Source organism: Streptomyces sp. NPDC126503, assembly GCF_040302405.1.
GTDB classification, from domain to species: Bacteria; Actinomycetota; Actinomycetes; order Streptomycetales; family Streptomycetaceae; genus Streptomyces; species Streptomyces gulbargensis.
In genome coordinates, this window is record NZ_JBEORS010000012.1 from 1 (window position 1) to 114,059 (window position 114,059).

Here is a 114,059-nt window from a genome sequence, read left to right on the forward strand (position 1 = left end):
GTTGGAGGAGGCGGGGGAGCGGGCCGCGACGGAGCGGCGCCATCTGGCGTACTACCGCGAACTCGCCCGCACCACCGACCCCCACCTGCGCGGCCCCCGGCAGGCGGACCTGCTGCGGATGCTGGAGCGCGAGCACGGCAACCTCCGCGCGGCCCTCGGCCGGGCCGTCGCCCTCGGCGACGAGCAGGAGGCCCTCTGCCTGGTCCACGCGCTCAGCTGGTTCTGGCAGCTGCGCAACCACCAGGCCGAGTCCCGGACCTGGGCGGCGGCCGCCTGCCGCCTCGGACCCGACCCCTTCCGGGAACCCGTCGAAACCGCCCGCCCCGTCGACGGACGGTGCACCGACGTGCCGCCCCCGTGGAGCGGCGAACGGCTCGGGGAAGCCCGGCGCGGCGCCCACCTCTACGCCCTCGCCGTCCAGGGCGGGGAGGGCGCCACCGCCCTGGAGAGCCCCGACAACCGCGCCCGGCTCGACGCCGTCGTCGCCGCGTACCCGCCCGGAGCGCCGCAGACCTGCCGCCAGCCCGGCACCATGTGGTACTTCGCCCGGCTGATGACCGGCGGGCTCCGCACGCTCGACGAGACCCTGGGGCTCGTCGTCGAGGCCTGCCGCGCCCACGCTCCGCACTGGGACCTGGGCTTCGCCCTCCTCATGCGCGCCAAACTCCTCGGCCGGGGACCCGGGGACGCCGCCGAGGCGCTCGCCCTCTTCGAGGAGGCCGGGGACGCGTGGGGGATCGCCGAGTCCCTCGCGGCCCGTGGCGAGGCGTACGAGCGGGGCGGGCGGCTCCAGGAGGCCGCCGCCGACTTCGAGCGGGCCGCCCGCGCCGCCGCCCGCGCCGACGCCCACTCGCAGGTGGCCGGCTTCCGCGCCCGCCTCGCGGCCGTACGGCTCCGGCTGCGGCCCGGCGGCGACGAGGCCGCCGAACGGATGCTCGCCGAGGCCGCCGAGGAGGCCGCCGCCCGGGGCGCGGAGGCCCCGGGGACCGGCCGGATGCTGCTCGCCGAACACTACGGCCACACCGGGCGGACCGCCCTCGCCCAGGAACAGCTCACCCGGGTCGAGAGCGAGCTCGGCGACTTCACCCCGGGGCTCGTCCGGGGTCTGCTCGGCGGCATGCGGGCCTGGCTCGACTGCCTGGACGGGGCGTACGGCCGGGCCGGGGAGCGGCTCGCGCGGGCCGTGGACGACATGGAGAGCCTCGCCCACCTGGTCGCCCCCTACCTGGTCGTCACCCAGTTCGCGACCGCCGCCTGGGCCCGCGCCGGGCGCGGGCTGCCGGGCGGCGCCGAGGACGGGGCGCGGCTCCTGGGGGCGTACGACGCGCACGGCGGCGACCCGGGCGCGGGCGGGTTCCGTCCCTTCACCACGCGGACGGAGGCCGCGATCCGGGCCCGGGCCGAGGAGGCCGTGCGCGCCGCGCTGCCTGCGGAGACGTACAGCGCCCTCCACGAGGAGGGCGCGGCCCTCACCGTCCCGGAGGCGACCCTGCTGCTCAGGCGGGGGCCCGCCCCCGCCTGAGCAGGGCCGTACCGCCCGGCTCAGGCATCCCCGCGCGCGTCGTTCAGGCGCTCCCGGGCCTCGGCCAGGTCCTCCGGGGTCGGTGCGGCGTCCTGGGCGAGGCGGCGCCGCCAGTAGCCGGTGAAGTGGACGGCACGCCGGTCGAGCCCCCGCTCCCGTACGAGGTGGCGGCGCAGGTCCCGTACCACCGAGGCCTCGCCGGCCAGCCAGGCGTGCGGCAGTCCCGGCGGCGGCGCGGCGGCCCGGAGGGCGTCCACGGGGGAGTCGCCGTCCCGCAGCCAGTGCACGGTGAGCCGCGCCGGCGACGGGAGCGGCCGTTCCTCGGCGGCGTCCGGCACCTGGACGAGCGCGAGCGCGGCCCGGCCGGCCGGGAGGGCGGCCGCCACGGTGGTCAGCGCGGGCAGCGCGCAGGCGTCGGCGTACAGCAGCGTCCAGTCACCCGCCCCGGAGTCGAAAGGCACCGCGAAGTCCGGTGAAGGGCCGAACATGCCGAGCACGTCGCCGGGCCGCGCCCGCCGGGCCCAGCGCGTGGCGGGCCCCTCCTCCCCGCCGTGCAGGACGAAGTCGACGTCGACCGTGCCCGCCGCCGGGTCGTGACCGCTCAGGGTGTAGCTCCGCATCCACGGCCGTTCGGCCTCGGGGATCGCCGCGTAGGCCCCGTACCAGCGCATGACGTCGCCGTCGGGACCGGGCGCGGGCAGCACCGGCTCGGCCTGTCCCTCCCGCGGGAGGAACAGTTTCACCTGCTGGTCCGGTCCGGCGAGCACGAGCCGGTCCAGGCCGGGCCCGGCGAGGGTGACCCGGACGGTTCGCGGGGTCGGGCGCGCGAGACCGGTCACGCGCAGCCGTCGCAGCGGCAGCGGGGACTCCCCGGCCGGGGACGGGGAGAAGGAGGCGGGCGTGGACATGGGGCTCCTCTGTCGGGGCGGTCGCGGTGTGTCCCCGGGGATCCGGGGCGTGCCCGCGACTCTGCCCGGGGTCACCGACACCGTGCCGACGCGCCGCCGACACGGCCGGGCGCGTCGGCGCTGGCCCCGGATGCGGTCCCGGGGGCCGGAGCCGACAATGGCCAGTGCCGGACCACTACGGAGGAGGCGGCATGAACGCAGAGCCCGACAAGACGACGGCGGGGGACAGCCCGACGCCCGACCGGCTGCTGCACGCCGGTTCCGAGGGCGACTTCACGGCGGAGGACCTGGTCCTCGCCTCCGGCCGTGACGTGACGCCCAAGAACCTCGCCTGGGCGGAGCGCCGCATGGCCGAGAAGGGGCGGCGCGCCTCCATGGACGAACTCCTGCCCTGAGGGCCGTTCCCCGGTTCTTGTCAGGGAAGCCCCGGGCCGTGCCCGGGGCTTCCGTGCGGACCCGCCGCGTTCCACCGGGCCGGGCGGGCGGTCAGGGCTTCTGGAAGCCCGCCTCCTGGAGGATCTTCTGGCCCGCGGGCGAGGCCAGCCAGGCGACGAAGGCGGTGGCCGCCCCGCCGTTGGGGGAGTCCTTCAGGGCGGCGGCCGGGTACTGCGCCACCGCGTTCTGCCCGTCGGGGATCTCCACCGCGTCGACCTTGTCGGCGGCGCCGGCCGCGTCGGTGCGGTAGACGAGGCCCGCGTCCGCCTCGCCGAGCTCCACCTTGCTCAGGACCGCGCGCACGTTGGGTTCCTGGGAGACCGGCTTCACCGTGATCCCCTGCGCCTTCAGGATCTTCTCGCTGTACTTGCCGGCCGGGACCTCGGGAGCGGCGAGCACCACCTTGAGCCGGGGTGCGGCGAGGTCCTTCAGGCCGCCGATCTTGTGCGGATTGCCCTCGGCGGTGGCGATGACCAGGCGGTTCTTCGCGATGACCGTGGGCGTGCCGGTGTCCGCCCGCACCTTGTCCATGCTCTTGGTGTCGGCGGTGACGAGGACGTCGGCGGGCGAGCCCTGCGCGACCTGCGCGACCAGCTCCTGAGAGCCGGCGAAGGAGAACCTCAGCTCCGTGCCCGGGTGGGACTTCTCGTACGCGGCGCCGGCCGTCTCGAAGACGTCGGTGAGGGAGGCGGCGGCGAGGACCGTCAGACGCACGGAGGGCGCGGCGCTCGCGGAGCCGGTGGCACCGCCCGCGCCCTTCCCGGCGCCGTCGCCGCCACAGGCGGTGAGCGGCGCGAGCAGGGCGGCGGTGAGCACGAGGGCGGCACGGCCTCGGATGAGGGGACGGGACATGAGGGTCGGAACTCCTTGAGGAGGAAGGGAAGAAGGGGGAGACGAACCGGTCGCGCCGACGGCCGCCTCCCGGTACCGCGTGAAGGTGGTCAGGCGCGGTCGCGCGGCTCGCTCGCGCCGCGGCGGACCGTGCGCCTGCCCGCGCCCGCCGGGCGGCGCGCCGGTCGGGCGCCGGCACCCGGCAGACGGACGGCCTGCCCCGTGGTGGAGGACTGCATGTGCGACACCGTAGGGCGGTGAAGCTCACATCTGCAAGGTTGTCGTGGGAGTCTCCATCGCGCATGCGAGCCGTGTTGGAGGAAGGGCCGAACGAACACCGCTCCGGTTCACCGGCCGGGCTCCCGCGCCCGCCGGTCGAGCGCCCGCCAGACGCGGTCGCGGGTGACCGGCAGCTCCGTGAAGCGGATGCCGGTGGCGTCGCGCAGCGCGTTGGCGAGCGCCGGGGCGACCGGGTTGAACGGGCTCTCGCTCATGGACTTCGCCCCGAGCGGCCCGATCGCGTCGCTCGTCCGGGTGAAGTGGACCTCGGTGCGGGGCACGTCCGCGTACTGGGGGAGCCGGTAGTGGCGGAAGGAGGCCGTGGTGACCTCGCCGCGCCCGTCGACGCGGACGTTCTCGAAGAGGGCCGCGCCGAGGGCCTGGGCGACACCGCCCTCGACCTGGCCCCGGCACTGCATCGGGTTCATGACCTTCCCGGCGTCGGCGGCGTGCACGCTGCGCAGGACGCGGATCTCCCCGGTGCCGGGATCGACGGCCACCTTGAACCAGTGGGCGTTGAAGGCGACCGAGCGCGGGGAGCCGCCCCAGTGCCCGTCGGCCGCCAGCTCCTCCGCCGCGCCGAGCCGGCGCCCCGCCGCGTACAGCTCCTCCAGCGAAACGAGCCGGCCGCCGCAGTCGACGGCCTGGGCGCCGAGCACGCACGCGTGCCGGGGCACGCCGGTGTGGCGGGCGGCGAGGGTCCGCAGCCGCTCGGCGAGCGCGGTGGCCGCGAGCAGGACCGCCTTCCCGGCGACCACGGTTCCCGTGGAGCCGAAGGCGCCCGTGTCGTGGCGCACCACGTCCGTGTCGGACTGGCGGACGGTGATCCGGTCCTCGGTGGTGTTCAGGGCCCCGGCGGTGATCTGCCGGTGGACCGTGGTGGTGCCGTTGCCGAACTCGGCGGTGCCCACGGCGATCTCGTACCCGCCGTCCTCCCGGAGGGAAACACGGGCGTCGGCGTGGTGGCCGCCCGGCGGCCCGGTGGCGATCATCGCCAGCCCGGTGCCCTGCCCCACCAGCCACCCCTCGGGCACGTCGTCCGCGCCCCGGTCCTCCGCGAGGGCGCTCCGCACCACCGCCAGACACTGGTCCAGCCCGTACGAGGCGATGTGGAGGTCCTCCTCCTCGCCGAGCGGGCCGTGCAGGCCCTCGCCCGGACCGATGACGTTCCGCACGCGGAAGACGAGCGGGTCCATGCCCAGCCGGCGGGCGAGTTCGTCCATCGCCGACTCCACCGCGAACGTCACCTGACCGAGGCCGTACCCCCGGAAGGCGCCCGCCGGAACCGTGTTGGTGTACACCGCGTAGGCGTCGACCTTCTTGTGCGGGGCGCGGTAGACGGCGAAGGACTCGCCGACGCTGTGGAACATCACCGCAGGACCGTGGTTTCCGTAAGCGCCGGTGTCGGACACCACCCGCATCCGAACGGCGGTGAGCGTGCCGTCCTCGCGCGCTCCCACCTTGACGCCGATGGTGAACGGGTGCCGGGTGGTCGCCCCCTGGAACTGCTCGGCCCGGGTGTACTCCAGCTTCACCGGCCGCCGCAGCTTCAGGGCCGCGAGGGCGACGACGTCCTCGGTGAGCATCTCCTGCTTGCCGCCGAAGCCGCCGCCCACCCGGCCCGCGACCACCCGCACCTCGTCCTCGGCGAGGCCGTACAGCGCGCACAGCGCCCGCCGGGTCAGAAACGGCGTCTGGGTGGAGGAGCGGACGGTGAGCCGCTCTCCCGTCCCGTCCTCCTTCGGCTCGAAGTACGCGACACAGCCGTGGGTCTCCAGACTCGCGTGCTGCACCCGCTGCGTCCGGAAGGTCTCCTCGTACACCACGTCCGCCTCGGCGAACCCCCGCTCGACATCGCCGATCTCGCCGTGCGCCTCGGCGACGACGTTGTTCCGTGCCCGGGCGATCCGTTCCCCGGGACCCTTGTCGCCGTGGAGCGCGGGCGCGCCGGAACGCATCGCCGCCTCCGGGTCGATCACGTAGGGAAGTTCCTCGTAGGTGACCTCGATCCGCCGGCAGCCCTCCTCGGCGGCCGCTTCGCTCTCGGCGACGACGGCCGCGACCCGCTGGCCGGCGTACCGCACGACGTCGTCCAGGACGCGGGTGTCGTCGGGGTCCTCGGTGGGGTGCTCGTGCCGTGCGGAGGAGTACAGCGTCGCCGGGGCGTCCTCGTGGGTGAGGACGGCCACCACCCCCGGGACGCGCAGCGCGGCCGAACTGTCGACCGCCGCGATCCGGGCGTGCGGGTGCGGCGAGCGCAGCAGCTTCATGTGCAGCAGGCCGGGAACCTCGACGTCGAAGGTGTAGCGGGCGGTCCCGGTGACGATCTGCGGTCCGGCCGGCGCGCCCGCGTTGCGCCCCACCGCCTCTCCGGGACCGGGCCGTTCGGTGTGCCGCACGCCCCGGACGGCGTCCTCGATCGCCCGGTAACCGGTGCACCGGCAGAGGTTGCCCTTGAAGGCGCGCGGCAGGTCGTCCAGCTTCCCGTCGTCGTCCTCCGTGCCCCGCTCGGCCTCCAGGGCGGCCGTCGTCATGAGGAACCCGGCGGTGCAGAAGCCGCACTGGAAGCCCTGCGCCTCCAGGAACCTGCGCTGCACCGGGTGGAGTTCGCCGTCCGGTGAGGCCAGGCCCTCGACGGTGGTGACGGACCGGCCGTCCGCCCGCACGGCCGGATACAGGCAGCTGTGCACGGGCTTCCCGTCGACATGGACGGTGCAGGCGCCGCAGTCCCCGGCGTCGCAGCCCTTCTTCACACCGAACCAGCCGTGCTCGCGCAGATAGGTGCGCAGGCACTGGCCGGGACGCGGTGCGGCGTCCAGCGCCCGCCCGTTGACCCGCAGTGCGAAGCTCACCGGACACCCTCCCCGGCGCCGGCGGGCGCGGTGAGCTCCCGGCGGACCTCCTCGGCGAGGCGCAGGACCATGTGCCGGCGCCACTCGGGCAGTCCGTGGACGTCGTCGAACCACTCCCCGGCCGGGACGCCGGAGTCGATCGTACGGCGCAGGTGCCCGGCGTCCGGCGGCAGCGGGAACCAGAACCGGAACGGCCGCGTCGTCGCCGCGGTCACCGTCACCGCCAGCGAGCCGTCCACCGGATCGAGGGCGCCGATCACCAGCGCGGCGGAACGCCCCAGCCCGTACAGCGACGCCTGCCGGAAGGCCGTACGGCACCCCAGCGCCCGCCCCGGCAGGGTCACCGACCGCAGCAACTCGCCCTCCGCCAGGTCCTTCACGCCCGCGCCGAGCACGAAGTCCCCGACCCTGACCCGCCGTCGGGTGCCGTCCTGCGCCCGCAGCAGGCACTCCCCGTCGAGCGCGGCGGTCAGCGAGATCATCGGCCCGGCCGGCAGGCCGTTGCACAGGTTCCCGCCGACGGTCGCCATGTTCCAGATCTTGAACGAGGCGAGGAACGCCCGGCAGCACTGCTCGAACAGCGGCGCCGCCGGCGCCGCGAGCGACCGCCGCCCGAAACGGGCCAGCTCGGCGATCGTGCAGGTCGCCGCGATCTCCAGCGACCCGTCCGCGTGCCGCACCAGCGGCTCCCACCCCGTGCGGCTCAGATCGATCAGCCGCCGCAGGCGCGGCTGCGGCTCCGAGAACAGATACGTGCCGCCGCCCAGCCACGCGTCCCCGGGACGCCACGGCTCACGCAGCCGCGCGTCCCGCACCTCCGTGATCGTGTTCAGGTCCATTCCCATCCATGCCTTCCGACCGGTGTCCTCAGGTCAGTGAAACCCGTGGGGGACCGGCCGCACGACTGGACGCGCACCCGGAGAACGGGCTCCTCGCGGTTGACTCCCCTGGTGGATCGACCAAGAGCTGTTCTCCGCCCCGACCTGTGCATCTACGATGCGTCGACCCGCATTCGCCTCGTGAATGCGAGGGCGGGCCCGTCCCGCGACCGCGCCAAGGAGCCCCGTATGCACCTCGACCACCTCCTCCGTCTGGACCGTCTGGACCTCTCGCTCGTCTGGGGCGACGAGGCCCTGCTCGGCCAGGAGATCGCCGGGGTGACCGCCACCGATCTGGAGGACCCGGAGCGCTTCCTCCAGCCGGGCGAGGTCGTGCTGAGCGGGCTCGTGTGGTGGGGCGGGGAGGACGCGCCCGCAAAGACCGACCGGTTCGTGTCCGCCCTGCGCAGGGCCGGGGCGGTGGCGCTGCTCGCCGGGGAGGAGACCCACGGGGAGGTGCCGCGGGTGCTCGCCGAATCCTGCCGGCGGCACCGTGTCGCCCTCATCGCGGTGCCCCCACACACCAGCTTCCGGGCCGTCACCGAAGCGGTCTACCTGCGGCAGTGGGGCGAACTCAGCCGCCGGCCCACCGACCACCACGCCCTGCCGGAGAACGTCCGTCTCGACCTCGACCGCGCCCTGGAGGGCGGCGCCACGGCGGGGGACCTGCTCGACCGGGCCTTCGCCCACCTCGGCACCCCCGCCTGTCACCTGCTCACGGCCGCCGGCCGCACCGTCGCCCGCACCGGCGGTACGGTGCCGCTCCCCGCCCCGCGCGCCGCCGAGGCCCTGCGCGCAGGGCACGGCACGACCGTGCGCGTCGAGGCAGAGGGAACCGTCTTCGACGCCTGGTACCTGCACCTGCCCGTGCGGGGACACGTACCGCCGCGCGCCCTGCAGGAGATATCCGAACTCCTCGGCCGTCACCGGCGCCGCCAGGACCGGCACCGCGCCGCGCGCGCCACCGCCGCCGGGCGGCTCGTGGAGGCCGTCGGCGCCCTGCGGCCCGACACCGACCGGCTGCGGGCCGCCCTGACGGCCTGTGGCCTGGGCGACCCGGCCGCCGCGTACACCGTCGTCGTCGCGGCCGTGACGTCGCCGCCGCCCGGTGACGCGGCGGAGACCGGCGCCGACGGTGTCGCCGCGCTCGCCGAGGCGCTCGGCCACCTGCCGTCCGTCGCGTTCGCCGCCGCCGAGGGCGCGGGGAGCGAAACGGTCGCCGTCGTCGCCCACGCGGCGGACGCGGCGGCCGGCGTACGGGAGGGGCTGCGCGAGGCGTGGCCGCTCATCGACGCCTGCCGGCCCGGGGTTTCCCGGCACGCCGGGGTGAGCGCCCCCACCGCCACCGCCGCGGGCCTGGGCGCCGCCCTCGCGCAGGCCCGGCACGCCCTCGCCGCCGCCGTCCCGCCCCGCGCTCCCCGGGTCGCCGGCCCCGACGATCTCGACGGCCTCGCGGTCCTGCTGGCCGGAATCCCCGCCGATGTACGGGAGGTGTACCGGCGCACCGTCCTCGGCCCCCTGCTGGGCGCCGGACGGGGCTCCGGGCCGATGCTCCTGGAGACCCTGGAGGTCTTCCTCGCGCACGACTGCTCGTGGGCCAGGACCGCCGAGGCCCTGCACGTCCACGTCAACACGGTCCACTACCGCGTCGAACGCGTCGAGACCCTCACGGGGCGGGACCTCTCACGCCTGGACGACCGGCTCGACCTGCGCGCCGCCCTCCTCTGCCGCTGACGCCACGCCTCCGGCCGGCCTCGGCCGGCCCGGCGAGGCCCGCTTCTCAGGGCACGTCGACGTGCACACCGGTCGACTTGACCCGGGCGGTCACCAGGACGCCGACCTCCAGACCCAGCTCCTCCACGGCCTCACGCGTCACCAGGGACACCACACGGTGCGGACCGCACTGCACCTCGACCCGCGCGGCCACCTCGTCGGTCCGTACCCCCGTCACGATCCCGGTGAAGGAGTTGCGGACCGAGGTCGGCACCTCGTCCCCCGGGACGGCGTACAGCCCGGCACCCCGCTCGTGCGCGAAACGCGCCAGGGCCACGCCCTCCACCACCCGCCGGCCCGCCCCGTCGCGCGTCATGGCCAGCCTGCCCGCGTCCGCCCACCGGCGAACGGTCTCCGAACTCACTCCGAGCAGCCGCGCGGCCTGCCCCATGCTGTACGACGGCATCCGCGCACTCTAACGCCGTCGGACCCCGGACCCGGCGGCCGCCCCGCGCGGCCGCGACACTTCCGTTTGCGCGGGCCCACCACCCGGGTCTCCTCACGGCGTTCGGCCCTTCCTCGCGTACGGACACGGGGCGAAGGCCGGGGGACGGCCCCTTTCCGCAGGCGAGGTCCGCACCCGTACCCCAGCCGTGCGGCGGCGTCCCGGGGAGCGGCGGGGCCGGTGGCCGGGGCGCGGTCGGTCGGCGCCGGGCTGCGGGTCCTCCCAGGGCCGGATACGCTGACGCACGCCGCCCGGTCCCCGCCCGGCCCGCCGCTTCCCGGTGCCCTTCCGCCGTTGCCGACCGGGGCGTCGCCCGGTTCCCCGCCGGAGCCGCACCGGCTCGGCACCGGACCGCCCCGCCCGCCGAGGAGCCCAGCGCCATGCCGACGTCCGCCGTGGACACCCCGCAGCCCGGACCCGCCGTGATCCCCCCGGCGTCCGCCGCCCGCACCGACGGGACCGTGGCCGTACCGCGGGCCCGGGCGTGATGTCCTCCTGGTCGGTGCGGTACGCGGGGCCCCGGCTCGCCGGGGCCGTCGCCTCGTGAGCCGCCGCCGGGGCGGCCGCCGGGCTCCTCGCGGGTGTGCCCCTCGGCATCCTGGCCGGCGTCGCCGCCGCCGAGACCGTCTTCGTCGTGACCGGATGGATCGTCCTGTGGCCCATGGACGCCGCCACCACCCACCGCAACGTGCGCCGCGAGGAGTTCCGGCCCGCCGTCGAGGAGATCGCCGTCGTCACGGCCGCCCTCGGCGGGCTCGGCGCGATCGTGGCGCTGCTCCTCGTCGGGGACTCCGGACTCAGTCACGCCGCGGCGGCCACGGCCTTCCTCGGTGTCTTCATGGCCTGGGCGGCGCTCCACCTCATGTACGCCACCCGCTACGCGTACCTCTACTACCACCCGCCCGAGGGCGGCATCGACTTCAACGGCCCGGACCCGCCCGGCTACAGCGACTTCCTCTACTTCAGCTACAACCTCGGCATGACCTACCAGGTCTCCGACACCGACGTCTCCAGCCCCGCGCTGCGCCGGGTCGTCCTGCGCCACTGCCTGCTCTCTTACGTCTTCGGCGCCAGCATCCTCGCCACGGCCATCAACCTCGTCGCCGGCATCGTCACCCGCTGAAGCCCCGCCCGCCCCACCGCACTCCTCAGCCGCCGCGCCACCAGGGGGCGCGGACGGTGCGGCTCTCCGTGGCCGCGCACGCCACGCCGTTGGAGATCTCCCGGGCGTCCAGGTTCCAGCCGACCACCCCGTCGCCCTTGCGGCCGAGTTCGATCAGACGGGCGTTCCCGGTCCGCGTGCCCGTGGTGACCCGGCACTCCACGATCGACGTCCACGCCTGCCCGTCGAGGGCCGACGCGAAGGCCAGGACGGGCAGGACCACCACGCTCAGACCGAGCGCCACCCACCACTCGACACCGGCGGCCCGCCGCAGCCAGGCCGGCGGCCGGTAGGCGCCCCCGGAGCCGGCACCGTGGTGGCGTGGGTGCCGCCGCCCCGTCCGGTACTCCACCACGACGCCCTGCCGCAGGGCGTACGCGACGAGCCCCGTGGCGAGCCCCCACCACGGGCCGAAGAAACAGGCGTCGACGACGCCCACCGCCAGCGGGTTGACCACCGTGAGGGCCACCCGGCGCAGGGTCCGCCCGGGCCCGTGGCCCACCGGCACCGCGCCCCGGGCGGCGAAGAGCGCGAACACCACCCGCGACACGACGACGGCGAGCACCGACCCGAGGAGCGGGTCGGTGATGATCATGCCGATCAGGACGTCCGGCCAGTTGCCCGGCTCCATCCCCACGAGAACGTCGCGCAGCGCGTCCCCGCCGCCGACCGTGTACGCCACCTCGGTGACCGGCACGGCGACGGCCAGCGCCATGAGAACGGTGTGCCCGGGGCCGCCCTTGCGGTCGGCCTCCCCGGCACCGGCGGGGACCGGCTCCGCGGGCCCCGCGCGCGTGTCGTCCCCCACGGCGCGTCAGGAGGCGCCGGGGGCGCCGCCGAGCGACTCGACGACCGCCGAACCGGGCCCCTCAGGGGTGTCGTACGCGACGCTGTCCCCGGCCCTGCGGCCCATGAGCGCGCGGCCCAGCGGGCTGTCGGCGGTCACCGTCGTCGCGTCGGGGGCCTCGGCGGCCCCGCCGACCTGGAGGGTGCTCCGCGTGCCGTCGGCGAACCGCACGCTGACCGTGCTGCCCACCCCCACCACGTCCGTGTCCGGCGGCCCCGCCACGGCCGCCTCGCGCAGCCGGCCGTCGATCTCCGCGATCCGGCCGTCGAGCCGGTCGAGCAGGTCGGCGCGCCGCAGCTCGTCCGCCTGGTCGGCGCGGTCGCCCGGCCCGTCGCCCCCGCCGTCCCCGAGGGTCGCGGCCACCGTCTCCCGCTCGGCCCGCAGATCGGCGAGTTCGCTCTCGAACGCCCGGCGGGCGTCGGCACTCATGGGTTCGGGTCCACCGGTCATTCCTGCTCCCGTCTCCGCGAAGTCGTCTTCCGGGCGAAACGTTACAGAGCGGGACAAGAGGCGGCCATTGGGCCACGAGACCGGCGCGCGCGGCGCCGCCCACCCGGCGGGGCCAGGGCCCTACGGCCATCGGACGCCCCGACCCGAACGGCAGACACCCGCCCCGTACACACTGTCCGTACCGGCGGCCATACTGGTCGGGCCGGGGAGGTGCACGGAAATCGACGGGGGCGACGGCACGCGATGGGGGACAGCAGGCTGATCCAGGGCCGGTACCGGCTGCACGAGGTCATCGGGCGCGGCGGCATGGGCGAGGTGTGGCGCGCCACCGACGAGGCCCTCGGGCGCTCGGTCGCCGTGAAGTGCCTCAAACCGCTCGCACCGCACCAGGACCCGCAGATCCACCGGGTCGTACGGGAGCGCTTCCGCCGCGAGGCCCGTGTCGCCGCCGCCCTCCAGCACCGGGGCATCACCGTCGTGCACGACTTCGGCGAGTCCGAGGGCGTGCTCTACCTCGTCATGGAACTCCTGGAGGGCCGCAACCTCAGCCAGCTCCTCGCCGCCAACGCCCAGAGCCCGCTGCCCGTCCAGGACGTCGTGGACATCGCGGACCAGGTGGCCGACGCCCTCGCGTACACCCACCGCCACGGCATCGTGCACCGCGACCTCAAGCCCGCCAACATCATGCGGCTGCGCGACGGCACGGTGAAGCTCTGCGACTTCGGCATCGCGCGCCTGGACGCCGACCTCGGCTTCACCTCGCGGCTCACCGGCACCGGCATCGCCATGGGGACGCCCCACTACATGTCCCCGGAGCAGATCGGCGGCGGTGAGATCGACCACCGCAGCGACCTCTACTCGCTCGGCTGCGTGCTGTACGAGCTGGCCACCGGCGCCCCGCCGTTCGACCTCGGGGACTCGTGGGCCATCCTCATCGGCCACCGGGACACCGAGCCGCGCCCCCCGAGGGCGCACCGGGCCGAACTGCCCGACTACTTCGACCGGATCGTCCTCGACCTGCTCGCCAAGGCCCCCGAGCAGCGGCCGTCCGACGCGGGCGACCTGCGCCGGCGCATCGTCAGCGGCCGCACGGTGCCGGTCCCGGTCCCGCACGCGGCCCCCGTCCCCGCCCCGCACGCGGTCCCCGCCCCGGTGGCGACACTGCCCCGCCCCGCCGCCCCGCCCCGCGCCCCCGTGCCCGCCTGGGCGCGGAACCTGACCGGAGGTCACCGGCCGGCCGAGGCCACCGCCCGGCACACCGCCGCCCACGACGGGGCCGCCGCCGTCCTCACCACCGCATGGACCACCGCCGCCCACCCGGCCCCGGCCGCCGGCCCGGCCACCGCCCCGTCGGCGGAGCTGCTCGCCGTGCTCGCCGGCCGGTACCGGGCCGGCATCGGCCTCGGCCGCCTCGGCCGCTGGGAGGAGGCCGAGGAGGTCCACCGGTCCGTCGCCGACCACCGCGCCCTCGTCCTCGGCGAGGACCACCCCGACACCCTGGCGAGCCGGTACGAGGTGGGGTTCGCGCTCGCCCGCCTCGGCCGCCCGGCCGACGCCCTCGCCACCTTCGACCGGGTCGCCGCCGCCCGCGCCCGCGTCCTCGGCGAGGACCACCCCGACACCCTCGCCGCCCACCAGGAACGGGCGTACGCGCTGGGCCGCCTCGGCCGGCACGCGGAGGCGTACGAACGGTACGCGGCGGTCCTCGCCGCCCGCGAACGCACCGCGGGCGCCGACCACCCCGACACCCTGCGCTGCCGCCACAACGTGGCCGTCACCCTCGGCCGGCTCGGCCGCGCCGAGGAGTCCTACCGCACGGCCGCCGAGGTCGCCGAGGCCCGGGCCCGGCTGCTCGGCGCCGGCCACCCCGACACCCTGAAGTCCCGCCAGGAGGTGGGGTACGCCCTCGCCCGGCTGGGCCGTCCGGAGGAGGCCCTCGCCCACTACCGGGCGGTGGCCGAGGCCCGCGCCGAGGCCCTGGGCCCCGACCACCCGGACACGCTCACCGCCCGCTACGAGACCGGCGTCTGCCTCGGCCGCCTCGGGCAGGCCGCCGACGCCCTGGCCCTCTGCCGCGAGGTGGCCGAGGCGCGCACCCGCCTCCACGGTCCCAACGACCCCGAGACCCTGCGCGCCCGCCACGTCCTCGCCGTCAACCTCGGCCGCCTGGGCCGCTGGACGGAGGCGCTCACCGCCTCCCGGGAGGTCCACACGGCCCGCGCCGCCGCCCTGGGGGCCGAGCACCCGGAGACCCTCCTCAGCCGTCGCGAGATCGCGGTCGCCCTCGGCCGTCTCGGCCGCTGGGACGAGGCCCTGACGGCCCACCACGAGGTCGCGGAGGCCCGCACCCGGGTCCTCGGCCCCGCCCACCCCGACACCCTCGCCGCCCTCGCCGACGAGGCGCACTGCCTGGAACGCCTCGGCCGCCCCGCCGAAGCCGCCGCCCTCCTCCGCAGGGCGGCCGCCGCACCACCGGGATGACGCACCGCCCGGCCCGGCGCAAGGGACGGGTCCGGCCCCGCTCACCGTCCCGGCCGACCGCTCGGAGAACCGCCGGGGGTACGTCGGCGCGCCGCGCGCGGGCGGAGCCGCCGCCGTGACCCGCCAAGCCCCTGCCGGGCGCGCCGAACCGCCGAGGCACCCTCAGGAGCCCCCGCACCGCGCCCTTCCGCCGCGCCCCGCCCCGCCCCGTGTGAGCATGAGCCATGACCGACCGCGCACCCCGCCCCGGCGGCCACGCCGCACCCCGCGCCTATGACGCCGTCGTCGTCGGAGGCGGTCACAACGGCCTCACCGCCGCCGCGTACCTGGCCCGCGCCGGGCGGACGGTCCTCGTCCTGGAGCGGCTGGACGTCACCGGCGGGGCCGCCGTGTCGACCCGGCCGTTCGCCGGGGTGGACGCCCGGCTCTCCCGGTACTCGTACCTCGTCTCGCTCCTCCCGGCGAAGATCGTCCGCGACCTGGGGCTGCGGTTCGCCGTGCGCAAACGGTCCGTCTCCTCGTACACGCCCCACGGCGACGGCGGTCTCCTCGTCGGCGGGGGAGAGGAACGGACCCGGGCCTCCTTCGCCGCGCTCACCGGCTCCGACCGCGCCTACGAGGCGTGGCGGGAGTTCTACGGCCGGACCGGGCGGGCCGCCCGCCGGATCTTCCCCACCCTCACCGAGCCGCTCCCCACCCGCGCCGGACTCCGGGCCCGGCTCGACGACCCCGAGGCCTGGCGGACGCTGTTCGAGGAACCCCTCGGGATCGCCGTCGAGCGCGCCTTCGCCGACGACCTGGTGCGCGGGGTCGTCCTCACCGACGCCCTCATCGGCACCTTCACCCACGCCCACGATCCCTCCCTCCGCCAGAACCGCTGCTTCCTCTACCACGTCATCGGCGGCGGCACCGGCGACTGGAACGTCCCCGTCGGCGGCATGGGCGCCCTCACCGACGCCCTCGCCGACGCGGCCCGCGCCGCCGGGGCCACGATCCTCACCGGCCACGAGGTCACCCGCGTCGAGACCGACGGCCGCCGCGCCGAGGTCACGTACCGCACCCCCGACGGCGCGGAGGCCACCGCGGCCGCCGGCCACGTCCTGGTCAACGCCTCACCGCGGCACCTCGCCGAACTCCTCGGCGAGACGCCCCCACCGTCCCCGGAAGGCGCCCAGCTCAAGGTCAACATGCTGCTCACCCGCCTTCCCCGGCTCCGCGACCGCTCCGTCGACCCGCGCGAGGCCTTCGCCGGCACCTTCCACGTCGCCGAGGGGTACGGGCAACTCGCCACCGCCCACGCCGAGGCCGCCGCCGGCCGCCTGCCCACCGCCCCGCCGTCCGAGATCTACTGCCACTCCCTGACCGACCCCACGATCCTCGGCCCGGACCTGGCCGCCCGCGGCCACCACACCCTCACCCTCTTCGGACTCCACACCCCCGCCCGGCTGTTCGCCGCCGACCACGACGCGGCCCGCGCCGCCCTCCTCGGGGCGACGCTCGACCAGCTCGACGCCCACCTGGACGAACCGATCGCCGACTGCCTCGCGCGGGACGCCGACGGGCGGCCGTGCCTCGAGGCCAGGACCCCCCTGGACCTCGAACGCGAACTCCGCCTCCCCGGCGGCCACATCTTCCACCGCGACCTCTCCTTCCCGTACGCGGAGGAGGGCGCCGGCCGCTGGGGCGTCGAGACCCGGCACGCCAACGTCCTGCTCTGCGGCGCGGGCGCCGTCCGGGGCGGCGGAGTGAGCGGCATCCCCGGCCACAACGCGGCGATGGCGGCCCTGGGACGTTGACGCCCGCACGCCTCCCACCGGGGGCGTGAAGCTGATCTGCGAGCGCGCTTAAGAAAACCTCGATGGACCCACGGTCCCGGGTGAGGAAGATTTCCTCCAGGGATCAAGGGTGCGCAGCCGTGCCCGCCCCGCACATCACAGGACACACACGTCGGGAGCCGTGGCATTGAAGGCACTGGTCAAGCTGAAGGCGGAGCCGGGACTCTGGCTCACGGACGTTCCCGAGCCGGAGACGGGCCCCGGGGACGTCCTGATCAAGGTCAAGCGGACCGGTATCTGCGGCACCGACCTCCACATCCGCTCCTGGGACGGCTGGGCGCGCAAGACGATCGACACGCCGCTGACGATCGGCCACGAGTTCGTCGGCGAGGTCGTCTCCGTCGGCCGTGACGTCACCGACGTCGCCGTGGGCGACCTGGTCAGCGGCGAGGGCCACCTCGTCTGCGGCAAGTGCCGCAACTGTCTCGCCGGCCGCCGCCACCTCTGCCGCGCCACCGTCGGCCTCGGCGTCGGCCGCGACGGCGCCTTCGCCGAGTACGTGGCCCTGCCCGCCTCCAACGTGTGGGTGCACCGCGTCCCCGTCGACCTCGACGTCGCCGCGATCTTCGACCCGTTCGGCAACGCCGTGCACACGGCCCTCTCCTTCCCGCTCGTCGGCGAGGACGTCCTGGTGACCGGCGCCGGTCCCATCGGCATCATGGCCGCCGCCGTCGCCAAGCACGCAGGCGCGCGCAACGTCGTCATCACCGACGTCAGCGAGGAGCGCCTCGACCTGGCCCGCAAGACCGGCGTCACCCTCGCCCTCAACGTCGCCGAGCGGACCATCGCCGACGGGCAGCGCACCCTCGGCCTCAAGGAGGGCTTCGACGTCGGCCTGGAGATGTCCGGGAACCCGCACGCGATGCGCGACATGGTCGCCAACATGACCAACGGCGGCAGGATCGCCATGCTCGGCCTGCCGAGCGAGGACTTCGCCGTCGACTGGGCCAAGATCGTCACCTCCATGATCACGATCAAGGGCATCTACGGCCGCGAGATGTTCGAGACCTGGTACGCGATGTCGGTCCTCCTGGAGGGCGGCCTCGACCTCGCCCCCGTCATCACCGGCCGCTACGACTACCGCGACTTCGACGCCGCCTTCGACGACGCCGCCTCCGGCCGCAGCGGCAAGATCATCCTCGACTGGACCACGGGAGCCTGACCCATGTTCGATTCCGTACGCGACTCCGTCCGCGCCACCCTCGAAGAGATCGAGCAGGCCGGACTCCACAAGCCCGAGCGGGTCATCGGCACCCCCCAGTCCGCGACCGTCGAGGTGACCGCGGGCGGCCGCCCCGGCGAGGTCCTGAACTTCTGTGCCAACAACTACCTCGGCCTCGCCGACCACCCCGAGGTGATCGCCGCCGCGCACGAGGCGCTGGACCGCTGGGGCTACGGCATGGCCTCGGTCCGCTTCATCTGCGGCACGCAGGAGGTGCACAAGGAGCTGGAGGCGCGGATCTCCGCCTTCCTCGGCCAGGAGGACACGATCCTCTACTCCTCCTGCTTCGACGCCAACGGGGGCGTCTTCGAGACGCTCCTCGGGCCTGAGGACGCCGTCATCTCCGACGCCCTCAACCACGCGTCCATCATCGACGGCATCCGCCTCTCCAAGGCCCGCCGCTTCCGCTACGCCAACCGCGACATGGCCGACCTGGAGCAGCAGCTCAAGGAGGCCACCGAAGGCGGCGCCCGCCGCAAGCTGATCGTCACCGACGGCGTCTTCTCCATGGACGGCTACGTCGCCCCGCTCGACGAGATCTGCGACCTGGCCGAGCGGTACGACGCGATGGTCATGGTGGACGACTCGCACGCCGTCGGCTTCGTCGGCCCCGGCGGCCGCGGCACCCCCGAGCTGCACGGCGTCATGGACCGGGTCGACATCATCACCGGCACCCTCGGCAAGGCCCTCGGCGGCGCCTCCGGCGGCTACGTCGCCGCCCGCGCCGAGATCGTCGCCCTGCTGCGCCAGCGGTCCCGCCCGTACCTCTTCTCCAACACCCTCGCCCCGGTCATCGCCGCCGCCTCCCTCAAGGTCCTCGACCTCCTGGAGTCCGCCGGCGACCTGCGCGAGCGGCTCAACGCCAACACGGCGCTCTTCCGCTCCCGCATGACCGAGGAGGGCTTCGACATCCTCCCCGGCGACCACGCCATCGCCCCCGTCATGATCGGCGACGCCGCCGAGGCCGGGCGCATGGCCGAGCTGCTCCTGGAGCGCGGCGTGTACGTGATCGGCTTCTCGTACCCGGTCGTGCCGCAGGGCCAGGCCCGCATCCGCGTCCAGCTCTCCGCCGCCCACTCCACCGAGGACGTCGACCGCGCCGTCGACGCCTTCGTCGCCGCCCGCGCCGCCCTGCGCGGCTGACGGCCGCGAGGGTAGGGGCGGAGGGAAAGGAACAGGCCGCGCGGCCTGCCAGACTAGGGGCATGATCGAAGCACGGCGGTTGCACATCCTCCGCGCGGTGGCCGACCACCGCACGGTCACGGCGGCGGCCGCCGCGCTCTACCTCACCCCCTCCGCCGTCTCCCAGCAGCTCGCCGCCCTGGAGCAGGAGACCGGACACCGGCTCGTCGACCGCAGCGCCCGCGGCGCCCGGCTGACCCCGGCGGGCGAGATCCTGCTCGGACACGCCCACGCCGTCCTCGCCCAGCTGGAGCGTGCCGAGGCCGAACTCGCGGCGTACGGCTCGGGCGAGGCCGGCACCGTCACGGTGGCGGCCTTCGCCACCGGCATCGGGCTCGTCGTCGCCCCGGCCATCGCGGCGCTCGCCCGCACCTCGCCCGGGATCCGGGTCCGGGTGCGGGACGCAGAGGGCGACGAGAGCCTCCTCATGGTCCTCGACCGGCAGGTCGACGTGGCGGTCGCCGTCGAGTACCGGGGCGCCCCCGGCGAGAGCGGCGACCGGCTCACCCGGGTCCCGCTCTACGCCGAACCCTTCGACGCGGTCCTGCCGCCCGGCCACCGGCTCGCGGGTGGCGAGCGGGTGGCGCTGGCCGACCTCGCCGAGGACGCCTGGATCGGCCAGTCGGCCGGCAACCCCTGCCACGACGTGACCGTCCTGGCCTGCGAGTACGCCGGCTTCGCCCCGCGCTTCGAACACGTCTCGGACGACTTCCGGGCGGTCGTCGCGCTCGCCGCCGCGGCGGCCGGGGTGGCGCTCGTACCGCGTTCGGCCCTGCGCGGCATGGACCTCACGGACGTCGACGTCCGGCCGGTGGACGGCGTCGCCCCCACCCGGCGGGTCTTCGCCGCGGTCCGCCGGGGCGCCGAGGACCACCCGTTGATCAGCCCGGTCCTGGCCGCGCTCGACCGGGCGGCGGCCCCCGGGGGCTGAACCGGCGGGCTCTGCCGCGCGGTTACCAGAGGGTGGTGAAGCCGAGGCGCAGCCGCTCGTCCGCGACGGCCACGCCGAGGGAGCCGCCCCGGACCCGGGCCGCCTCCTCCCGGCTCAGCGCCCGTCCGAAGAGACGGACGTCGTCCAGGGCGCCCCGGAACAGCTGCGTGACCCCCGGCGGCCGATCGGGGAAGTCCGGCCGGGCGCCGATGTGGAGGCTGAACTGTCCGGCGGGCGTGACCCAGGTGTCGTCCGGTTCCGGTCCCGTCGGCATCACGGCCGTGGCCGGCGTTCCGCCGTCCACCGCGAGCCCCAGGGTGAGGCCCTGCCGGGTGAGCACGACATGGTGCCAGGCGCCGTCGCCGTACGCGGAGGGGAGCGTCACGTCCGTCGTGCCGGCGTCCGTTCCGGCGGTGGCGCGCAGCACACCGGCCCCGGGCTCGGCCCGGACCGAGAAGTGCCGGACGGTCCGCGCCGCCCCGGGGACCGGCGCGCCGTACGCCCACACGATCGGGAGGGTGCCCGTGCCGGCCGTGTGCCGGAACCAGGCCGTGACGGTGAAGTCCCCGGCCCGGCCGGGCCCGTCGACCCGCAGGGGCGGGGAGCAGACGACCCGCAGGTGGTCGTCGCGCCCGTCGAACTCCATGGCCCGTCCGCCCAGGCGCGTCACGAGCCGGGCCCCGCCGTGGACGAGCGCGTGGTGGGGGCGCTCGCCGGGGGGCCGCTGGCGGGTGTCGGAGGTGCGCGGGAGGCGCAGCTCGGTCCGCGCCTCGTCCATCGCCTTCTCGGTGAAGGAGGTGTGGACGACGCTGCCGTGCGGGATGTGCGCGCCCGTCTCGTACAGGACCCCGAGGGAGCCGTCCGCGAGGAGCGCGAGATCGGAGTAGCCCGTACGGGCCGGCGAGACCAGGGTGCCGGCGGTCTGCCAGGTCCTTCCCTCGTCGGTGGAGGAACGGACCGCGAGCTCGCGGCGGTCCTCCAGGGTGTGGGGGCCGAGCCGGGAACCGGCCGAGAACAGCAGCCGGTCGGGCCTGCCGTCGAGATCCCGGGCGTGCAGCCGCAGCAGCGAGCCGAAGACGGGGGAGGTGTCCAGGTTCGCCACCGGTACGAAGGGCGCCGCGAAGGCGGCTCCGCCGTCGGTGGCGGTGGTGCCCAGCCGGTGGGCGTCGGTCAGGCAGCGCGTGGGCTCCGAGTTGCGGGCGTTGACGAGGATGTTCCCGTCGGTGGTCTCGGCGATCGCCGGCTCGCCGGGGTACGGGCCGGTGTCGGCCACGTCGGAGACGGCGCCGATCGCCCAGGTGAGCCCGCCGTCGTCACTCAGGTACAGCTGGCCGCCGGCCCGCCCGCCGCCGTGGTGGTCACCGGCCACCACCAGTCGGCCGCGGTGCCTTCCCCGGACGAGCTGGATGCCATGGCCCGGCCCGGTCGACACCCAGGACCAGTGGGGGCGGTCGAGCTGCGGCTGGTGCGTGCTCGGCCCCCAGGTCAGGCCGCCGTCCGTGCTGTGGACGGCGTACACCGTGCGGTCGAAACCCGAGCGCCGCGGCGCGGCCCGGTCGCGGTTCCAGTCGCTGCTGGAGTGGAGGAGGGTGATCCGGCCGGTCACCGCGTCCACGACCGGCGCCGGATTGCCGTGGGCCAGGTCGTCGCCGGCTCCCACGACGATCGTGGGCTCCGCGTCCCAGGTCCTCCCGCCGTCCAGGGACCGCTTGAGGATCAGATCGGTGGCGCCGACGTCGTGACAGCCGGTCGCCGGGTCCCGGTCCCGGCCCTCCGCGAACGCCAGGAGGACACCGGCCGGCGTCGTGACGAGCGCAGGCACCCGGGTGCAGAAGTAGTGCTCGCGCGCCTTGAAGGGGGTGGTGGAGGTCGCGGGCGTGACCACCGGAGGAGCGGTGACCGCGGTCGGCGCCGGTGCCGGTGCCGGTGCCGGTGACGTCTCGGCCGGCGCCAGGGCGGCGGCCAGGACCGACAGGGGGAGCGCGTACAGCGGGACGGACGACACGAGGCGACGCCCGGCACGCGGGCAACACGGAAGGAGGGACAACATGCGGGGCACACCTCGGGACGCGGACGGAGGCGACGGAGGGCGGGGCGGAGGGCGGCCGGTGCGGCACGCCACGCGGGAGCCGGCCGGCTCCCGCGGTCCCGCGCATCGTAGTGCGCCCCGCCCCTCCCGTCCGGCGGGACCTGCCGGGGGAGTGCCGGTTCCCGCCGGAACATCCGTCGCCCCGCACCGCCCGCCTCTCCGTCAGTCGGCCGAGCGCGTCCAGCCGTCCGTCTCGATCCGCGACCCGTCTGCCGGTCGGGCCTCGTCGAAGAGGGGGCGGCCCGAGGCGTCCAGGACCCGCAGCCCGTCCACGTACACGCCCCGGCCCACGTACAGCCGGTTCGTCGTGTACCGCCAGCGCAGCCGGACGGGGCCGGGGACTTCGGCCGGGAGGTCGGCGGTCACGCCGTACCAGACCCGTCCCGACCAGCCGCTCACCGCGCCCGAGGGGTGCGGCCGCGGCGGCTCCCCCTCCCGCACCGCCGTGAAGGGCACCGGCGTCCAGGTCCCCCCGCCGTCCGCCGAGGCCTCCAGGACCGCCCGGTCGGCCCCCGGCTCGGTGTCCCACCACAGGGCGCACGTGAGCCGGGTCCCGCCGGGCACCGGCGGGAGGGTGAGGAGCGCGGTCGCGGGGCCGCGCATGCCGGAGAACCAGGCGGTCCGGCCCCGGGCGGGGCGCACCGGGACCGCCCGGGCCAGGGCGTTCGCGGCGGCGACGCGCGGGGCGGATCCCGAGCGCCAGGACCGCACCGGGTGCACGGAGTTGCCCAGCACGATCAGGAAGGCGTCGGCGGTCGGGTCCAGGACGAGGCTCGTCCCGGTGAAACCGGTGTGCCCGGCCGTGCGGGGCGTGGCCATGGCGCCCATGTACCAGTGCTGGTGGAGTTCGAAGCCGAGCCCGTGCTCGTCGCCGGGGAAGGCGGTGTTGAAGTCGGTGAACATCAGCTCCACCGAGGCGGGGGAGAGGATGCGGGCCCGGCCGTACGCCCCGCCGTTGAGCAGTGTGCGGGCCAGGACGGCGAGGTCCCAGGCGTCGGAGAAGACGCCCGCGTGGCCGGCGATCCCGCCGAAGGCGTAGGCGTTCTCGTCGTGGACCTCACCCCACACCAGGCCCCGGTCGAGCCCGGACCAGGGCCGCCGGGCGTCCTCGGTGGCGGCGATCCCCGGCCGCCAGGAGGGCGGCGGAGCGAACCGCGTGCGGCGCATCCCGAGCGGGCCGGTGATCTCGTCGTGGAGCAGCGCGTCCAGGCCGCGACCGGTGATCTCCTCCAGGACGAGCTGGAGCGTGATCAGGTTGAGGTCGGAGTAGAGGTACGCGGAACCCGGCGGGTGGGCCGGGACCTCCTGCCACAGGAGCCGCAGCCGCGCCTCGCGGGTGGGCTCCTTGTAGAGGGGCAGCCACGCCCGGAACCCCGAGGTGTGGGTGAGCAGCTGGCGCACCGTGACGTCCTGCTTCCCGCCGCCGCCGAACTCCGGCAGGTACGCGGCGACCCGCTCCTCCAGGCGCAGCGCCCCGCGCTCGATCTGCTGCACCGCGAGGATCGAGGTGAACAGCTTGGAGACCGAGGCCAGGTCGAAGACGGTCTCCGCGGTCATCGGGATCTGCTCCTCCGGCGGCAGCTCCACCCCGGTGTCCGTCGTCTCGTCGTAGCGCGCGTACCGCAGGGCCTTGCCGATCGGCCGGTGGAGGGCCACGGTCCCGCCCCGGCCGGCGAGCAGCACGGCCCCCGCGTACCAGGGGCGCCGGGGAGAAGGCCGCAGGAAGGATTCGGCATCGGCGACGAGCCGGTCCAGGTGCTCCGGCAGGAGACCGGCGCGCTCGGCCCCGCCGTGCCGCAGGGTGGTCCGCCGGGCCGCGCCGGGCCCCGGCCCCGGGGCGGCCGCGGCCCCCGGAATCGCACCGATCATCAGCGCACCTCCCAGGGCGAGCACGCCACCGCCGAACGCGCGGCGGCTCGGGCCCCGGTCTCTCCTGGAGTCCTCGGTCATCGTCCACCCTCTCCCACTGCCCAGTTGAAAGAAAACTCCGGCCACTCAGGGAAGATCTGAAACTTTCTACCGGAGCGGGCCCGGGCGCGGAAGAACGCGGCGCACCCGAGAATCTGACGGTCCGTCGGTCAAGGCTCTCACCCGGTCGCGACCCGGCGCGGCCCCTCGGGAACGAACCGGCGAAAAGCCGTATATGGCAAGATGCGGATCATGAGTTCGAGTACGACGGCGCTGACCCGGCAGTGGACGACCTGGGGGCCGGTGGTGGCCGCGCTCGCGCTCGGCCTCGCCTGGGGGCGGGACCTACCGGGCCTCGCCGTCGGGCTCGTCACCGTCTGCCTGATCGCCGCCGTCCTCTCCGCGGTCCACCACGCCGAGGTCGTCGCCCACCGCGTCGGAGAGCCCTTCGGCTCGCTCGTGCTCGCCGTGGCCGTCACCGTCATCGAGGTGGGGCTCATCGTCACCCTGATGGCCGGAGGCGGTGACAAGACCTCCACCTACGCCCGCGACACCGTCTTCGCCGCCGTCATGATCACCTGCAACGGCATCGTCGGCCTCTCCCTCCTCGTCGCCGCCCTGCGCAACCGGGTCGCCGTCTTCAACGCCGAGGGCTCGGGCGGCGCGCTCGCCACCGTCTGCACGCTGGCGACCATGACGCTGGTCCTCCCCGCCTTCACCACCAGCCACTCCGGCCCCGAGTTCTCCGGCCCCCAGCTGGCCTTCGCCGCGGTCGCCTCCCTCTGCCTGTACGGGGTGTTCGTCGGCGTCCAGACCGTCCGGCACCGCGACTACTTCCTCCCCGTCCCGCGCCCCGGCCACGACTCCGACGACGACCACGCCGCCCCGCCGGGCGCCCGCGAGACCTGGTTCAGCGTCGGCCTGCTCCTGCTCGCCCTCGTCGCCGTCGTCGGCAACGCCAAGCTGATCTCGCCCACCATCGAGGACGGCGTCCAGTCCGCCGGCCTGCCCAAGGCCGTCGTCGGTGTCGTCATCGCCCTGATGGTCCTCCTCCCCGAGACCCTCGCCGCCGTCCGCGCCGCCCGCCGCGACCGCTTCCAGACCAGCCTGAACCTCGCCTACGGCTCCGCGATCGCCAGCATCGGCCTGACGATCCCGGCGATCGCGCTCGCCTCGGTCTGGCTGTCCGGGCCCCTCGTGCTCGGGCTCGGCCCGCTCCACATGGTGCTGCTGGTCCTCACCGGCGCGGTGAGCGCCCTGACCGTGGTGCCCGGACGGGCGACGCTGCTCCAGGGCGGCGTCCACCTCGCGATCTTCGCCGCCTTCGTCTTCCTCTCCTTCAGCCCCTGACCGCTCCCTTCCGGTCGCTCAGTCCCGGACGACCACCACCCGCAGCGCCGGCGAGCGCAGGATGTCCTTCTCGCAGAACCGGGAGGTCACCCAGCGCTCGCCCGCGTACAGCCGCGTCTGGTCGCTGTGGTGCCGTGACGTGCTGTCGGAGGACTGGGAGTACGTCAGCAGGGTGCGCGCCACCGGGCAGCGGCCGCCGTCCCAGCCCACCGCCTGCACATGGCTCGTCCCGTGCGCGACCTCCGTGTAGCCGCCCCCCGCCGCGTTCCACACGGCCTCCGTCTTGTTCCAGACGCCCAGCGACTCGGTGCCGCCGCCCACCGGTATCCGCTCCCCGTTCCGCACCACGAACTGGTGGGCGCCGAGCGGGGCGTCCAGCGGGATCCCGGCCGCCCGCAGCTCCGCCACCGCTCCCTTCAGGGCCGCCGCGAAGCCCGGCTCGGCCGTGTCCAGGGTGTGCGGGGTACGGACCGGGTCCGCCGCGGAGAACGGCACCTTCCACTGCTCCGCGGCCGGCACGGCCGCGGTGAACTTCCGCCAGAACCGGTCGAACAGCAGGGCGCCCCGGCTGCCGGTGTCCGTCGTCCTGTCCCAGGCGGCGAGCACCCGGCAGGCCTCCGCGTCGTCCGGCAGCACCGCCGGACAGGCCGCCGCCGCGTCGGCCGCCGCCAGATCACCGGCCGGAGCCCGGTCGGCGAACTGCTGCCGTCCGAGGTCGTCGACCGTCAGCCGCCCTCGGCCGGCCATCACCGCGACGTCCTCCAGACCGCCCCGGGTGCGCAGCGACCGCGGGGTGGCGATCGTGCCGAAGATCCGCTCGTAACCGTCGAGCGGCCGGTCGGCGTTGGTCAGCCAGGCGCTGTCGTTGGAGTTCACCAGGTACGGGAGGTCGCGCAGCTCGGGCAGCCGGGACGGCCCGAAGATCCCCGGCTGCGCCGCGTCGGGGTCGGAGCCGGGCGCGCAGGCGGAGCGCGAGCCGTCGAGCACCGCGACGCCCGAGGCCGGATAGGTGGCCCGCCCCAGCGGCGTCGCGCAGTCGCGGACCAGCGCGTCGGTGATGCGGGGCAGCACCTGCGCCTGGGCGAAGTAGGTGTGCCCGGCCGCGTCGGCGGCGACGGTGTTCACCCAGGGCAGGCCCTGGACCCGGCGCAGCGTGGCGGCGATGTCGGCGGTGGAGCGGGCCTTCGCGAAGCCGAGCGCCGTGTCGGAGCCGCGCAGGTTGGCCGCGTTGGGGTCGTTGAGGGCGTAGGCGGTGCCGGCCGACCACGGCAGCGGCAGCTGGGCCCCGAGCCCGGTCACGACCGGCCCGTACCGGGTCCACCACTGGGTACGCGTCACGGGCGCGGCGTCCCTCACCGCCACCGTCACCGTGCGCGGGACCATCCGCTCCGGACGGCCGTCCACCAGGTACGCGGTCGGGTCGCCCGGCACGAGCGTCAGCTGGTGCAGGTTCATCGGCACCCCGGTCGCCACCGTGTGGCTCCAGGCGACCTTCTCGTTGAAGCCGATGTTGACCACGGTCGTGCCGAGCAGCGAGGCCCCCGAGACGTTCAACTCGCCGGGGATCGTCTGCTGGGACTGCCAGAAGCGCCGGCCGCCGTGCCACGGATAGTGCGGATTGCCGAGCAGCAGCCCCCGCCCGCCGGCCGTCGTCGCACCGGAGAAGGCGACGGCGTTCGAACCCATCGTCGCGTTCCCGGCGTCGAACAGCGCGCGCGCCGCCCGGGCGGCGCGCTCCGGATCGGGCGCCGCGGCCGGCGGGGCCGATCCCGCGGCCGGCGGGGCCGATCCCGCGGCCGGCGGCCGGGCGGCGGTGATGCCGTCCACGGCCCGGCCCTGCCCGCCGAGCACCGAGACCGCGAACCCGCGCCGGGCCACGTCCAGCGCGGTCACCGGCCGGACCCAGGTGGCGCCCGCGCACGCCGGGTCGGTGACCCGGTTCTTCCTCAGCCAGGCGTTGTAGCCGGCCGCCCAGCCGCGCATCAGCTCCTTCAGCTCCGCGCTCGGGCCCGCCGGGGCGGGGGCGCGCAGCAGCGCCTCGACCGTCCCCGCCTCCCGGACCCCGCGGAAGTACAGATCGCTGGAGAGGTTCGTGGCGGCCGAGGAGAGCGAGCCGTCGGGGGCGGCCCCGGCGCCGAAGTACCAGGAGCGTTCGCCGTTCACGGTGACGAAGCCGTCGGCCAGCACGCACACCTGGTCGGCGGCCTGCGCCCAGCCGGTGCCGAAGCCGAGGTTCGCGTAGTTCGTGGCGAGGATGTGCGGGATGCCGTACTCGGTGTACCGGACGACGGCCGTCAGGCCCCGTTCGGACGGCCGGTGGAACCTTTCACCGGAACCGGCGGACGCCGGGCCGGGCAGCGCGGCGGTGACGGCGGCGAGCGCCGTCCCGGCCAGGACCAGATGTCTCAGGCGCGTACGGAACGCGGAGCGCGTACGGGGACGGGTACGGAGGTGCACGATGCCTCCCGGCGGGGTGATGCGCCATCAGTCGGTCCATGCAGGCAGCGCCCGCACCCGCTTGTCAACATCCCGTTCGGTGCCCGGCGCCGGCCCGGGCGGGCGTCCGGACCCCCGCGCACGGGTACTTGACCCGCCGCCGGACCCCGCCCAGGATCACCGCATGGATCGACTCCTCAGCCGGACCGTCGACGGCGTCCTGCGCATGAGCGCCCAGCGCGTCCCCGACCGCACCGCCGTCCGGTACGCCGACCGCTCGTGGACCTACGCCGAGCTGGACGAGGCCGTGACCACCGCCGCCGCCGTCCTGCGCGAGGCGCACCACGGCATCGGCCTGCCGCAGTACGCCCGGGTCGCCGCCTACGGCCACAACTCCGACGCGTACCTCATCGCGTTCCTCGCCTGCGCCCGCGCCGGTCTCATCCACGTGCCGGTCGACCGCCACCTGACCGGCGACGACCTCGCGTACATCCTGGGGCAGTCGGACAGCTGCCTCGTCCTCGCCGACCCCGGCCTCGCGGACCGCGTCCCCGCGGGCATCCCCGTCAAGGCCCTGCGACGCGCCGGGTTCGCTCCTCGACGCGCTCGCCGAGCCGGAGCCGTACGACACCGACCGCGACGCCCGTGACCTCGCCCAGCTGCTCTACACCTCCGGCACCACAGCCCTGCCCAAGGGCGCGATGATGACCCACCGCGCCCTCGTCCACGCGTACGCGAGCGCCATCGAGGCCCTCGACCTGCACGAGGACGACCGGCCGGTGCACGCGCTGCCGCTGCACCACTCGGCGCAGACCCATGTGTTCCTGCTGCCCTACCTCGCCGTCGGCGCCGAGAACACCATCGTCCACGGCCCCGACCCGGCCGTCCTGTTCGACCTGATCGAGGCCGGCCGCGCGGACAGCCTCTTCGCCCCGCCCACCGTCTGGATCGCCCTCGCCAACCACCCGGAGTTCGCCGACCGCGACCTGTCGGCGCTGCGGAAGGCCTACTACGGCGCCTCGGTCATGCCCGTGCCCGTCCTGGAACGGCTGCGCGCGCGCCTGCCCGGACTCGCCTTCCGCAACTGCTTCGGCCAGTCCGAGATCGGGCCCCTCGCCACCGTCCTCGGCCCCGACGAGCACGAGGGGCGGATGGACTCCTGCGGCCGGCCCGTCCGGCACGTCGAGGCCCGGCTCGTGGACGAGCGGGGCGCGGACGTGCCCGACGGCACGCCGGGGGAGATCGTCTACCGCTCCCCGCAGCTGTGCGAGGGGTACTGGGGCAAGCCCGAGGAGACGAAGGAGGCGTTCCGCGGCGGCTGGTTCCACTCCGGCGACCTCGCCGTCCGGGACGCCGAGGGCTACTACACGATCGTCGACCGGGTGAAGGACGTCATCAACTCCGGTGGCGTCCTCGTCGCCTCCCGCCAGGTCGAGGACGCCCTCTACACCCACCCGGCCGTCGCCGAGGCGGCCGTCATCGGCCTGCCCCACGAGCGGTGGATCGAGGCGGTCACGGCCGTCGTCGTCCCGCGCGGCGAGGTCACCGAGGCCGAACTCCTCGCCCACGCGCGCGAGAAGCTCGCCCCCTTCAAGGCGCCCAAGCGGATCCTCTTCGTGGACGAGCTGCCCCGCAACGCGAGCGGCAAGATCCTCAAGCGGGAGCTGCGCGACCGCTTCGCGGACCCGGCCACCGCCTGAGGCGCCTGCCGACGCGCACCGGAACCCCGCTTCTCAGGCCCTCAGGTCCACGATCCGCCGGATCTTGCCCACCGACCGCTCCAGCGTCCCGGGGTCGACCACCTCGACCCCGACCGTGACACCGATCCCGTCCTTCACGGCCGCCCCGACCGCCCGGGCCGCCTCGGCCCGGTCCCCGGACGAGGCGTCCGGCCGCGCCTCCACCCGTACGGTCAGCCGGTCCAGCCGGCCCTCGCGGGTGAGCCGCAGCTGGAAGTGGGGCGCCACCGCCGGGGTCCGGAGCACGATCTCCTCGATCTGGGTGGGGAAGAGGTTCACCCCGCGCAGGATGATCATGTCGTCGCTGCGGCCCGTGACCTTCTCCATCCGACGGAAGACCCGCGCCGTGCCCGGCAGCAGCCGGGTCAGGTCCCGGGTCCGGTAGCGGATCACCGGCATGGCCTCCTTGGTCAGCGTGGTGAGGACCAGCTCGCCCTCCTCCCCGTCGGGCAGCACCTCACCCGTGAACGGGTCCACGATCTCCGGGAAGAAGTGGTCCTCCCAGACGTGCAGCCCGTCCTTGGTCTCCACGCACTCCTGCGCCACCCCGGGGCCCATGACCTCCGACAGGCCGTAGATGTCGACCGCGTCGATGGCGAACCGCTCCTCGATCTCCTTCCGCATGGCCTCCGTCCACGGCTCGGCCCCGAACACCCCCACCTTCAGCGAGGTGGACCGCGGGTCCACGCCCTGCCGCTCGAACTCGTCGAGCAACGTCAGCATGTAACTGGGCGTCACCATGACGACCTCCGGCCGGAAGTCCTGGATCAGCCGCACCTGCCGGGCCGTCATCCCGCCGGAGGCCGGGATCACCGTGCAGCCCAGCCGCTCGGCCCCGTAGTGCGCCCCCAGGCCGCCGGTGAACAGCCCGTAGCCGTAGGCCACGTGGACCTTGTGGCCGGGCCGGACACCGGCCGCGCGCAGGGAACGGGCCACCACGTCCGCCCAGGTGTCCAGATCACGGTCCGTGTAACCGACGACGGTGGGACGTCCGGTGGTGCCGCTGGAGGCGTGGACGCGCCGGATCCGCTCGGACGCCACCGCGAACATGCCGAAGGGGTAGTTCTCGCGCAGGTCCGCCTTGGTGGTGAAGGGGAAGCGGGCCAGGTCGGCCGGCGAGCGGCAGTCGTCCGGGCCGAGCCCCGCCGCGTCGAAGGCGCGCCGGTAGAAGTCCACGTTCTCGTACGCGTGCCGCAGGGTGGCCCGCAGCCGTTCCCGCTGCAACGCCTCCAGCTCCGCGCGCCCGAGCCGTTCGCCGCTGTCCAGCAGATCCGTCATGCGCCGCTCCCTCACCTCGGAGAACCCGACCAGAAATCGGACGACCGATCATTCGGTTGATCCTTCCGGTCAGTAAAACCGGCGCGCCCGGGGGCTTGGCAAGAGGGGGGAAGGAGTTTTCCCGGCTCGTACGACCGCACGGACGGCGGAGCGCAGGGGGGCGCGCGAAGGGCGGTCGCCGCCGCCCGGCGCAACCGCTCGGACGCGCCGCACCCGAAGGACCGAGACTGCGGTGCGTTACATCTGGACGCGAAGAGTGACGATCGCGCTTCCGTGATCCCTCGTGCCCCAGAACGGAGACCCCATGTCGGTCGACACCGGGCGGGCGGCCACCCCGGCCCCCGCACCCGCCGCCGAGATCCGCCAGATCCAGCTCAGCCTCAGCACCGCCGCCGCGCGCAACCTCGCGACGACCACCAAGTCCGAACCCCAGATGCAGGGCATCAGCTCCCGCTGGCTGCTGCGCACCCTGCCCTGGGTCCACACCCCCGGCGGCGTCTACCGGGTCAACCGCCGTCTGTCGTACGTGGTCGGCGACGGCCGTGTCACCTTCGTCAAGAGCGGCTCCAAGGTCGAGGTCATCCCCGCCGAGCTGGCCGAACTCCCGCTCCTGCGCGGCTTCGACGACCACATCGCGCTCGGTGCCCTCGCGGACCGCTTCGTCCAGAAGGAGTACGAGCCCGGCCAGGTCATCGTGCACGCCGGCAAGAAGGCCGACCACGTGTACCTGATCGCCCACGGCAAGATCGAGAAGATCGGCGCCGGCCCCTACGGCGAGGAGGCCGTCCTCGGCCGCCTCGGCGACGGCGACACCTTCGGCGGCCAGGTCCTCGCCGGCGACGGGAAGTGGGAGTTCACCGCCCGCGCCACCACCGCGGCCACCATCCTCGCCCTGCCGCGCACCGCCTACCTGGCCGTCGCCGAGCAGTACGAGAACCTCCGTGACCACGTCCAGGGCCTCGGCACCAACGGCTTCCGCCGCCCGGTCAACAAGGCGGGCGAGGCGGCCATCGAGCTGAGCGCGGGCCACCGCGGCGAGGTGCCGCTGCCGGGCGCGTACGCCGACTACGAGCTCAAGCCGCGCGAGTACGAGCTGAGCGTCGCCCAGACCGTCCTGAAGGTCCACACCCGCGTCGCGGACCTCTACAACCACCCGATGAACCAGACCGAGCAGCAGCTGCGGCTCACCATCCAGGAGCTCCGCGAGCGCCAGGAGCACGAGCTCGTCAACAACCCCGAGTTCGGCCTGCTCCACAACACCGACTACGACCAGCGCATCCAGACGCACTCCGGCCCGCCCACCCCGGACGACCTCGACGACCTGCTGAGCATGCGCCGTGGCACGCAGTACCTCTTCGCCCACCCCCGCGCCATCGCCGCCTTCGGCAAGGAGTGCAACAAGCGCGGCCTCGCCCTCAGCTCCGTGGACGTCGACGGCCACCACATCCCGGCCTGGCGCGGCGTCCCGATCCTGCCCTGCGGCAAGATCCCCGTCACCGACCGGCAGAGCTCGTCGATCATCGCCGTCCGTACCGGTGAGAACAACGAGGGCGTCATCGGCCTCCACCAGACCGGGCTGCCCGACGAGGTCGAGCCCGGACTGAACTGCCGCTTCATGGGGATCGACGACAAGGCGATCATCTCCTACCTCGTCTCCACCTACTACTCCGCCGCGATCCTCGTCCCGGACGCCGTCGGCATCCTGGAGAACGTCGAGGTCCGCCCGCGCGCCTGAGGCAGGCGGCCGGACCCGCCGCCGGCCCCCGCGCCGCCACCCCCCACGAACCACGAGGAACCCGCATGACCACGTCCACCACCGCCGCCCGGGCCGCGGTGCTGCGCACCCCCTACCAGGAGTCCGTGGCCCGCTACTGGAACACCAACCAGCAGGACCCGGTGAACCTGCGCCTCGGCGAGATCGACGGCCTCTACCACCACCACTACGGCGTCGGCGCGTACGACCCCTCCGTCCTCACCGGCCCCGAGGAGACCCGCGACCGCCGCGTCCTCGAGGAGCTCCACCGCCTGGAGACCGCCCAGGCCGACCTCCTCCTCGACCAGCTCGGCACCGTCGGCCCCCAGGACCGCCTCCTCGACGCCGGGTCCGGCCGCGGCGGCACCAGCTTCATGGCCGAGCAGCGCTTCGGCTGCCACGTCGACGGCGTCTCCATCTCCGAGTACCAGGTCGGCTTCGCCAACGCCCAGGCGGAGCAGCGCGGCGTCGCCGACCGCGTCCGGTTCCACTTCAGGAACATGCTCGACACCGGATTCGCCACCGGCTCGCGCCGCGCCGTGTGGACCAACGAGACCACGATGTACGTGGACCTCTACGAGCTGTTCGAGGAGTTCTCCCGGGTCCTGGAGCACGGGGGCCGCTACGTCTGCGTCACCGGCTGCTCCAACGACGTCAGCGGCCTGCGCTCCAAGGCGGTCAGCCGCATCGACGAGCACTACACCTGCAACATCCACCCGCGCAGCGCGTACTTCCGCGCCCTCGCGGAGAACGGACTGGTCCCCCTCCACGTGGTCGACCTGACCCCGGCGACCCTCCCGTACTGGGAGCTGCGCGCCCGCTGCCCGGTCGCCACCGGCATCGAGGACGCCTTCCTGACCGCGTACAAGGAAGGCAGCTTCCACTACCTGATGATCGTCGCCGACCGGGTCTGACCCGACGGAGCAGGACCCGGCCCCTCCGCGACCCGCCCCTCCGGCCGAAGCCCCCTCCAGGCGAAGAACTCATCCCGGTATCACACCTTGGGGTGGGTTTCGTGCCGTTCGACTGGAAGGGGGCCGTGAGGCGGGCAAGGCTGGAGCCAGCGGGGCCGCCCGGCCCCGGGTCCCCGCCTCCGGTTCCGGACGGGCGGGTCCTCCCGGCTGCCCGAAGGAAAGCGAACGCCATGTCCCACCTGTGCCGCCCCGCCGCCCCCGCTCCCCGGGAGGCGGCCGCGTGACCACCACCGCCCCCGGCGCCGCCGACACCCCCCAGGTCCACTTCTGGGCCGTGCCCGATCTGACCGGGCTCGAGTTCGACCCCTTCCTCGCCCGCCTGCTGCACGAGGACCCGGTCACCCGCGTCCGGCTGCCCAACGGCGAGGGCCACGCCTGGCTCGTCACCCGCTACGAGGACGTCAAGTTCGTCTCCGTCGACCCCCGCTTCAGCCGCCAGGCCGTGTGGGGCCGCTCCATCACCCGGCTCGCGCCCCACTTCATCCCCATGGAGGGCGCCGTCGGCTTCGCCGACCCGCCCGACCACACCCGCATGCGCCGTGTCGTCGCCCGCGCCTTCAGCGCCCGCGCCCTGCGCTCGCTGCGCGACCACGCCCAGACCGTCATGGACCGGCTCCTCGACACGGTGGAGGAGCACGGCGCCCCCGCCGACCTCATGGAGCTGGTCAACCGGCCGTTCCCGCTCGCCATGGTCAGCGAACTCATGGGCGTCCCCGAGGGCGACCGGCCGCTGATGGCCCGCTGGTCCGACACCATCATCTCCGCCGGCGCCGGCCGGGAGGCCAGCGAACGGGCCAAGGCCGACATGGGCCGCTACTTCACCGAACTCATCGGCCGCAGCCACGGCACCGGCCGTGAGACGCTCGCCGCCGTCCTCGCCGACGCCGTCGACGACGACACCCTCACCGAACACGAGGCCGTCGGCCTCGCCGTCCTCATCCAGATCGGCGGCGCCCACGCCGTCCGCAACAACAGCGCCAACATGGTCTTCGCGCTGCTCACCCACCCCGACCACCTCGCCCGGCTGCGCGCCGAACCCGCGCTGCTGCCCCAGGCGGTCGACGAACTCCTGCGCTACATCCCGCACCGCAACGCCGTCGGCCTCTCCCGGATCGCGATGGAGGACGTCGAGGTCGGCGGGGTCACCATCCCCGCCGGCGACCCCGTCTACGTCTCCTACCTGACCGCCAACCGCGACCCGGACGTCTTCCCCGAGCCCGACCGGCTCGACTTCGACCGCGCCTACAACCCGCACGTCGCCTTCGGCCACGGCCCCCACTACTGCCCCGGCTCCGCGCTGGCCCGCATCGAGTCCGAGATCCTCCTCGACTCCCTGTGGACCCGCTTCCCCGGCCTGCGGCTCGCCGTCCCCGAGGAGGAGCTCCGCTGGCAGCGCGGCGCCCTCATCCGGGGCCCCGAGACCCTGCCCGTCACCTGGTGAGAGGAGCCGGAACCCCGTGACAGCCACGGCCATCGGACCGGCCGGCGGACTCGTCGTCCCGCCCGGCCACGGCAAGACCCTGACCACCGCCGCCCAGCACGTCACCTTCAAGGTGACCGGCGAGCACAGCCGTACCGCCTCCACCTTCGAGGTCGTCGTCCCGCCCGGCTTCGATGTCGGTGCCCACGCCCACGGCCACAGCGAGGAGCTCTTCTACATCCTGGAGGGCGAACTCGACGTCCTCGCCTTCGAACCGCTCGTCCGCACTCCCGACAGCTGGCGCGAGTGGGAGTCCGCCTCCGGGCAGCGCGCCGTCCGCGCCACCCCCGGCACCCTGCTCCTCGTCCCGCCCGGCTGTCCCCACGCCTTCGCCAACCCCACCGGCGAACCGGTCCGCATGCTGTTCCAGGCCTCGCCCCCGCCCGACCACGAGCGCTACTTCGAGGAGCTCATGGACATCCTCGGCTCCGGCGGCGAGGTCGACCACGAGGCCATCGAACGGCTCCGCCTCCGCTACGACATCGAACAGATCACCCCCCTCCGGCACGACGCCGGAGTCAGGCAGGAGACCACCCCCACCCCATGACCGCACCCGAGAACCACGGCCCCGTCGTCCACGACTGGGCCGTGGTCCCCCTGCCCGCCACCGACCCCGACCCGCTGCCCCGCCGACTGCTCCGCGAGGAGCCCGTCGCCCGGGTCCGCCTCCCGTACGGGGAGGGGCACGCCTGGCTCGTCACCCGCTACGAGGACATCCGGCAGGTCACCGCCGACCCGCGCATGAGCCGCGCGCTCACCGCCGGCCGGCCGCTCCCCAGCTCGACCCCCCACACCCTCGCCCCGGCCGGCGGCGTCGGCCGCGCCGACCCGCCCGACCACACCCGGCTGCGCAAGCTGATCGCCCCCACCTTCACCCGCCGCCGCATGCGGGCGCTGCGCGCGCACACCGAGGAACGGGCCGCCGACCTCGCGGCGCGGACGCGGGACGCGGGCCCGCCCGCCGACCTCACCGAGACCTTCATCGGCCCCCTGTCCGCCTCCGTCGTCGCCGAACTCCTCGGCGTCCCCGCCGCCGACCTCGACCGGGTCCACGCCTGGCGCGAGGCCGTCCTGCGCCACGACACCACCGAGGCCGACGCGGAGTCCGTCAAGGGCGAGATCGCCGCCTACGTCGCCGGTCTCGCCCGGCACCGCGCCGAACACCCGGCCGACGACCTCATCAGTGAACTCGCCGCCGCCCGCGCCGCCGGCGGGCTCAGCACCCCGGAACTCGTCTCCACCGCCGTCATGCTCACCCTCAACGGCCTCGACGCCGTGCGGAACATCGTGGCCACCATGGTGTACGTGCTCCTCGTCCACCCCGACCAGACGGCGAAACTGCGCGCGGAACCGGCCCGCCTGCCCCCGGCCGTGGAGGAACTCCTGCGCTACATCCCGCAGCGCAACGGCGTCGGCATGCCCCGGATCGCCACCGCCGACATCGAGGTCGGTGGCGTCACCGTCCGCGCCGGGGAGGCCGTGCACGTCTTCTACCCGGCGGCCAACCGGGACCCCGCCGTCTTCACCGACCCCGACCGGCTCGACCTCGAACGGGACGAGGCCCCGCACCTCGCCTTCGGCCACGGCCTCCACTACTGCGCGGGCGCGGCCCTCGCCCGCATGGAGGCCGAGGTGATGCTCTCCACCCTCCTCACCCGCTTCCCCGCCCTCGCCCTCGCCGTCGCGCCCGAACGCCTCGCCTGGCGTCGCGGGACCGTCAACCGCGGCCCGGTCGCCCTGCCCGTGACCTGGTGAACGCGGTCCGGGCCGCCGGCCCGTGCCGGTAAACGCGTTGCGGCCCGCCGCCCCCGGGTGCTGGGGTGACCGCATGGAACCCCAGCACCTGCGTGACCTGTACGACCGCCAACTGCGCCTCGGGGCGCGCCCGGACGGACCCGGGTCCCGCGTCGAGCGGGCCGGCCCCGTCGTCCGCGCCACCGGCCCGGCCCACTCCTGGAACGGCGTCCTCTGGTCAGGGCTCGCCCCGGATTCCCCGGACGCCGAGACCGACGCCGTGATCGCCGCGCAGATCGGCCACTACCGCGCCGCCGGGGTGCCCTTCGAATGGAAGCTGTACGGGCACGACAGGCCCGCCCGGCTCGGTGCACGCCTCCTCGCCGCCGGATTCACCGCCGAGGACCCCGAGACCCTGATGGCCGCGGAGGCCGCCGCCCTGCCCGGGGACGTACCGCTGCCCGAGGGCGTCACCCTGCGCGCCGTCACCGACGAGGCCGGGGTGCGCCAGGTCGCGGAGGTGCACGAGCGTGCCTTCGGGACCGACAGCTCCGCCCTCGGCCGGCAGCTGCTCGACCGGCTCGCCGCCGACCCGGAGACCGTCACCGCCGTCGTCGCCCTCGCCGGCGGGGAGCCGGTCAGCGCCGCCCGCATGGAGCTGTACCCGGGCACCGACTTCGCGGGCCTGTGGGGCGGCGGCACGGTCGAGGGCTGGCGCGGCCGGGGCCTCTACCGTGCCCTCGTCGCCCACCGGGCCCGCGTCGCGGCGGAGCGCGGTCACCGCTACGTCCAGGTCGACGCGGCCGACACCAGCCGTCCGATCCTCGCCCGCCTGGGCTTCTCGGCACTCACGACCACGACCCCGTACACGTACGATCCCCGCTGAACGCACCTTTCGCCGACGGCAGTTGAGGCCACAAGTGTTTGACGGCAGACGAACACTGTGTTTGGCTGGGCCCCGACGGCGCGGCGACCGCACGCCGTCGTCGACATACGGGGAGGACGAGGCATGCCCAGGGCCAGAGCGGTACGGTTCCACGAGCACGGAGGACCCGAGGTGCTCCGCCTCGAAGAGGTCGAGACCGGCGCCCCCGGCCCCGGGGAACTCCTGCTCAAGGTCGAGGCCATCGGCCTCAACCGGGCCGAGGCACTCTTCCGGGGCGGCCACTACATCGAACCCGCCCGCCGCTTCCCCGCCCGCCTCGGACTGGAGGCCGCGGGCGTCGTGGAGGCCGTCGGCCCCGGTGTGACCGGCGTCGAACCCGGCCGCACGGTCAGCGTCGTGCCCTCCTTCTCCATGAACGACTACGGCGTCTACGCCGACCGGGCGCTCGTGCCCGCCGCCTCGGTGGTCGACCGGCCCGAGGGGCTCGACGCCGTCGGCGGCGCGTCCGTCTGGATGCCGTACATCACCGCCTACGGCGGCCTCGTGGAGGTCGGCGGCGTCCGCGCCGGGGACACCGTCGTCCTCACCGCCGCCTCCAGCGGCGTCGGCCTCGCCGCGATCCGTACGGCCCTCCGGGCCGGCGCCGTCCCCGTCGCCACCACCCGCACCCGCGCCAAGAAGGGGGCGCTCCTCGCCGCCGGCGCGGCCGAGGTGATCGTCACCGACGAGGAGGACGTCACCGCGCGGATCCTCGCCCTCACCGGCGGACGCGGCGCCGACCTCGTCTTCGACGCGGTCGCCGGCCCCGGCGTCACCGCGCTCACCCGGGCCGTCGCCCCCGGCGGCACACTGCTGCTGTACGGAGCGGTCGGCGGCCTGCCGACGCCGTACCCCGGCTTCGACCTGGGCATGCCCGCGGTCGCCCTGCGCACCTACACCATGCTGGAGACCACCCGCGACCCCGAGCGCCTGCGCAGGGCCCACGCGTACGTCCTCTCCGGGCTGCGTACCGGCGTCTTCACCCCGAGGGTCGACCGCACCTTCGACCTCACCGAGATCGTCGCCGCCCACCGCGCCATGGAGGCAGGCGAGCAGGTGGGCAAACTGGTGGTCACCGTGGCCCCGGTGTCCTGACCCGAAGCCCGGGGCCGCGCGGGTCCGCCGCCGGCCCCGGCACGCTGCCGGACCTCAGGAAACCCAGTGGGCGGGGCGCTCGAAACCGTCCGGGAGGCGGGTCGCGGCGTCCCCGCGCGCCGCGTTGAGCTGCGGCTGCGTCAGGAACAGGGCGTCCGTCAGATCCGCTCCCGCGAGCTGCGCGTCCCGCAGGTCCGCGCCGATCAGGTCGGTGAGCGACAGGTCGGCGCCCGTCAGGTCCGCCGCGATGAGCAGGGCACCGCGCAGGTCCGCGCCCCGCAGCCGCGCCCCGCGCAACCGCTTGCCGATCAGATCCGCCCCGCGCCGGCTCTTCGGCGGCCGACCGCCGGCCCCCGCCCGCACCAGCTCGCTCGTCCGCAGCAGCAGCGGGTTCACCTCGCCGCGCACGGACGCCACGTCCAGCTTCTCCAGGGCGTCGGCGTCCAGGGCCGTCAGCTCCTCCACCCGGGCCAGCGCCGCGCCCAGCTCGCCGCGCAGCCCTCGCGCGGCCCGCCGCCCGAGGGCCTCGGTGAGGTAGCGGAGCAGCTCATGGAGCTGGCGCACCACCGGGAACACCTCGTACATCTGCCGCGCCGTCTCCGGCGCCGCCCGCCAGGAGACCCCGGCGAAGGTGACCTGGGAGACGTGCTGGCCGGCGCCGAAGCAGTCGTACACCGTGCACCCCTGGAAGCCGCTCGGCCGCAGCCTGGTGTGGATGCCGCAGCGGAAGTCGTCCCGCAGGTTCCGGCAGGGGTCGCCGGAGGGCTTGTCGACGGCGAAGTCGGCCGACCGGGCGAAGGGCAGGGCCACGCAGCACAGGCCGAAGCAGTTGGCGCAGTTGCCGCGCAGCGCGGTCTCCCGGGTCTCGGGCACGGTGAAACGGTCCTTCGCATGTCAGGGACGGATCCACCCACCGTATCGCGCCCCGGCCGGGACTCCCTTGCCAAGATCACGAAGCCCGGGGGAGGCTCGCGCCATGCCGACGTTCACGACCTATGACGGAACCGAACTGGCCTACCGCCTGGAGGGCGAGGGCGACCCCCTCGTCTGCCTCGCGGGCGGCCCCCTCCGCGACGCCGCGTACCTCGGCGACCTCGGAGGCCTCTCCGCCCACCGGACCCTCGTCCTCCTCGACGCCCGGGGCACCGGCGCGAGCGCGGAGCCCACCGATCCCGCCACCTACCGCTGCGACCGCCAGGTCCCCGACGTCGAGGCGCTCAGGGCCCACCTCGGACTCGACCGGATCGACCTCCTCGGCCACTCCGCGGGTGGCAACCTCGCCCTTCTGTACGCCGCCGCCCACCCCGAGCGCGTCCGCTCCCTCGTCCTCGTCACCTCACTGGCCCGCGCCCTCGGCCAGGAGGTCACCGACGAGGAGTGGGACGCGGCCGTCGAGATCTTCGCCGGCCGGCCCTGGTACCCGGAGGCGCGGGCCGCCCTGGACGCCCTGGACGCCCTCGGCCCCGACGCGCCCCCGGAGAGCGTCCGGGAAGCCGTCGAGCCCTTCGGGTACGGCCGCTGGGACGAGGCCGCCCGGGCCCACGCCGCGGCCGGCCGGCACCAGACCCACCCCGAGGCCGCCGCCCGCTACCACGCCGACGGCGCCTACACCCCGGAGGCGACGCGCCGCGCGCTCGCCACCCTCACCGCCCCCGTCCTCGTCCTCGCGGGGGAGTACGACGCCGGGCCCACCCCCGCCCTGGCCGCCGAGACCGCCGCCCTCCTCCCGCACGGCGAACTCCTCGTCCAGGCGGGCGCGGCCCACCACCCCTGGATCGACGACGCCGGAGCCTTCGTCCGTGCGGTCGCCGCCTTCCTCGACCCCGCCGTCCGCACGGTCACCGTCGACGGCGTCCGCCTCGCCTACCGTGTCCAGGGACCCGAGGACGCCCCGCCCGTCGTCCTCGTCCACGGCCGCGGCGAGAACAGCACCACCTGGGACGACATCGCCGCCTCCCTCGCGGCCGACCACCGCGTGTACGCCCCCGACCTGCGCGGCCACGGCCTCAGCGACCACCCCGGGCACTACGGATTCGACGTCTTCCGCGACGAACTCGGCGGATTCCTCAAGGCACTCGGCCTGACCGGCGCCACGATCGTCGCCCACTCGATGGGTGGCGGCGCCGCACTCCTCCTCGCCCGCGGCGAGCCCGCCCTCGTCGGACGGCTCGTCCTGGAGGAACCGCCCGTATTCGTGCCGCTCGACCCGCCACGCGGACCCGCCGAACTCCCCGACGGGCCGCTCCCCTTCGACCGGGCGATCGTCCCCGCCACCGACGCCCAGCTCAATGACCCCGACCCCGCCTGGCGCACCGGCCACCCGGCGCTCACCGTGCCGACGCTGGTCCTCGCCGGCGGGGAACGCAGCCACCTCCCGCAGGACCAGCTGCGCCGGCTCGCCGAGGACATTCCCGGAGCACGCCTGTGGACCGGCGACGCGGGCCACCTGATCCACACGGAGGACCCGGCCGGCTTCCTCGCCGCCCTCCGGGAATTCGGCCTCGGCCCGTCGGCGCCGAACGCGGGCGACATGGAAGGGACCTGACGGCGCGCCGTCACGGGCGGTCCACGCCCGGCCGGCCCCGCCGGAACGACGGAAGGGGCCGGCGGCCGCGACGTCCTTCGACCTGACGGACCGGCCGCGGCCACCGCGCCCTTCCCGCCTGGCGAGGAAGGGGCTCCGACCGCCCCGCTCTTGGCGCCCCGCCGGGCGTCCGCGATCATCACCGCATGACCTTCACCAGCGGCACCAGCCGACGCACGCTCCTGACCTCCGTGGCCGCCGCCGCGGCCGGCCTGCCCCTCATCGGTGACCTCGCGGGCAACGCCCCCGCCGCCGCGGCGGCCACCACCACCGAACCCGCCTCCAACGCGGTGCTCTACAGCAAGGCCGAGTACCAGGAGGGCGTCCACTGGATGCGCCGGTTCCGCACCCACCCGCGGCCCGAACTCTCCGACAATCTGCGGCACGCCACCGAGCCCGTCCGCAGCACCGCCGTCCTCGCCCCGCACGGCGGCGGCATCGAGGCCGGTACCAGCGAACTGTGCCTGGCCATCGCCGGCTACGTCCTCCTCGCCGAGGACGAGGCCGGGACCGTCACCCCCGAGCAGGCCGTGGTGCCCGGCGTGCCGCAGCGCGACTACTGGATGTTCGAGGGGCTCGCCTCGTCGAGCGAGCTGCACGTCACCTCCACCCACTGCGACGACCCGGCCGCCCTCGCGGTCTGCTCCCGCAACCTGTACGCCGTCTCCCTCCACGGCTTCGCACCCAAGCCCGACAGCCCGGAATCGGCCGTCTCCGACAAGCAGATCCTCATCGGCGGCCGCGACCAGCGGCTGATGCGCAACCTGGCGGCCTCCTTCGCCGCCCACGGTCTCACCGCCGGCCAGGCGGACCCCGCCCGGAAGGTGGTGGTGACCGTCGCGGGCCAGGACAGCGCCCTGAACGGCGACGACCCGGCCAACATCGTCAACCGCACCGCCACCGGCGCGGGCGCCCAGCTCGAGATCTCCACCGCCCTGCGCCGGGCCATGTTCGGCGACTTCAGCGGCGCCCCGGCCCGCCGCCGTACGGCCGGCTCGGGCACCGAACCCGCCCACTTCTGGAACGCCTTCGTCGGTGCCGTGCGTCAGGCCGTCGACCGTCACGAGCGGGGCCTGGCGGCCTGATCCGGGACCGTGAGTCTCCCGGCCCCGTGCCCCGGGCGGCGGGGCGCGGGCCCACCCGGGTGGGCCAGTAGGGTGCTCTGCGGCGCTGCCGGCGCGGATCGGCGGTGCCCTGCGGGGCGCGTGATCGGGCCGCCCCCGTCACTCCGGCACCGCGCGTCGTCCACGACCGGGCCGCCGGTCGGTGAACCGCCGTACGGCGAGCGCGGGCCCGGAGCACGGCGCGCGGACGGGCGAACGCATCCGGCCCCACCGGACCGGTCCCCGGAGGGGTGACGCGGGGGACCGGGGCCCGAATACTGGGAGCCATGCACGTCGTCGCCTTCATGACCCTGTCCGGGCTCGTCATCGTCCTCACGGCGCCGGCCTTCGTCGACCGGTTGCCGCTGCGCGCCGGCCGGGCGGGTGCGCTGCCCTGGCGGAACAGTGCGCGCCAGGGCCAGATCGCCACCACCGGCTTCGAACAGCCGCACGCGAGCCTCTCGGCGGGCAAGCAGCACGAACTCAAGGAGCGGCAGTCCTCCCTGGTCGTCCCGGACAACGAGGACAACGGCGCCCCGTCCCACCGCACCACGGTCGACCTGGCCACGGGCACCGCGGTCGTCGTCCTTCCCCGCCGGTGACCCGCCCCGGCACCGGGCCCGGCGGGCGGCGTCCGACCGCCCCGGCGCCCCCGCGCCCCGAACGCGACCTCGGCCGTCTCCTCGCCGGCCTGCGGCCCCTGCGGAACCCCGGGGCCTACGTCTTCACCACGGTCGACGGCCCCGTCCCGGCGGGCCTCGACCCCGTCGTCACGGTCACCGAGGCGGAGGGCCGCACCCTGGTCGTACGGCGGGAGGAGGCCGACGCGGCGGGGCTCGCGTACGACTACGTGGCGGCCTGGATCACCCTGCGCGTGCACTCCGCCCTCGACGCCGTGGGCCTGACGGCCGCCGTCGCCCGCGCACTCGCCGCCGCCGGCCTGAGCTGCAACGTGGTGGCCGGCTTCCACCACGACCACCTCTTCGTCGAACACGACAGCGCCGACGAGGCGTTGGGCCTGCTCCGGGCCCTCGCGGACCGCTCCTGCGGCGGATTCGATCACGACCGGGACCGGTGAGGGACGCCGCGGCGTCCCCGTCGTACCCTGGGGCCCACGTGGGGCGACGGCCCCCGGCGCGCCCCCGCTGCGCCGGGGCGTGCGCCCCCAGGGTGGGGGTGGAGAACGCGTGGTACGTCAGGACGGCCGGCCCGGACACCGCGGCTTCGGCCTGCTCGAACGCGAGACGGCCCTCGCGGCGGCCGAGGAGGCCCTCGACCTGCTGATTGGCGCGCTTCCCGACCGGGTCCCCGCACCGCGCGGCGCCGGCCGCGCCCCGCACCTGGTCGTCCACCGCGGCGGTGCCCGCCCCGGCACCCCCCGCCCCCCGGCCGAGGGCCGCCCCGGCGGCGGCGCCCCCGCGCCGGGACCCCGGCCGGTGCCCCTCGCCGACCCGACCGTCCCCGTCCCCCGCCCTCCGGCAGAGGGGACCCCCGCCCCCGCAGCCCGCCCCGAGACGCCCGGGACCACCCCGGAGCGCCGCCGGCGGGGCGGAGTCCTCCGGTACGAGGCGGCCCCCGGTCTCGGCAGGACCGCGCTGCTCGCCGAGATACGCCGCCGGGCCGCCGCCCGGGGATGCGTCGTCCTGGCCGCCCGCGGCACCGGTTCCGCCGGGAGCGGCCCCTACGCGACCGCCCGCCACCTCCTCCTCACCCCGCCGGGCGCCGGCATACCCGAGGACGGCCCCGGCGCGGCGCGCGAACAGCTCGACCGGAGCCTCGCCCGGCTCGCCGTCCACCGGCCCCTCGTGCTCGTCCTGGACGACGCCCACGCCGCCGACCCCGAGTCCCTCGGCTGGCTCACCGCCTGCGCGGAGCGCGCCGCGGACCTGCCCGTCCTGATCGTCCTCGCCCACCGCGCCGGCGCGCTCCCCGAGGCCGCCGCGGGCCTCACCGGCCGGCCGGCCCACCGGCTCGACCCGCTCGGCCCCGCCGCCCTCGCCCGGCTCGTCCGCGACCGCGTCGGGACCCACGCGGACGACGTCTTCTGCCGATCCTTCCGGGCCCTCACCGGCGGCAACCCCGCCGAGGCCGTCGCCCTCGCCGCCGCCGTCCGCGACCACGGCCTCGACCCCACCGCCGACAGCGCCCGCGCGCTGCGCGACCTCGCCGCCTCGGTCACCGCCACCGGCCTCGTCGCCCGCCTCGAAAGCCTCGGACCCACGGCAGTCCGCCTCGCCTGGGCCTGTGCCGTCCTCGGCACCGAGGCGCCTCCCCGGCTCGCCGGGGCCGTCGCGGGCCTCGGTGGAGAGACGGTCGCGGAGTGCGCCCGGCGCCTTCGCGAGGCCCGCGTGCTCGCCGAGGCGGACGGGCCCGACGCCCCCCTCGCCTTCGGGCACCCCCTCCTCGCCGCGACCGTCTACGGCGCCGTCCCCGCCGCCACCCGCGTCGCCCTGCACGGCCAGGCGGCCTGGTGCGTCGCCGAGGCCGGCCTCGGCTCCACCGCGACGGCCCGGCACCTCCTGGAGACCCACCCCGAGGGAGACCCGTGGGTCGTCGGCCATCTGCGCGCCGCCGCCCGCGAACACCTGCGCGACGGCGCCCCCGAGGCGGCCGCCCGCAGCCTCGCCCGCGCCCTGCGCGAACCGCCCGCCGCCGACGAGCGCGATGACGTCCTCGCCGAACTCGACCGGGCCACCCGCCTGGCCCGGGACGTGGACGGCGCGGGGAGCGGAACCGGGCCGGACCGGGCCGCGCACCGGGACGCCGGGCACCGCCTCTCCCCGGTGCTCGCCGACCGCGACCGGCTCGCCCGCGCCGCCGACCTCCTCGCCCGCAAGGCCCGCCCCGCGGCGCCGCCGCCGGACGGCTCCGGCGACGACGGTCCCTGACCCCCGCCCCGAACGGCCGAGCCCGGCCCCGCCGGTCCCGGCCCGCCCTCCGCGTACACCTGACGGCCCCGCGCGACGGACGGGCACCCGGCGCCAGGGCGCCGCCGGGCTCCCGGCACGGCAACCCGGCGCGTCGCCCCGCGCGCCCGTGCACGTACCATGGCCGTATGTCCTTCCTCCGCCGCCGCAGCGCCGCCACACCCGCGGGCCCGGACTTCGATGTCCTGGCCATGGACCCGGGGGACTGGCCCGGCAATCTCGGCGCCGGTCTGCTGCCCGCACCCGACGGTTCCTGCCAGGGCGTGTTCCTGCGCTACGACCTCTTCGGCGGCCGCGGACCCGCGATGATCATCGGCAATCTGCCGGAGGGCTCCCCGGCGCGCGAGCTCGCGGAGGGCCAGATCCCCTTCGAGGTCGCCCAGCTCCTCGCGGCCCTGGAGAACGACGAGCCGGTCGAGGTGCTCGACACCGAGGACGTCCCCGTGATGCAGGGCGACAACCTGCTCATCGTGCGCCGCCTCAAGCTCTCCGAGAGCCGCATCTCCTGCGTCCAGTTCGACCGCAGCGACAACGTCCTCGTCACGATCGCGAGTTGGGACCGGCCGATCACCGACGACCTGTACGCGCTCCTCAAGCCCCTTCCCGCCGAGCTGTTCCAGCAGGGCTGACGAGGGGAGCGGGGGCCGATGAGCGCGCGCGTCGACAGCTGGATCTGGGCGGTCCGCCTGACCAAGACCCGCTCCCAGGCCGCCGCGGCCTGCCGGGCCGGTCACGTCAAGGTGAACGGCGAGCGGGTCAAGCCCGCCCAGGCGGTGAAGCCGGGCGACGAGGTGCGGATCTTCCACGGCGGCCGCGAGCGGATCGTCGAGGTGAGGGAACTCCACACCAAGCGGGTCGGTCCGCCGGTGGCCGCCGAGGCGTACGTGGACAACAGCCCGCCCCCGCCGCCGCGCGAGCACGTCGCCCTCGCCGCCGTACGGGACCGGGGCGCGGGCCGCCCCACCAAGCGCGAGCGCCGCGAACTCGACGAACTCCGCGGCCGCCGGTCCTGACCGGCCGGCCCTCCCCGCCCGTCACCGAACGGCCCCCGGACCGCGTGTCCGGGGGCCGTTCGGCGCGCGTCAGCGCGCCGCCGGCGCGAACACCTCGCCCACCCGTGCCGCCGCCGTCCCGAGTCCGGTCGGCCCCCGCCGTGCGAAGGCCGTCCCCGCACCACGGTGGACGTCCTCGGCACGGTAACGCCGGACGCTCCGGTGCCAGTTGAGGATTCCGGCCAGCCAGTCCTCCAACTCCCGCAGGTACGAGGCGAAGGCGGCCCGCGCCTCTCGGTCGAGGCCGAAGTCGTCGCAGAGCAACGGTACTTCGCGCAGCTTGAGGTGCTCGTACTGCCGCAGCCGGCCGCGCATCAGGTCGTCGGTCATCGCCACCGCGGTCGGGTAGTCGCAGCCGAAGAAGGTCTGGAGTACGAGGACGCCGTTGTGCACCTCGCCTTCCACCTCCACCTCCTTCTGGTAGGAGAAGAGGTCGTTGAGGAGCGTGGCGTAGTCGCTCACCGCGTTCTCGAGCGTGGACACCGTACGGCTGGAGTAGATCTCGGGCGGCAGCGCCTCGGCCCGGCGCAGCCGGCAGAGCGTCATGGTCAGATCGGCGCCGAAGGTGGCCCGGCGCATCTCGATGTAGTCGACGGGGTCCGGCACGCGGTGCTGCGCCTGGTTGTGCAGTTCCCAGAGCCAGCTGTCGAGCATGGTCTCCAGGGCCTGGCGCAGCCGGGCCCGCGAGGAGACGGGCATCGGACCCGCCGTCCGCGTCCAGAGGTCCGCGAAGGACCGCTCCAGAGGGAGCGTGGGCAGGGACGCCGCACCGGGCGCGGGGGCGTCATCGGCGAGCAGGGCCTTGAGCCGATCGGTCTGTTCCTTCGCGCCCCGCAGATCGCGGGGGCGGCCGAAGACGAGGGGGTAGTAGTCGTCGCCGTACGTCCCCCAGGTCAGCCATTCGGCGCTGAGTTCCAGCTCCTCCAGGGTGCCGTCCGGGTCGAGCCCCGCCGCGCACAGCGCCAGGTCGAAGCCCTCGCACATCTCCCGGTCCCAGATGTCGTCGAGAAGCCCCATCCGCTCGGCCCAGTCGACCGAGAGCCGCCGGGCCTCCTGGTGGTGCGGGCTCAGGCTCAGCGGGTACGGCAGGTCGAAGTCGGGCAGCAGCGAGGGCCCCACGTGCTGGTGCGGCACATGGGTGAGCGACCGCAGCCGGGCGGCGGCCGGGCGGCCGAACAGCGTCCTGATGTCGAGGGCCGAGGTGCCGATCACCCCGTCGAACCGGGACGGCCCGGTGACCATGCCCTCGTTCATGTAGCGGCTGGAGCGCATGTGCCACTCGTGGCCGCCGGACTGCCAGTCCTGCAGCCCCTTCGTGTACGCCGCCACCGCCGCGCCCTCCTGGGGGCTCAGACGGTGCTCCGCCGCGAGGAGCGGCACCTCGGTGAGGGCGGTGTTCTCGAACTGCTGGAGCCGGGAGGTCAGCAGGTCGTTGACCGCGTTCGCCGCCTCCTGCGTCGTGCAGCCGAGGAACTTCTCCAGGACCAGCACACCGTTGCTGTTCTCGCCCTCGTCCTCGACCTCGCGCTGGTAGGAGAAGAGGTCGTTGCGCAGGTGGACGGCGTCGGAGAAGGCGTCCCTGAGCACCCGCAGGGGGCGCGAGGCGGCCACCCGGTCCGGGACCTCCGCCCCGGCCGCGTACTCGACGAGCCCGGCCGACCAGGGGGCGCCGCCCACCTTGCGGCGCATCTCGATGTACTCGACGGGGTTGGCGATCCGCCCCTCGTTGATGTTGTCGAGCTCCCACAGGGACTCGTACAGCAGGTGCTCGGTCGCCTCCGCGAACCGCACCCGCCAGCCATCCGACATCGAGGGGACGGTCCGCCGCCACAGGTCGGCGAGCCCGGCCTCGACCGGGTTCCCCGGCTCGGGCATGCCCTGCGACGGGTCCGCCGGCATAAAGCCCGGCAGCCGGTCCAGGTACGCCTTGCCACCCGCCCGGTCCGGATTCCGCTTGAACGTCTCCAGGAAGTGGTCGTCGAAGAAGAACACCCAGGTGTACCAGTCGGTGACGAGGTTCAGGGCGTCCTCGTCGCAGTCCGGATGGGTGTACGCGCACAGCAGGGCGTAGTCGTGCGCGTCGAGGTCGCGCACCTCCCAGATGCCGGAGCCCTCCAGCATCCCCATGGCGCGCGCCCACTCACGGGTGTGCGCGCGGGCGGCGTCCACGTGGGGATTGAGCCGGGCCGGATACGGGACATAGAAATCCGGCATGACGAAGGGTTGTGGCATTTCCGTCAGGTGCCTTTCGGTGGACACGGACATGTCCGGGCCAGCCTTACCCGGCATCCTCCGCGCGCACGCGATCTCCGAAATAGTCATATGAGCGGGGCGGGGTGGTGTGGAGCCCCCCGCGCCACCCCGCCCCCACCGTTTTCGGCCACCCTCCCTCAGACCCGGGAGACCCGCACGTCGGAGGCCTTCACGAACGCGACCCGATGGCCGAACTGAATCTGGTAGTACGCCTCCTGGCCCCGGACGACCCGGTGCCCGCTCGTGTCGAACACCGGCGCGAAGTAGTACTCGCCCGGCATCCGGTCACCCACCACGTACCGCTGCCCCGCGAGCAGCCGGTACGGCAGCGGGGACACCGCCTGCACCGGAACGCCCGCCGGGTACGCCGAGGCCTCCGGATAGGCCCGCCCGTACACCGGGACCTCCGCCAGGCCCTCCCGCGGGGTGAGGACCACGCCCCGCGCGTTCACCGCGGTCGGCTGCCCGGCCGGATTGTGGAACCACGCCTTCTGCCCCAGGTACCAGACCGCCGTCCAGTCGCCCCGGCGCTCCGCCACCGCGTAGCTCTGGCCCGTCGAGGCCCGCGCCCCGGTGTCGTTCACGCCCGTGGTCGAAGGCTGCTCGCCCGGGCGCAGCCCGATGTCCTTCACCAGGGGCGCGTCGGCGCTCGGCGCCGTGTGGAGGCGCACCGCCCCGCTCCCGTGCGGCGCGCACACCCCGCCCGCCGTCCCGCAGCCCGTGTAGACCGGGCGGTGGGAGGCGTAGTCCGGCCGGATCGTCACCACCGCGGCGTCCGGGCCCGCGCTCGGCGTCAGCGGGCGGCCCAGCAGCCGGAAGTAGTGCGCCCAGTCCCAGTACGGGCCCGGGTCCGTGTGCATGCCCCGGATCGTGGACGCCACCGTCCCCGGCACGTTGTCGTGGCCGAGGATGTGCTGCCGGTCCAGCGGGATGCCGTACCGCTGCGCCAGATGCCGCACCAGCCGCGCCGACGTCCGGTACATCGCCTCGGTGTACCAGGCGTCCGGCGACGTCAGGAAGCCCTCGTGCTCCAGGCCCACCGACTTGGCGTTCACGTACCAGTTCCCCGCGTGCCAGCCGACGTCCTTCAGCGGCAGGTGCTGGGCGATGTGCCCGTCCGAGGAGCGCAGCGAGTACTGCCAGGACACGTAGGCCGGGTCCTGCACCAGCTTCAGGGTCACGTCCCAGGTCGCCTCGGTGTCGTGGATGACGATGTAGTCGATCGACTGCGACTTTGGCCGGTCCGCCTTGTCGTGGTTGCCGTAGTCGCCGTCCCCGAACTCCTCGTACGGCGCCGGGATCCACGAACAGGCCACCGTCGGCGGGCACTCCACGGGACCCGCCGCCGGGCGCCGCGGACCGGGGGAGTCCACCTGCCCCGTCTCCGGGGCGACGTCGGGATCCGCCGGCAGGCGCACCACCTGCCCGCTGTCGGTCGTCCGCTCCTGGCCGCTCCGGATCACGGAGAAGACCTCGTTCGCGTACGAGGCCGCCGCGGCCGCGTCCTCGGCACCCGAGTACCGCGCCACCGCCCCGTACCAGTCGGCCGGGTCCGCGCTCGGCGCCAGCCCCGCCTCCCGCTGCGCCGCCGCCAGCAGCGCAGCACCGCCCTCGATGTTCGCCGCCGTACGGGTCCGCAGCTCCTCCGCGGGGATGCCGGACAGCGCCGACGCCCGCTCCAGGGTGCGCAGCCGCTCCGGCAGCTGGTCCGGGGACGGCGGCGGGACCTCCGCCCCGGTGCGTACCGCCCGCGAGGTGTCGCCCCGGGCGTCCTCCTCGCCGTGGGAGTGGTGCGGGGCGGACCGGGCGAGTGCCGTCGCCACGTCCGTGAGGTGCAGGGGACCGTAACCGCCGCCGACGCTCGGCGCGCCGCCGTGGGTGTCCCACCGCGACTGGAGGTACGCGACGGCGAGCAGCACGCTCTCCGGCACGCCGTGGCGCTCGGCCGCCACCGCGAACTGCCGCTGGAGCGTGCCCGTCGCGGGCGTGTCGGCGGTGGCGGGCGGCGCGCCCGCGAGCAGGGGAAGGAGCAGGACGGCGGGCGCGGCACGGCGGAGGAACGGGGAACGGAGCACGGCAGCCTCCAGGGACCGGGGGTGACACGGGGGACGCGCGGGACCGGACCCGTCCAGGGGTATCGGCTCCCGGACGGCCCGTCAATCACCCCTTCACACCCGGGTTTTCGCACGTCGGGACGGTTTCGCCACGACGGCGTCCGGGCCTGGGAGGCGTCAGTGGCGTGGACCAATGACCGTGCGGGGCCGGGACACGACGAAGCGCCGCACCCCCGGTGTGTCGGCACCGGGTGCGCGGCGCACCACCCCCGTGTCGCGGTCAGCGCCTCAGCGCGTCCCGACCGCCGCGCGCACGGCCCGCCGTGCCATGGCGCAGTCGTCGTGCAGCCGCCTCAGCAGCAGCCGCTGTTCCTCGCCGGGCGCGAGCCCCCCGGACGGCACCGGCACCGAACCAGCCGGCGGGGCCTCCTTGATGGTGCGCTGCACGGCCGTCTCGTACGTCCGGATCTCCCGTGTCAGGACGATCATCAGGTTCACCAGGAAGGCGTCCCGGGACGCCGGACCCGCCTGCTGGGCGAGCTGGCTGATCTGCCGCCGCGCGGCCGGCGCCTCCCCGAGCACCGCCCACAGGGTCGCCAGGTCGTACCCCGGCAGGTACCAGCCCGCGTGCTCCCAGTCCACCAGGACCGGCCCGGCCGGGGACAGCAGGATGTTGGAGAGCAGCGCGTCCCCGTGACAGAACTGCCCCATGCCCTGGCGTCCACCCGCGTGCGCCAGCCCGTGCAGCAGCTTCTGCAGGTCGTCACGGTCCCGGTCGGTGAAGAGACCGAGCTCGTGGAAGCGGGCGATCCGGGCACCGTAGTCCAGCGGCGCGTCGAAGGTCCCGGCCGGCGGCCGCCAGGCGTTGAGCCGGGCCACCGCGCCGAGCACCGCCCGCACGTCGGCCCGGGGCGGGGCCTCCAGGGGATGCCGCGAGAGCGCCGCCGGCCGCCCGGGCATCCGCTCGATCACCAGCGTGCAGTTCTCCGGGTCCGCGGCGATCAGCCGCGGCGCCCGCACCGGCGGACGGTGGCGGACGAAGGAGCGATAAGCAGCTATTTCGTGCCGGAACCGCTCGGCCCATGCGGGGGAGTGGTCCAGTAAAACCTTGGCCACGGCCGTGGCCCGTCCCGTCGTACCGACGATCAGTACGGATCGACCGCTGCGCCGCAAAACCTGGACCGGATGGAACTCCGGGCAGATCCGGTGCACCGAGGCGATCGCCATCCTCAGCTGGGCCCCCTGGGGGCCGGACAGATCGATCCTCCCACTGACCGGCTGCGTGCCGGTGCTCGTGCCGGTGCCGCCCACCCAGCGCCGCGGCCGCACGGCCTGCGGAGCGGGAGCGAGGTAGGGCCCGGTGCCGGCGGGGACGATGCGGTGCTGCGGCCGGGGCGGGGCGGACACGGAGGACGATGCTGTGTACATGGAGGTGACAGATCCCTTCGTGTGCCGACGATGTCGCGTGCGTCGCCCCGCCCGCCCCCGGTCCGCACCCTGGGGAATGAGGGCCGGTCGGCGGGGCGGGGTGGCGCATACCTACCTGACACCCGCGCGCGGGTGGCGGAACATCGGGCGCACCCTGGCGAACCCTGGCGAATAGTCGCCAGCCCTATGACAGGGGGTTAGTGTCAACTCAGCCGAGAACCTGGGGGCTTACACGTGACCGGAGAATCCAACACCCGCCTCGCGGACCTGTTCGGCCTGGCCGGCTGGTCCAAGGGCGAACTCGCGAGGCTCGTCAACCGGCAGGCGGCGGCCATGGGCCACCCCCAGCTGGCGACGGACACCTCGCGGGTACGGCGCTGGATCGACAAGGGGGAGACCCCGCGCGATCCCGTGCCCCGGGTGCTGGCGGCTCTGTTCACCGAGCGACTCGGCCGTGTCGTGACCATCGAGGACCTCGGGTTCGTACGACACGGGCGTGCCGGCAAACGGCAGGACGTCAGGAAGACGGACAACCCTGACGGGCTGCCCTGGCCCCCCGATCGTACGGCGGCGGTCCTCACCGAATTCACGGGAATGGACCTCATGCTCAACCGACGCGGCCTGGTGAGCGCGGGTGCCGTGCTCGCCGCCGGCTCCGTACTCAGCAGCGCCATGCACGACTGGCTGCAGACCGACCCCGCCCGGGCGGCCACCGTCCCCCGGGCCACCGACCCCCTCCACGCCGACCCCGCCGGCTTCGACCGCTACGAGGCCGCCCCCATCGGGTCGGAGGAGATCGAGGCCCTGGAGCACTCGGTGGAGGTGTTCCGCGCCTGGGACGCCTCGCGCGGCGGCGGCCTCCAGCGCAAGGCCGTGGTGGGCCAGCTCAACGAGGTGGGCGGCATGCTCGCCTACCGCCACGCCGACCACCTCCAGCGGCGCCTGTGGGGCGTCGCCGCCAACCTGGCGGTCCTCGCGGGCTGGATGTCGCACGACGTCGGCCTCGAACCGACGGCCCAGAAGTACTTCGTGATCGCCGCCCACGCGGCGCGCGAGGGCGGCGACCGGCCCCGCGCCGGGGAGGCGCTCTCGCGGGCCGCGCGCCAGATGGTGCACATCGGCCGGCCCGACGACGCCCTGGACCTGATGAAGCTGGCCCGGTCCGGCGCGGGCGAGGAGGTCCTGCCCCGGACCCAGGCCATGTTCCACACCATCGAGGCCTGGGCCCAGGCCTCGATGGGACGCGGCCAGGCCATGCGCCGTACGCTCGGCGAGGCCGAGGAACTCTTCGTCTCCGACCGCGAGGGCGAAGCGCCGAGCTGGATGCAGAACTTCGACGAGGCCGACCTGCACGGCATGCAGGCGCTCGCCTACCGCACCCTCGCCGAGCACGACCCGGGCGCCGCCGTGCCCGCGCAGCGCCACGCGAAGCTCGCGATCGAACTGCGGCGCAAGGGCCACGACCGGTCGAACCTCTTCGACCACATCTCGCTCGCCTCGGCCTGCTTCATCGCGGACGACCCCGAACAGGCCGACCGCTACGCCCGGCTGGCCCTGATGTCGATGGGGGACACCTCCTCCCACCGGACCTGGGACCGGCTGCGCGAGATGTACCGGCTGACCGGACAGTACGCGGGCTACTCGAAGATCGAGGACCTGCGTGAGGAGATCGAGCTGGCGCTGCCCCGCTCGCCCGTGAACCGGCCCCGCACCGGCCAGGCCTGAGGAGCCGGGGCCGCACCCGGGTTCCGCGACCCGACCGCTCCCCCCCCGCGGGGACACGGGCCCGTACACACGGACACGGCACAGCGGCGGGTGACCGGTACGCCCTCCGTACCGCCGTCGTGCGTCGCCTGCGGAAGGACACCCGGGCGCACGGGCGGGTCAGGGCCGGCCGCCGACCGGCTCCGGCTCACCCGCCGACGCGGACCACCATCACACAGGCGTCGTCCTCACGCGTCCCCTTCCCGAACTCCTCCAGGACCAGGCGCAGGCAGTCCTGCGCGTCCCGTGCCCCGGCCAGGCGGGAGCCGAGGGCGAGGAGCCGGCGGGTGCCGGTGTCGTCCTCGGCGTGAGCGCTCCGGGTGAGCCCGTCGGTGTGCAGCACCAGGAGGTCACCGGGCAGCATCCGCGTCTCGGCCTCCTCGTACGCCGCGCCGGCCGTGGCCCCGAGGAGCACTCCCTCGGGCCGCCGCAGGGCACGTCCCGTCCCGCCACGGAACAGCAGCGGCGCGGGGTGGCCGGCCTGCGCCCAGGTCAGCGTCCGCGCGACCGGGTCGTACCGGCAGCACATCGCGCTGCCCAGAGCGGGCTGTCCGGAGGTTTCGAGGAGCTGGTTGAGATGACCCATCAGGTCGGCGGGGCGGATCCCGGCGACCGCCATGCCGCGCAGCGCGCCCAGGAGCATCGCCATGGAGGAGGTCGCGGCGACCCCGTGCCCCGTCAGGTCCCCGACGGTGAGCAGCGCGTCGCCGCCCGGGAGCGTGAGAGCGTCGTACCAGTCGCCGCCGATCAGCCCGGTGCTCGCCGCCGGCAGGTAGTGACCCGCCACGTCGAGGGGGGCCGGCCCGTCGTGGGCGAAGCTGAGCGAGCCGCGCCACGGAGGGAGCACCGCCTCCTGGAGTTCGACGGCCACCTGGCGCTCCGTCCGCTCCCGCCGGCGGCTGCGCTCCAGGCTGTCCCGGCTCTCGCGGACGGCCCGCTCGCTGCGGCGCAGTTCGCTGACGTCCCGGATGACGGCCCACATGGAGGCCGTGCAGCCGTCGGCGTCGAGGACGGGCTCACCCGTCATGTGCACGGTGCGCACGGCGGCGTCGGAGCGGACGATCCGGAACTCGCCGTCGATCGGCTTCCCGTCGATCAGACAGTCCGTCACCATCGCCTGGAGCAGGGGCTGGTCCTCCGCGAAGACCATCGACGGCATCTCGTCCAGCGACATCGGCCCGCTCTCACGGGACCGGCCGAAGATCTGGAACAGCTCCTCCGACCAGCTCACCTCGTCGGTGAGCAGATTCCACTCGGCGCTGCCGACGCGGGAGAGGAGCGAACCGGTGGGGGGCGGGGCGGGCTCCCCGTAGGCGGCGCCGGGGGCGCCGTCGAGCGTCCCCCCGGGGAACGCCGCGACGTCCTCCGGCGCGTCTCCGTACGCCGCGTGCTCATCCGGGGCCCCCGCTCCCGCGTCCCGCGCGGGCTGGACCGGGACACCGGCTCGCAGCTGCCCCAGATGGGCTCCTAAATCGTCCAGTTGATGGACGGCCAGATCGCACAGGGCCCGCTGCCATCGCTGCCGGGGATCGTCGTCGTTCGTCACGGCGTCCCGGCGGACGGCATCGACCTCACCACGCAGACGGCGGGTCTGCGAGATCAGCGCGTCCACCGTGCCCGGCTCCGGCGGCTGGGCGGGGCGGTCCGCGAACAGAGGGGACGGCATGTCGTACTCCGATACAGGCGCGGCGCGGCCGGTGTGAGAAGGCGGCCCGCTACGACTTTGGCACAGCCCCGGACCCCTCGTAAGCCATTTGGCAACACTCGATCCGGTGGTGACTCCGGCATATGCCCGAGGCCCGGCGAGTTTCGGTCACGCCCCGACGCGTTACGGTGCTCGGGTGGTGAACGACGAGGGAATCGGCACGGCGGACCCGCACCGGGTGGACACGCGCACGGCGGGCGAACACGCGACGCACCAGCTCGGCACGGCGGTCCTGCTCGCCGCCGCGCCCGCGGGGCGGGGCAGGGCCATGGACGCGGCGTCCGTCCTGCCCGCCCTGGCCGCGGTCCCGCCGGGGGTCCTGACCGGCACCGTGACGGCGACGGTCGTCGAACTCGCCGATCCCCTCGACCCGCAGGCCGTCCTCACCCGCCTGCGCGCCGCCGCGGCCACTCCCGGGCCTCTCGCGCTCTACCTCGCCGGGCAGGTGCACCTCGACCGCCGCCAGCAGCTGCCGCACCTCGCACTCGCCCGTACGACCCCGGCCACGCTGCGGTACACCGCCCTGCCGTGGCACTGGCTCACCGCCGAACTCGCCGTCCGGCCCGCGGGGACGACGACCGTCGTCGCCGACCTGGCGGCGGACGCGGGCGTCCTCGAACGGCTCGCCACGGACCCCGCTCTCCTCCGGCTCGGGCCCGGTACGCCCCTGTTCGGCCGGATCGTCCCGGCGCCCCGGCGCGGCGAACCCGCCACCCCCGACTACCTCCGCGCCTGGGCCGACCTGTGGCGTACGGGCGCCCGCCCGAGCGTCTGGACCCTGCACGCGGAGGCGGCCGCCCGCGCCCCGATGACCGGGAGCCGGCTGTTGACCCCGCCGCAGCCCCCCGCCGGCGCGCCGTACACCCCGCCGCCACCGCCGGGCGGAGCGTTCGCGCCCACGGGGCGGGAGGACGACCTGACGAATCCGACGGTCCGCCTCGGCGCGCCCGCCGCCGTCCGGCGGGACGGCGGGGTGCCCGGGACCGCACTGCCCGCGCCCGCGAACGGGACCGCGACCGCGGGGCCGGGTCCGGTACCGGTGCCGGTCGGCGCGGGCCGGTCCGGGAACGCGACGCCCGTCCCCGGCGACGCCGTTCCGGCGGCACGGTCCGAGGCCCCGGCCCCGCCGCCCGGCCGGCCCGCCACCGGGGCGGAGGAACCGGTGGCCGGGGCGACCGGCCGGGGCGGCACGGCACCCGGCGGGCCGGTGCGGACCGGCCCGCCCGCGCCGGAAGCGGGGGAAGCCGGGGCCGGGGCTTCTCCGGCCGCCCCGCCGGTGTCCGCGGCGGCCGGATCCGTACCCGCCCCGGAGGTCCTGGACGCACCCGAGGCCTCGCCACCCGCCCGGCCGACGCCCGCGAACCCCGTGCCCGGGTCACCGACCGTGCCGCCCGTGCCCTCCGCCCGGCCGGCAGCGGCGGTTCCGGCCCTGCCCGGGGCCGAGCAATCCGACCGGCCCGAGGCGGCGGGGGAGACCCCGGTGGCCGGGGGACCGGTCACAGTGCCCGTCCCGTCCGGCCTCGCGACCGCGCTTCCCGCCGCGCCCGGGGTTCCGCCGCCCGTCCCGCCGATGCCCGTGAGCCCCGTACCCGCGTCACCGCCCCTGCCGGCCGTCCCCGCGCCGGCGGACCCGGCACCGTCCGAGATGTCGCCGCCGTCGAAGCCGTCCGGTCGGCCCGTCGCCGCAGGGCAAGGTCCGGACCGGGCGGAGGAAGCTCCCGCCGCACCGGCCCCTGACGCGCCTGACGGTGCGTCACCTTCCGTGCCTCGCGGGAAACGTGACGTAGCGTCGGAGCCGGCTCGACCGGCCGGTGGTGTCACGTCGGGGGTGGAGGATCCGCACCCCGCGATCCTTGCCGCCGCCATGGCGGGACGGCACGGGGAGGCCGCGGCGGTGGCCGCCGCGTGGGAGAGCGAGGCGCTGCGCCGGTTCGGCCCGCGGTCGCGGGAGGCGCTGCACTGGCTCGAGGTGCGGGCGGATCTCGCCCGGCTCGCGGGGGAGCCGGCCCGGAGCTGCGAGTTGTGGATCGCCGTCGCCGGAGCCCTGCTGGCCTGGGACCGGAGACCCGACGACCCGGAGGTCGAAGGCGCCGTGGACCGCGCCCACCACCAGTGGGAGCAGATCGGTGACGCGGCGCGGGCCCGTGCCCTCGGCCCCGAGCTCCTGGCGCTGCGCCGGCGGGTGCCGGGCCGGAAGCCGGGGGCCGTGGAGGCCCTGCGGCGCCGTATGGGCCGATGACGACGGCCCCCGGCGGAGGGTACGGCACCCACCGCCGGAGGCCCTCGGTCCGCGCGTGCTACGACGTGCTGCCCGCGCCCTTCACACGGGGGACGACCCGGATGCCGAAGCCGTAGTCACCGGTGGAGCGGGCGATCGCCATGAAGAGCAGGGCGTAGTGCTCCTGCCCCCGCGCCGTCTCGATGCCGCCCAGGTCGAGCAGGGAGTCGTCGGACCAGCCGAGATCGCGGAGAAGACCGCTCACCACGTCCTTCGCCCCCGCGTCCTCCCCGGAGAGGAAGATCGTGGCCGGCCCCTCCAGGGAGTCCGGGGCCACCATCAGCTCGCGGTCGACCGTCGCGAGGCTCTTGACCACACGGCTCTCCGGGAAGGCCCGCTGGATCTCCTCGCCGAGGCTGATCCCCGGGTGCGAGAGGGAGCCGTCCTCCAGGAAACCCACGCCGACGTCCAGGAGGACCTTCCCGGCGAGCGCCGGGGCCCCGATCGAGTCGAGGAGGGCGACCGAGACGGTGCCCGGCGTCGCGTTCACCACGACGTCGGCGCCGGCGACGGCGCCGGCCGGGGTGTCGACGCGTACCCCGGCCCCCGTGAGTTCCCCCAGTGCCGCGAGGAGTTCCGGGTCCCCGGGCCGCCGTGAACCGAGGGCGACCTCATGACCCGTCCGGGCCCAGGCTCCCGCGAGGGCCTGTCCCACATGTCCTGTACCAAGGATTCCGATGCGCATGGGGATCATGGTGTCGGGGCCGGGGCCGTCCGCGCCTCGGGCGGGGGACCGTGATCGCCCGGTCCCCTGGACCTACGCCGCACGTCGGACCGCCCCCGGCCCCTTACCCCCGTACCGCCACCGTGGCGGGCGCGAGGGCGCCTCCCCGCGCACCCGGCGGGCTGAGATGATCGGAGACATGACCGCCGTCCCGACGCCCGCGCCCCCCACACCGCCCGCGGGACCCGCGCCGTCCGCGCCGCTCACCACCGACCGGCTGGTGCTGCGGCCCGTCCGGAGGGCCGACCTGCCCGCCGTGACGCGGCTGTGGACGGACCCCCGGGTACGGGAACACCTCGGCGGACCGGTCACCGAGCCGGTCATCCGCATCCGCCGCCGGCGGATCGTCGGCGCGCCCGGCTGCCACGCGGTGGCCCGCGCCGAGGACGGCACGGTCGTGGGCCTGGTCACGGTGGAGCCGGGCGGCCGGAACGGTGAGACGGAGGTCTCGTACCAGTTCCTGCCCGAGCACTGGGGACGCGGCTACGCGCGCGAGGCCGTGGCCGCCGCCGTCGCGCGGGTCCTTGAGGACGCCCCCAGCGTCGTCGCCGTCACGCAGGAGGCGAACCACCGCTCGCGCCGCCTCCTGGAGGCCGTCGGCCTGGAGCACGCCGAGTCCTTCGTGGAGTGGGAGGCCCACCAGGTGCTCTACCGGCGCCGCGCCTGAGCCGCGTCCCCCGCCCCGCCTACCCGCCGTTCGCGGCCGCCCGCAGGGCCGCGAGCGCCCGGTCCAGGCGGGCGGCCCGGGTCCCGGGCGTCCGCGCCTGCCACAGGCCGAGGATCACCAGGTAGCGGTCGGTCCTGCCGAGGGCGTCGAAGGCCGCCGCCGCCCGCGGGTCGGCGGCGAGGGCCGCCGCGAGGTCGTCCGGCACGGTGGCGTCCTTCTGGGACGGGTACGCGTTCTCCCAGCGCCCGTCCGCCCGCGCCGCCCGCACCTCGGCGAGGCCCGGCTCGCGCATCCGCCCCGCCGCCGTGAGGACCTCCACCTGCCGCACGTTCACCTGCGACCACAGGCTGCGCGGCCGGCGCGGAGTGATCTTCTGCAGATAGGTGCGCGAGTCGCGGGCCTTGCGCTTGCCGGTGATCCAGCCGTACGCCAGCGTGGCGTCGAGGATCTCCCCGGCGGTCGGCGAGGGCACGCCCGCGTCCTTGCGGCCGAGGAGCAGCCAGACGCCGGGCGTGTCCCCGTGGTGCTCCTCCAGCCAGGCCTCCAGTTCCGGGCCGCCGCCGTCGAAGGCCAGGACCGCGAGCCCCTCGTCCGTACCGAACGTCTCCACCCGAACCATCCCTTCCGCGCCCCCCGAGGGCCCGTGTCCCCTCCATGGTGACAGCGGCCCCCGCGGTGGGCACCGGCCGGGCCGGCCGGCCTCAGACGCGGGCGTGGGTGGTGATGTCCGAGGCGAACTGCTCGACCATGTCCGGCGTCACCGTCGGCCGGCACTGCGCGATGGCCTCCAGGTAGTCGGCCGTGCTCGCCCCGGGCACCGGAGCGTCGGCCCCCCGGCCGCCGACCGCCACCAGGTCCCGCTCGAAGGAGGCCTGGGCGGCGATCCGGGCCGCGTGCTCGATGTCCGCGGGGGTGAACAGCTCGCTGGCGAGGACGAGTTCGTCGATGTCGACCTCCGGGCGGCCGTCGGTGTAGCGGGCCCAGATCGCCGCGCGGGCCGCCTTGTCCGGCGTACCGATCGGAATCAGGTAGTCGAAGCGGCCGGGCCGGAGGAAGGCCGGGTCGAGGGAGCGGATGGAGTTGGTGGCGCAGACCAGCAGCCGCTCGTCGCGCTCCCTGAACCCGGGGATCAGCTTGAGGAGTTCATTGGTCACCCCGTGCATGCCGCCCGGCTGGGCGGGCTCCGAGCGGACCGGGGCGATCTCCTCCACCTCGTCGATGAAGACGAGGACCCGCTCCAGTTCGGCGATCCGGGCGAAGGCCGAGCGCAGTGCCGCGGCGAGGTTGCCCTCGTCGGCGAGCCGGGACGGCAGGATCTCCACGAAGGGCCACCCGAGCCGGGAGGCGATCCCCCGCGCGAACGTGGTCTTGCCGGTGCCGGGCGGACCGAAGAGGCAGATGGCGCGCGGCGGCCGCACGCCGTGCCGGGTCGCCCGCTCCGGCTCGGCGAGCGGTAGCACGACCCGCCGCTCGATCAGGTCCTTCTCCCGTTCCATGCCGGCCACCTTGGCCCACAGGTCGCCGGGGAGCAGCCGGCCGCCGAGGTCGTCCAGGAGACCGGCGGCCGGACCGTGCAGCGGCTCCACCTTCTCGAAGTACGCCACCGCGGGCTGACGCGTGTAGCCGGCGTTCAGCAGCCCCTCGCCGAGCAGTTCCTCCTCCGGCAGGACGTACGCGATCCGCCCCACCCGGGCGGCCACGAGACGGCGCTCCAGTTCCACGAGGAGCGCGCTGGCCAGTCCCCGGCCCCGCCACGCCGACGAGATCGCGACCCGCATGACCCAGGCCCGCTCGCCGGCCACGCAGGCGAGGGCCGCTCCGATGGGCGTGCCCTGGTGCACCGCGACCACGGCCGGCTGGCGGGAGGTGAGGGCGCCGATGCACTCGGCGAGGGAGAAGACGGACTCCTGGCCGAGTTCGGCCGTGGTGTCGATCAGATGGACGACCGCGGCGAGATCGCTCTCGCGGTAGTCGTGGATGTGCCAGTTCACCGCTGGTACCGCCCCTCGTTCGTGCCTTGCGGCGAGGCTAGGGGCGGCCCGGGGGAGCGGTCCTGCGCCATCCTGCACAAGCGCGGCCCGCCGAACGCGCCGATCCGTCACTGGCCGGAGCGGCCCGTTCACGGAAGAGGAGCGCCGGAGGAGGGGTGCGCCGGGGCCTCGGGCGGAAGCGGCGGCCGGAGCAGGTCCCACGGGGGGCCGCACGGGAACGGCGGCCGGAGGAAGGTCCCACCGGGGGCGCGCACGGGAACGGCGGCGCCTGGGAGGCGCCGCCGCTCGGGGAAGGATTCGTGGACCGATGGGTGATCGATCAGTGGGTCGCACCCTTTCTCTTGGTCATCAGCAGGCCGCCGGCCGTGAGGGCGAAGAGGCAGACGCACGCGCCCGTGATGACATTGCTGAGGATCGGGCCCGTGTCGGGATTCCTCGACACCACCCATGGTGCGACGATCAGCCACGCGCCCATGAGCAGCACGACGAAGTTCAGGTCCGCGGACCGTTCCGGGGCCATCGACATGCACAGGCCGAGCACCGCGAGGGCGATGCCCACGACCAGGTTGGTGATGGCGAGTTCGGGACGGGCGGCGGCGAAGTGAACCGTCCACGCGGAGACCGCGGCCCAGATTCCGGCGAGGATCACGAGTTCCTCGACGGCGGCGACCCCTCGGGTCTGCAGCATGCGGGCGTAACGGTCCCGCATCTCCGGAGCGTCGGGGTGCCCCCGGATATCACCGGGACGGTGAGAGACGTCGGCCATACGACTCGCCTCCTTTGGCGCTTGCTCGTCCGACCGAGTGCGGCGGGTGTGCCGCGCTTTCATTGTGCTCTTATATGCCCTTTATGTGTAGGTCTATCCCTCGGAAGGTGAGGAGATGCCGGCGCGGGACGCGGGCGGGGGCTGTTCCGCCCGCGCCGAGCGGCCGGATTCCGCCGGGACCGCGTGTGCGCCCCGGCGTAGCCTGGAAGAGGACTCGGGGGCCCATGTCCCACCGCCGGGAGGCGGACGACGATGACCGGCATCGTACGAAAGAGCTTCGACAGCGCGGACGAGACCCGTCCCTTCGAGGACGGCAAGGGCAGGCTCGACCTGCTCACCACGGACCGCGGCCCCATCGGCCGCGCGACGTTCGAACCCGGCTGGCGGTGGTCCCAGCACGTCAAGCCGATCGCCGGCACCGACAGTTGCGAGGCCGCGCACTTCGGCTACATCGTCAGCGGCCGGCTCAAGGTCGTCATGAACGACGGCGAGGAGAGCGAGATCGGACCCGGTGACCTCATGCAGGTCGCCCCCGGCCACGACGCCTGGGTGCTGGGCGACGAGCCGTGCGTGGCCCTGGACTGGGTCGGCTTCGGCGACTACGCGGTACGTGACGCCGGCTGACGCGCGACGGGGATCCGGGGCCGCTTCCCTGCCGACACGGGCACCCGGGGCCCCGCGCTCCGGCCCCGGCGGGAAGACCCGTGCCCCGGCGCACGCCCTCCCGGACCGGGCGGAAATCCCGTGACCCCACGCTCGCCACCAGGCACAATGCCGTCATGAGCGACGATCGAAGGATCTTCACCGTGCACCGTGCCGCCCTCTCGGGGGTGACACGGTGAACGACGTCCAGCACCCCGACATCACCGAGGCCCTCGCGGGTGAACGCGCCCTTCTGGACCCCGCCGTCCGCTCCTCCCGGGCCGAGGCCGCCGCGCTCCTGGACCCGGAGTTCACCGAGGTCGGCGCCTCCGGGCGGCGCTGGACCTACGAGGAGATGATCGCCTCCCTCCCGGAGATGACGGGCGCCACCGAGGACGGCCCCCGGCTCGAGGCGACCGGCTTCACCGGCACCCTGCTCGCCCCCGGCGTCGTCCACCTCTCCTACGAGACCGAGCTCGACGGCCTCCGGGTGCGCCGCAGCTCCCTCTGGCGCCGGGACCCCGAGAACCCGCTCGCCGGGCCCCTGCGCATGTACTACCACCAGGGGACACCCGTCCCCGGGACGCGGCCTCAGCCGTAGGCGTCGGTCACGCAGTCGACGGCGCACCGGCCCCGCTCGTACCGGCGCCGGAGCGCCGCCGCCGCGTGCCGGCGCTCCACCTCCGCGTAGCCGTACCGCTCCCGGACGAGCCGCTCCACGGCGTCCACCGTCACGATCGCCGGCTCACCGTCCCCCGCCGACCGGCGGGCCGCCGCGATCACCTGGTCCGCCGCCCGCAACAGGGCCCGCGTGTACGCGCGATGCTCGGCCGCCCGCGCCCGGGACGCGGCGAACGGTCGCACCGCTCGCCCCCTCCACAGCACCCCGGCCGCCGTGAGCCCGACGCCCACCACGGCGACGAGCGCCCCCAGCACGCCATCGACGCTCCACCGCATGGCCGGCCGCCTTCCCCCATCCCTTCGGTCGGCCCGAGTCTAGGGGGTGTCTCGCCGATCGTGCCGGGCTCGCGTCTCCCCCGGAGCTGCGCCCGGGAGGTGCCCCCACCGCGTGGACTCACTCCTCCGCCTTGCGCTCCTCCTCTGGGCCGTGTCCGGGGCCGCCTCCGGGGACGCGCCGGTGTCCCCGCGCAGGGGCGGAGGGCCCCCGCCCGTGGGCGGACGGCCCGGTGCGCGGCGTGCGGTGGGGTCAGCCCTCGAAGCCGGTCGAGCCGTCCGGGAGGACGGCCTCGACGCGGGCGCCGTGTTCGACGGTGCGGCTCACCGTGCAGAACTTCTCGTGCGTCAGGCGCACGCCCCGCGCGAACACCTCCGCCGCGCGCGGGTTGGTGTCGGGGAGGTCGAACTCGTAGCTGACGCGGATGCGCCCGATCCGGCCGTCGTCCTCCGGGCCGGAGACCGACTCCACCACGATGCGCAGGTCGTCGTGGTCCACGGCCCGCGCCGTCCGGTCGATCACCAGGCCGCCGCAGCCGCCCATCGCGGCGAGCAGCAGCTCGACCGGGGTGAACGACGGCTGCGCGTCGGCGTCGTCCGCCGCGGCCATGCGCACCTCCGCGCCCCGGTCGTTGCGGGCGGTCCAGTTCCGGTACCCGGTGCGGACGGTCTCGATCCGGTAGTCGGCCATGGCGGCGGTGCTCCTTCGTCGTCGGTGGGCGGTCGCGCTCGTACGGTACGGCCCGTCCCGCCCACGCAACCCCACCGCCCCCGTCCGCGCCACACGGACGCGCCGTCGCCGCCGGGGTTCCCGGCCCGTGCCGTCTGAGTACCCGCGGCTCCGCTCCTGAGTACGCCGACCGATGCCGCCCCGGCGCACCGCTGCTGAACTGGGGTCATGAACGCCGACACCCCGCGCCCCCGCCCGCTCAGGCACGTCACCGCCACCGGCTCCGCCCTCGCCGTCGCGCTGGCTCCGCTGGTCGTCGGCGCGCTGTTGGCCCGCTCGGTGGGCGGCGACCCCACCGTCACGGTCAACGCGCTCATCACCTCCGGAGGCCGGCGCGCCCACCTCAGCCGCGCCCAGCTGCGCTCCTGCGGTGACCGGGCGGTCGAGCGGGCCCGCCGCGCCCGCCGCCCGCGCCCCGCCCGCCGGAGGGCCGGCGCGCGGTCCGGCGCGAACTCCTGACCGCCCTGCGGATATCCGTTTGCGGCCGCACGGACCGGCCGGATAGGAAGACCCCATGCTTCGAGGCACGAAGGTCGGGCTCCGCGCCCGGCACGAGGAGGACATCCCGGTCCTGCGGACCGAGCTCTACGACGACGTGGTGACCGGCTCGCGGGCCGAAGGCTCGCCGTGGCGGCCGATGACTCCCGGATCCAGGGACCCGCGGCTCGTCGTGGACGACACCGAACAGGGGCGCGTCGCCTTCTCGGTGGTCGAACTGGACGGCGGTTCGCTGATCGGCACCGCGGCGCTGTGGGGCATCGACACCCACCACCGCTCCGCCCACATCGGTCTGGGCCTGCTGCCGTCCGCCCGGGGGGCCGGGTACGGCACCGACGTGGTCGCGGTGCTGTGTCACTACGGTTTCGTCGTGCGCGGCCTGCACCGGCTGCAGATCGACACCCTCGCGGACAACACCGCGATGCTGCGGGCCGCCGAGAACAACGGGTTCGTCCGCGAAGGCGTCCTGCGCTCCTCGGCATGGGTGCTGGGCGAATTCGCGGACGAGGTGCTGCTCGGGCTCCTCGCGGAGGAGTGGAAGCCGACGGCGCGGGCCTGAGCCCCACCGCCTCCTCCCGTCCCTCCTTCTCCCCGCTCCGACGACACCTGCGCACCACGAAGGGAACGCGTTGACCGCGCCTCATCCGCTCGACACCGTCGGCCGCCTGTACGAGGACCACATGCGCGCGCCGTACCCGCGCGGCCTGCGCGGCGCGGACCGGGCCGACGTCGACATGGTGACGCTCGACGCCGACACCGCCGGCTTCGTGCACACCTGGCTCAAGAACGGCGGCTCCCTCGACGCCCGGGGCCACGGCATCCTCCTGCGCTGCCTCGACAGACTGGACCGCGTCATGCCGGAGCTCGCCGCGGCGGACGACCCCGCGTACTGGCGTCGCCTGCGGGACCTCGCCCGCCTCGTGGCGGACACCGTGCCCTCCGCGGGCTGAGGCCCCCTTCCCGCCGGGGCCGCCCCGCGAGGCGGCCCCGGCGGGTCGCGTCACGGCGACCGCTCCTCACCCACCGCGTCGAGCGGCGAGGCCTGCGCCGGTACGCCGGGCCGCAGGAACTGGCGGGCCTGCAGCTCGTACATCTCGCGGAACACGCCGGTCCCGGTGGCCGGATCCATGAGCGCGTCGAACGTGCCGTGCTCGACGACGCGGCCCCCGTCGAGGACGTAGACGAGGTCGGCGTTGCGGACGCTGTGGAGGCGGTGGGTGATCAGGACCGTGGTCCGGCCGGAGCCGGCGAGCCGGTGGATCTGGTCGAAGACCCGCTGCTCGGCGGCCGGGTCGAGCGCGCTGGTGGGCTCGTCCACGATCAGCAGTGCGCCCCCGCGGTGGCGGGCGCGGGCGAGACCGATCTTCTGCCACTGGCCGCCGGAGATCTCCTGCCCGCCCTTGTACCCCCGGGCCAGCAGGCTGTCCAGGCCGCGCGGCAGCTTCTCGACCACCTCGTCGGCACCGGCGTGGACCGCCGCGGTCGTGATGCTCACGTCGTCCATGGGGACGGCGCTGCGGCCGATGCCGATGTTGACCCGGGCGGTGAAGGGCCAGCGGTAGAAGTCCTGCGCGACCATGGCGACCCGGTCGAAGATCTGCGCCCGGTCGGCCTCCGCGGTGCTCACCCCGCCCCACAGCACCCGGCCCGAGTCGGGGAGCCGGACCCCGCTCAGCAGACGGACGAACGTCGACTTGCCCGAGCCGTTCCTGCCGACCACGGCTACCGTCCGGCCCCGGGGAATGACGAGATCGACCTCGTGCAGGGACGGCGTGTCCGCTCCGGGATAGGTGAAGCTCACCTTCTCGAACCTGATCTCGTCCACCGTGTCCGGCAGATCCCGTCCTCCGGCGGGGATGGCACGCCGTGCGGCCTCCTCGCACAGCGTCTGCAGATCGGCGACGAACAGCGCCTCCTCCTGCACGTCGGTGACGCGCAGCACGAGATCGGTGATGCTCGCCGTCCCGCTGCGGATCGCGAGCACCGCCGTGCCGGCCATGGCGAGCCCCATCCGCCCGTCCCACAGCAGCAGCCCGAGGGTGCCGTACGTGGCGAGGGTCGCCGCGCCGCGCGCCGCGTCCGCGACCACATGGGTGCGGGCGCCGGTCCACGAGAGCCGGGTCTGCTCCCGCTCGCTGGTCTCCGCCATGCGCCGGAAGTGCCGCAGCAGGAACGGCGCCACGCCGTGGACGCGGATCTCCGCCGCGGCCTGCTGGTTGATGAGGAGCTGGCCGATCAGCTTCGCCGCCCGCACGTGCTGGACGAAGCGGTGCCAGCTGACGTACCGGTGCCGGGCCATGGTGAGCGAACCCCACGCGTTCGGCAGCGCCATGAGCATGAGGAGCGGCAGGAGGACGGGGTGCAGGACGGTGAGCACACCGGCCGCCGCGACCAGGGAGATCGCGGAGGTCACCACGGAGGTGCAGTAACCGACCATCCGGCGGGCGGAGTCGGCGCCCCACTGGGCCGAGTCCATCAGTTTGTGGAACGCGTCGTCCTCGATGGCCTCCAGCTCGACCCGCGCCACCAGCCCCAGGTACCGCTCGGTCGCGACGCGCTGCGCCTTGGGCTCCAGGATGCCCGTCGCGGCGGACGACGCGGACCTGCACGCCGAGCCGATCACCGCCAGGAGCGCGACCAGCACGAGCGACGGCAGCGCGGCCCGCAGCCGGCCCGTGATGTCGCCGGGGGTGAGCAGTTCGACGAGGAGGGCGTTGACGGCGACCAGCGAGACGGCCTGGGCGACGCCGCGCGTCACCTCGCTCAGGGCGACCGTGGCGAAGGCGCGCGGATCGGCCTCCCGGGCCAGCCGGACGGCCACCGCCACCTGCCGCGGCAGCGACCCGGCCATCGCGCGCAGGCCCAGCTTCAGCCAGGCCCCGTCGTGGGCGCCCCACCCGTGGTCGTAGGTGAGCTCGCCCCCGAACAGGAGCCGTTCGGACGCGGACGGACCGTCCGTCGCGGCAGCCGTCGCCGCGGCGCTCGCCCTGGTCATGCGGGCCCCCTCGTGTCCGGACGTGCCGGGACGCCGGAGCACCCGGCGGCGGGAGAAGCGGGGACGGCGGCGGCCCGGCGCGCAGCGGGCGCGGCAGTGGCACCGGCACCGGTACCGGGAAGAAGACAAGCCGGGGGAAGGGGATGCATGACGGCCTCCACGGGGGGAGTTGGGGTGTTGCCGGGCTCAACGACGCCGCCCACCCGCTCGAACACATGTGTTTCGGACGGGGCGCGAACCCCGTGAACAGGCGAATGCGCGTTCGTGCGGAATACACCGACCCCTTCGGTACGCGGGCCGTCGCCGCTTCCGTGCCTGGCCGAAACGCCGAGGACGCCCTGCACCGGACGGGCCGGCGCGAACCCGCCCCGCTTCCCTTCCCGATGCGCGATGATCGGCGCGCACCCGAGGAGACCCGGCACCCGAGGCCGGGGACCACGACGGAGGGGGAGGGCCCATGGCGAGGCGGCATTCCGCGCGGGGCGACGGCGGCGGGCGCGGTGACGGCGGCGGGGACGGGAGCCCGGGAGGGGAAGGGGCCGGGTACCTCACCGGCGGCCCCGACGCCGGTACGGGGCGGGGTGCCGGTCCTGGCCTGGGACGGCGGCGGTTCCTGGGGTACGTGCTGGCCGCGCCCACCCTGACCGCCGCCGCCCAGCTCGGCGCGGAGGCCCTCGCCCCCCGCCGGGCCGAGGCGGCCGCCCCCGGCCTCGTGCCCTCCCTGCCCGGCCCCGCCGAGGTCCTGGACCTCAACGACCTGCTCACCGCGGCGGCCCTGCCCACCAGCCACCTCGTCACCGTCACCCTCGGCACCGACGGCACAGCCCACTTCGCCCTGCCGCGCGCCGAGGTGGGCCAGGGTGTCACCACGTCCAGCGCCATGCTGATCGCCGAGGAACTCGACCTGCCGCTGGAGAAGGTGCGGGTCACCCTCGCCGACGCACGGCCGGAGCTCCTCTTCAACCAGCTCACCGGCGGGTCGAACACGACCGTCTCCACCTACACGCCCCTCCGCGTCGCCGCCGCCGTCGCCCGAGGACGGCTGCTGCGCGCCGCCTCGCTCGCCCTCGGCGAGGCCGTTTCCACCCTCACCACGAAGGCCGGCGCGGTGCTCTCACCCACCGGCGCGAGCATCGGCTACGGCGAACTGGCCGAACGCGCCGCGGCCCTCACCGACACGGCGGTCGAGGTCACCCTCAAGGACCCGGCCCGCTTCCGCGTGATCGGCACCGGACGGCGCCGCCTCGACGCCCTCGACGCCGTGACCGGACGCAAGAAGTTCGCCATGGACCTGCGGATCCCGGACGCGCTGCCCACCATGGTCTGCCGCCCGCCCACCATCAACGGCACCGTCCGGTCGGTCGCCAACCTCCCCGAGGTACGGGCGATGCCGGGCGTCACCGACGTCGTCACCGTCTCCACCGGTGTCGCCGTCCGCGCCCGCACCTTCGGCCAGTGCATCGACGCGATCCGCGCCCTCCGGGTGTCCTGGGGGCCCGGTACCGCCGAGGGAGCCTCCGACGCCACCGTCCTGGAGAAGCTCCGCCGGGCCGAACTGCCCCTGGTCGTCCCGCCGCTCGACCTCCTCACCCAGGCAGTCGACGCCCGCTTCACCTTCCATTTCGCCAGTAACGCCGCGCTGGAGACGAACTGCGCCGTCGCGGACGTCCGCGCGGACTCGGCCGAGATCTGGGCCTCGCTCAAGGCCCCGATCGTCGCCCAGGAACGGATCGCCCTCACCCTGGGGCTGCCCCCGTCCGCCGTCCGCGTCCACGTCACCGAGGGCGGCGGCTCCTTCGGCCGGAAGCTCTTCGCCGACGCCGCGCACGAGGCCGCCGAGATCTCCCGGGCCGTGGGCAAGCCCGTGAAACTGATGTGGCACCGCACGGACGACTTCCGCCAGGGCCGTACGCATCCCATGTCCACCTCCCGGGTCCGGGCCACGTACGCGCTCGGTGAGGTCCTCACGTACGAACAGCGGCACACCTCCGTCGTCACCGACTTCGGGCACGGCGTCGGCGAGGTCCTCACGGCCGAGGCGGCCCGGCTGCCCGTCGCCGACCTCACCTTCTCCGAGACGATGTTCCAGCTCACCCAGATCAGCCCCTACCACCTCGGGGTCACCACCCAGCTGCTCTCCGAGACCGACAAGGGCTTCAACACCGGCTCGATGCGGAACATCTACTCGCCCAACGTGCGCTGCGCCCAGGAGCTCGTCCTCGACGAGGTGGCCCGCCGCACGGGGCAGGACCGGTACGCGATGCGCCGCAGGCTCGTCAAGGACGCCCGGGCCCGGGCCGTACTGGAGAAGGCCGCGGAGGCGGGGGAGTGGGGCCGGACCATGACGCCCGGCACCGCGCAGGGCATCGCCGTCCACGCCGAGTACCACTCCGTCGTCGCCGTCCTCGCCGAGATCGACTGCCGCCCCGGGACGACGGGGCGGAAGATCCGCGACGCGTACACCGGTCCGCGCGTCACGAAGGTGGTGTGCGCCGTCGACGTCGGCCTCGCCGTCAACCCGCGGGGTCTGGAGGCCCAGATGATGGGCGGCATCGCCGACGGCATCGCCCTCACCCTCACCTCCGGGCTCCACCTGCGCGACGGCCACTTCCTGGAGGGCAGCTGGGACCAGTACTTCTACACCCGGCAGTGGAACACCCCGCCCGAGCTGGAGATCATCGTGATGCCCCCGACCGGCGACAAGCCGGGCGGGGCGGGCGAGCTGGCGGTCGCGGGTGCCATGGCCGCCGTCGCCTGCGCCTACGGGCGGGCGACCGGCACCATGCCGACGGTCTTCCCCGTCAACCACCACGAACCGCTCGCCTTCACCCCCCTGCCCACCGTCCCGCCCGTGCCCGCCTCCCCGACCGACGGCCGCGACCGCGCCCTGTAGAGACCTGGAGCCTTCGTGCCGCAGCACACCTTCATCCTGAACGGCAAGGCCGTCACCGCCGACGTCGAGGGAGACGTCCGCCTGCTGTGGGTCCTGCGCGACGTCCTCGGCGTCACCGGTCCCAAGTACGGCTGCGGCGTCGGCGTCTGCCAGGCCTGTACGAGCCACCTCAACGGCCGGGCGTTCACGCCCTGCGCCGTACCCGTCGAGGATCTCGCGCCCACCGACGAGGTGACCACCATCGAGGGCCTTCCCGACACGGTGGGCGCCGCGCTCCACCCGATGCAGGAGGCCTGGCTCGACCTGGACGTGGCCCAGTGCGGGTACTGCCAGCCCGGGCAGATCATGACCGCCGTCGCGGCGGTCCGCCGGGCCCGCGAGGCCGGCCGCGAGGTCGGCGAGGCCGACCTCGACGCCATCCGCAACATCTGCCGGTGCGGCACCTACCACCGGATCCGGCAGGCGGTCCTGGAAGGCGCCCGCCGCATGGAAGGAGAGGCGTCCACGCCCAGTGGCGGACAGAGAATACCGCTCGAATAGTTCGTGATACGAATTTCCGCGTCCGCGCGGGTATGGTGTCGGCATGGCGAAGGACGAGGGCGGAAAGATCGGGATCGTCACCGCACTGGTGCGCTCGGCTTTTCTCGTGAACGAGGTCTATGCGGCGGCGAGCCGTGTGTACGGCCTGACCCCGCAGCAGGGGCAGTTGCTGTGCGTGCTCATGCCCGGCCCCACCGGCATGGGCGAACTCGGCTGCAAGCTGGGCCTCGCCAAGTCCAGTCTCACGGGCCTGGTCGACCGGACCTCGCGGCTCGGCCTCGTCCACCGCGAGACCTGCCCCACCGACCGGCGGGCCGTACGGGTCGCCCTGACGGGGGAAGGGGCCCGGACGGCCGAGGAGTTCTACGCCGAGACCTGCCGCCGGATCGCGGAGCTTCCCGCCGGCCTCGAAGGCCCCGAGCGGGAACTCCTCGCCGAACTCCTCGGCCGGGTCGTCACCGACAACGAGGTGCCCGACGTCTTCGTCGACCAGGACTGATCCGGAAGGGGCGCGCGTTGCCGCTCACGCGCCCCTGGCCGTGGCGCGCCTCCGCCGGCCCCGGGGGCCGGAGTGCGGGGTCCGCGCCCCGTCCTACGCCGTCGCCGGGACCCCGGTCCCGAACAGCTCGGCGAAGCGGCCGGTGAACAGGTCGTTCCCCTTGTACTGGGAGACCGTCCCGGCCGGCAGGACCAAGGGGCCGTCCGGCGACGGGAACTGTCCCACGCCCCCCAGGGGACCCAACGGCAGCAGGACGGACGGGATCGGCGACGGACGGTAGGTGCCCCCGGGCAGTTCGCCGTGCACCTGGGCCAGGATGTTCGCGGCCACCACCTCGGCGTGCCGCATCGCGTAGCCGGCCATTTTCGCCTCGTCGAGCGCGGTGACGTCGCCGACGGCGTACACCCGCTCCTGCCCCTCGACCCGCAGGTGTTCGTCCACCCGGACGTGCCCGGCGGGAGTCAGCGCCTCGGCGAGCTCCAGGGCGAGGAAGTCGCTGTGGACGCGGACGCCGTGGCAGCGGAACCAGATGTCGGCCCCGATCCGCCCGCCGTCGGAGGCCGCGACCGTGAACGCCCCGGCCCGGCCGGGGCCGCCGGGCGGCTCCTCGGTGAGGGTGACGCCGAGCCGCAGCTCCACCCCCAGTGCGTCGAGCTGGGCCCGCAGGTCGTCCCGGAGTCCGTCGGCGAAGCCCGGCATCAGCGTCGTCCCCGGGTCCACCACCGTCACCCGCTTCTCGGGCCAGACCGCCTTGATCTCACCGGCGAGTTCGAGCCCCACCGGTCCGGCGCCGCTGATCAGCACCCGCTCGGCGCGGGCCAGTTCCCCGTGCGTGGCACGCAGACCGCCGAGTGCCTCCCGGGCGGAGTCGGTCTCGAACTTCGCCGGGTACGGGTAGGAGGAGCCGGTCGCGAGGACCACGTAGTCCGCGTCGATCCGCACCCCCGACGCGAGGGTGACGCCCTTCGCGTCGACGGAGGCGGCCCGCTCCGCCACCACCCGGCCGCGGCTCAGCAGCCGGTCGTACGGGAAGAAGATGTTCTCCGCCCAGTCGGGCCGCACGAGCGCCCGCAGCGAGCCGGCCGCGTGCACGAACGCGTCCTTCGGTTCGATCAGGACGACGTCGGCCGCCTCGTCCAGCGCCTTGGCGACGGCGGCCCCGCCGTAGCCGCCACCGACGACCGCGACAACTGCGTTCATTGTTCCCCCTCGGAAGACATCCCCATTAGTTCGCATCACGAACGTTAGTAGTTCGTGGTGCGAACTGTAAAGAAGGAAAAGGGGAGTGGCGGATTCCAGGGGCCGGAGCGGCGTGGTCCGTTCGGTGGTCGAGGCCTCCGGGGAACGGGCGGGGCGGGCCGTCTCAGGCGCCGCCGGGAGCGGCGGGTCGGTCGAGCGGGGTGAGGGCGGGGGCCAGTTCCCGCCATTCGGTGTCCGGCAGGGCGGTGGGGTCGGCCGTGAGGACTTGGAGGCAGACGTGGTCGGCGCCCGCGTCGAGGTGTTCCCGGACGCGGCGGAGGATCGCCTCGGCGTCGCCGTGGGCGACGATCGCGTCCACCAGCCGCCGACTGGGGCCGCCGGCGATGTCCTCGTCCGTGAAACCGAGCCGGCGCACGTTGGCCTCCTGGTGCGGGGCGGCGGAGAGGTATCCGGCGACGTGCGCGGTGGCGGTCTCGCGGGCCCTGGCGGGATGGCTGTCCAGGACGACGGCCTGTTCGGCGCCGAGGAAGGCGTCGGGACCCATGATCCGGCGCGCGGTGGCGGTGTGTTCGGCCGGGACGAAATAGGTGTGGGCGCCGTCGGTGCGCGCGGCGGCCAGTTCCAGCATCTTCGGGCCGAGGGCGGCCAGCAGCCGCCGGGGCGCGGGGTCCGGCACCGGCCCGTGGGCGGGAGAGGCGTCCATGGCGTCGAGGTAGGAGCGCAGGGTGGTGACGGCGCGGGCGCGCGTCGGCACGGGGTAGCCGTCGACGTGACGGACGGTGGCGTCGACCCGGTGACCGCCGAGGCCGAGGACGTACCGGCCGGGGAACGCCTCGCCGAGGGTGCGTTCCGCGGCGGCGAGCGTGTTCGGCTCGCGGAAGGCGATGTTGGCGATGCCGGAGGCCACGGTCATCCGGCGGGTCGCCGACAGCAGCAGCCAGGCCTGGCCGATCGCGTCGCGGCCGAACGCCTCCCCGTACCACAGGGCTCCATACCCCAACTCCTCGATCTCCGCCGCCGATTCCCGCACCCGGCCGGCGGGCTGCCCTTCGAAGGCGAAGGTCCAGATCCCGATCCGTCCGAGTCCGTCGCGCGCGTCGCCGGCCATGCCGCCCCCTCGAGTCACGTACCGGAGAGGCTCTCCGGTTATGGGGCGGTACGATACGGAGAACCTCTCCGTTTGGCCAGCGCCCGCCCGCCGGGCCGGCCGCGGCACGACCGAAAGGCACGACCATGCCGGTGAACCAGGGACGCGGCGGCCCCGCTCCGGAGCCCCGGCGCACCGACGCGCGCCTCAACCGCGACCGTCTCGTCGCGGCGGCGCACGAGGAGTTCGCCGAGACCGGGCCCGGGGCCTCCCTCAACCGGATCGCCCGGCGCGCCGGCGTGGGCCCCGGCACGCTCTACCGCCACTTCCCCGACCGCCAGGCGCTCCTTGCGGCGGTCCTCGCCGACCGGATCGCGCGGCTGACCGCCCGGGCGGACCTGCTGCTCGCCACGGAGGAGCCCGGCGCGGCGCTCGCGCGGTGGCTGGACGCGCTCCTCGCGCACGCCCGGCTCCACCAGGGGATGGGCAGCGCCCTGATGGTCGAGGCACCGGACGGCTCCGGGGACGACTGCCGCAGGGCCGTCGTGGAGGCGGCGCGGCGGGTGCTCGCCCGGGCCCAGGCGGACGGCCTCGCCCGCGCCGACCTCGACCCGGACGACCTGGTCCGGCTCGTCGCCGGAATCGCGCTCTCCACGGCGCACGGGACGGACACCGGGCAGCCCGGCCGCCTGCTGGCCCTCGTCCTCGACGCGACCGCCCCACGGCCGGACCGCCCGGCAGCCCGGTAGGGGCCGACGCGGGACCGCGCGGCGGTCAGCCGCCGGCGCCGGGCACCCAGTGGTTGTACACGGCCACCACGCGCGGCTCCGGCCCTTCCGGCCAGCCGAGACCGACCGCGATCGGCATCATCCGGTCGGCGAACGCCCGCATCTTCTCCTCGCTCTCCCACACGTCGAAGATCTCCAGGCCGCTGTCGGTCGCCACGCACGCGTGGGAGAGGCAGCCGTCGAAGATGTCGGGCGTGGACTGGAGCTGGGCGTTCAGCGCGTCGTACTGATCCGTGCCGATGCCGTCGAGGACGGCGTGAACGAGGATCGCCATGGCACTTCCTCCTCGTGAGGTGCGAGACAGCCCCCTCCCCTCCAGCACACCACGCCGGGCCGGGGGCGGCACCCGCTCCGGATGCGGACCGCGGCCGGGGGAGGTAATCCGGGAGGCGGGGGAAGACGGAAGAGAAGGAAGCGACGGAAGACCGCAAGACCGGAAGAAGGCGGAGGTTGCCATGGCGCGCTCGGCGCTCGTCGTGATCGACATGCTCAACACGTACGAGCACGAGGACGCGGACCTGCTCGTGCCGTCCGTGAAGGAGGCGATGCCCGCGATCACCGACCTGCTGCGGCGGGCCAGGGAAGCGGGCGCGCCGGTCGTCTACGCCAACGACAACTTCGGACAGTGGCGCTCCCACCACGGGGAGATCCTCGACATGGCGCTCGCGGGCCGCCACCCCGAACTGGTCGATCCGGTCCGGCCCGACGAGGACGACCTCTTCGTCGTGAAGGCGCGCCATTCGGCGTTCTACGAGACCCCGCTCGGCTATCTGCTGCACTCCCTCGACGTGACCGACCTGGTGCTCACGGGCCAGGTCACCGAGCAGTGCGTCCTCTACTCGGCCCTGGACGCCCACATCCGCCACCTGCGGGTCACGGTCCCCCGGGACGCGGTCGCCCACATCCACGAGGACCTGGCGGACGCCGCGCTGCGGATGATCGAGCGGAACATGAACGGCCGGATCGCGGACGCGGCCGACATCACCTTCTGAACCCGTCCGGCGGTTCCGTGACGATCGGCCGGCCGGCGGCCTCGATGGGCCGCGCGCCTTCCCCCGCGGTCGCCCTCCCCCGCCCCCGCCTCGCGCGCGGGTCCGCCCGGCGCCGCCGCGCCCAGGCCCGGCCCGCGGCCGCGTACCAGGAGCCGGCCAGGACGACGGCCAGCGCGACCTCGACCAGATCGCCGCCGTAGTACATGACCCGGGCCCCGGTGCGCAGGTCGGCGGTGGTGAAGACGGTCCCGGGGGGCGCGGCCGCGTACAGGCTCTTGGCCAGAACGGCGTGCGCGGCGCCTGCGGCCAGCAGGGCCGTTCCGCGCAGGGCCGGACTCCGGCGGCGGCGCACCGGGTCGAGTTGGCAGACGGAGAAGGTGAACAGCAGCCCGGCGGCCAGGACATGGGCGTGGACCAGGGCGTGCAGCCACGGGAGGTGCCGCGCGGCGGCGAACAGCTCGGTGCGGTACAGCAGCCACAGACCCCCGACGTCGAGCAGGGCCGCCAGCGGCGGGAAGAGGAGCACCCCCACCGGGGCGGAGTGGGCCGCCGCGAGGAGGCCTCCGCGCCCGGCACCGGGCGGCAGGGCGCGCAGGACCAGGGTCACCGGGCGGGCGAGGACGAGCAGCAGCGGGGCCGCCATGCCGACGATCATGTGCTGCACCATGTGGGCGGTGAAGGGGCCGCCCGGCAGCGGGCCCGCCGCCGCCCAGGCCAGGGCCGTACCGCCGGCGGTGAACGACGCGTCGCGCCACCGCGGCCAGGCGTCCCCACGGCGCCGCAGACGGGCCGCGCCCGCCGCGTAGCCGGCGACCGCCGGCACACAGGCCGCCGCGGTGACCAGTCCCGCCAGGCCCGGGTCCCCGGCCGTACCGGGGTGCCCGTGCGCGAGGATCACGCCGCCGCCCCGGTACGGCCCCGGCGGACCGCGCGGACGGCCAGGACCGCGCCGGTGAGCAGCAGGAACAGACCACAGGCGTTCCACGCCCAGTCGTAGGGGGTGACGTCCACGCCGTAGCGGATCTGGTGCAGGCGCAGCAGTTTGTGGTCCACGACGCCGTCGAAGAGCTGGAAGACCCCCAGGCCCAGGAAGAACCCGGCCCGGGCGTGGGCCAGTGCCAGGGCGCGGCGGCGCCGCAGATCGGCGAGGAGGAAGAACCCGGCGACCAGGCCGAGCAGTTCGGCGGTGTGCAGCAGCCCGTCCGACAGCAGTCCCACGGCAGGGGTCGAGCGGTCGTAGAAGTGGTGCCAGCCGAGGATCTGGTGGAAGACGATCTCGTCGACCGCGGCCATCACCGCGGCCCCGATCACGCCGCACACCACCGCCGACCTCCGCGGCTCGGGCCGTGCCGCGGGGGCCGCGGGCGGGTGGGCCGGTGCGCTCATGGTCTGCCTCCTGACACGGACACGTCTGCTGACCCGTACGCCTACCCCACGGCCCCCGAGGTGTGCCCGGCGGGCGCGTCATCCGGGTGAGCCGGCCGGCGCGGAACCGCCGCGGCCGGGCCGCACGCGCGGGCGCGGGGCGCGGTCCCCGGCACCGCTCGCGGGCCGACGCGCGAGGACGACCCCGGAGCACCGGGGAGCCCCCCCGCGAGGAACGGCGCCCGGAACGCCGGAAGGCCCCCACCGCGCGGGGGCGGTGGGGGCCTTCCGGTCGTGCGCGGTACGGGACCTCAGGCGCCCGGCGGGATCCGCGCGGGTCGGCCCGAGCCGCGGGTGAGGGCGTACCCGCCGACGCCGGCGAGCGCCGCGAGCACCCCGCCGGCCGCGGTCCAGAGCCAGCGGTCCGACCACCAGGTGGAGGCCCAGCCGTCCTCCGGAGCGGCCGCCTCCACCGCCGGCGTGCGGCCGGCCGAGGTCTCCGCCTCCGCCACGTCGGCGGTCGTCGCTCCCGGCACCAGCGGGACGGCCGGAGGCCCGTCGGCGGCGTGCGCGCCGCCTTCGTCCCGGACGTCCACCCCGAGGCGGGCGGTGAACGGCTGTCCGAGGTCCTCGTCGGGCAGCGAGGTCACCGTGAGGCGCACGAAGTAGCTCCCGGGCAGCGGGTCGTTCGCCCACGGGTCCGCCGCGCCCCGGACCGGCCGCAGCACGCACGCCAGCCGAACCTGCGCCGCGTCCCGCTCCACCGTTCGCGCCTGCGTGCCGTACATGCAGGGCTGGCGCCGGCGCAGCCCGTCGTACACGTCGATCCGCCAGGTGGCGGGGCCGTGCCGCAGCGAGGCCGCGGGCGGCGTGACCACGGCGCGCACGGTCGGGCGCTCGCCGGTGTCCGCGGGGAACGCCCAGTACAGGTAGTCGCCCGTGGCGGCCTGCGCCGTCGCCTCCTGCCCGGGGCGGAAGGCGGCGGCGGTACGGAAGGTGGTGCCGGCCTCCGTGGGGCCGGCCTCGGTGCCGGAGCCGGGCGCCGCCGGGGTGGAGGGGGAGTCCGTCCGGGCGGCGGGAGCCGCCGGGGCCGCGAGGGCGCCCGGGGCCGCCGGGCCGAGCAGGGCGGCGGCGGCCGTCACGGCGGCGCCGAACATCCTTAGGGTACGCATCAGTTGGTCCTCCAGACGGCGACGCGCCAGCGGGACAGCCAGCCCCAGATCAGACCGGCCAGGAAGCCGGTCAGGACGAGCACGCCGAGCAGCCACCAGCCGCGGCCGAGCCCGAACGAGGCGAGGTCGGAGGCGCCGACCGGGCCGTCGACGACGTCCACGCTCAGCTCGACGGGCATGCCGGGCGTCGTCCGCACCGTCGGGGGAGCGGAGAAGGAGTTGCTGACCTGCAGGCACACGGTCTCGGCGGCCGGCTTCGCGTCACCGGGACCGTCGTCCTCGCGCTCCGCCTTGGGGTAGCGCAACCCCGTCGAGATCACGTCCGTCCGGCCGTCCCCGGCCTCCGAACCCCGGACGATCTCCCGCCCGCCGAGGGTGACGGCGCGGAGCAGGACGCCGTAGTCGCGGTGGACGGCCCGGTCCGAGGCGATGCTGACCGAGGCGCGCAGCTCCTGCCCCGGCAGCACCTCCACCCGGTACCAGCGGTGCTGGCCGAAGGTCTCGCGGTCCGTGTAGAGGCCCGGCCGGAGCAGCGGCGCGCCCGCGCACCGGTCGGTGCCTCGGGTGGCGACGGGCGTCACGACGGGATCGGCAGCGCGGTCGACCAACTGCCGGACGCGGCGGGACAGTTCCTCGGTGCGGTGGACGGAGGTGTACGTGCCTCCGGTGGCCTCCGCGATGCAGGTGAGCTGCTGCCGCGTCCTGGCGTCCGGCACCAGGCCGAGGGTGTCGATGACGAGGTGGATGCCCTTGGCCGCGATCTCCCGCGCCACCTGGCAGGGGTCGAGCGGCGCGCAGGTGTCCTCGCCGTCGGTGATGAGCACGATCCGCTTGGTGGCTCCGTCGGTGCCCAGGTCGTCGGCGGCGCCGAGGAGGGCGGGACCGATCGGCGTCCAGCCGGTGGGGGCGAGCGTGGCGACGGCCGTCTTGGCCTCGGTGCGGTTCAGCGGGCCCACCGGGTAGAGCTGCCGGGTGTCCTTGCAGCCCCGCTTGCGGTCGGGCCCCGGGTAATCGGCACCGAGGGTGCGGATCCCGAGCCGGACCTCCTGGGGGACGGCGTCGAGCACCTCGTTGAAGGCCTGCTTGGCGGCGGCCATGCGGGACCGGCCGTCGATGTCGCGGGCCCGCATCGAGCCGCTGACGTCGAGGACCAGTTCGACCTTGGGGGATTCCTTCGCCACCGGCTCGTCGGCGGCCGCGCCCGTCGGCAGGAGCGCGGCGCTCAGGGCGGCGAGCAGCGCGCAGGCCCCGGTCGCCAGCCGTTTTCTCGTGATCATCGCCGGATCGTATTGATGATCGTCCGACAATCCAAAACGGGCTGTCCGCCCGTGAGCACCGGTGGCGGGCCGTCACCGTGACCGGGGGTGCCCCGGACGGCAGGGCCGGCGAGGGATCCGGCGGGCCGTCAGGCCGCCTCGCCCGACCGGGGTTCGGCGTCCTCCTCCGGAGCGCGGTCACGTGCGGCGGCCGGCTCCAGACGGGCCTCCAGGCGGCCGTTCACGATCCGCGTACGGAAGACGGGCTGGGGGGCGGTGGCCGGCCCCGTCACGTTCCAGCCGTCGGAGAGACGGAACGTACTGCCGTGCCAGGGGCAGCGCAGGCAGCCGTCCTCGACCGTCCCCTCGGCCAGCGGCCCCGCCATGTGACTGCACCGCTCGGCCAGCACGTGCACCACGCCGTCGCCGGTGCGGACCATCACCACCGGCACCGTGCCGATCATGCCCCGCCGGGGACGGTCCACCGGCAGGTCCGACACGTCGCCCAGTTCGTGCCAGCCGGACCCGACCAGATCCGGCACCTCCTCGACGTGGTTCGCCCCCGCACCCAGCCGGTACGACAGGTGACCGCCGAGCGCGCCGCCGACGGCCACGGCCGTCAGGCCCGCGAAGCCCCAGGCCTTGCCGCGCCAGTGCCGCCCCCGGCACCGGGCCGACAGGGACACGGCGTAGCAGACGACACCGGTGGTGTTGGCCACGGCGTGCAGCAGCCCCGTGCGCATCTGCGGGCGGCGCAGCTCCGCCCAGTCCACCCAGCCGGCGACGGCCGCCGGCGCCGCCCCGGCGAGTCCGGTGGCGACGAGCGCCCGCGCCGCGCGGCGCTTGCCGGGGAGGACGTCGAGCACCGCGGCCGAGAGCCAGGCACCGACCGGCAGCTGCACCATCAGCGGGTGCACGGGGTGGCCCAGCCAGCGGCCGTGCAGCACGTCCCGGGCCGCGCCGAGCGGCAGCGACCGCACGAGGGACTTCAGCGCGTCCGTGACGGGGTCCACGCCCTCGAACGACTCCCAGCGGTCCAGGGCGTCGAGGACGCGGCCGGGCCCCCGGGTCGTGGGCAGAGCGGCCCGGAGGGCCGACACGGTTCGGGCGAGAGGGGTGAGCGTCTCCATGCCGGGCGGATTACCGGTCCGGCGCGGCGGAAACGTGCGGGGCGGCGGGGGAGCGGTTCGAGTGGCGGCGGGCCGGGAGGGCGGGTGGTGCGGGCCGTCGGGCGGGGGAGAGCGGCATGGGAGGCCCCGGTCCGGTGCGGTCCCGCCGGGGCTCACCCGGCCGGCGGTCGGCCGGGCGGGTGACGGGTGGGCGGCGGCGGGGCATCGCGGGCCGCCGGGTCGGGAGGGGATGTTCCGACCATCCCTCCGTGCGGTTCCGGGGCGGGCATCGGTGCGCCCGGCCGGCCGGGCCGGGCCCGTGGGTCCCCGGCTTCCCGCCTCCCTCACCCGCGCCGCCACCGGCCCGCGCGCAGGGCCGCGCGGGCCGCGTTGGCGCCCGGGGCGCCGTGCACGCCGCCCCCGGGGTGGGCGGTCGCCGAGGCAAGGTAGAGCCCCCGGACGGGGGTGCCGGGCCGGCCGGTGCCCGGGACGGGGCGGAAGACCAGCTGCTGGTGCAGGGCGCTGCTGCCCTGGTTGATGGCCCCGCCGACGAGCGCGGCGTTCGCCTGTTCCAGGTCCGGGGGGCCGAGGACGCGGCGGGCGAGGACGAGGTCCCGGAAGCCGGGAGCCAGGCGCTCGATGCCGGCCTCGACCCGCGCCGCCAGGGCGTCCTTCTCACGGGCGTCCCACCGCCCGCTCAGTCCCCCGGCCCCGGCGTCGCCGCGTACCCGCTGCGGTACGTGCGTGTAGGCCCAGGCCGACTCGGTGCCCGCGGGGGAGCGGCTGGGGTCTGCGGTGGTCATCTGGCCCAGCACGGTGAAGGGCTCGGCGGGCACGTGGCCCGTGGCGAGCTGCGCCCCGTAGTGGGTGAGGGAGTCGAGCGAGTCCGCCACATGGACGGTCCCGGCGCCGCGCGCCTGGGGCGCCGTCCACGGGATCGGCCCCGACAGCGCCCAGTCGATCTTCACCGTGGACAGGTCCCACTGGAAGCGCCGCAGGTCCGCGAGGAGCCGGGGCGGCAGGTGCTCCTCGCCCACCAGGCCGCCGTAGAGGGCCGGCGCCGGTACGTCGGCGAGGACCGCCCGCCGCACCGGCGTGTCGAAACCGTCCGCCGCGCGGACCGCCACCACCCGGCCGCCCCGGACCACGATCTCCGTCACCGGTGACCCGCAGCGCAGCACGCCGCCACGCGCCTCCAGACGGCGGACCAGGGCTTGCGTCAGGGCCTGGGCGCCGCCGGCCGGCACGGGGAAGCCGTGGACCTGGCCGAGCATGGTCATGAGCCAGCCCAGCCCACCGCCCAGGGCGGACTCGGGCCCCAGGTCGGAGTGCAGCGCGTTGCCCGCGATCAGGAGCGGGCCGCCCTCGCCGGCGAAGTGCTCCTCGCCGAACCGCCGGGCGGGCAGCAGCATCGTACGGGCGAGGCGGAGCCCTCCGGAGGGGCCGGTGCGGCGGAGGAGACCCAGTCCCGCGCGGACCGGCGGGAACGGCGTGAAGAGGCAGCCCATCAGGTCGTCCTCGACGTGCCGGTAGAGCCGGAGGAGCCGGTGCCAGGCCGGGCCGTCGGAGGGCGCGAACGCGGCGAGGGAGGCGGCCGTCTCCTCCGGGTCACGGGACAGCACGGCGCAGCGCCCGTCCCTGAGCGGGTGCGCGAGGACGGCCGGCGCGTGGCTCCAGCGCAGCCCGGTGCTCTCCAGGCGCAGCGCCCGCAGGACGGGGGAGGCGGCGGCCAGCGGGTAGAAGGCGCTGAACAGGTCGTGCACATAGTCCGGGCGCAGTCCCCGGTCGCTGCGGACCGCGCCTCCGGGCTCGTCCTGCGCCTCGAGCACGAGGACGTCCCAGCCGGCGTCCGCGAGGACGTTCGCCGCCACCAGGCCGTTGGGGCCGGCGCCGACGACCACCGCGTCAGGAGCGGGCACGGGACACGTCCTCCCCGGCCGGAGCGCCGGCCCGGGACTCGACGACCTCGGCGAGCCGGGCGAGCATGCCCCGGTGGCGGAGCTGGATGAGGGCGTCCAGGGCCGTGTTGTGCCAGCGCGCGGTCGGTCCGCGCAGGGGGTGCTCGTCCACGGTGACGAGGGTGTCACCGCCCCACGGCAGCACCTCGATGGCGATGCGGGCGGTGCCCGCGCGGCCGGCGATGGATTCCAGCTCCAGCCGTTCACCCGGACGGTGGATGCGGGAGATGGTCCTGCTGCGGTAGGTCACCGGGCCGAGCTTCAGCGTGAACCCCAGCGAGGCTCCCTCCTCGGGCCAGGAGCCCTCCTGTTCCCAGGAGTCATGGGTGCCGATCACCCAGCGGCAGTACAGGTCGGCGTCGCGGAGGACGGCCCACACGTCGGCCGGGGGCCTGCGGATGAGCTGGTGGCGGATGGCCATGGGTTCTCCTCGGTGCGGACTCGGACCCGCTCCGGCGAAGGGCCGGAGGCGGGGCGGGGTTCGGGCTGGTCGGGACAGGAGCCGGAGTGGGGAGTCGGGTTCGGCCGGCCAGGGCCGGGCGTGGTCGTCGGGGGCCGTACGGCTCCGAGGGGCGCACGGCGCTCTCACGGCCGGAGCCGGGTACGCGGCGTGCGCCGGCCCGTGAAGGGGGCGCGTCCGGTGGAGCGGGCGCCGAGCGCCCCGGCGGCGCCCGCCGCGGCGAGCAGCGCCGCCCGCCGCAGCGCCGTCCTGCGTCCCGCCGCCCAGCCGCCGCGGAGGGCGGCCGTGGACGCGGACGGGGCGGAGAGGATGCCCGACGTGGTGGGGGCCGTGCCCCGCGGCGCGAGACAGCGGTGCTCGGTGACCCGGGTGACGACGGCGCGTACGAGACCCGGCGCGAGGGCGTGCCCCCAGGTCAGCAGCCGGGCGGAGGGGCCCACCACGACCCGGCGGCGCGGGCGGCGGGCCGTGCGCACCACGGCCCGGGCCACGCGTTCGGGGGTGGCGGGAGGAGGCAGCGCCCGTACCTCCCGGCCCGTGTGGTTGGCCGCGTGCCGGAAGAAGGGGGTGTCGACGGCGGCCGGCAGCACGCTGCACACGGCCACGCCGCGCGCCCCGGCCAGGGCCAGTTCCTGGCGCAGGATGTCGTCGAAGGTCACGAGCGCGGCCTTCGACATCGCGTACGCGGACATGTAGGGGGCGCCGATCACGGGGCCGAGGAGCGAGGAGACGTCGATGAGGACCCCGCTGTCCTGGCGGCACATCACCGTCAGGGCGGCGCGGGCCCCGTGGACGACGCCCATCACGTTGACGTCCAGGAGCCGGCGCACCTCCTGCGGGGGCGTCCGGTCGACGGCGCCGAGAATGCCGACGCCCGCCGCGTTGACCCAGACGTCGATCCGCCCGCCCCAGGCGAACGCGGCCTGCGCGAGGGCGTCGACCGCCGCCTCGTCGGTGACGTCGGCCGGGACGGCGAGGGCCTGGGCGGCACGGTGCGCGCCGGCGCACTCCCGCGCCACCTCGTCGAGGACGTGCGCGCTGCGCGCGGCGAGGACGACCTGCCCGCCACGGCGTGCGAAGGCCAGGGCGACGGCCCGGCCGACGCCGCTGGAGGCGCCGGTGACGACGACCACCGGACGGTCCACGGGGCGCAGCGGCCCGGTTCGGCTCGTTCTCATGCCCGGGCGAATGACCGGTTTCGCGGTGCTTCATGCGCGCGAGCACCCTCCGACCTGTCCGGCGGAGCGAACGGCGTGCCTCCTCCGGCCGGAGCGGTGGGCGCGCCCTGCACCGGCCGCCCGGAGCGTCATGCGGACCTCCGCAACACCTTTCACCGCCGCCGCCCGGAAGCGCTTCGGGGGAGAATCCTTCGAACGCGAGGAGTAGCGCTGCTCCCGGTGGGTAGCGGCCGGGGCGATGAACCGGAATCTCTTGTTCCGGATGTCCATGCAGGCCTGGAGAGCGAGCTGTACCGCCACCCCGGCTCTCACCCGAACGGCGCAGCGCGCCGGATGAGCCTCGGTGAGCGGCCCTCCTCCCCCCGGGGCAGGATGGGGCCACGCGTGACAAGTCCCGCCGGTCCGTGACCGGTCAGGGCACGGCGGCACCGGCCGCCAGGAGCCGCGGCTCATCTCCCCTCACGTCCGTCTGAGGAGATCACCATGGCGATTCCCCGCGCACCCCGTTGGGAGCACGCCGTCGTCACCGGCGGTTCGGGCTTCGTCGGTTCGCACCTCTGTACCGCGCTGCTCGCCGAGGGAACGGCGGTCACCTGTGTGGACGACTTCAGTACCGGCACCCCGGACAACGTGGCGCACCTGCGCGACGACCCGCGGTTCCGCCTCGTCGAGGCGGACGTCCGCGAGCCGTTCGCGCACGCCGTGGACCGGACGCCCGACCTCGTCCTGCACTTCGCCTCGCCCGCCTCGCCGGTCGACTACCTGCGCCTGCCGCTGCACACCCTGGAGGTGGGCAGCCTCGGGACGAGGAACGCGCTCGCCCTGGCGCACGCCGCCGGCGCGCGGTTCGTGCTCGCCTCGACCTCGGAGGTGTACGGCGATCCCGAGGAGCACCCGCAGAACGAGCGCTACTGGGGCCACGTGAACCCGGTGGGGCCACGGAGCGTCTACGACGAGGCGAAACGTTTCGGCGAGGCGCTCACGACCGCCGAGGCCTCCGCCCGGGGCACCGACACCCTGATCGTCCGGCTGTTCAACACGTACGGACCGCGCATGCGGGGATACGACGGCCGCGCCGTGCCCACCTTCGTCCGGCAGGCCCTCGCGGGCGAACCCCTCACCGTGGCCGGCGACGGACGCCAGACCCGCTCCCTCTGCTACGTGGACGACACCGTCCGCGGCATCCTGGCGGCCGCCGCCCACGGCATGCCCGGACCGGTCAACATCGGCAACCCCACCGAAATCTCCATGCTCGACCTGGCCCGCTGGATCGTGGAGCTGACCGGCTCCCGCTCCACCCTCCGCTTCGTGGAGCGGCCCGTGGACGACCCCGGAGTCCGCTGCCCCGACATCACCCTCGCCCGCGACAAGCTCCTGTGGGAGCCCCGCGTCCCCGCCGAGGAGGGGCTGCGCCGGACGATCGACTGGTTCCGCGGCCGCCCCGCCGACTGACCCCCGCACCCGGTCCCGCCCCGCCCGGCCGGCCGCGTCCCCCGCACCCCGGCGGTCCCGGCCTCCGTCCCCGCCCCGCGGAACATCGCGGCCGTACCCCGACCCCCACCGGAAAGGCCTCCCATGCGCGTTCTCGGCATCAACGCCCTCTTCCACGACCCCGCCGCCGCCCTGGTGATCGACGGCGTCACCGTGGCGGCGGCGGAGGAGGAACGCTTCTCCCGGCGCAAACACGGCAAACGCCCCGTGCCCTTCTCCGCCTGGGAGCTCCCCGAACAGGCCGCCCGCTGGTGCCTCAGCCGGGCCGGGCTCCGCCCCGCCGACCTCGACGCGGTCGTGTACGCGTACGACCCCGAACTGGCCCTTCCCGCCGAGACCATGGGGCTGAACGACCCCTGGGACAACCTCCGCCAGGCGTACGCGCGCAGCGCCCCCGGCTTCCTCGCCACCGCCCTGCCCGGCCTGGACCCCGCCGCCGTCCGCTTCGTCGGTCACCACATGGCCCACGCCGCGTCCGGCGCCTTCGCGGCCGAGGGCGCCGAGACCTCCTCCGTCCTGGTCCTCGACGGACGCGGCGAACGCGCCTCCCACCTCGCCGCCCGCCGCGTCGGGGACCACCTCGAACCCCTCCGGGCCCAGAACCTCCCCGAGTCGCTCGGCCTCGTCTACGAGGACCTCACCGACCACCTCGGATTCCTGCGCTCCTCCGACGAGTTCAAGGTCATGGCGCTCGCCTCCCACGGCACCCCGCGCATGCTCGGCGAACTGCGCCGGTACGTCCACCCCACCGGTGACGGCGGTTTCGTCGCCCACGGCGTGCCCTGGTCCGAGCTGTGCCCGCGCCGCGCCCCGGACGAGCCGTGGACCCAGGAGCACGCCGACGTCGCCGCGAGCACCCAGGCGGTCCTGGAGGAAACCCTCCTCGACCTGGTGCGCTGGCTCCACGGCCGTACCCACGACGACGTCCTGACCCTCGCCGGCGGCGTCGCCCTCAACTGCGTGGCCAACGCCCGGATCGCCCGTGAGGGACCCTTCGGGCGCGTCTGGGTCCAGCCCGCCGCGGGCGACGCCGGTACGGCCCTGGGCGCCGCCCTGCTCCACTCGGCCGAGTCCGGTGCGAGCCCCTCGCCGATGCCGGGCGCCGACCTCGGCCGGGACTGGACCGACGCGGAACTGGCCAGCTGGCTGAAGACCGCGGCCGTCCCCTTCGAACGGCCGCCCGACATCGCCGTCACCGTCGCCGAGGCACTCGCCGACAACGCCGTCGTCGCCTGGTTCCAGGGCCGGTCCGAGTTCGGGCCCCGGGCCCTCGGCCACCGCTCGCTCCTCGCCCACCCCGGACACGCCGGGAACCTGGAGCGGCTCAACGACATCAAGGGACGCGAGCAGTTCCGGCCCGTGGCGCCCATGGTGCTGACCGAACGCTCGGCGGAGATCTTCGACGGGCCGCTGCCCAGCCCGTACATGCTGTTCGTGCACGACGTCGCGCCCGAGTGGCGGGACCGCATCCCGGCCGTCGTCCACGTCGACGGCACCGCCCGGATCCAGACCGTGGACCGGCGGCAGGAGCCGCTCGTCGCCCGCATGCTGGAGGAGTTCGAGCGGCGCACCGGCCTGCCCGTCGTCGTCAACACCAGCCTCAACACCGCGGGCCGGCCCATGGTCGACGACCCCCGCGACGCGCTGGAATGCTTCGGCTCGACCCCCGTCGACCTCCTCGCCATCGGCCCCTTCGCCGTCCGCCGCGCGGACTTCTTCCGTGCGGGCGGCGACGACGGGACCGGCGCCAACGGCTGGTCGACCGGCAGCGGATGGGCCGGCGGCAACGGCCCCTCCGAGGGCCCCGACGAGAGCGGCGACCGGTGAACGGCCCCGCGGAGCACCCGCGTTACGCCGTCGTCGTCCCCACCCTCGGCCGGCCGAGCCTGCGCCGCTGCCTCGAGGCCCTCGCCGCCGCCCCCGGCCCCGGGCCCGCGCGCCTGGTCCTCGTGCACGACCGCCCGGGCGACGGCGGGACCCCGCCCGATCTGCCCGTCCCCGAGACGCTGCGCCCCGTCACCGTCGTGGTGCCCGGCCGCGCCCGGGGTCCGGCCGCCGCCCGCAACACGGGGGCGCGCCGGGCCGGGAACGTCCCCTGGATCGTCTTCCTCGACGACGACGTCGTGCCCTCGGAAACGTGGCGCGCGGACCTGGCCCGCGACCTCGCGGCGGCCTCCGCCGACACGGCGGCGGTCACCGCCCGGATCGACGTGCCGCTGCACGAGGACCGGCGCCCGACCGACAACGAGCGGAACACGGCCGGACTCGCCACCGCCCGCTGGATCACCGCCGACATGGCCGTCCGCACCGAGGCCCTCGACGCGGCGGACGGCTTCGACGAACGCTTCCACCGCGCCTTCCGCGAGGACGCCGACCTGGCCCTGCGCCTGCTGACCGGCGGCTGGCACCTGGCCGAGGGGAGCCGCCGCACCACCCACCCCGCCCGGGCCGCCGACCGCTGGATCTCCGTACGCCAGCAGGCCGGCAACGCCGACGACGTCCTCATGCGGCGCCTCCACGGCCCCGGCTGGCGCGACCGCGCGGCGGCGCCCCGGGGCCGGCTCTCCCGCCACCGCGCCGTGACCGCCGCCGGCGCCGCCGCCCTCGTCTGCGCCCTCACCGGCCACCGGGCGGCGGCCCTCGCCTGCGGCCTCGGCTGGGCCGCCGGCACGGCCGAGTTCACCCTGATCCGTGTCCTGCCGGGCCCCCGCACCCGCCAGGAGATCACCGACATGATCCTCACCAGCGCCGCCATCCCCCCGGTCGCCACCTGGCACTGGCTGCGCGGCCTGGTCCACCACCGCTCCGTCATCCCCGCCCGCCCCGCCCGCGCCCCGGCCCGCCCTCCGGCGGCCGACCGGGCCCCCGGCCCCGCCGCCCCCACCGGGGAGACCCGGCGGACCGAGGGGACCGCGGCCCGACAGGAGGCGGCGTGATGAACCGGCCACGGCCCGAACGGGCGACACCCCGCGCCGACGCGCCCGGGCGAGCCCCGCGCGGCGCCCGGAGCACCCCTGCCTGGACGGCCACCGCCTCCTGCCCCCCGGAGGCGCTCCCCCGGAGCGGCGGGGCCGCGCCCGCGGTGCTCGGGACCACGGGCGACCTCCGGATCACGGAGGTCGGCCCCGCCCACGACCGCGCCGTGGAACCCGGCGCCCCGGACGACGGCCCCTGGATCTTCGAGGCCTCGCAGGGGACCGTCCCCGGCCGCCCCGTCCCCGGCGCGCCGGCCCGGGACGGCCGCCTCCCCGACGCCGTCCTCTTCGACCGGGACGGCACCCTGGTCGTGGACGTCCCCTACAACGGCGACCCGCGCCGCGTCCGGCCGCTGCCCGGCGCGGGCGAGGCGACCGCCCTGCTGCGCTCGCTGGGCGTCCCCACCGGCGTGGTGAGCAACCAGTCCGGCGTCGCGCGAGGCCTGCTGACCCGGCGTCAGGTCGCTTCCGTACGCGACCGGATCGACCGGCTCCTGGGCCCGTTCCCCGTCTGGGCCGTCTGTCCCCACGGCCCCGACGACGGCTGCGCCTGCCGCAAGCCCGCCCCCGGGCTCGTCCTCGCCGCCTGCGCCCGGCTGGGCGCCCGCCCCTCCCGTACCGTCGTGATCGGCGACATCGGCGGCGACATGGCGGCGGCCCGCGCGGCCGGCGCCGAAGGCGTCCTCGTGCCCACCCCCGCGACCCTCCCCGGCGAGATCGCCGCCGCCCCGAGGACCGCCCCCGACCTCATGACCGCGGTACGGCTCGCGCTCACCGCACTCCCCCCGGACGGTGCCGTGTGAACACCGCCCCCCGCACGCTCGTCGTCCGCCTGGACAGCGCGGGCGACGTCCTCCTCGCCGGACCGGCCGTACGGGCCGTGGCCGCGGGCTCCTCGACCACGGCCATGCTCTGCGGCCCGGCCGGCGCGCCCGCCGCCCGGCTGCTGCCCGGCGTGGACGAGGTCCTCGTCCACGAGGCCCCGTGGGTCGGCCTCGAACCGCCGCCGGTCTCCCCGGACGCCTGCCGCGAGCTGGTCGAGGCCGTGGCGGCGCGCCGCTTCGACCGGGCGCTGATCCTCGTCTCGTACCACCAGAGCCCGCTCCCGGCCGCCCTGCTGCTCCGGCTCGCCGGCGTGCCCTGGATCGGCGCCGACAGCGAGGACTACCCGGGCGCCCTGCTCGACCTGCGCCACCGGCGGGCGCCGGGGCGCCACGAGGCCGAGGCCGCCCTGGACCTCGCCCGCGCCGCCGGCTACGAACCGCCGCCCGGCGACGGCGGCGGCCTGCGCGTGCTGCCCCCGCCGGACACCGGCGCCCTCACCGGCCCCGGCCCGTACGTCGTGCTGCACCCCGGCGCGGCCGTCCCCGCCCGTGCCTGGAGCCCGGACCGGGCCCGGCGCGCCGCCGAAGCCCTCCACCGGGCCGGCCACCGGGTCGTCGTCACCGGCGGCCCGGCCGAGAGGGAGCGGACGGCCGAGGTCGCGGGCCGCCACGCCCTCGACCTCGGCGGCGCCACCACCGGACTCGCCCAGCTCGCCGGCGTCCTCGCCGGAGCCGGCGCCGTCGTCACCGGCAACACGGGCCCCGCCCACCTCGCCGCCGCCGTCGGCACGCCCGTCGTGTGCCTCTTCGCCCCCGTCGTACCGGCCGAGCGCTGGCGCCCGTACGGGGTCCCCCACGTCCTGCTCGGTGACCAGGAGGCGCCGTGCGCGGGCTCCCGGGCCCGGGTCTGCCCCGTCCCCGGCCACCCCTGCCTCGACGGGGTGCCCGACAGCGAGGTCCTCGACGCCGTCACCGCCCTGCTGCGCGGCCGCGAGACGCACGCCGGCCACCGCCCGCCCCTGCGGGCGACCGTGACCGCCCCCGGACCACCACCCCCCTCCGGCGGCGCCCCGCCAGGCCGCCGCCCGCGCCCCGGCACCAGCCCGTCCACGGCGGCCCGCGGAACCCCCACCACCCGGAGACCGTGAACGGCCCCAGGCCGCGCCCGCCCCGAGGCCGCGACCGGTTCGAAAGGAGCAACCGCCGCATGAACATCCTTCTGTGGCACGTCCACGGGTCCTGGACCACGGCGTTCGTCCAGGGGCCGCACTCCTACCTGGTTCCCGTCACCCCCGACCGGGGCCCCGACGGGCGCGGCCGGGCCCGGACCTTCTCCTGGCCCGGCTCCGTCCGCGAGGTGCCACCGGACGAACTCCGGGACGCCCCCGTCGACCTGGTCGTCCTCCAGCGCCCCCACGAGGAGCGGCTCGCCACCGAGTGGCTCGGCGGCCGTCGCCCCGGCCGGGACGTCCCCGCCGTCTACGTCGAGCACAACACCCCCCGGGGCGACGTCCCCCTCAGCCGGCACCCCATGGCCGACCGGCCCGACCTCACCCTCGTCCACGTCACCCACTTCAACCGGCTCCTCTGGGACAACGGCACCACCCGCACCGCCGTCGTCGAACACGGCATCGTCGACCCCGGTCACCGCTGGACCGGACGCCTGCCGCGCGCGGCCGTCGTCGTCAACGAACCCGTACGGCGCGACCGGTTCGTCGGCACCGACCTGCTCCCCGCCCTCGCGGAGGCGGCGCCCCTGGACGTCTTCGGCATGCGGACCGAGGGCCTCGCCACCCACCTCGGCCTCCCCGAGGACCGCTGCCGCACCGCCGACCTGCCCCAGGCGCGGCTCCACGACGCCATGGCGGAACGCCGCTTCTACCTGCACCCGATCCGCTGGACCTCGCTGGGACTGTCCCTCCTGGAGGCCATGCACCTCGGCATGCCCGTCGTCGTCCTCGCCACCACCGAGGCCGTCGAAGCCGTACCGCCCGGCGCCGGGACCCTCTCCACCCGCCCGGAGGAACTCGCCCGGGCCGCCCGCCACTACCTCGCCGAGCCCGAGGCCGCCGCCGCGGACGGCGCCCGCGCCCGGCAGGCGGCCCTCGAACGCTACGGCCTGAAACGCTTCCTGGACGACTGGGAGCGCCTCATCACGGAGGCATGCTCATGACTTCGCATCCCCTGCCCGCCCCGGCGCCCCTCTCCATCGCCCTCGTCTCCGAACACGCGAGCCCGCTCGCCACGCTCGGCGGCGTCGACGCGGGAGGCCAGAACGTCCACGTCGCCCAGCTCGCCGGCGGCCTCGCCGACCGGGGACACCGCGTCACCGTCTACACCCGCAGGGACGACCCCTCCCTGCCGGTCGTCGCACCGCTGCGGCCCGGCGTCCTCGTGCACCACGTGCCCGCCGGACCGCCCGAACCCGTACCCAAGGACGACCTCCTGCCGTACATGGACGCCTTCGGCCGGTACCTCGCCCGGCAGTGGCGCACCCGGCCGCCCGACGTGGTCCACTCGCACTTCTGGATGTCGGGCCTGGCCACCCTGCGCGCCACCCGGATCGCAGGGCTGCCGTTCCTGCACACGTACCACGCCCTCGGCACCGTGAAGCGGCGCCACCAGGGCGCCGCCGACACCAGCCCGCCCACCCGGATCGCCCACGAGACCGACGTCGGCCTGGGCTGCGACCGGATCGTCGCCACCTGCCGGGACGAGGTCGAGGAACTGGCCGCCATGGGCATACCCCGGGCCAAGGCCGACATCGTGCCCTGCGGCGTGGACCCCGTCGCCTTCCGGCCCGACGGCCCGGCCGCCCCCCGCGGCCCGCACCGCCACCGCCTGCTGCACCTCGGCCGGCTGGTGCCCCGCAAGGGTGCCGCCGTCTCCGTCGCCGCGCTCGGCCGGCTCCCCGGGACCGAACTCGTCATCGCCGGCGGCCCGCCCGCCGACCGGCTCGGCACCGACCCCGAGGTCCGGCGCCTGCGCGCCCTCGCCGAGGAGGCCGGTGTCGCCGACCGGGTCCGCTTCACCGGAGCCGTACCGCCCGCCATGGTGCCCGTGCTCATGCGCGGCGCGGACGTGGTGCTCTGCCCCGCCGACTACGAACCCTTCGGGATCGTCCCCCTGGAGGCCATGGCCTGCGGCCGGCCCGTCGTCGCCAGCGCCGTCGGCGGCCAGCTCGACTCCGTCGCCGACGGCGTGACCGGCCGCCTCGTCCCCGCGGGCGACGCCCCGCTCCTCGCGGCGGCCGTACGGCTCCTGCTCGCCGACCCCGCCCTGCGGGCACGGTACGGCCGGGCCGGCCGGCGGCGCGTGCTCGAACGGTTCTCCTGGGCCCGGGTCGCCGCCGCCACCGAACGGTCCTACCGGGCCGTCGTCGCCGCGAACGCGCCCCTCGCCGGAGCCCTGTGACCCGCCCCCACCGGGGCGGCGGGCACGCCCGGCGCCCCGACCGGACAGCCGAAGGAGGTGCGGCCGGACCCCCCGCGTCGCGGCCGGACACCATGACCGAATCACGGACGTACGAGGAAGCGCGCCGCCACTGCCGGTCCGTGTGCCAGGCCGTCGAGCGGCTGTACGAGGACGACCTCGGGCGGCTCGCCCGGTGGGGTGAGGGTCTGGCCGCGGCCCTGTCGGCCGGGGCGCGGCTGCTCGCGGCCGGGAACGGCGGCAGCGCGGCGCAGGCCCAGCACCTCACGGCCGAGCTCGTGGGGCGCTACCAGGGCGAGCGGCCCGCGTTCTCCGCCTTGTCCCTGCACGCCGAGACGTCCAGCGTCACGGCCATCGGCAACGACTACGGATTCGAGCAGGTCTTCGCCCGCCAGGTCGCCGCCCACGGCAGGGCCGGGGACGTCCTCCTGCTCCTGTCGACCTCCGGCCGCAGCCCCAACCTGCTCTCCGCCGCCATGACGGCCCGCTCCCGGGGCGTGACGGTCTGGGCGCTGACCGGGGCCGCCCCGAACCCGCTGGCGGAGGCCGCCGACGACGCCCTCTGCGTCGCCGGTGCCACCACCGCCACCGTCCAGGAGACCCACCTGGTCGCCGTCCACCTGCTGTGCGAGTTCTTCGACGCGGCCGTGGCCGAACGGACGGAGCCGGAGGCGCGCGCGGCGGGCGGGACCCGGGGGAGCGCCGCCCGGATCCGGACGGCCGCTCCCGCCGGTACGGCCGCCGTGGTCGACGGGGTCCCCAGCCGGGAGGAACCCCCGTACGCCTTCTTCGGAGGAGCCTCATGAACCGCGGACCGCTCGTCGTCGTCGGCGACCTGCTGCTCGACGAGGACATCGAGGGCGAGGCCACCCGCCTCGCCCCCGACGCCCCCGCGCCCGTCGTCGACGTCTCCCGGGTCCGCCGCCGGCCCGGCGGCGCGGGGCTCGCCGCCCTGCTCGCCGCCCGGCACGGCGCGGAGGTCGTCCTCGTCGCCGCCGCGGGACCGGGCGACCACGAGGACGGCGCCCGCGCCCGCCGCGCCCTCGGCGACGGGGTCCGCCTCGCCGGTCTGCCCCTGGACGGCACCGTCCCGGTGAAGACCCGCGTCCTCGCCGGCGGCCGGCCCCTCGTCCGGCTCGACCGGGGCGGCGGCACCCCCGGCTCCCCGGACGCCGAGGTCCTCGACGCCCTCCGCTCCGCGCGCGCCGTGCTCGTCTCCGACTACGGGCGGGGCACCGCCGACGTGCTGCGCACCGCGCTTGGCGACCTCGCGCGCACGGTCCCGGTCGTCTGGGACCCCCACCCCCGGGGCGGGCCCCCTGTCCCCGGCACCCGCCTCGCCACCCCGAACGCGGCCGAGGCGGCCCTCTTCAGCCGCCTCCCCGGCACCTCCCTGCGCGCCCACGCCGACCGGGGCGCCGACCTCGCGGCCCGCTGGGAAGCCACCCACGTGGCCGTCACGCTCGGCGCGCGCGGCGCCCTCCTCACCCGGGCCGACGCCGCCGCCCCCCTCTTCGTCCCGGCGGTCCGCGCCACCACCGGCGACCCCTGCGGCGCGGGCGACTGCTTCGCCGCCACGGCCGCCGCCGCGCTGGCCGACGGCGCCCTGCCGGAGGAGGCGGTGGAACGGGCGGTCGCCGCGGCCGCCGCCTTCGTGGCGGCGGGCGGCGCGGCGGCCGTCCGCACCCCCGACCAGACCCTTGCCGACGGCACCTCCGACACCCGCGCGCCGGCGCCGCCCGGGGACGCCGCCGCCCTCGTCCGCCACATCCGCGCCCGGGGCGGCACGGTCGTCGCGACCGGTGGCTGCTTCGACCTCCTGCACGCCGGTCACGTCCGGCTCCTGGAGAGCGCGGGCCGCATCGGCGACTGCCTGATCGTGTGCGTCAACTCCGACGCCTCCGTGGCGCGCCTCAAGGGCCCCGGGCGCCCCCTCACCCCGCTCGCGGACCGGATGCGCGTCCTGGCCGCCCTCGCCAGCGTCGACGCGGTCGTCGCCTTCGACGAGGACACCCCGGAACGGCTCCTCGCCACCCTGCGCCCCGACGTCTGGGTCAAGGGCGGCGACTACACCCCCGACGAACTCCCCGAGGCGGAACTCCTGCGCGGCTGGGGCGGCCAGACGGTGGTCCTGCCGTACCTCGACGGCCGCTCCACCACCTCCCTCGCCCACCGCGCGGCCCGGTCGGCGGTCCGATGACCCGCCGCGACACGTCCCCACGCGGTACGGATCCGGGCCGCACCGCCCCGGTCCCCGGCGCCGGCACGGCGTCGGGCGGCGCGAGCCGTTCGGTTGCGGCCGGCCGCGTTCCCGGCGAGCCCGCCCGGGGCAACGACGGCCGCACCCCGGACACGGGTCACCGTGCCGGCGGGCCCGCCGGCCGCCGTGTGCCGGGCGAGCCGGCCCGGGCCGGTGTTCACCCGGCCCACGGCCGCGAAGGCGTCGACTCGGCTCCCGGCGGCGGGAGCCGCACCACCCCAGCGAGCCACCGTGCCGGTGAGCCGGCCCAGGACCGCGGACGCGGCACACCACCGGAAGGACACGGCCGTCCGGTGGTGCTCGTGCTGCGCGCGCTCGGCCTCGGCGACCTCCTCACCGCCGTGCCCGCGCTGCGCGCGCTGCGCCGGGCCCTGGCCGGGCACGAACTGGTCCTCGCCGCCCCGCCGGAGCTCGAAGGAGTGGCGCGCGCCACCGGCTGCGTCGACCGGCTGCTGCCGGCCGCGGGGCCCGGACGAGCCGTACCCGACGCGCTCCCGGCGGAGGCCCGGCACCCCGACCTCGCCGTGAACCTCCACGGCAGCGGGCCCGCCAGCCACCGGCTCCTCGCCTCCCTCGCCCCCCGGCGGCTCTGGGCCTTCCACCACCCGGAGTTCCCCGGCGCGGACGGCCCGCCCTGGGACCCGTCCGCCCACGAACGCCACCGCTGGTGCGCCCTGACCGCCTGGTACGGCTGCCCGGCGGACCCCGACGACGTGACGATCGACCCGCCCGGCACCGCCTCGCCCGCGCCCGGGGCGGTCGTCCTGCACCCGGGCGCGCAGGCGCCCGCGCGCCGGTGGCCGGTGGCACGCTTCGCCGCCGTCGCCGCCGCGCTCCACCGCGCGGGCCTTCCGGTCGTCGTCACGGCCGGCCCGGGCGAGGACCGCCTGGCCACGGCGGTCGCCGCGCAGGCGGGGCTGCCCCCGGCCGCCGTCCTCGGCGTCCCCCGCCCCCTGGCCTTCGACGCGCTGTGCGGGCTCGTCGCGCGGGCCCGCTGCGTGGTCGTCGGGGACACGGGGCTCGCCCATGTGGCCACCGCCCTCGGCACCCCCTCCGTGGTGCTGTTCGGGCCGGTCGCCCCTTCGCTGTGGGGCCCGCCCGACCACGGCCTCCACCGCGTCCTGTGGCATCCCTCCCGCGGCGACGACACCACCCGCCCCGGCGACCCGCACGCCGGCCGCCCGGACCCCCGGCTGCTGCGGATCACCCCCGGGGAGGTCCTGGACGCGGTCCACGCCCTGCTGCCGGCCACGGCGGGAGCGGGCTCGTGACGCGCGGCCCGGGGGTCCGCACGCCCTCCTCAGACGGCGGGTTCGAGCTCGCCCCGGGCGGCGGCGGTACGCCCGCCCGCCCCGGCCGCGCCCTGCGCGGGGAGCGTCCCCCCGACCCGTACGGGGACGGTGACCGGGACCGGCACGGACACCGTGACCGGCTCCCGGACGGCGCTGCGGCGACCGTGCAGGAACGTCCCCGCCGTGACGGCCGCCGCCACGACCAGACCGCCCGTGACGAGCGCCCCGCGCGCGCCGAGCACCTCCATGAGCAGGCCCAGGGTGGGCGGCGCGGCCAGACCCCACAGGGTGCGGACGCTGTTCCAGGCGCCGAGCACGCGGCCCCGCATCCGGGGCGGCGGGTCGGTCTGGAGCAGGGTGTTCTGCGCGGTGTCCCCGACGGACTCGGCCACCGCCATCGGCAGGGCCAGCACGACCAGGAAGGCCAGGCCGGGCGAGAGGCCCGCCAGCACCTGGAGCAGGGCACCGCCCGCGGTGAGCAGCGCCACGAGCCGCACGCGCGGCGCGCGCAGCCGCGCACCGAGCACCGCGCCGACGATGCCGCCGACGGCCAGCGCGGTGGAGACCGCGCCGAAGGAACCGGCGCTCCCGGCGAGCGGACCGGTGACCAGGACCGCGAGCGTCAGCGAGTAGTTCCGGCCGAACAGCGCGCTCACCGCGTTGAGACCCGCCAGGGCGACGAGCCGGGGCCGCTTCGCGAAGAAGACCAGACCGCCCCGGACGCTGGTGTCGGCCTCCTCCGGCATGAGCGGCGCGTCGTCACCGTCGGGAACCTGGCCCTGGGGCCTGAGCAGGGTGAGGAAGGGGATCACCGAGGCCACGAAGAAGAACGAGACGCCGTTCGCCAGGTAGGCGGCCGCGGTGCCGAGCGTGGCGACGGTGACACCGGCCAGCGCGGCGCCCGCGAGGCGGCCCGCGCTGTGGGCGAGCGACCCGACGCCGATGGCGGAGGGCACGTCCCGCGCGGGGACCAGGTCGTTGCCGAGGAGCGCGCAGGCCGGCCCGTCGACCGTGGCGACCAGACCGGTCAGCACCGCGAGCCCGATGAGGACGGGCAGGTTCAGCTGGTCGAGGGCGACGAGCGCCGCGGTGGCCAGGGCCACCAGGCCCAGCACCACCTGGGCGAGCGCGGCGGTCAGCTTCCGGGGCCAGCGGTCGACGGCCGCGCCGCCGAGCAGCCCCATCAGGAGGCCCGGGGCGGCCTGGGCGGAGATCGACAGACCGGCGGCGGCCGGGGAGCCCGTGATCTGCAGGACCAGCAGGTTCTGCACCGTCAGCTGCATCCACGTACCGGTGTTGGAGACGAGGTGGGCGACCGCCCACCAGCGCATGCTGCGGTGGCGCAGCGACCGCCACGGGGAACGCTCGCGGGAGGATCCGCCGTCCGCGGCGGGCCGCTCCTCACCGGCGGGCCGGGGGGACGGGACGGCGGGCCGGGACGTGACCGGGCGCACGAGGGACAGGGACAGGGGCTTGCGGAAGGAAGGCACGAGAACACCGGGGGGCGCGCCCCGGGCACGGGCACGGGGGAGGCGGGAGTACGACGGGCGGGGCCCCGGTCCGGGCGCCGGGGCTGCGGCGCGGGCGGAGGAGGCCGGGCGCGGGCGGGGTGCGCCCGGCGACCCATCGTGGCAGACGGTTCCCGGGAAGAGGCCGCGCCCCGGCGCACCCCCCGCGGACGAGGCCCACCGAACCGCCCAACTCCCGTGCCCCGCGAGGCATTCGGCCTTCGCGTGGGCTTGCTCACACAGCGGCGCCCACCGGGGCGCCCCCACCCGTTCCACCGACCCGGGAAGCCCGGGGAGAAGAGGTACCGATGAACAGCGTGACGAAGATCGACGGGGGACAGGCCCTGGTCACCGGAGGCGCCAGCGGCCTCGGCGCCGCGATCGTCCGCAGGCTCGCCGCGGCCGGCGCGTCCGTCCTGGTCGCCGACGTGCGCCAGGAGGCCGCCAAGGAGCTGTGCGAGAACCTGCTGGCCGAGGGCCGGCAGGCCCGGCCGGTCGCCCTGGACGTCCGCGACCCCGAGGCCGCGGCCGAACTCTTCGGGGATCTCGACGTCACCGGCCGGCCCCTCGACGTGCTGGTGAACTGCGCGGCCGTCGATGTCACCAAGCCGGTCACCGAGCTCACCGCGGAGGAGATGAGCCGCGTGGTGACCACCGACCTGCTCGGGCCGATGTACCTGTGCCGGGAGGCGTACCGCCGGATGGTCACGCGGGGCGGCGGCCACATCGTCAACATCCTCTCGACGGCTGCGCTCCGCACCTGGACCGAGGCCGGCCCGTACTCCGCCGCCAAGTCCGGCCTGCGCGCCTTCACCCACACCCTCTTCAAGGAGGCGCAGCGCGACTGCCCCGGCATCGGCGTCACCGGTGTCGTCGCGGGCGGCATGGAGACCCCGTTCATCATGGAGCGCTTCCCGGAGACGGACGTCGCGCTCCTGCAGAGCCCGGACGTCGTCGCCGACGCCGTGATGTACGCCCTGTCGGTGCCCGCGGGCAGCGCCGTCGCCGAGCTGGTCGTCGTCCCCCGGCGCGAGGTCTCCTGGCCGTGACCCCCGTGACCCCCGTGACCGTGCGTGACGTGAGCGACGGAGGTATCCCCTCATGAAAGCCGTCACCTGGCAGGGCCGGCGCAAGGTCTCCGTGGACACCGTGCCCGACCCCGTCCTGCGCAAGCCCACGGACGTGATCGTCAAGGTGACGTCGAGCGGTCTGTGCGGCTCCGACCTCCACCTGTACGAGGTCCTCGGGCCGTTCCTCGACCCCGGCGACATCCTCGGCCACGAGCCGATGGGCGTGGTCGAGGAGGTGGGCCCCGAAGTCCGCCGCCTCGCCCCCGGCGACCGCGTCGTCATCCCCTTCAACGTCTCCTGCGGCACCTGCCCGATGTGCGACCGGGGCCTGCACTCCCAGTGCGAGACCACCCAGGTCCACGCCCGGGGCACGGGCGCCGCGCTGTTCGGCTACACCAAGCTGTACGGGCAGGTGCCCGGCGGGCAGGCCCAGTACCTGCGCGTGCCGTTCGGGGACACCCTGCCCATCCCGGTGCCCGAGGGCCCGCCGGACGACCGGTTCGTCTACCTCTCGGACGTGCTGCCGACGGCCTGGCAGGCCGTCGAGTACGCCGAGGTGCCGCCCGGCGGCTCGGTCGCCGTCCTCGGCCTCGGACCGATCGGCGACATGGCCGCCCGGATCGCCCTGCTGCGCGGGGCGGGGACGGTCATCGGCATCGACCTCGTCCCGGAGCGGCTCGCCCGCGCCGCCCGGCGCGGCGTCCACACCCTCGACCTCTCCGAGCTGGGGGCGGACCTGACCGAGCGGGTCCGGGACCTGACCGACGGCCGGGGGCCGGACGCGGTGATCGACGCCGTCGGCATGGAGGCCCACGGCGCGCCCGTCGCCCGCTCCCTGCAGACGGCGGTCGGCCTGCTGCCGGACGCCGTGGCGGCACCCCTCATGCGCCGGTACGGGGTCGACCGGCTCACCGCGCTGCACCTCGCGGTGGAGCTGGTACGCCGCGGCGGCACCGTCTCCCTCGCCGGCGTCTACGGCGGCGCCGCCGACCCCATGCCGCTGTTCGCCATGTTCGACAAGCAGATCCGCCTCCACATGGGGCAGGCCAACGTCCACCGCTGGACCGGTGACCTGCTGCCGCTGCTCACCGACGACGATCCGCTGGGCGTGGAGGACTTCGCCACCCACCGCCTCCCGCTGACCCGGGCCCCGGAGGCGTACGACATGTTCCAGGCGAAGCGCGACGGCGCGGTGAAGATCCTCTTCAAGCCGTGGGAGTGACGGGACCCGCCCCGCACCCCGGAGGGCGGCGCGCCGGAGCGGCGCTCCGCCCTCCCGCCGTACCGCCCCCGCCCCCGGGTGGGCCCCGCCGGATGGAGCGGGGAGAACGGGGTAGGCGCCGGGCGGCCGACCACCCCGACCGACCACTTCCGAGGAGGTGTCCTCGATGACCGTTCCCAGCAACCCCGACCCGGACCCCCGCACCACCCCGGGGCTCGACCCCCAGGGCGGCGTACCCCAGGGCGAGACCCCGCCCGCCGAAACGGGCACCGGCACCGGCACCGGCCCGTACCGGCCGCCCCGCGCGGGCTGGGCCAAGGGCCCGCTGGTCGTCATCTGGCTGCTGGTCGCCGTGTGCGCGCTGTTCTTCCTCGTGTACGCGATCGTGCTGGCCACCCGCTGACCGCTCCGCCCGTGCGTGGCGTCCGGCCGGACGGGTAGGCGCGGGGGCGGGAACGAACCGCCGAAACGGACGCAGGGGACGAACTGAAGGGCGGTAACGGTGAAGCCGGACTTCGTGGAACCCGTCACGGCGCGCAAGGGTGACCGGCCGGCCCCCCACGCGGGGCCACGTGCGTTCGCGCCCTGCGCGAGCGGGGGAGAGACGGTGCCGCGGTGCCGGCTGCCGGGCCGGCCCGCCCGTGCCGGGGCCACCTGGTCGCCGCCGTCCCGGCCTCCTGCGCCGGCCCCCCACCGGGAGCGACGCGCGGCCCGCCGTGGACCGCCAGGCCACGGCATCCGTCCGACGATCGAGGGAGAGCAGAGATGTCCAACCCACAGCAGCCCGAGGCCCGTCGCAGCGGGCGCGGCGGTGCGACACCGCAGAACAGCCGTGAGGTGAAGGCCGACGAGGCCGGCCGCGAGACCGCCCGCGAAGGCCGCGCCCACGGCACCGACCGGGGCGACAAGGGCGGCGGCGAAGGCGGCGGCGTGCCGCCGGACCAGCGCCCCGACCACCCCTGACAGCCCCGTACCCCACCGGTGACGCCGGGCTTCCCCGCCGGGGGAGCCCGGCGTCACGCCGTGGGCGTCACCAGATCGCCTCGACCCACTCCGGGTGGTCGATGAACGGGTTGCGGTTGCCCTGGTAGGTGCTGTGGATGAGGTTGTTGCGGCGCTCCTCGAAGGCGCTCGGCGGGTCCTGCTGGTGCCACTGCTTCAGAACCGCCAGCCGGCCGTGGAACGGGACGCTGCCGTTGGTCGTCGACTCGTTCGGCTCCAGGTCGGCCCAGGCGTCGTCGCCCTCGTAACGGACGGCCATGTAGAGGATCATGCGGGCCACGTCGCCCTTGTCGGCGTCGCGCGGCTCGAAGGAGTTGCTGTCCGTGTAGCTGCCGGTGGCGCCGCTGACCGGGCTGCCGCCGAGGTCCCAGTCCTTGTTGCCGCGGATGCTGTTCACCTGGACGTCGGCGGGCCGCAGGTGGTGCAGATCCGTCCCCGGCCCGGCCGAGGTGCCGAAGCTGCCGTGGGACTGCGCCCACACGTGCTCCCGGTTCCAGTCACCCACGTCGCCCCCGCTGAGAGCCTTGCTCCGCGAGGTGCCGCTGTAGAGCAGGATCACGTTGTCGCTGTTGTTCGGGTCCTGGTCGGTGACCTTCAGCGCGTTCCACACCGCGTCGTAGGAGATCTTCCGCTGGCTGCTGATGATGGTGTGCAGCGACGCCTTCAGGCTCGGGCCGGTCCTGCCGATCGCGTCCCGGTAGTACGTGTCGTCGTACGCGGTGGTCGTGGCACCGGCGGGCGACGCGGTGACCGCGGGCAGGGTGAGGGCGACGAACACGGCGGCCAGCGCCGCGGCCCACGCCTTGCGGCGGCCTATGTGTGCAACGGACATGGGGGGCCTTTCCCGGGTGAGGGCACGCGTGCGAACGCGGGTCCCGGCTCAGGTCCTCCGCGCTCTACGCGTGTTGACGAGATGTCACCGGGAGGGTGGCACAGCGCCGGGGAGGCCCGTGTAACGGCCGGAAGGCTTTTCCGTGACGGTCCGGCATACGCCGCAACCAACTGCCCCGAACCCGGGACGGATCGGGCGGGGCCCCCACGGCGTCCGCACGAACTCTCGCGCCCGCACCCAGCGCTCGCGGCGCGCGCCTCAGCATCCCGGGACGGCCGGCACGGCCGTGACCAGGGCGCCGGCCGCGGCCCGCGACCGGCCCTCCCAGGTCCGCCGGTCGAGTCCCACCGTGTACGCGAGGCAACACGCGCACGGGGGGAGCAGCGCCAGGAACGCCCGCTCCGCGGCCGTCTCCCCCTGCGTCTCCATCCAGTCCTCCGACGCCAGGCCGTCCGGGGTGATCCCGTCGGCCAGCAGCTGCGCCGCCGCCCGGCGCAGAGCGTGCCGCCGTGCCACGCGCCGGTCCGGCGGTGCGACACCGGCCTCGGACAGCGCCCGCTCGAACAGTTCGCGCAGATCGCGAGGGTCCGTGCGGGGCGACAGTCCGGCCAGTTCGCACAGGGCCGGGGTGTCGGCGTCGGCCGCGAGCGCGTGGGCCGCGAGCATCGGCAGCTCCTCCGGCCTCAGGCCCTCCGCCCGGTGGCGGCAGGCCGCTTCCCCCAGCGCGTCGAGCCCGCCGGGCGCCGGCCCGCCCGGTGCCGGTGTCGTCCCCTCCGTATGCATGGCCCCCAGCATGCCGTCGCGTCACCGCCGCCCGCCGGCCGGTTCTCCGGCGGGCGGGGTCAGTTGGCCGGGGCGGGGGAGCAGGAGCGGGGTGGCGAGGGCGAGGAGGCCCGCCGCCGCGAGGGCCGGGCGGGGGCCGGTGAGGGTGGCCAGGAGGCCGCCGAGCGCGGTGCAGAGGGCGAGGGAGGCCTGCTGGCCGAGGGACCAGGCCGTCAGGGTGCGGGCGACGAGGTGCGGGGGTGTCCGTTCCAGCCGGCAGGCCGCGACGACCGGGGTGTAGAGGCTCATGTGCAGGACGATCGCCAGCTCGACCGCCGTCACGGTGACCACTCCGGCGGCCCCGGCAGGCGCGAGGGCCAGGCCGGGCAGCCACACCACGCGCAGCGTTCCGACGATCCGCACGACCCGGTCGCGGCCGTGGCGGGCGACGACCCGCGGAGCCAGCCGGGAGCCGATGAGCCCGCCCAGGCACGGGACGGCGAAGACGAGACCGTACTGCCAGGGCGGCAGCGCGAGGTCACGCAGCAGCAGCACGGCGAGCAGCGGCTCGGTCGCCATCACCAGACCGGAGACGAGCAGCTGGTTGAGGAAGAGCGCCCGCAGCCCCGGATCCTCCAGGAGATGACGCCACCCGCGGAGGACGGCCCCGCCCCGGCCACGGCCTTCGGCGGTGACCGGGGGCGCCGCCCGCGGAGCCGTCCCCGCCGGCCCCGGCCTCGCCTTCCGGCCGCCTCGCATCGCGCCGATCGCCAGTGCCGACAGCAGGTGACAGGACGCGTCGGCCACGATCGTGGCCACCGGCCCGAACAGCCCGATCACCGCCCCGCCCAGCGGCGGCCCGACCGCGAGCGAGCTCCAGTTGGTGGACTCGAAGCGGGCCTGGGCCACGAGCAGGTCGTCCGGTCCGGCGAAGGACCTGAGAAGGGCGCCGCCCGCCGCGCCGAAGGTGATCCGCGCGGCGGCCGACACCACCGAGACGGCGAGCACCTGCGCGAAGGTGAGCCGGCCGACGGCGTACGCGAGCGGAATCGACGTCAGGGCCGCGCAGCGGATGAGATCGGCCGTGATCATGACCGGCCGCTTGCGCCGGCGGTCCACCCATGGTGCGAGGGGCAGCGCGAGAAGCGCGCCCACCGCGGGCCCCGCCGCGGACAGCAGGGCGACCTCGGCCGGGCCGGCCCGCAGCACGAGCACGGCGACCAGCGGCAGCGCCCCGAACGCCAGCCCCGACCCGTACGCGCTCACCGCGTAGGCCGCCCACAGCAGCCCGAAATCCCGCCCCAGCCGCCTTCGTGCCCTCACCACCGACCTCCGCGCGCTCGCCCAGGCGCCTCCGCCGTGACAACCGGCGGTGGCCCGGCAGAGCCAAGCCGGAAACACCCGCGCAGGTCAAACAACCCCCATGTACCCACCCCACAACCATTCGTTGTTCCCTAAGGTGGGGCGGTATGGATCTCGAAGCGGTACGTACCTTCGTCGCCGTCGCGGAAACCGGCCAGTTCCACAAGGCCGCCGCCGACCTTTCGGTCACCCAGCAGGCCGTCTCCAAGCGCGTCGCCGCGCTGGAGCGCGGCCTCGGGGTCCGCCTCTTCACCCGCACCCCGCGCGGCGCCGAACTCGCCATCGACGGACAGGCCTTCCTGCCCCACGCGCGCGAACTGCTGCGCGTCGCCGCCCGCGCGGCGGCGTCCGTGGACCCCGGCCGCCGCCCCCTGCGCGTCGACATCCTCGCCTCGCGCGGCGCGGCCTCGGGCCTGATGCGCGGCTTCCACCGCAGCCACCCCGGGATCGATCTGGACGTGGTGATGCTGCTCGACATCGACCGGGCCGTCGAGGCGCTCCGGTCGGGCGAGATCGACGCCTCCTTCCGCGCCGTCGCGGCGCCCGGGCGCCCCCTCCCCGACGACATCGAGGCCGTGCGGGCGATCGACGAGCCCCTGGAACTGCTCACCGGTCCCGGCCACGCGCTCGCCGGGGCCCGCTCGGTCACCCTCGCCGAACTCGCCGGGCACCGGATCTGGATGCCCGGCCTGCGCCCCGGCAGCGAGTGGGCCGCCTACTACGACGACCTCGTCGCCGCCTTCGGCCTCGGCATCGAGGCGACCGGCCCCAACTTCGGCTCCGACGCGCTCCTCGACACCATCGCCGACACCCCGGCCCTCGCCACCTTCATGGGCGCCCACACCCGCCTGGTCTGGCCCGACGGCCACGGGCTGCGCCGCATCCCGGTGACCGGACCGACCCCCGTCTACCCGCACGCCCTGCTCCGGCACCGCGACAACCCCCACCCCGCCCTGGAGACCCTCCGCGCCCACATCGCCGCCACGGCCACCGGCCACGACGCCGCCGGCACCTGGACACCGGACTGGGTGCTCCAGCACCGGCCCGGCCCGGTCAGCCGCCCCTGACGTCCACCGGCATGCCCTCCGGCTCCTTGATCCGCTTCATGATGATCTGGGAGTTCACCTCCGTGACCCCCGCCAGGGTCGTCAGCCGCTCGATCCACAGCCGCTCGTACGCCGCGAGGTCGGCCACCGCGATCCGCAGCAGGCACCCCGGGCTGCCGAACAGGCGGTACGCCTCGATGACGTCCGGGATGTCCTGGAGGGCCTCCTCGAAGGCCTCCACCGTCTCGCGGTCGCGCCGCACCTCGACCGAGACCAGGACCTCGAAACCCCGCCCCACCGCCTCCGGATCGATGACCGCCCGGTAGCCCTGGATCACCCCGTCCTGCTCCAGCTGCCGCACGCGCCGCAGGCAGGGGGAGGGGCTGAGTCCGACGCGCTGTGCCAACTCCTGATTGCTCAGACGGCCGTCCTTCTGAAGCTCGCGCAAGATATGGAGATCGATCCGGTCCATGACGCAATTATCCACCACGCTGAAACATTTCCGCAGCGGAATTCGCAATCCGCTTGCGCGTCCTTTGACCTACCGTTGCGGACGACAGGGGACTGACGCACAGCGAAGGAATCAGAGGAATGAAGCGGACGAACGACGGGACACCGCGCCGGATCGTCGTCATCAGCACCGGTGGGACGATCGCCAGCCGCTGGCAGGGCACGGGCTACGCGGCCGACGCCTCCGGCGACGACGTCCTCGCCACCGCCCCGCTCCCCGAAGGCGTCACCGTCGAGGTGACCGACCTCTTCAACGTCAACAGCTCGCGGATGACGGCGGCCCACCAGCTGGCGCTCCTGCGGACCGTCCACGAGACCTTCGCCGACCCCGGCGTCGACGGCATCGTCGTCACCCACGGCACGGACACCCTGGAGGAGACCGCCTTCCTCCTCGACCTGCACCACACCGACGCCCGGCCCGTCGTGCTGACCGGCGCCCAGCGCCCCTTCGGCACGGGCGACGGAGACGGGCCCGGCAACCTCTACGACGCCCTCCAGGTCGCCGCCTCCGTCCGCGACCTCGGCGTCCTCGTCGTCTTCGACGGCCGCGTCCACGCCGCCCGCGGCACCGTCAAGACCCAGACACTCGCCGCCGACGCCTTCTCGGACCCCTCCGCCGAGCGCCTCGGCCGCGTCGGGTTCTCGCGCGTCGACATCGAGCGGCAGCCCGAGCGCCCCGCCCCGCTGCCCCTCCCGGAGGCCGCCCGCACCGCGGACCCCGGCACGGTTCCGGCCGTCCCGCTGCCCCGGGTCGACATCGTCACCCACCATTCCGACGGCGACCCCGTCCTGCTCGAAGCGGCCCTCACGGCCGGTGCCCGGGGCATCGTCCTCGTGGCCACCGGTGCGGGCAACGCCACGCCCGAGATCGTCCGGGCCGTCGCCGGCGCCGTCTCCCGGGGCGTCCTCGTCGCCGTCACCACCCGCGTCCCGGCCGGTCCGCTCGCCGAGATCTACACCGGCGGCGGCGCGGTCGACCTCGTCGCCGCGGGCGCCCTCCTCACCGGCACGCTCCGCGCCGGCCAGGCCCGCGTCGCCGTCCTCTCCGCCCTCCTCGCCGACGAGGACACCGCCGGCGGCGCCGACCCCGCCCGCCGCACCGCCCTCCTGCGCCGCCTCCTCGACGGCCCGGTCCGCGCGGAACCGGCCCTCGCCACCGGCGGCTCCCGCTCGGCCTCCGCCGTCGCCACCCGCGCCTGACCCGGCGCCCCCACACCCCGGCTCGCGGGCGGCGCCCGCATCACCCGCCCGCGAGCCGGCGCCCACTCCGGCGCGCACGCCGCCGGTACGCCACGGCCGGTGCCGCCGGCACGCGCCCCCGGCGGTAACCGCCCCGCGCACACCGCCGACCCCGGTGCCGGCCCGCCCCGCCCGTACGCCTCCCCCCCCCGCACGGCCGCGCCACCCCTGCCTCGCAGGGGCCCGCCGCCGCGCGCGCCTCCCTCCCCGCCACCCGCAAGGACGCACCATGGCTCCCGTACCCTCCCCGCACGCCCCCGCCGACCCGCAGCCGCCCGCCACCGCCGTCCGGCGCGAGCACGACCTGCTCGGCGACCGCGACGTACCCGCCGAGGCCTACTGGGGCGTCCACACCCTGCGCGCCACCGAGAACTTCGCCATCACCGGCACCCCCATCTCCGTCTACCCGCTCCTGATCGACGCCCTGGCCGCCGTCAAGGAGGCAGCCGCCCGGGCCAACGAGGAACTCGGGCTCCTCCCGGCCGACAAGGCCGACGCCATCGCCGGCGCCTGCCGGGAGATCAGGGCCGGCCGCCTCCACGACCAGTTCGTCGTCGACGTCGTCCAGGGCGGCGCCGGCACCTCCACCAACATGAACGCCAACGAGGTCGTCGCCAACCGCGCGCTCGAACTCCTCGGCCACGACAAGGGCGACTACGCCCGCCTCCACCCCAACGAGGACGTCAACCTCGGCCAGTCCACCAACGACGTCTACCCGACCGCGATCCGCGTCGCCGCGATCGGCGCCGCCCGGGAACTCCTCCTCGCCATGGCCGTCCTCCAGGACGCCTTCGCCGCCAAGGCCCTGGAGTTCCGCGAGGTCGTCAAGATGGGCCGCACCCAGCTCCAGGACGCGGTGCCCATGACGCTGGGCCAGGAGTTCTCCACGTACGCCGTGATGCTGGAGGAGGACCGCAGCCGCCTCGCCGAGGCCGTCGAGCTCATTCACGAGATCAACCTCGGCGCCACCGCCATCGGCACCGGCCTCAACGCCGCCCCCGGCTACGCCGAGACCGCCCGCCGCCACCTCGCCGCGCTGACCGGGCTGCCGCTCGTCACCTCCGCCAACCTGGTCGAGGCCACCCAGGACTGCGGCGCCTTCGTCCAGCTCTCCGGCGTCCTCAAGCGCATCGCGGTCAAGCTCTCCAAGACCTGCAACGACCTGCGCCTGCTCTCCTCGGGTCCGCGCGCCGGACTCGGCGAGATCAACCTGCCGCCCGTGCAGGCCGGTTCCAGCATCATGCCGGGCAAGGTCAATCCGGTGATCCCCGAAGTCGTGAACCAGGTCGCCTTCGAGGTCATCGGGAACGACATGACCATCACCATGGCGGCCGAGGGCGGACAGCTCCAGCTCAACGCCTTCGAGCCCGTCATCTTCCACGCCCTGTCCAAGAGCATGCTCTCGCTCCGCGCCGCCTGCCTCACCCTGGCCGAGCGCTGCGTCTGCGGCATCACCGCCAACACCGAGACTCTGCGCGCGGCCGTCGAGAACTCCATCGGCCTCGCCACCGCCCTCAACCCCCACCTCGGCTACACCGCCGCCACCGCCATCGCCCAGGAGGCGCTGGCGACCGGCCGCGGGGTCGCCGAACTGACCCTGGAGAAGGGCCTGCTGCCCGCCCACCGGCTCGCCGAACTGCTCACCCCCGAGCGGCTCACCGGCGCACCCGGCCCGGCACCGGCCTGACAGCCTCCCGGCAGAAGGTGAGCACCGGCGGCTCCCTCCCGGGCAGTGGGCCGTACGGGTGAGGCCTCGGGCACGGCGACAGCGCCGCCCGCCGAACGGGTACGCATCGCAGCACCGCCCCCGGCCAGGAGGATGCCTTCCCATGCCCGTCCGCAAGGGTGCCCCCACGCCGCTGCACCTGGGCACCGGTGCCCTGTGCGCGGCGCTGCTGCTCACCGGCTGCGCCCGTACCCCCGAACCCGCCCCCGCCTCCCCGACCCGCGCACCCCGCCCGCCCGCCGCCTCCGCCCCGGCCTCACCCTCCGGCCCGGCCTCCGCTTCCGCCGCACCGGGCGACGCCCGGCCCGTGCCCGCCTCGAGGATCCCCGGCCTCGGTCCCGCCACCCAGGCCCGGATCCCGGACGGCACCTCCCAGGCCCTCGTCGTCACCGGGGCCTCGGCGGACGGCAACACCGCCACCACGGTCCTCTACGCGCGGAACCCGGCCGGGCGGTGGGACCGCGCCGCCGGTCCCTGGGCCGCCCACAACGCCCTCAAGGGCTGGACCCACGACCACCACGCGGGCGATCTGCGCAGCCCGATCGGCGTCTTCCGGCTCGGCGACGCGGGCGGCCGGCTGCCCGACCCCGGCGCCCGCCTCCCCTACGACCAGGACCCCGGCTTCGCCATCAGCGGCACCGGCTTCCTCGGCGAACCCCTGGAGGGCTCCTTCGATCACGTGATCGCCATCGACTACAACCGCGTACCCGGCAGGACCCCGCTCGACAAGGAACGCCCCCTGGGGCAGGGGAAGGGCGGCGGCGTGTGGATCCACGTCGACCACGGCGGCCCGACCCAGGCCTGCGTCAGCCTGGACCGCGAGGACCTGCGGGAGCTCCTGCGGGCGCTCGACCCGGCCCGCGAACCCGTCGTGGTCATGGGGCCGGGCGCCGAACTCGCCCGCTGACAGCGCGCCGGCCGGCACGGACGCCTCAGGTGACCGCGCCGCGGAACGAGCCCGTGTGGGCACGGACCTGTTCCGGCGTCAGATAGGCGTCCGTGTACTCGAAGTCCCGCAGCGTGCCGGCCTTCGACGCCAGGAAGCCGGTCCGGACGAAGTCGTCCCCGGCCACCGCGTTGAGCAGCCAGTTGGTCATCACCCGGGTCTTGGCCACACCCGTCCGCAGCGCCGCCCAGTGGTACCCGCGCGCCACGGCCTGGGCGGGCATGCCGTGCAGCTCCACGCCGAGCGGCTTCGACACGCCGTCCATGCCGCCGAGGTCCACGACGAGCCCCAGGTCCTTGTGCCGGTAGGGCGTGACCTCGGTGCCGCGCAGGGTGGCGACGAGGTTGTCGGCGACCGCCTTGCCCTGCCGCATGGCGTGCTGCGCGGTCGGCGGGCAGATCGCGCCCTTCTCGCCCTTGGCGAGGTCCGGCACGGCCGCCGCGTCACCGAGCGCCCAGAGGCCCTCGAAACCGGGGACGGTCATCTCGGGCGTCACGACCAGCCGGCCGCGCGTCGTCTCGGCGCCGAGCGTCCCGATCAGCGGGCTCGCGGCCACACCGGCCGTCCAGATGAGCGTGCGGCTCGGCAGCACCCGCCCGTCGGTCAGCGTCACCGTGTCCTCGTCCACCGAGGCCACCGACACCCCGAGCGACACCTCGATGCCGCGCCGGGTGAGGATGTCCATGGCGGCGGCGCCCAGTTTCTCGCCCAGCTCGGGCATCAGCTTCGGCGCGATGTCCACCAGATGCCACTTGATCAGTTTCGGGTCGAGGCGGGGGTACCGCTTCACCGCGTTGTGGGTGAGCTGCTGCAGGCAGGCGGCCGTCTCCGTGCCGGCGTACCCGCCGCCCACCACCACGAACTGCAGCCGCGCCGCCCGCTCGGCCTCGTCGTTGCTCGCGTCCGCCAGGTCCAGCTGCGCGATCACGTGGTCGCGGACGTAGACCGCCTCGGCGAGCGTCTTCATGCCCCGCGCGTACTCCGCGAGCCCCGGGATGTCGAAGCTGCGCGTGACGCTGCCGGGGGAGAGGACGAGGTGGTCGTACGGCTCGGTGACGTACTCGCCCGCGATGGTGCGGACGACGCAGACCTTCGCCGCCGTGTCGATGCCCACCACCCCGCCCGGCACGATCCGGGTCCGGTGCCGCTCGCTGCGGCGCAGCGACAGGGCCACCGACTGCGGGGTCAGCACGCCGGCCGCCACCTGGGGGAGCAGCGGGAGGTAGAGCTGGTACGAGAACGGCGAGAGGAGGGTGATCTGTGCCTCCCGCTCCGTGAGCCGCCGTTCGAGCCGCCGGACGCAGGCCACTCCGGCGAAGCCGGCGCCCACCACGAGGATCCTCGGTCGAGTCACGCTGTCCGCCCTTCCGTAGGAGCGTGCACGGTGCCATCGGACGCGATCGCTCCGGACCGCATGGCCTTCCAAGCGCCGCCTATCCGTGGCTCACCCTTTTTATCCCTGTCGGAGGTGGCCCGCTCCTCGGGAGAGTCCGTCCGGCCCTCACAGGACGACGACGCCGAGGGGCCGCGAACCCGCCGGGATCCGCCGTGTCTCCCCCGAAGCGAGGTCCACGGCCGTCAGTCCGTCCCAGTAGCCGTCCCGGGTGAATCCGCCGGTCACATAGGCCGTCCGGCCGTCCCGCGACACGGCGACGTTCTCGTGCGCACCGTCCAGCGGGTACACCCGCTCGTCCCCGGCGGGGGTGCGCACCGTGAGCGAGGGCCCCCGGTCCTCGTCCGGGTCGATCGGGCCCGTGCCGACCGTGAGGAGCGTGCCGTCCGCGGTCACGGTGGTGCCGTGCTGATGGGTGCCGGCCGTCATCGGCTCGATGTCCGTCCGCCCCGTACGGGGGTCCACGACCGCCAGCCGCTCCCCCTCGAACGGCAGCAGCAGCTTCCCGTCCGAGGGCCGGACCGCCGCGTAGTGCGGCTTCAGCCAGGATCCGAGCCCGCCCTCCGTCCCGTAGGGGGCGACCTCCACCCGGCGCGGGCGGAGCGTGTCCGCCGTGACGACCGTGACGTCGAAGGAGTCGTGGCCGGTCGCGTACACCTCGGAGCCGTCGCGGGCGACGTCCACGTCGAAGGGGCGCCTGCCGACCGGCACCGCGTCCGTGACCCGCAGCGCGGTCGTGTCGATCACCTCCAGGGCGCCGTGGCCGCCGGGCACGTTCACCCCGACGTACACCCGGCGCCCGTCCGGCGCGAGCGCGATGCCCATGCCGCCGCCCCGGTACTCACCGGTCGTCACCGGACCCGTGGCCGTCCGGTACGGGATCAGCGCGAGGCGCGAGCGGTTCGCCGTGTCGACGACGGCCACGCCCTCGGCGGTGGCCACCCACGCCCGCCCGTCGGCGCCCACGGCGAGTCCGTACGGAGCGGTCCCGACCCGCACGGAGCCGGTGGCGCCGCGCGCCGGGTCCACGAACGTGACGGTGTCGGCACCGAAGTCGGTCACCAGGAGGGTGCCGGGCGCGGCCTTCCCGGAGGGCGGTGCGGGCGCCACCTTCACCGAGGCGGACGGCGTCCCGGGGGCGGGCGGGCCGGCCGGGGCCGGACCGGTGGGCACCGCCGGGGCGGAGGCGGATCCGCCGGACCCCGGCGCGCACCCCGCGAGCAGCGCGGCGGCGACCACGCCGGGCAGCAGGACCCGGGCGGCGCGGGAGGAACGGCGGGACTTCGTCATGTCGGACTCCTCGGTCGGGACCACGCGCGGCCGGCGACCCGGCGGACGACCGGGATCCGCGCCCTGCCCCGATCCTCCGCCCACCCCGGCCGCCCACCGGTCCGCCGGCCGGCTCCCCCCGGCCCTCGACCGGACGACCCCCGCGTCCACCGATCGGCTGACCCGACCCGGCCCGAGGGGGCGCCCCTCGCGCCTGGTGCGGTGACGGCACCGCACCGGGACACCGGGGGAGCGAGGGGTTTCGCGCTCACGGGGCGTCGGCCGCGTCCTTGTCGGAGCGTTCCAGGAAGGCGAGGATCCGCTCCAGACAGAGCGCGTACGCCTCGGGCGCGAACGACGGCCCGCCGCGCTCCGTGAAGAGGTGCTCCCGGCCCGGGTAGAGGAACAGCCGCCGGTCCCCGGCGTCCGCGACCAGCTCGCGCGCCGCGGCCAGGTCCCCCTCGTCCACGAAATACGGATCGGCGCCCATCCCGTGCACCTGCACGGGTACCCCCTCGGGCCACGCCGTGCCGAACTCGGTCACCGGAACGCAGGCGGCGACGAGCAGCGCGCCCGCCGCCCCGGCCCGGGTCTGCGCCAGCTTCTGCGCGGGCAGCACCCCGAGCGAGAGGCCCGCGTACACGAGCCGACCGGGCAGCTCCGCGGCGGCCCGCTCCCCGCGCGCCACGAGCGCGCCGAAGCCGATCGACGCGGCGTGCGCCGCACCGGCCTCCAGGTCCTCGAACACCCGCCCCTCGTAGAGGTCGGGCACGTGCACCGTGTGCCCCGCCCGGCGCAGGTCACCGGCGAACGCGCGCACCCCCTCGGTCACCCCGAGCGTGTGGTGAAAGAGCAGAACCTCGGCCATGTCGGCGTCCCCTCCTGTCGCGGGCGGACCGGCGTGCACCGGCGCACGGGCCAGCATGGCGCATGCCACCGACAACCGTCCGGAGAAGCGACGACGGGGCGGACCCCGAACGCGGAGGGCCGGCTAGCGGATCGCGCGGTGGGCCGCGACGACGCCGGAGTGACCGGCCCCCGGACCACCGTGCCCCAGACCCGCGCCGGGGCCCATCGGACCACCCTGGCCCATGCCCCCGCCCTGGCCCATCGGTCCACCCTGGCTCATCGGGCCCCCCTGCCCCATGGCCCCCGCAGGGCCCGCGGGCCCGCCCGGACCCGCCGCCGGGGGCACCCGGATCACGCGGCTGAGGTCCCGCAGCACCTCCTCGGCCACCTGCCGGACGTCACCCGGAACATCCCCCCGCTCGCGTATGAGCTGGGCGTAGATCGGTGCGGTGCCGTCCGCGTGGTTCATGAAGTCCGCTTCCTTCAGCCGGGTCGGTGCCGTCACCGACGGGGAGACGGCGAGTCTACGGGGCGCCGCCCGCGCACCGGGGAGGGGGGAGCCCGGGCGCCGCACCGTACGCCCCCGCCGGGATAAATCGCTGTCCCCCCGCTCGCCGCGTCCGCAGAATGGATCAACGAACCA

General features: G+C 75.5%; 97 protein-coding genes and 3 pseudogenes. 56 read left to right on the top strand and 44 right to left on the bottom strand.

The genetic code is table 11. The annotated features are described in order from the left end of the window. A pseudogene (locus ABTY40_RS17335) lies at nt 1-1,522 on the top strand (AfsR family transcriptional regulator); the annotation flags it as partial. Between the two features lie 20 nt (nt 1,523-1,542). Here ABTY40_RS17335 and ABTY40_RS17340 read toward each other — a convergent pair. Beyond that, nucleotides 1,543-2,430 (bottom strand): siderophore-interacting protein, encoded by an 888-nt coding sequence (locus tag ABTY40_RS17340; protein WP_352060292.1) that lies wholly within the window; start codon nt 2,428-2,430, stop codon nt 1,543-1,545. 191 nt (nt 2,431-2,621) lie between these two features. Between ABTY40_RS17340 and ABTY40_RS17345 the strand changes: the two genes are divergently transcribed. After that, nucleotides 2,622-2,825: a hypothetical protein gene (locus ABTY40_RS17345; RefSeq protein WP_345283182.1), complete on the top strand. Its 204-nt coding sequence runs from the start codon at nt 2,622-2,624 to the stop codon at nt 2,823-2,825. Between the two features lie 91 nt (nt 2,826-2,916). Here the strand turns inward: ABTY40_RS17345 and modA are convergent, their stop codons facing one another. The 4 genes from modA to ABTY40_RS17365 form a co-directional block, all read right to left on the bottom strand. Further along, the gene (modA, locus tag ABTY40_RS17350) at nt 2,917-3,717 is read right to left on the bottom strand and encodes a molybdate ABC transporter substrate-binding protein (RefSeq protein ID WP_352060293.1); all 801 of its coding nucleotides are present in this window, start codon (nt 3,715-3,717) and stop codon (nt 2,917-2,919) included. An 89-nt stretch (nt 3,718-3,806) separates the two neighbouring features. Further along, nucleotides 3,807-3,935, bottom strand: coding sequence for a hypothetical protein (locus ABTY40_RS17355; RefSeq protein WP_352060294.1), 129 nt, complete (start codon nt 3,933-3,935; stop codon nt 3,807-3,809). A gap of 108 nt (nt 3,936-4,043) precedes the next feature. After that, nucleotides 4,044-6,827: a molybdopterin-dependent oxidoreductase gene (locus tag ABTY40_RS17360; protein ID WP_352060295.1), complete on the bottom strand. Its 2,784-nt coding sequence runs from the start codon at nt 6,825-6,827 to the stop codon at nt 4,044-4,046. After that, nucleotides 6,824-7,666 carry an FAD binding domain-containing protein gene (locus ABTY40_RS17365; RefSeq protein WP_352060296.1) on the bottom strand — a complete coding sequence of 281 codons (843 nt, stop codon included), beginning with the start codon at nt 7,664-7,666 and terminating at the stop codon, nt 6,824-6,826. The genes ABTY40_RS17360 and ABTY40_RS17365 overlap by 4 nt, the downstream gene beginning before the upstream one ends. Before the next feature lie 228 nt (nt 7,667-7,894). Here ABTY40_RS17365 and ABTY40_RS17370 point away from each other — a divergent pair, with 228 nt between their 5' ends. Continuing rightward, nucleotides 7,895-9,439, top strand: coding sequence for a PucR family transcriptional regulator (locus ABTY40_RS17370; protein WP_352060297.1), 1,545 nt, complete (start codon nt 7,895-7,897; stop codon nt 9,437-9,439). Between the two features lie 46 nt (nt 9,440-9,485). On the opposite strand, the gene ABTY40_RS17375 is transcribed toward ABTY40_RS17370, so the two are convergent. Further along, nucleotides 9,486-9,884, bottom strand: a complete 399-nt coding sequence (locus tag ABTY40_RS17375; protein WP_352060298.1) for a TOBE domain-containing protein — start codon at nt 9,882-9,884, stop codon at nt 9,486-9,488. Between the two features lie 586 nt (nt 9,885-10,470). Between ABTY40_RS17375 and ABTY40_RS17380 the strand changes: the two are divergent. Then, a pseudogene (locus tag ABTY40_RS17380) lies at nt 10,471-11,046 on the top strand (DUF1345 domain-containing protein); the annotation flags it as partial. Between the two features lie 25 nt (nt 11,047-11,071). Here ABTY40_RS17380 and ABTY40_RS17385 read toward each other — a convergent pair. Further along, nucleotides 11,072-11,893, bottom strand: a complete 822-nt coding sequence (locus ABTY40_RS17385) for a hypothetical protein (protein WP_352060299.1) — start codon at nt 11,891-11,893, stop codon at nt 11,072-11,074. Nucleotides 11,894-11,899: 6 nt separating this feature from the next. Beyond that, nucleotides 11,900-12,382, bottom strand: a complete 483-nt coding sequence (locus ABTY40_RS17390) for a GreA/GreB family elongation factor (RefSeq protein WP_352060300.1) — start codon at nt 12,380-12,382, stop codon at nt 11,900-11,902. Nucleotides 12,383-12,625: 243 nt separating this feature from the next. On the opposite strand from ABTY40_RS17390, the gene ABTY40_RS17395 reads away from it, so the two are divergent. From ABTY40_RS17395 to ABTY40_RS17415, 5 genes are all read left to right on the top strand, one after another. Further along, the gene (locus ABTY40_RS17395) at nt 12,626-14,863 is read left to right on the top strand and encodes a serine/threonine-protein kinase (protein WP_352060301.1); all 2,238 of its coding nucleotides are present in this window, start codon (nt 12,626-12,628) and stop codon (nt 14,861-14,863) included. A gap of 224 nt (nt 14,864-15,087) precedes the next feature. Beyond that, nucleotides 15,088-16,659, top strand: coding sequence for a phytoene desaturase family protein (locus ABTY40_RS17400; protein ID WP_352060302.1), 1,572 nt, complete (start codon nt 15,088-15,090; stop codon nt 16,657-16,659). A gap of 166 nt (nt 16,660-16,825) precedes the next feature. After that, nucleotides 16,826-17,860, top strand: a complete 1,035-nt coding sequence (tdh, locus tag ABTY40_RS17405) for an L-threonine 3-dehydrogenase (protein WP_352060427.1) — start codon at nt 16,826-16,828, stop codon at nt 17,858-17,860. Nucleotides 17,861-17,863: 3 nt separating this feature from the next. Beyond that, nucleotides 17,864-19,063, top strand: a complete 1,200-nt coding sequence (locus tag ABTY40_RS17410; RefSeq protein WP_352060303.1) for a glycine C-acetyltransferase — start codon at nt 17,864-17,866, stop codon at nt 19,061-19,063. Between the two features lie 61 nt (nt 19,064-19,124). Then, the gene (locus tag ABTY40_RS17415; RefSeq protein ID WP_352060304.1) at nt 19,125-20,033 is read left to right on the top strand and encodes a LysR family transcriptional regulator; all 909 of its coding nucleotides are present in this window, start codon (nt 19,125-19,127) and stop codon (nt 20,031-20,033) included. A 22-nt stretch (nt 20,034-20,055) separates the two neighbouring features. Here ABTY40_RS17415 and ABTY40_RS17420 read toward each other — a convergent pair whose 3' ends face one another. Further along, nucleotides 20,056-22,038 carry an exo-alpha-sialidase gene (locus ABTY40_RS17420; RefSeq protein WP_352060305.1) on the bottom strand — a complete coding sequence of 661 codons (1,983 nt, stop codon included), beginning with the start codon at nt 22,036-22,038 and terminating at the stop codon, nt 20,056-20,058. Between the two features lie 246 nt (nt 22,039-22,284). Beyond that, on the bottom strand, nt 22,285-24,072 hold the full coding sequence (locus ABTY40_RS17425) for a serine hydrolase domain-containing protein (RefSeq protein ID WP_352060306.1): 1,788 nt from the start codon (nt 24,070-24,072) through the stop codon (nt 22,285-22,287). Between the two features lie 210 nt (nt 24,073-24,282). Between ABTY40_RS17425 and ABTY40_RS17430 the strand changes: the two genes are divergently transcribed. Beyond that, complete coding sequence (locus tag ABTY40_RS17430; RefSeq protein ID WP_352060307.1) at nt 24,283-25,380, top strand: calcium:cation antiporter; 1,098 nt, start codon at nt 24,283-24,285, stop codon at nt 25,378-25,380. Between the two features lie 18 nt (nt 25,381-25,398). Here the strand turns inward: ABTY40_RS17430 and ABTY40_RS17435 are convergent, their stop codons facing one another. Next, nucleotides 25,399-27,837 (bottom strand): penicillin acylase family protein, encoded by a 2,439-nt coding sequence (locus ABTY40_RS17435; protein WP_352060308.1) that lies wholly within the window; start codon nt 27,835-27,837, stop codon nt 25,399-25,401. Between the two features lie 163 nt (nt 27,838-28,000). Between ABTY40_RS17435 and ABTY40_RS17440 the strand changes: the two are divergent. Then, nucleotides 28,001-29,516 (top strand): annotated as a pseudogene (locus tag ABTY40_RS17440) (fatty acyl-CoA synthetase). 33 nt (nt 29,517-29,549) lie between these two features. Here the strand turns inward: ABTY40_RS17440 and paaK are convergent. Further along, nucleotides 29,550-30,833, bottom strand: coding sequence for a phenylacetate--CoA ligase PaaK (gene paaK / locus ABTY40_RS17445; RefSeq protein WP_352060309.1), 1,284 nt, complete (start codon nt 30,831-30,833; stop codon nt 29,550-29,552). Nucleotides 30,834-31,137: 304 nt separating this feature from the next. On the opposite strand from paaK, the gene ABTY40_RS17450 reads away from it, so the two are divergent. From ABTY40_RS17450 to ABTY40_RS17480, 7 genes are all read left to right on the top strand, one after another. Continuing rightward, on the top strand, nt 31,138-32,568 hold the full coding sequence (locus ABTY40_RS17450; protein ID WP_352060310.1) for a family 2B encapsulin nanocompartment shell protein: 1,431 nt from the start codon (nt 31,138-31,140) through the stop codon (nt 32,566-32,568). 65 nt (nt 32,569-32,633) lie between these two features. Beyond that, on the top strand, nt 32,634-33,500 hold the full coding sequence (locus ABTY40_RS17455; RefSeq protein WP_352060311.1) for a geranyl diphosphate 2-C-methyltransferase: 867 nt from the start codon (nt 32,634-32,636) through the stop codon (nt 33,498-33,500). Nucleotides 33,501-33,780: 280 nt separating this feature from the next. Continuing rightward, nucleotides 33,781-35,001, top strand: coding sequence for a cytochrome P450 (locus ABTY40_RS17460; RefSeq protein WP_352060312.1), 1,221 nt, complete (start codon nt 33,781-33,783; stop codon nt 34,999-35,001). A gap of 16 nt (nt 35,002-35,017) precedes the next feature. Then, complete coding sequence (locus ABTY40_RS17465; protein WP_345283138.1) at nt 35,018-35,587, top strand: cupin domain-containing protein; 570 nt, start codon at nt 35,018-35,020, stop codon at nt 35,585-35,587. Continuing rightward, entirely contained in the window at nt 35,584-36,795 is a 1,212-nt protein-coding gene (locus tag ABTY40_RS17470) for a cytochrome P450 (RefSeq protein ID WP_352060313.1), read from the top strand. The genes ABTY40_RS17465 and ABTY40_RS17470 overlap by 4 nt, the downstream gene beginning before the upstream one ends. Nucleotides 36,796-36,868: 73 nt before the next feature. Then, entirely contained in the window at nt 36,869-37,660 is a 792-nt protein-coding gene (locus ABTY40_RS17475; protein ID WP_352060314.1) for a GNAT family N-acetyltransferase, read from the top strand. Nucleotides 37,661-37,783: 123 nt separating this feature from the next. Beyond that, nucleotides 37,784-38,794 carry a zinc-dependent alcohol dehydrogenase family protein gene (locus ABTY40_RS17480; protein ID WP_352060315.1) on the top strand — a complete coding sequence of 337 codons (1,011 nt, stop codon included), beginning with the start codon at nt 37,784-37,786 and terminating at the stop codon, nt 38,792-38,794. A gap of 54 nt (nt 38,795-38,848) precedes the next feature. Here ABTY40_RS17480 and ABTY40_RS17485 read toward each other — a convergent pair whose 3' ends face one another. Continuing rightward, on the bottom strand, nt 38,849-39,667 hold the full coding sequence (locus tag ABTY40_RS17485) for a pentapeptide repeat-containing protein (protein WP_352060316.1): 819 nt from the start codon (nt 39,665-39,667) through the stop codon (nt 38,849-38,851). A 103-nt stretch (nt 39,668-39,770) separates the two neighbouring features. Between ABTY40_RS17485 and ABTY40_RS17490 the strand changes: the two genes are divergently transcribed. From ABTY40_RS17490 to ABTY40_RS17520, 7 genes are all read left to right on the top strand, one after another. Beyond that, complete coding sequence (locus tag ABTY40_RS17490) at nt 39,771-41,339, top strand: alpha/beta fold hydrolase (protein WP_352060317.1); 1,569 nt, start codon at nt 39,771-39,773, stop codon at nt 41,337-41,339. Between the two features lie 185 nt (nt 41,340-41,524). Beyond that, nucleotides 41,525-42,463 (top strand): poly-gamma-glutamate hydrolase family protein, encoded by a 939-nt coding sequence (locus ABTY40_RS17495; protein ID WP_352060318.1) that lies wholly within the window; start codon nt 41,525-41,527, stop codon nt 42,461-42,463. 305 nt (nt 42,464-42,768) lie between these two features. After that, a complete protein-coding gene (locus ABTY40_RS17500; protein ID WP_352060319.1) occupies nt 42,769-43,083 on the top strand; it encodes a DUF6191 domain-containing protein in 315 nt (104 codons plus the stop codon). Then, on the top strand, nt 43,080-43,559 hold the full coding sequence (locus tag ABTY40_RS17505) for an ACT domain-containing protein (protein ID WP_352060320.1): 480 nt from the start codon (nt 43,080-43,082) through the stop codon (nt 43,557-43,559). The genes ABTY40_RS17500 and ABTY40_RS17505 overlap by 4 nt, the downstream gene beginning before the upstream one ends. Nucleotides 43,560-43,668: 109 nt before the next feature. Further along, nucleotides 43,669-45,369: an ATP-binding protein gene (locus ABTY40_RS17510; RefSeq protein WP_352060321.1), complete on the top strand. Its 1,701-nt coding sequence runs from the start codon at nt 43,669-43,671 to the stop codon at nt 45,367-45,369. 167 nt (nt 45,370-45,536) lie between these two features. Further along, nucleotides 45,537-46,037, top strand: coding sequence for a hypothetical protein (locus ABTY40_RS17515; protein WP_309054113.1), 501 nt, complete (start codon nt 45,537-45,539; stop codon nt 46,035-46,037). 18 nt (nt 46,038-46,055) lie between these two features. Beyond that, nucleotides 46,056-46,421 carry an RNA-binding S4 domain-containing protein gene (locus ABTY40_RS17520; protein WP_352060322.1) on the top strand — a complete coding sequence of 122 codons (366 nt, stop codon included), beginning with the start codon at nt 46,056-46,058 and terminating at the stop codon, nt 46,419-46,421. Nucleotides 46,422-46,490: 69 nt separating this feature from the next. Here the strand turns inward: ABTY40_RS17520 and ABTY40_RS17525 are convergent, their stop codons facing one another. The 3 genes from ABTY40_RS17525 to ABTY40_RS17535 form a co-directional block, all read right to left on the bottom strand. Next, complete coding sequence (locus tag ABTY40_RS17525) at nt 46,491-48,692, bottom strand: terpene synthase family protein (RefSeq protein ID WP_352060323.1); 2,202 nt, start codon at nt 48,690-48,692, stop codon at nt 46,491-46,493. A gap of 158 nt (nt 48,693-48,850) precedes the next feature. Further along, nucleotides 48,851-50,788, bottom strand: a complete 1,938-nt coding sequence (locus tag ABTY40_RS17530; RefSeq protein WP_352060324.1) for an N-acetylmuramoyl-L-alanine amidase — start codon at nt 50,786-50,788, stop codon at nt 48,851-48,853. 267 nt (nt 50,789-51,055) lie between these two features. Next, nucleotides 51,056-52,195 (bottom strand): aminoglycoside phosphotransferase family protein, encoded by a 1,140-nt coding sequence (locus tag ABTY40_RS17535; RefSeq protein WP_352060325.1) that lies wholly within the window; start codon nt 52,193-52,195, stop codon nt 51,056-51,058. A 234-nt stretch (nt 52,196-52,429) separates the two neighbouring features. Here ABTY40_RS17535 and ABTY40_RS17540 point away from each other — a divergent pair, with 234 nt between their 5' ends. Then, a complete protein-coding gene (locus ABTY40_RS17540) occupies nt 52,430-53,920 on the top strand; it encodes a DNA-binding protein NsdB (protein WP_352060326.1) in 1,491 nt (496 codons plus the stop codon). Between the two features lie 187 nt (nt 53,921-54,107). Here ABTY40_RS17540 and ABTY40_RS17545 read toward each other — a convergent pair whose 3' ends face one another. Continuing rightward, nucleotides 54,108-55,625: a PP2C family protein-serine/threonine phosphatase gene (locus tag ABTY40_RS17545; RefSeq protein WP_352060327.1), complete on the bottom strand. Its 1,518-nt coding sequence runs from the start codon at nt 55,623-55,625 to the stop codon at nt 54,108-54,110. 175 nt (nt 55,626-55,800) lie between these two features. Here ABTY40_RS17545 and ABTY40_RS17550 point away from each other — a divergent pair, with 175 nt between their 5' ends. Further along, nucleotides 55,801-57,903, top strand: coding sequence for a hypothetical protein (locus ABTY40_RS17550; protein ID WP_352060328.1), 2,103 nt, complete (start codon nt 55,801-55,803; stop codon nt 57,901-57,903). Nucleotides 57,904-57,961: 58 nt separating this feature from the next. Here ABTY40_RS17550 and ABTY40_RS17555 read toward each other — a convergent pair whose 3' ends face one another. Beyond that, nucleotides 57,962-58,627 carry an NADPH-dependent F420 reductase gene (locus tag ABTY40_RS17555; RefSeq protein WP_352060329.1) on the bottom strand — a complete coding sequence of 222 codons (666 nt, stop codon included), beginning with the start codon at nt 58,625-58,627 and terminating at the stop codon, nt 57,962-57,964. 178 nt (nt 58,628-58,805) lie between these two features. On the opposite strand from ABTY40_RS17555, the gene ABTY40_RS17560 reads away from it, so the two are divergent. After that, a complete protein-coding gene (locus tag ABTY40_RS17560; protein ID WP_352060330.1) occupies nt 58,806-59,333 on the top strand; it encodes a GNAT family N-acetyltransferase in 528 nt (175 codons plus the stop codon). A gap of 19 nt (nt 59,334-59,352) precedes the next feature. Here the strand turns inward: ABTY40_RS17560 and ABTY40_RS17565 are convergent, their stop codons facing one another. The 3 genes from ABTY40_RS17565 to ABTY40_RS17575 all read right to left on the bottom strand — a co-directional run bounded on the left by ABTY40_RS17565 (nt 59,353) and on the right by ABTY40_RS17575 (nt 62,090). Continuing rightward, nucleotides 59,353-59,952 carry a YdeI/OmpD-associated family protein gene (locus ABTY40_RS17565; RefSeq protein ID WP_502990609.1) on the bottom strand — a complete coding sequence of 200 codons (600 nt, stop codon included), beginning with the start codon at nt 59,950-59,952 and terminating at the stop codon, nt 59,353-59,355. 82 nt (nt 59,953-60,034) lie between these two features. Further along, nucleotides 60,035-61,324: an ATP-binding protein gene (locus tag ABTY40_RS17570; protein WP_352060331.1), complete on the bottom strand. Its 1,290-nt coding sequence runs from the start codon at nt 61,322-61,324 to the stop codon at nt 60,035-60,037. A 319-nt stretch (nt 61,325-61,643) separates the two neighbouring features. Next, on the bottom strand, nt 61,644-62,090 hold the full coding sequence (locus tag ABTY40_RS17575) for an SPW repeat protein (protein WP_352060332.1): 447 nt from the start codon (nt 62,088-62,090) through the stop codon (nt 61,644-61,646). Nucleotides 62,091-62,342: 252 nt separating this feature from the next. Here ABTY40_RS17575 and ABTY40_RS17580 point away from each other — a divergent pair, with 252 nt between their 5' ends. Both ABTY40_RS17580 and ABTY40_RS17585 read left to right on the top strand, forming a co-directional pair. Continuing rightward, complete coding sequence (locus ABTY40_RS17580; protein ID WP_352060333.1) at nt 62,343-62,714, top strand: cupin domain-containing protein; 372 nt, start codon at nt 62,343-62,345, stop codon at nt 62,712-62,714. A gap of 214 nt (nt 62,715-62,928) precedes the next feature. Further along, the gene (locus ABTY40_RS17585) at nt 62,929-63,333 is read left to right on the top strand and encodes a nuclear transport factor 2 family protein (RefSeq protein ID WP_352060334.1); all 405 of its coding nucleotides are present in this window, start codon (nt 62,929-62,931) and stop codon (nt 63,331-63,333) included. Here ABTY40_RS17585 and ABTY40_RS17590 read toward each other — a convergent pair. Then, complete coding sequence (locus ABTY40_RS17590; RefSeq protein ID WP_352060335.1) at nt 63,324-63,689, bottom strand: hypothetical protein; 366 nt, start codon at nt 63,687-63,689, stop codon at nt 63,324-63,326. The two genes, ABTY40_RS17585 and ABTY40_RS17590, sit on opposite strands and share 10 nt — an antisense overlap. 250 nt (nt 63,690-63,939) lie before the next feature. Then, nucleotides 63,940-64,377: an OsmC family protein gene (locus tag ABTY40_RS17595; RefSeq protein WP_345283087.1), complete on the bottom strand. Its 438-nt coding sequence runs from the start codon at nt 64,375-64,377 to the stop codon at nt 63,940-63,942. Between the two features lie 207 nt (nt 64,378-64,584). Here ABTY40_RS17595 and ABTY40_RS17600 point away from each other — a divergent pair, with 207 nt between their 5' ends. The 3 genes from ABTY40_RS17600 to ABTY40_RS17610 all read left to right on the top strand — a co-directional run bounded on the left by ABTY40_RS17600 (nt 64,585) and on the right by ABTY40_RS17610 (nt 65,864). After that, nucleotides 64,585-64,875, top strand: a complete 291-nt coding sequence (locus ABTY40_RS17600; RefSeq protein ID WP_352060336.1) for a hypothetical protein — start codon at nt 64,585-64,587, stop codon at nt 64,873-64,875. 55 nt (nt 64,876-64,930) lie between these two features. Then, the gene (locus ABTY40_RS17605) at nt 64,931-65,473 is read left to right on the top strand and encodes a GNAT family N-acetyltransferase (RefSeq protein WP_352060337.1); all 543 of its coding nucleotides are present in this window, start codon (nt 64,931-64,933) and stop codon (nt 65,471-65,473) included. A 70-nt stretch (nt 65,474-65,543) separates the two neighbouring features. After that, nucleotides 65,544-65,864, top strand: a complete 321-nt coding sequence (locus tag ABTY40_RS17610) for a hypothetical protein (protein WP_352060338.1) — start codon at nt 65,544-65,546, stop codon at nt 65,862-65,864. Nucleotides 65,865-65,914: 50 nt separating this feature from the next. On the opposite strand, the gene ABTY40_RS17615 is transcribed toward ABTY40_RS17610, so the two are convergent. Next, complete coding sequence (locus tag ABTY40_RS17615; RefSeq protein WP_352060339.1) at nt 65,915-67,909, bottom strand: ABC transporter ATP-binding protein; 1,995 nt, start codon at nt 67,907-67,909, stop codon at nt 65,915-65,917. Nucleotides 67,910-68,366: 457 nt separating this feature from the next. On the opposite strand from ABTY40_RS17615, the gene ABTY40_RS17620 reads away from it, so the two are divergent. Genes ABTY40_RS17620 through ABTY40_RS17630 form a run of 3 tightly spaced genes read left to right on the top strand, consistent with a single transcriptional unit; the run spans nt 68,367 to nt 71,841 of the window. Then, complete coding sequence (locus tag ABTY40_RS17620; RefSeq protein ID WP_352060340.1) at nt 68,367-70,802, top strand: molybdopterin cofactor-binding domain-containing protein; 2,436 nt, start codon at nt 68,367-68,369, stop codon at nt 70,800-70,802. Nucleotides 70,803-70,817: 15 nt separating this feature from the next. Continuing rightward, a complete protein-coding gene (locus tag ABTY40_RS17625; RefSeq protein ID WP_352060341.1) occupies nt 70,818-71,342 on the top strand; it encodes a (2Fe-2S)-binding protein in 525 nt (174 codons plus the stop codon). Nucleotides 71,343-71,385: 43 nt separating this feature from the next. Then, nucleotides 71,386-71,841 (top strand): MarR family winged helix-turn-helix transcriptional regulator, encoded by a 456-nt coding sequence (locus tag ABTY40_RS17630; RefSeq protein ID WP_352060342.1) that lies wholly within the window; start codon nt 71,386-71,388, stop codon nt 71,839-71,841. A gap of 93 nt (nt 71,842-71,934) precedes the next feature. Here the strand turns inward: ABTY40_RS17630 and ABTY40_RS17635 are convergent, their stop codons facing one another. Further along, a complete protein-coding gene (locus tag ABTY40_RS17635) occupies nt 71,935-73,041 on the bottom strand; it encodes an NAD(P)/FAD-dependent oxidoreductase (RefSeq protein WP_352060343.1) in 1,107 nt (368 codons plus the stop codon). A gap of 163 nt (nt 73,042-73,204) precedes the next feature. Then, on the bottom strand, nt 73,205-74,149 hold the full coding sequence (locus tag ABTY40_RS17640; protein WP_352060344.1) for a TIGR03620 family F420-dependent LLM class oxidoreductase: 945 nt from the start codon (nt 74,147-74,149) through the stop codon (nt 73,205-73,207). Nucleotides 74,150-74,274: 125 nt separating this feature from the next. On the opposite strand from ABTY40_RS17640, the gene ABTY40_RS17645 reads away from it, so the two are divergent. Further along, nucleotides 74,275-74,877, top strand: coding sequence for a TetR/AcrR family transcriptional regulator (locus tag ABTY40_RS17645; protein ID WP_352060345.1), 603 nt, complete (start codon nt 74,275-74,277; stop codon nt 74,875-74,877). A gap of 25 nt (nt 74,878-74,902) precedes the next feature. Here the strand turns inward: ABTY40_RS17645 and ABTY40_RS17650 are convergent, their stop codons facing one another. Further along, complete coding sequence (locus tag ABTY40_RS17650; protein WP_345283069.1) at nt 74,903-75,190, bottom strand: hypothetical protein; 288 nt, start codon at nt 75,188-75,190, stop codon at nt 74,903-74,905. Nucleotides 75,191-75,371: 181 nt separating this feature from the next. Here ABTY40_RS17650 and ABTY40_RS17655 point away from each other — a divergent pair, with 181 nt between their 5' ends. Beyond that, the gene (locus ABTY40_RS17655) at nt 75,372-75,908 is read left to right on the top strand and encodes a cysteine hydrolase family protein (protein WP_352060346.1); all 537 of its coding nucleotides are present in this window, start codon (nt 75,372-75,374) and stop codon (nt 75,906-75,908) included. On the opposite strand, the gene ABTY40_RS17660 is transcribed toward ABTY40_RS17655, so the two are convergent. From ABTY40_RS17660 to ABTY40_RS17695, 8 genes are all read right to left on the bottom strand, one after another. Further along, nucleotides 75,898-76,806 (bottom strand): cytochrome c oxidase assembly protein, encoded by a 909-nt coding sequence (locus ABTY40_RS17660; protein ID WP_352060347.1) that lies wholly within the window; start codon nt 76,804-76,806, stop codon nt 75,898-75,900. The genes ABTY40_RS17655 and ABTY40_RS17660 overlap by 11 nt on opposite strands. Further along, on the bottom strand, nt 76,803-77,294 hold the full coding sequence (locus ABTY40_RS17665; RefSeq protein ID WP_352060348.1) for a DUF2243 domain-containing protein: 492 nt from the start codon (nt 77,292-77,294) through the stop codon (nt 76,803-76,805). Before ABTY40_RS17665 ends, ABTY40_RS17660 begins: the two co-directional genes overlap by 4 nt. Before the next feature lie 290 nt (nt 77,295-77,584). Continuing rightward, nucleotides 77,585-78,445, bottom strand: a complete 861-nt coding sequence (locus tag ABTY40_RS17670; RefSeq protein WP_352060349.1) for a hypothetical protein — start codon at nt 78,443-78,445, stop codon at nt 77,585-77,587. Then, nucleotides 78,445-79,722 carry a VWA domain-containing protein gene (locus tag ABTY40_RS17675; RefSeq protein ID WP_352060350.1) on the bottom strand — a complete coding sequence of 426 codons (1,278 nt, stop codon included), beginning with the start codon at nt 79,720-79,722 and terminating at the stop codon, nt 78,445-78,447. The genes ABTY40_RS17670 and ABTY40_RS17675 overlap by 1 nt, the downstream gene beginning before the upstream one ends. 128 nt (nt 79,723-79,850) lie before the next feature. Then, nucleotides 79,851-80,831, bottom strand: coding sequence for a Rieske (2Fe-2S) protein (locus ABTY40_RS17680; protein ID WP_352060351.1), 981 nt, complete (start codon nt 80,829-80,831; stop codon nt 79,851-79,853). Between the two features lie 323 nt (nt 80,832-81,154). Then, a complete protein-coding gene (locus tag ABTY40_RS17685; protein WP_352060352.1) occupies nt 81,155-82,729 on the bottom strand; it encodes a phytoene desaturase family protein in 1,575 nt (524 codons plus the stop codon). After that, nucleotides 82,716-83,189 carry an SRPBCC family protein gene (locus ABTY40_RS17690; protein WP_352060353.1) on the bottom strand — a complete coding sequence of 158 codons (474 nt, stop codon included), beginning with the start codon at nt 83,187-83,189 and terminating at the stop codon, nt 82,716-82,718. Before ABTY40_RS17690 ends, ABTY40_RS17685 begins: the two co-directional genes overlap by 14 nt. 164 nt (nt 83,190-83,353) lie before the next feature. Beyond that, nucleotides 83,354-84,406, bottom strand: a complete 1,053-nt coding sequence (locus ABTY40_RS17695; protein ID WP_352060354.1) for an SDR family NAD(P)-dependent oxidoreductase — start codon at nt 84,404-84,406, stop codon at nt 83,354-83,356. Nucleotides 84,407-84,889: 483 nt separating this feature from the next. Between ABTY40_RS17695 and ABTY40_RS17700 the strand changes: the two genes are divergently transcribed. From ABTY40_RS17700 to ABTY40_RS17745, 10 genes are all read left to right on the top strand, one after another. Beyond that, nucleotides 84,890-85,858, top strand: coding sequence for an NAD-dependent epimerase/dehydratase family protein (locus ABTY40_RS17700; protein WP_352060355.1), 969 nt, complete (start codon nt 84,890-84,892; stop codon nt 85,856-85,858). Between the two features lie 123 nt (nt 85,859-85,981). Further along, nucleotides 85,982-87,724 carry a carbamoyltransferase family protein gene (locus tag ABTY40_RS17705; RefSeq protein ID WP_352060356.1) on the top strand — a complete coding sequence of 581 codons (1,743 nt, stop codon included), beginning with the start codon at nt 85,982-85,984 and terminating at the stop codon, nt 87,722-87,724. Further along, the gene (locus ABTY40_RS17710; protein ID WP_352060357.1) at nt 87,721-88,833 is read left to right on the top strand and encodes a glycosyltransferase family 2 protein; all 1,113 of its coding nucleotides are present in this window, start codon (nt 87,721-87,723) and stop codon (nt 88,831-88,833) included. Before ABTY40_RS17705 ends, ABTY40_RS17710 begins: the two co-directional genes overlap by 4 nt. Next, nucleotides 88,833-89,675 carry a D-glycero-alpha-D-manno-heptose-1,7-bisphosphate 7-phosphatase gene (locus ABTY40_RS17715; RefSeq protein WP_352060358.1) on the top strand — a complete coding sequence of 281 codons (843 nt, stop codon included), beginning with the start codon at nt 88,833-88,835 and terminating at the stop codon, nt 89,673-89,675. Before ABTY40_RS17710 ends, ABTY40_RS17715 begins: the two co-directional genes overlap by 1 nt. Further along, entirely contained in the window at nt 89,672-90,844 is a 1,173-nt protein-coding gene (locus ABTY40_RS17720) for a glycosyltransferase family 9 protein (RefSeq protein ID WP_352060359.1), read from the top strand. The genes ABTY40_RS17715 and ABTY40_RS17720 overlap by 4 nt, the downstream gene beginning before the upstream one ends. Before the next feature lie 59 nt (nt 90,845-90,903). Next, nucleotides 90,904-91,869 (top strand): glycosyltransferase, encoded by a 966-nt coding sequence (locus ABTY40_RS17725; protein WP_352060360.1) that lies wholly within the window; start codon nt 90,904-90,906, stop codon nt 91,867-91,869. Beyond that, complete coding sequence (locus ABTY40_RS17730; RefSeq protein ID WP_352060361.1) at nt 91,866-93,110, top strand: glycosyltransferase; 1,245 nt, start codon at nt 91,866-91,868, stop codon at nt 93,108-93,110. The genes ABTY40_RS17725 and ABTY40_RS17730 overlap by 4 nt, the downstream gene beginning before the upstream one ends. A gap of 92 nt (nt 93,111-93,202) precedes the next feature. After that, on the top strand, nt 93,203-93,934 hold the full coding sequence (locus tag ABTY40_RS17735; RefSeq protein ID WP_352060362.1) for a D-sedoheptulose-7-phosphate isomerase: 732 nt from the start codon (nt 93,203-93,205) through the stop codon (nt 93,932-93,934). Further along, a complete protein-coding gene (rfaE2, locus tag ABTY40_RS17740) occupies nt 93,931-95,328 on the top strand; it encodes a D-glycero-beta-D-manno-heptose 1-phosphate adenylyltransferase (RefSeq protein WP_352060363.1) in 1,398 nt (465 codons plus the stop codon). Before ABTY40_RS17735 ends, rfaE2 begins: the two co-directional genes overlap by 4 nt. A 353-nt stretch (nt 95,329-95,681) precedes the next feature. Further along, nucleotides 95,682-96,659 (top strand): glycosyltransferase family 9 protein, encoded by a 978-nt coding sequence (locus ABTY40_RS17745; protein WP_352060364.1) that lies wholly within the window; start codon nt 95,682-95,684, stop codon nt 96,657-96,659. 29 nt (nt 96,660-96,688) lie between these two features. On the opposite strand, the gene ABTY40_RS17750 is transcribed toward ABTY40_RS17745, so the two are convergent. Further along, a complete protein-coding gene (locus ABTY40_RS17750) occupies nt 96,689-98,170 on the bottom strand; it encodes an MFS transporter (protein ID WP_352060365.1) in 1,482 nt (493 codons plus the stop codon). A gap of 326 nt (nt 98,171-98,496) precedes the next feature. Here ABTY40_RS17750 and ABTY40_RS17755 point away from each other — a divergent pair, with 326 nt between their 5' ends. The 4 genes from ABTY40_RS17755 (at nt 98,497) to ABTY40_RS17770 (ending at nt 101,443) form a co-directional block, all read left to right on the top strand. Beyond that, the gene (locus tag ABTY40_RS17755; RefSeq protein ID WP_352060366.1) at nt 98,497-99,237 is read left to right on the top strand and encodes an SDR family oxidoreductase; all 741 of its coding nucleotides are present in this window, start codon (nt 98,497-98,499) and stop codon (nt 99,235-99,237) included. Between the two features lie 52 nt (nt 99,238-99,289). Beyond that, nucleotides 99,290-100,480 carry an alcohol dehydrogenase catalytic domain-containing protein gene (locus ABTY40_RS17760; protein WP_352060367.1) on the top strand — a complete coding sequence of 397 codons (1,191 nt, stop codon included), beginning with the start codon at nt 99,290-99,292 and terminating at the stop codon, nt 100,478-100,480. Nucleotides 100,481-100,646: 166 nt separating this feature from the next. Next, the gene (locus ABTY40_RS17765) at nt 100,647-100,883 is read left to right on the top strand and encodes a DUF6480 family protein (RefSeq protein ID WP_345283026.1); all 237 of its coding nucleotides are present in this window, start codon (nt 100,647-100,649) and stop codon (nt 100,881-100,883) included. 362 nt (nt 100,884-101,245) lie between these two features. Next, nucleotides 101,246-101,443 (top strand): hypothetical protein, encoded by a 198-nt coding sequence (locus ABTY40_RS17770; RefSeq protein ID WP_352060368.1) that lies wholly within the window; start codon nt 101,246-101,248, stop codon nt 101,441-101,443. Nucleotides 101,444-101,510: 67 nt separating this feature from the next. On the opposite strand, the gene ABTY40_RS17775 is transcribed toward ABTY40_RS17770, so the two are convergent. The 3 genes from ABTY40_RS17775 to ABTY40_RS17785 form a co-directional block, all read right to left on the bottom strand. After that, entirely contained in the window at nt 101,511-102,314 is an 804-nt protein-coding gene (locus ABTY40_RS17775; RefSeq protein WP_352060369.1) for an endonuclease I family protein, read from the bottom strand. 258 nt (nt 102,315-102,572) lie between these two features. Further along, nucleotides 102,573-103,097 (bottom strand): hypothetical protein, encoded by a 525-nt coding sequence (locus ABTY40_RS17780; protein WP_352060370.1) that lies wholly within the window; start codon nt 103,095-103,097, stop codon nt 102,573-102,575. A gap of 21 nt (nt 103,098-103,118) precedes the next feature. Further along, nucleotides 103,119-104,399: an MFS transporter gene (locus ABTY40_RS17785; protein ID WP_352060371.1), complete on the bottom strand. Its 1,281-nt coding sequence runs from the start codon at nt 104,397-104,399 to the stop codon at nt 103,119-103,121. 146 nt (nt 104,400-104,545) lie between these two features. Between ABTY40_RS17785 and ABTY40_RS17790 the strand changes: the two genes are divergently transcribed. Beyond that, nucleotides 104,546-105,505: a LysR family transcriptional regulator gene (locus ABTY40_RS17790; RefSeq protein WP_352060372.1), complete on the top strand. Its 960-nt coding sequence runs from the start codon at nt 104,546-104,548 to the stop codon at nt 105,503-105,505. Here ABTY40_RS17790 and ABTY40_RS17795 read toward each other — a convergent pair. Further along, nucleotides 105,492-105,956 (bottom strand): Lrp/AsnC family transcriptional regulator, encoded by a 465-nt coding sequence (locus ABTY40_RS17795; protein WP_309054213.1) that lies wholly within the window; start codon nt 105,954-105,956, stop codon nt 105,492-105,494. The genes ABTY40_RS17790 and ABTY40_RS17795 overlap by 14 nt on opposite strands. Nucleotides 105,957-106,075: 119 nt before the next feature. On the opposite strand from ABTY40_RS17795, the gene ABTY40_RS17800 reads away from it, so the two are divergent. From ABTY40_RS17800 to ABTY40_RS17810, 3 genes are all read left to right on the top strand, one after another. Continuing rightward, nucleotides 106,076-107,194 carry an asparaginase gene (locus ABTY40_RS17800; protein WP_352060373.1) on the top strand — a complete coding sequence of 373 codons (1,119 nt, stop codon included), beginning with the start codon at nt 106,076-106,078 and terminating at the stop codon, nt 107,192-107,194. Nucleotides 107,195-107,462: 268 nt separating this feature from the next. Then, nucleotides 107,463-108,920, top strand: a complete 1,458-nt coding sequence (locus ABTY40_RS17805; protein ID WP_352060374.1) for an aspartate ammonia-lyase — start codon at nt 107,463-107,465, stop codon at nt 108,918-108,920. 142 nt (nt 108,921-109,062) lie between these two features. Then, nucleotides 109,063-109,866 carry a hypothetical protein gene (locus tag ABTY40_RS17810; protein WP_352060375.1) on the top strand — a complete coding sequence of 268 codons (804 nt, stop codon included), beginning with the start codon at nt 109,063-109,065 and terminating at the stop codon, nt 109,864-109,866. A 25-nt stretch (nt 109,867-109,891) separates the two neighbouring features. Here ABTY40_RS17810 and ABTY40_RS17815 read toward each other — a convergent pair whose 3' ends face one another. From ABTY40_RS17815 to ABTY40_RS17830, 4 genes are all read right to left on the bottom strand, one after another. After that, the gene (locus ABTY40_RS17815; RefSeq protein ID WP_352060376.1) at nt 109,892-111,259 is read right to left on the bottom strand and encodes an NAD(P)/FAD-dependent oxidoreductase; all 1,368 of its coding nucleotides are present in this window, start codon (nt 111,257-111,259) and stop codon (nt 109,892-109,894) included. A 147-nt stretch (nt 111,260-111,406) separates the two neighbouring features. After that, the gene (locus ABTY40_RS17820) at nt 111,407-112,588 is read right to left on the bottom strand and encodes a YncE family protein (protein ID WP_352060377.1); all 1,182 of its coding nucleotides are present in this window, start codon (nt 112,586-112,588) and stop codon (nt 111,407-111,409) included. A gap of 247 nt (nt 112,589-112,835) precedes the next feature. Next, the gene (locus ABTY40_RS17825; protein WP_352060378.1) at nt 112,836-113,435 is read right to left on the bottom strand and encodes a dienelactone hydrolase family protein; all 600 of its coding nucleotides are present in this window, start codon (nt 113,433-113,435) and stop codon (nt 112,836-112,838) included. 123 nt (nt 113,436-113,558) lie between these two features. Beyond that, a complete protein-coding gene (locus ABTY40_RS17830; protein ID WP_352060379.1) occupies nt 113,559-113,885 on the bottom strand; it encodes a hypothetical protein in 327 nt (108 codons plus the stop codon). Nucleotides 113,886-114,059: the final 174 nt, after the last annotated feature.

Bases quoted from the DNA above. Each gene is read 5' to 3' on its own strand.
- ABTY40_RS17565 (WP_502990609.1), bottom strand. From the start codon at position 59,952: ATGGTTCGGGTGGAGACGTTCGGTACGGACGAGGGGCTCGCGGTCCTG.
- ABTY40_RS17520 (WP_352060322.1), top strand. From the start codon at position 46,056: ATGAGCGCGCGCGTCGACAGCTGGATCTGGGCGGTCCGCCTGACCAAG.
- ABTY40_RS17450 (WP_352060310.1), top strand. From the start codon at position 31,138: ATGTCGGTCGACACCGGGCGGGCGGCCACCCCGGCCCCCGCACCCGCC.
- ABTY40_RS17640 (WP_352060344.1), bottom strand. From the start codon at position 74,149: ATGGCCGGCGACGCGCGCGACGGACTCGGACGGATCGGGATCTGGACC.
- ABTY40_RS17545 (WP_352060327.1), bottom strand. From the start codon at position 55,625: ATGCCGTCCCCTCTGTTCGCGGACCGCCCCGCCCAGCCGCCGGAGCCG.
- ABTY40_RS17790 (WP_352060372.1), top strand. From the start codon at position 104,546: ATGGATCTCGAAGCGGTACGTACCTTCGTCGCCGTCGCGGAAACCGGC.
- ABTY40_RS17735 (WP_352060362.1), top strand. From the start codon at position 93,203: ATGACCGAATCACGGACGTACGAGGAAGCGCGCCGCCACTGCCGGTCC.
- ABTY40_RS17805 (WP_352060374.1), top strand. From the start codon at position 107,463: ATGGCTCCCGTACCCTCCCCGCACGCCCCCGCCGACCCGCAGCCGCCC.
- ABTY40_RS17515 (WP_309054113.1), top strand. From the start codon at position 45,537: ATGTCCTTCCTCCGCCGCCGCAGCGCCGCCACACCCGCGGGCCCGGAC.
- ABTY40_RS17810 (WP_352060375.1), top strand. From the start codon at position 109,063: ATGCCCGTCCGCAAGGGTGCCCCCACGCCGCTGCACCTGGGCACCGGT.
- ABTY40_RS17725 (WP_352060360.1), top strand. From the start codon at position 90,904: ATGAACATCCTTCTGTGGCACGTCCACGGGTCCTGGACCACGGCGTTC.
- ABTY40_RS17500 (WP_352060319.1), top strand. From the start codon at position 42,769: ATGCACGTCGTCGCCTTCATGACCCTGTCCGGGCTCGTCATCGTCCTC.
- modA (WP_352060293.1), bottom strand. From the start codon at position 3,717: ATGTCCCGTCCCCTCATCCGAGGCCGTGCCGCCCTCGTGCTCACCGCC.
- ABTY40_RS17655 (WP_352060346.1), top strand. From the start codon at position 75,372: ATGGCGCGCTCGGCGCTCGTCGTGATCGACATGCTCAACACGTACGAG.
- ABTY40_RS17795 (WP_309054213.1), bottom strand. From the start codon at position 105,956: ATGGACCGGATCGATCTCCATATCTTGCGCGAGCTTCAGAAGGACGGC.
- ABTY40_RS17800 (WP_352060373.1), top strand. From the start codon at position 106,076: ATGAAGCGGACGAACGACGGGACACCGCGCCGGATCGTCGTCATCAGC.
- ABTY40_RS17830 (WP_352060379.1), bottom strand. From the start codon at position 113,885: ATGAACCACGCGGACGGCACCGCACCGATCTACGCCCAGCTCATACGC.
- ABTY40_RS17375 (WP_352060298.1), bottom strand. From the start codon at position 9,884: ATGCCGTCGTACAGCATGGGGCAGGCCGCGCGGCTGCTCGGAGTGAGT.
- ABTY40_RS17480 (WP_352060315.1), top strand. From the start codon at position 37,784: ATGCCCAGGGCCAGAGCGGTACGGTTCCACGAGCACGGAGGACCCGAG.
- ABTY40_RS17395 (WP_352060301.1), top strand. From the start codon at position 12,626: ATGGGGGACAGCAGGCTGATCCAGGGCCGGTACCGGCTGCACGAGGTC.
- ABTY40_RS17580 (WP_352060333.1), top strand. From the start codon at position 62,343: ATGACCGGCATCGTACGAAAGAGCTTCGACAGCGCGGACGAGACCCGT.
- ABTY40_RS17600 (WP_352060336.1), top strand. From the start codon at position 64,585: ATGAACGCCGACACCCCGCGCCCCCGCCCGCTCAGGCACGTCACCGCC.
- ABTY40_RS17590 (WP_352060335.1), bottom strand. From the start codon at position 63,689: ATGCGGTGGAGCGTCGATGGCGTGCTGGGGGCGCTCGTCGCCGTGGTG.
- paaK (WP_352060309.1), bottom strand. From the start codon at position 30,833: ATGACGGATCTGCTGGACAGCGGCGAACGGCTCGGGCGCGCGGAGCTG.
- ABTY40_RS17425 (WP_352060306.1), bottom strand. From the start codon at position 24,072: ATGACCGAGGACTCCAGGAGAGACCGGGGCCCGAGCCGCCGCGCGTTC.
- rfaE2 (WP_352060363.1), top strand. From the start codon at position 93,931: ATGAACCGCGGACCGCTCGTCGTCGTCGGCGACCTGCTGCTCGACGAG.
- ABTY40_RS17415 (WP_352060304.1), top strand. From the start codon at position 19,125: ATGATCGAAGCACGGCGGTTGCACATCCTCCGCGCGGTGGCCGACCAC.
- ABTY40_RS17680 (WP_352060351.1), bottom strand. From the start codon at position 80,831: ATGGAGACGCTCACCCCTCTCGCCCGAACCGTGTCGGCCCTCCGGGCC.
- ABTY40_RS17620 (WP_352060340.1), top strand. From the start codon at position 68,367: ATGGCGAGGCGGCATTCCGCGCGGGGCGACGGCGGCGGGCGCGGTGAC.
- ABTY40_RS17635 (WP_352060343.1), bottom strand. From the start codon at position 73,041: ATGAACGCAGTTGTCGCGGTCGTCGGTGGCGGCTACGGCGGGGCCGCC.
- ABTY40_RS17355 (WP_352060294.1), bottom strand. From the start codon at position 3,935: ATGCAGTCCTCCACCACGGGGCAGGCCGTCCGTCTGCCGGGTGCCGGC.
- ABTY40_RS17560 (WP_352060330.1), top strand. From the start codon at position 58,806: ATGACCGCCGTCCCGACGCCCGCGCCCCCCACACCGCCCGCGGGACCC.
- ABTY40_RS17670 (WP_352060349.1), bottom strand. From the start codon at position 78,445: ATGCGTACCCTAAGGATGTTCGGCGCCGCCGTGACGGCCGCCGCCGCC.
- ABTY40_RS17555 (WP_352060329.1), bottom strand. From the start codon at position 58,627: ATGCGCATCGGAATCCTTGGTACAGGACATGTGGGACAGGCCCTCGCG.
- ABTY40_RS17390 (WP_352060300.1), bottom strand. From the start codon at position 12,382: ATGACCGGTGGACCCGAACCCATGAGTGCCGACGCCCGCCGGGCGTTC.
- ABTY40_RS17535 (WP_352060325.1), bottom strand. From the start codon at position 52,195: ATGTACACAGCATCGTCCTCCGTGTCCGCCCCGCCCCGGCCGCAGCAC.
- ABTY40_RS17700 (WP_352060355.1), top strand. From the start codon at position 84,890: ATGGCGATTCCCCGCGCACCCCGTTGGGAGCACGCCGTCGTCACCGGC.
- ABTY40_RS17775 (WP_352060369.1), bottom strand. From the start codon at position 102,314: ATGTCCGTTGCACACATAGGCCGCCGCAAGGCGTGGGCCGCGGCGCTG.
- ABTY40_RS17645 (WP_352060345.1), top strand. From the start codon at position 74,275: ATGCCGGTGAACCAGGGACGCGGCGGCCCCGCTCCGGAGCCCCGGCGC.
- ABTY40_RS17825 (WP_352060378.1), bottom strand. From the start codon at position 113,435: ATGGCCGAGGTTCTGCTCTTTCACCACACGCTCGGGGTGACCGAGGGG.
- ABTY40_RS17690 (WP_352060353.1), bottom strand. From the start codon at position 83,189: ATGGCCATCCGCCACCAGCTCATCCGCAGGCCCCCGGCCGACGTGTGG.
- ABTY40_RS17820 (WP_352060377.1), bottom strand. From the start codon at position 112,588: ATGACGAAGTCCCGCCGTTCCTCCCGCGCCGCCCGGGTCCTGCTGCCC.
- ABTY40_RS17455 (WP_352060311.1), top strand. From the start codon at position 32,634: ATGACCACGTCCACCACCGCCGCCCGGGCCGCGGTGCTGCGCACCCCC.
- ABTY40_RS17605 (WP_352060337.1), top strand. From the start codon at position 64,931: ATGCTTCGAGGCACGAAGGTCGGGCTCCGCGCCCGGCACGAGGAGGAC.
- ABTY40_RS17340 (WP_352060292.1), bottom strand. From the start codon at position 2,430: ATGTCCACGCCCGCCTCCTTCTCCCCGTCCCCGGCCGGGGAGTCCCCG.
- ABTY40_RS17345 (WP_345283182.1), top strand. From the start codon at position 2,622: ATGAACGCAGAGCCCGACAAGACGACGGCGGGGGACAGCCCGACGCCC.
- ABTY40_RS17695 (WP_352060354.1), bottom strand. From the start codon at position 84,406: ATGAGAACGAGCCGAACCGGGCCGCTGCGCCCCGTGGACCGTCCGGTG.
- ABTY40_RS17400 (WP_352060302.1), top strand. From the start codon at position 15,088: ATGACCGACCGCGCACCCCGCCCCGGCGGCCACGCCGCACCCCGCGCC.
- ABTY40_RS17765 (WP_345283026.1), top strand. From the start codon at position 100,647: ATGACCGTTCCCAGCAACCCCGACCCGGACCCCCGCACCACCCCGGGG.
- ABTY40_RS17615 (WP_352060339.1), bottom strand. From the start codon at position 67,909: ATGACCAGGGCGAGCGCCGCGGCGACGGCTGCCGCGACGGACGGTCCG.
- ABTY40_RS17730 (WP_352060361.1), top strand. From the start codon at position 91,866: ATGACTTCGCATCCCCTGCCCGCCCCGGCGCCCCTCTCCATCGCCCTC.
- ABTY40_RS17365 (WP_352060296.1), bottom strand. From the start codon at position 7,666: ATGGACCTGAACACGATCACGGAGGTGCGGGACGCGCGGCTGCGTGAG.
- ABTY40_RS17495 (WP_352060318.1), top strand. From the start codon at position 41,525: ATGACCTTCACCAGCGGCACCAGCCGACGCACGCTCCTGACCTCCGTG.
- ABTY40_RS17770 (WP_352060368.1), top strand. From the start codon at position 101,246: ATGTCCAACCCACAGCAGCCCGAGGCCCGTCGCAGCGGGCGCGGCGGT.
- ABTY40_RS17470 (WP_352060313.1), top strand. From the start codon at position 35,584: ATGACCGCACCCGAGAACCACGGCCCCGTCGTCCACGACTGGGCCGTG.
- ABTY40_RS17650 (WP_345283069.1), bottom strand. From the start codon at position 75,190: ATGGCGATCCTCGTTCACGCCGTCCTCGACGGCATCGGCACGGATCAG.
- ABTY40_RS17490 (WP_352060317.1), top strand. From the start codon at position 39,771: ATGCCGACGTTCACGACCTATGACGGAACCGAACTGGCCTACCGCCTG.
- ABTY40_RS17630 (WP_352060342.1), top strand. From the start codon at position 71,386: ATGGCGAAGGACGAGGGCGGAAAGATCGGGATCGTCACCGCACTGGTG.
- ABTY40_RS17525 (WP_352060323.1), bottom strand. From the start codon at position 48,692: ATGCCACAACCCTTCGTCATGCCGGATTTCTATGTCCCGTATCCGGCC.
- ABTY40_RS17755 (WP_352060366.1), top strand. From the start codon at position 98,497: ATGAACAGCGTGACGAAGATCGACGGGGGACAGGCCCTGGTCACCGGA.
- ABTY40_RS17675 (WP_352060350.1), bottom strand. From the start codon at position 79,722: ATGATCACGAGAAAACGGCTGGCGACCGGGGCCTGCGCGCTGCTCGCC.
- ABTY40_RS17410 (WP_352060303.1), top strand. From the start codon at position 17,864: ATGTTCGATTCCGTACGCGACTCCGTCCGCGCCACCCTCGAAGAGATC.
- ABTY40_RS17575 (WP_352060332.1), bottom strand. From the start codon at position 62,090: ATGGCCGACGTCTCTCACCGTCCCGGTGATATCCGGGGGCACCCCGAC.
- ABTY40_RS17780 (WP_352060370.1), bottom strand. From the start codon at position 103,097: ATGCATACGGAGGGGACGACACCGGCACCGGGCGGGCCGGCGCCCGGC.
- ABTY40_RS17705 (WP_352060356.1), top strand. From the start codon at position 85,982: ATGCGCGTTCTCGGCATCAACGCCCTCTTCCACGACCCCGCCGCCGCC.
- ABTY40_RS17760 (WP_352060367.1), top strand. From the start codon at position 99,290: ATGAAAGCCGTCACCTGGCAGGGCCGGCGCAAGGTCTCCGTGGACACC.
- ABTY40_RS17370 (WP_352060297.1), top strand. From the start codon at position 7,895: ATGCACCTCGACCACCTCCTCCGTCTGGACCGTCTGGACCTCTCGCTC.
- ABTY40_RS17475 (WP_352060314.1), top strand. From the start codon at position 36,869: ATGGAACCCCAGCACCTGCGTGACCTGTACGACCGCCAACTGCGCCTC.
- ABTY40_RS17595 (WP_345283087.1), bottom strand. From the start codon at position 64,377: ATGGCCGACTACCGGATCGAGACCGTCCGCACCGGGTACCGGAACTGG.
- ABTY40_RS17430 (WP_352060307.1), top strand. From the start codon at position 24,283: ATGAGTTCGAGTACGACGGCGCTGACCCGGCAGTGGACGACCTGGGGG.
- ABTY40_RS17665 (WP_352060348.1), bottom strand. From the start codon at position 77,294: ATGAGCGCACCGGCCCACCCGCCCGCGGCCCCCGCGGCACGGCCCGAG.
- ABTY40_RS17715 (WP_352060358.1), top strand. From the start codon at position 88,833: ATGAACCGGCCACGGCCCGAACGGGCGACACCCCGCGCCGACGCGCCC.